At 42.9% G+C, this 115,343-nt stretch carries 104 protein-coding genes, 1 tRNA gene and 2 other annotated features; of the genes, 87 read left to right on the top strand and 18 right to left on the bottom strand.

The window, feature by feature from the left end; genetic code table 11:
• The first annotated feature begins 170 nt into the window (after positions 1-170).
• Together rph and rdgB are read left to right on the top strand one after the other, a co-directional pair.
• Positions 171-923 carry a ribonuclease PH gene (gene rph, locus E0485_RS18810; protein WP_132419614.1) on the top strand — a complete coding sequence of 251 codons (753 nt, stop codon included), beginning with the start codon at positions 171-173 and terminating at the stop codon, positions 921-923.
• Positions 923-1,555: an RdgB/HAM1 family non-canonical purine NTP pyrophosphatase gene (gene rdgB, locus E0485_RS18805; protein WP_132419613.1), complete on the top strand. Its 633-nt coding sequence runs from the start codon at positions 923-925 to the stop codon at positions 1,553-1,555. Before rph ends, rdgB begins: the two co-directional genes overlap by 1 nt.
• A 53-nt stretch (positions 1,556-1,608) precedes the next feature.
• Here the strand turns inward: rdgB and asnB are convergent, their stop codons facing one another.
• Positions 1,609-3,453 carry an asparagine synthase (glutamine-hydrolyzing) gene (gene asnB / locus E0485_RS18800; RefSeq protein WP_132419612.1) on the bottom strand — a complete coding sequence of 615 codons (1,845 nt, stop codon included), beginning with the start codon at positions 3,451-3,453 and terminating at the stop codon, positions 1,609-1,611.
• Positions 3,454-3,644: 191 nt separating this feature from the next.
• Between asnB and E0485_RS18795 the strand changes: the two genes are divergently transcribed.
• From E0485_RS18795 to E0485_RS18770, 7 genes are all read left to right on the top strand, one after another.
• Positions 3,645-4,001, top strand: a complete 357-nt coding sequence (locus tag E0485_RS18795; protein WP_132419611.1) for a hypothetical protein — start codon at positions 3,645-3,647, stop codon at positions 3,999-4,001.
• A gap of 196 nt (positions 4,002-4,197) precedes the next feature.
• Positions 4,198-5,076 (top strand): patatin-like phospholipase family protein, encoded by an 879-nt coding sequence (locus E0485_RS18790; RefSeq protein WP_132419610.1) that lies wholly within the window; start codon positions 4,198-4,200, stop codon positions 5,074-5,076.
• A 21-nt stretch (positions 5,077-5,097) separates the two neighbouring features.
• Positions 5,098-5,229, top strand: coding sequence for a hypothetical protein (locus E0485_RS25720; RefSeq protein ID WP_268957614.1), 132 nt, complete (start codon positions 5,098-5,100; stop codon positions 5,227-5,229).
• 279 nt (positions 5,230-5,508) lie between these two features.
• Positions 5,509-7,449, top strand: coding sequence for a heavy metal translocating P-type ATPase (locus tag E0485_RS18785; protein ID WP_132419609.1), 1,941 nt, complete (start codon positions 5,509-5,511; stop codon positions 7,447-7,449).
• Between the two features lie 128 nt (positions 7,450-7,577).
• Positions 7,578-9,290, top strand: coding sequence for a methyl-accepting chemotaxis protein (locus E0485_RS18780; RefSeq protein ID WP_132419608.1), 1,713 nt, complete (start codon positions 7,578-7,580; stop codon positions 9,288-9,290).
• A 192-nt stretch (positions 9,291-9,482) separates the two neighbouring features.
• The gene (locus tag E0485_RS18775; protein ID WP_165921225.1) at positions 9,483-9,923 is read left to right on the top strand and encodes a MarR family winged helix-turn-helix transcriptional regulator; all 441 of its coding nucleotides are present in this window, start codon (positions 9,483-9,485) and stop codon (positions 9,921-9,923) included.
• A 16-nt stretch (positions 9,924-9,939) separates the two neighbouring features.
• Positions 9,940-11,562 (top strand): MDR family MFS transporter, encoded by a 1,623-nt coding sequence (locus E0485_RS18770; protein WP_132419606.1) that lies wholly within the window; start codon positions 9,940-9,942, stop codon positions 11,560-11,562.
• A gap of 68 nt (positions 11,563-11,630) precedes the next feature.
• Here E0485_RS18770 and E0485_RS18765 read toward each other — a convergent pair whose 3' ends face one another.
• The 3 genes from E0485_RS18765 to E0485_RS18755 are packed head-to-tail and all read right to left on the bottom strand — an operon-like array spanning position 11,631 to position 15,342.
• A complete protein-coding gene (locus E0485_RS18765; protein ID WP_132419605.1) occupies positions 11,631-12,776 on the bottom strand; it encodes a Ger(x)C family spore germination protein in 1,146 nt (381 codons plus the stop codon).
• Positions 12,773-14,257 (bottom strand): spore germination protein, encoded by a 1,485-nt coding sequence (locus E0485_RS18760; RefSeq protein WP_132419604.1) that lies wholly within the window; start codon positions 14,255-14,257, stop codon positions 12,773-12,775. The genes E0485_RS18765 and E0485_RS18760 overlap by 4 nt, the downstream gene beginning before the upstream one ends.
• Positions 14,254-15,342 (bottom strand): GerAB/ArcD/ProY family transporter, encoded by a 1,089-nt coding sequence (locus E0485_RS18755; protein ID WP_165921224.1) that lies wholly within the window; start codon positions 15,340-15,342, stop codon positions 14,254-14,256. The genes E0485_RS18760 and E0485_RS18755 overlap by 4 nt, the downstream gene beginning before the upstream one ends.
• Before the next feature lie 169 nt (positions 15,343-15,511).
• Between E0485_RS18755 and E0485_RS18750 the strand changes: the two genes are divergently transcribed.
• Complete coding sequence (locus E0485_RS18750) at positions 15,512-15,895, top strand: hypothetical protein (RefSeq protein WP_132419602.1); 384 nt, start codon at positions 15,512-15,514, stop codon at positions 15,893-15,895.
• A 121-nt stretch (positions 15,896-16,016) separates the two neighbouring features.
• Here the strand turns inward: E0485_RS18750 and E0485_RS18745 are convergent, their stop codons facing one another.
• From E0485_RS18745 to E0485_RS18730, 4 genes are all read right to left on the bottom strand, one after another.
• Complete coding sequence (locus tag E0485_RS18745) at positions 16,017-17,135, bottom strand: Ger(x)C family spore germination protein (protein ID WP_132419601.1); 1,119 nt, start codon at positions 17,133-17,135, stop codon at positions 16,017-16,019.
• Positions 17,132-18,235 carry a GerAB/ArcD/ProY family transporter gene (locus E0485_RS18740; RefSeq protein WP_132419600.1) on the bottom strand — a complete coding sequence of 368 codons (1,104 nt, stop codon included), beginning with the start codon at positions 18,233-18,235 and terminating at the stop codon, positions 17,132-17,134. Before E0485_RS18740 ends, E0485_RS18745 begins: the two co-directional genes overlap by 4 nt.
• Positions 18,225-19,757: a spore germination protein gene (locus E0485_RS18735; RefSeq protein ID WP_235857629.1), complete on the bottom strand. Its 1,533-nt coding sequence runs from the start codon at positions 19,755-19,757 to the stop codon at positions 18,225-18,227. The genes E0485_RS18740 and E0485_RS18735 overlap by 11 nt, the downstream gene beginning before the upstream one ends.
• A 166-nt stretch (positions 19,758-19,923) precedes the next feature.
• Positions 19,924-19,997 (bottom strand) — tRNA-Arg (locus E0485_RS18730).
• Between the two features lie 207 nt (positions 19,998-20,204).
• On the opposite strand from E0485_RS18730, the gene E0485_RS18725 reads away from it, so the two are divergent.
• The 7 genes from E0485_RS18725 to E0485_RS18695 all read left to right on the top strand — a co-directional run bounded on the left by E0485_RS18725 (position 20,205) and on the right by E0485_RS18695 (position 28,668).
• The gene (locus tag E0485_RS18725) at positions 20,205-21,104 is read left to right on the top strand and encodes a hypothetical protein (RefSeq protein ID WP_132419599.1); all 900 of its coding nucleotides are present in this window, start codon (positions 20,205-20,207) and stop codon (positions 21,102-21,104) included.
• Between the two features lie 198 nt (positions 21,105-21,302).
• Positions 21,303-22,592, top strand: a complete 1,290-nt coding sequence (gene tig / locus E0485_RS18720; protein ID WP_132419598.1) for a trigger factor — start codon at positions 21,303-21,305, stop codon at positions 22,590-22,592.
• Between the two features lie 155 nt (positions 22,593-22,747).
• Entirely contained in the window at positions 22,748-23,338 is a 591-nt protein-coding gene (gene clpP, locus E0485_RS18715) for an ATP-dependent Clp endopeptidase proteolytic subunit ClpP (protein ID WP_132419597.1), read from the top strand.
• Positions 23,339-23,352: 14 nt separating this feature from the next.
• On the top strand, positions 23,353-24,615 hold the full coding sequence (gene clpX / locus E0485_RS18710; protein WP_132419626.1) for an ATP-dependent protease ATP-binding subunit ClpX: 1,263 nt from the start codon (positions 23,353-23,355) through the stop codon (positions 24,613-24,615).
• Positions 24,616-24,715: 100 nt separating this feature from the next.
• Positions 24,716-25,813, top strand: coding sequence for a flavodoxin-dependent (E)-4-hydroxy-3-methylbut-2-enyl-diphosphate synthase (gene ispG / locus E0485_RS18705; protein WP_132419596.1), 1,098 nt, complete (start codon positions 24,716-24,718; stop codon positions 25,811-25,813).
• Positions 25,814-25,982: 169 nt separating this feature from the next.
• A complete protein-coding gene (locus tag E0485_RS18700) occupies positions 25,983-26,561 on the top strand; it encodes a TetR/AcrR family transcriptional regulator (protein ID WP_132419595.1) in 579 nt (192 codons plus the stop codon).
• 76 nt (positions 26,562-26,637) lie between these two features.
• Complete coding sequence (locus tag E0485_RS18695) at positions 26,638-28,668, top strand: YhgE/Pip domain-containing protein (protein WP_132419594.1); 2,031 nt, start codon at positions 26,638-26,640, stop codon at positions 28,666-28,668.
• A gap of 101 nt (positions 28,669-28,769) precedes the next feature.
• On the opposite strand, the gene E0485_RS18690 is transcribed toward E0485_RS18695, so the two are convergent.
• A complete protein-coding gene (locus E0485_RS18690; RefSeq protein ID WP_132419593.1) occupies positions 28,770-29,471 on the bottom strand; it encodes an N-acetylmuramoyl-L-alanine amidase family protein in 702 nt (233 codons plus the stop codon).
• 189 nt (positions 29,472-29,660) lie between these two features.
• Between E0485_RS18690 and lonB the strand changes: the two genes are divergently transcribed.
• The 13 genes from lonB to E0485_RS18625 all read left to right on the top strand — a co-directional run bounded on the left by lonB (position 29,661) and on the right by E0485_RS18625 (position 47,955).
• Entirely contained in the window at positions 29,661-31,373 is a 1,713-nt protein-coding gene (lonB, locus tag E0485_RS18685) for an ATP-dependent protease LonB (protein WP_132419592.1), read from the top strand.
• Between the two features lie 242 nt (positions 31,374-31,615).
• A complete protein-coding gene (gene lon, locus E0485_RS18680; RefSeq protein WP_132419591.1) occupies positions 31,616-33,961 on the top strand; it encodes an endopeptidase La in 2,346 nt (781 codons plus the stop codon).
• On the top strand, positions 33,951-34,559 hold the full coding sequence (gene yihA, locus E0485_RS18675) for a ribosome biogenesis GTP-binding protein YihA/YsxC (protein WP_132419590.1): 609 nt from the start codon (positions 33,951-33,953) through the stop codon (positions 34,557-34,559). The genes lon and yihA overlap by 11 nt, the downstream gene beginning before the upstream one ends.
• A gap of 294 nt (positions 34,560-34,853) precedes the next feature.
• A complete protein-coding gene (locus E0485_RS18670; protein ID WP_132419589.1) occupies positions 34,854-35,441 on the top strand; it encodes a non-ribosomal peptide synthetase module in 588 nt (195 codons plus the stop codon).
• Between the two features lie 301 nt (positions 35,442-35,742).
• Positions 35,743-36,144, top strand: coding sequence for an adenosylmethionine decarboxylase (gene speD, locus E0485_RS18665; protein WP_132419588.1), 402 nt, complete (start codon positions 35,743-35,745; stop codon positions 36,142-36,144).
• A 174-nt stretch (positions 36,145-36,318) separates the two neighbouring features.
• A complete protein-coding gene (locus tag E0485_RS18660) occupies positions 36,319-37,122 on the top strand; it encodes a uroporphyrinogen-III synthase (protein ID WP_132419587.1) in 804 nt (267 codons plus the stop codon).
• Between the two features lie 60 nt (positions 37,123-37,182).
• Positions 37,183-38,493 (top strand): glutamate-1-semialdehyde 2,1-aminomutase, encoded by a 1,311-nt coding sequence (gene hemL, locus E0485_RS18655; RefSeq protein WP_207911013.1) that lies wholly within the window; start codon positions 37,183-37,185, stop codon positions 38,491-38,493.
• A gap of 37 nt (positions 38,494-38,530) precedes the next feature.
• The gene (locus tag E0485_RS18650) at positions 38,531-39,400 is read left to right on the top strand and encodes an RluA family pseudouridine synthase (protein WP_132419585.1); all 870 of its coding nucleotides are present in this window, start codon (positions 38,531-38,533) and stop codon (positions 39,398-39,400) included.
• Positions 39,401-39,503: 103 nt separating this feature from the next.
• Positions 39,504-40,670 carry a LysM peptidoglycan-binding domain-containing protein gene (locus E0485_RS18645; protein WP_132419584.1) on the top strand — a complete coding sequence of 389 codons (1,167 nt, stop codon included), beginning with the start codon at positions 39,504-39,506 and terminating at the stop codon, positions 40,668-40,670.
• A gap of 138 nt (positions 40,671-40,808) precedes the next feature.
• Positions 40,809-41,103: a binding site (T-box leader), on the top strand.
• Positions 41,104-41,143: 40 nt separating this feature from the next.
• Positions 41,144-43,813, top strand: coding sequence for a valine--tRNA ligase (locus E0485_RS18640; protein ID WP_132419583.1), 2,670 nt, complete (start codon positions 41,144-41,146; stop codon positions 43,811-43,813).
• A gap of 7 nt (positions 43,814-43,820) precedes the next feature.
• A complete protein-coding gene (locus E0485_RS18635) occupies positions 43,821-45,197 on the top strand; it encodes a bifunctional folylpolyglutamate synthase/dihydrofolate synthase (RefSeq protein WP_132419582.1) in 1,377 nt (458 codons plus the stop codon).
• A gap of 8 nt (positions 45,198-45,205) precedes the next feature.
• The gene (gene murC, locus E0485_RS18630; protein WP_132419581.1) at positions 45,206-46,582 is read left to right on the top strand and encodes a UDP-N-acetylmuramate--L-alanine ligase; all 1,377 of its coding nucleotides are present in this window, start codon (positions 45,206-45,208) and stop codon (positions 46,580-46,582) included.
• Positions 46,583-46,752: 170 nt separating this feature from the next.
• Positions 46,753-47,955, top strand: a complete 1,203-nt coding sequence (locus E0485_RS18625) for a hypothetical protein (RefSeq protein ID WP_132419580.1) — start codon at positions 46,753-46,755, stop codon at positions 47,953-47,955.
• Between the two features lie 99 nt (positions 47,956-48,054).
• Here the strand turns inward: E0485_RS18625 and E0485_RS18620 are convergent, their stop codons facing one another.
• Positions 48,055-49,248: an N-acetylmuramoyl-L-alanine amidase gene (locus tag E0485_RS18620; RefSeq protein WP_235857628.1), complete on the bottom strand. Its 1,194-nt coding sequence runs from the start codon at positions 49,246-49,248 to the stop codon at positions 48,055-48,057.
• Positions 49,249-49,385: 137 nt separating this feature from the next.
• On the opposite strand from E0485_RS18620, the gene E0485_RS18615 reads away from it, so the two are divergent.
• From E0485_RS18615 to E0485_RS18575, 9 genes are all read left to right on the top strand, one after another.
• Entirely contained in the window at positions 49,386-49,628 is a 243-nt protein-coding gene (locus E0485_RS18615; RefSeq protein WP_132419579.1) for a DUF4321 domain-containing protein, read from the top strand.
• The gene (locus E0485_RS18610; RefSeq protein ID WP_132419578.1) at positions 49,628-50,206 is read left to right on the top strand and encodes a Maf family protein; all 579 of its coding nucleotides are present in this window, start codon (positions 49,628-49,630) and stop codon (positions 50,204-50,206) included. The genes E0485_RS18615 and E0485_RS18610 overlap by 1 nt, the downstream gene beginning before the upstream one ends.
• Before the next feature lie 69 nt (positions 50,207-50,275).
• Positions 50,276-50,965, top strand: a complete 690-nt coding sequence (gene radC, locus E0485_RS18605; RefSeq protein WP_132419577.1) for a RadC family protein — start codon at positions 50,276-50,278, stop codon at positions 50,963-50,965.
• 91 nt (positions 50,966-51,056) lie between these two features.
• Complete coding sequence (locus E0485_RS18600; RefSeq protein ID WP_132419576.1) at positions 51,057-52,076, top strand: rod shape-determining protein; 1,020 nt, start codon at positions 51,057-51,059, stop codon at positions 52,074-52,076.
• Positions 52,077-52,097: 21 nt separating this feature from the next.
• Complete coding sequence (gene mreC, locus E0485_RS18595; RefSeq protein ID WP_328591324.1) at positions 52,098-52,967, top strand: rod shape-determining protein MreC; 870 nt, start codon at positions 52,098-52,100, stop codon at positions 52,965-52,967.
• A 3-nt stretch (positions 52,968-52,970) separates the two neighbouring features.
• Entirely contained in the window at positions 52,971-53,507 is a 537-nt protein-coding gene (gene mreD, locus E0485_RS18590; protein ID WP_132419575.1) for a rod shape-determining protein MreD, read from the top strand.
• 55 nt (positions 53,508-53,562) lie between these two features.
• Entirely contained in the window at positions 53,563-54,210 is a 648-nt protein-coding gene (gene minC / locus E0485_RS18585; RefSeq protein ID WP_132419574.1) for a septum site-determining protein MinC, read from the top strand.
• Between the two features lie 66 nt (positions 54,211-54,276).
• Complete coding sequence (gene minD / locus E0485_RS18580; protein ID WP_132419573.1) at positions 54,277-55,074, top strand: septum site-determining protein MinD; 798 nt, start codon at positions 54,277-54,279, stop codon at positions 55,072-55,074.
• Between the two features lie 10 nt (positions 55,075-55,084).
• Positions 55,085-56,239 (top strand): FtsW/RodA/SpoVE family cell cycle protein, encoded by a 1,155-nt coding sequence (locus E0485_RS18575; protein WP_132419572.1) that lies wholly within the window; start codon positions 55,085-55,087, stop codon positions 56,237-56,239.
• An 85-nt stretch (positions 56,240-56,324) separates the two neighbouring features.
• Here the strand turns inward: E0485_RS18575 and E0485_RS18570 are convergent, their stop codons facing one another.
• Entirely contained in the window at positions 56,325-57,617 is a 1,293-nt protein-coding gene (locus E0485_RS18570; RefSeq protein WP_132419571.1) for an L-cysteine desulfidase family protein, read from the bottom strand.
• Between the two features lie 216 nt (positions 57,618-57,833).
• Here E0485_RS18570 and E0485_RS18565 point away from each other — a divergent pair, with 216 nt between their 5' ends.
• The 26 genes from E0485_RS18565 (at position 57,834) to E0485_RS18440 (ending at position 86,343) form a co-directional block, all read left to right on the top strand.
• Positions 57,834-58,901: an extracellular solute-binding protein gene (locus tag E0485_RS18565; protein ID WP_132419623.1), complete on the top strand. Its 1,068-nt coding sequence runs from the start codon at positions 57,834-57,836 to the stop codon at positions 58,899-58,901.
• Between the two features lie 87 nt (positions 58,902-58,988).
• Positions 58,989-60,068: an ABC transporter ATP-binding protein gene (locus E0485_RS18560; RefSeq protein WP_132419570.1), complete on the top strand. Its 1,080-nt coding sequence runs from the start codon at positions 58,989-58,991 to the stop codon at positions 60,066-60,068.
• A 10-nt stretch (positions 60,069-60,078) separates the two neighbouring features.
• Positions 60,079-61,806: an ABC transporter permease gene (locus E0485_RS18555; RefSeq protein WP_132419569.1), complete on the top strand. Its 1,728-nt coding sequence runs from the start codon at positions 60,079-60,081 to the stop codon at positions 61,804-61,806.
• 25 nt (positions 61,807-61,831) lie between these two features.
• Complete coding sequence (locus tag E0485_RS18550) at positions 61,832-64,402, top strand: NEW3 domain-containing protein (protein WP_235857627.1); 2,571 nt, start codon at positions 61,832-61,834, stop codon at positions 64,400-64,402.
• 15 nt (positions 64,403-64,417) lie between these two features.
• The gene (gene argH, locus E0485_RS18545) at positions 64,418-65,929 is read left to right on the top strand and encodes an argininosuccinate lyase (RefSeq protein ID WP_132419568.1); all 1,512 of its coding nucleotides are present in this window, start codon (positions 64,418-64,420) and stop codon (positions 65,927-65,929) included.
• 182 nt (positions 65,930-66,111) lie between these two features.
• Positions 66,112-68,250: a DNA topoisomerase III gene (locus E0485_RS18540; protein WP_132419567.1), complete on the top strand. Its 2,139-nt coding sequence runs from the start codon at positions 66,112-66,114 to the stop codon at positions 68,248-68,250.
• 88 nt (positions 68,251-68,338) lie between these two features.
• Complete coding sequence (locus E0485_RS18535) at positions 68,339-69,310, top strand: M23 family metallopeptidase (RefSeq protein WP_132419566.1); 972 nt, start codon at positions 68,339-68,341, stop codon at positions 69,308-69,310.
• A complete protein-coding gene (locus tag E0485_RS18530) occupies positions 69,303-70,178 on the top strand; it encodes a M50 family metallopeptidase (protein ID WP_132419565.1) in 876 nt (291 codons plus the stop codon). Before E0485_RS18535 ends, E0485_RS18530 begins: the two co-directional genes overlap by 8 nt.
• 20 nt (positions 70,179-70,198) lie before the next feature.
• Positions 70,199-71,365 (top strand): Rne/Rng family ribonuclease, encoded by a 1,167-nt coding sequence (locus E0485_RS18525; RefSeq protein ID WP_132419564.1) that lies wholly within the window; start codon positions 70,199-70,201, stop codon positions 71,363-71,365.
• Positions 71,366-71,421: 56 nt separating this feature from the next.
• The gene (locus E0485_RS18520; protein WP_132419563.1) at positions 71,422-71,736 is read left to right on the top strand and encodes a YbjQ family protein; all 315 of its coding nucleotides are present in this window, start codon (positions 71,422-71,424) and stop codon (positions 71,734-71,736) included.
• A gap of 52 nt (positions 71,737-71,788) precedes the next feature.
• Positions 71,789-71,864: a sequence feature (ribosomal protein L21 leader region), on the top strand.
• Positions 71,865-71,877: 13 nt separating this feature from the next.
• Positions 71,878-72,189 carry a 50S ribosomal protein L21 gene (gene rplU, locus E0485_RS18515; protein ID WP_132419562.1) on the top strand — a complete coding sequence of 104 codons (312 nt, stop codon included), beginning with the start codon at positions 71,878-71,880 and terminating at the stop codon, positions 72,187-72,189.
• A gap of 12 nt (positions 72,190-72,201) precedes the next feature.
• Positions 72,202-72,537, top strand: coding sequence for a ribosomal-processing cysteine protease Prp (locus tag E0485_RS18510; protein WP_132419561.1), 336 nt, complete (start codon positions 72,202-72,204; stop codon positions 72,535-72,537).
• Between the two features lie 17 nt (positions 72,538-72,554).
• On the top strand, positions 72,555-72,866 hold the full coding sequence (gene rpmA, locus E0485_RS18505) for a 50S ribosomal protein L27 (RefSeq protein ID WP_132419560.1): 312 nt from the start codon (positions 72,555-72,557) through the stop codon (positions 72,864-72,866).
• Positions 72,867-73,012: 146 nt separating this feature from the next.
• Complete coding sequence (locus tag E0485_RS18500; RefSeq protein ID WP_132419559.1) at positions 73,013-73,828, top strand: Spo0B domain-containing protein; 816 nt, start codon at positions 73,013-73,015, stop codon at positions 73,826-73,828.
• 14 nt (positions 73,829-73,842) lie between these two features.
• Positions 73,843-75,144: a GTPase ObgE gene (obgE, locus tag E0485_RS18495; protein WP_132419558.1), complete on the top strand. Its 1,302-nt coding sequence runs from the start codon at positions 73,843-73,845 to the stop codon at positions 75,142-75,144.
• 268 nt (positions 75,145-75,412) lie between these two features.
• On the top strand, positions 75,413-76,300 hold the full coding sequence (locus tag E0485_RS18490) for an ABC transporter ATP-binding protein (protein ID WP_132419557.1): 888 nt from the start codon (positions 75,413-75,415) through the stop codon (positions 76,298-76,300).
• A gap of 44 nt (positions 76,301-76,344) precedes the next feature.
• Complete coding sequence (locus E0485_RS18485; protein WP_132419556.1) at positions 76,345-77,085, top strand: ABC transporter permease; 741 nt, start codon at positions 76,345-76,347, stop codon at positions 77,083-77,085.
• A gap of 3 nt (positions 77,086-77,088) precedes the next feature.
• Positions 77,089-78,273, top strand: coding sequence for a sensor histidine kinase (locus tag E0485_RS18480; protein WP_132419555.1), 1,185 nt, complete (start codon positions 77,089-77,091; stop codon positions 78,271-78,273).
• On the top strand, positions 78,270-78,872 hold the full coding sequence (locus E0485_RS18475; RefSeq protein ID WP_132419554.1) for a response regulator transcription factor: 603 nt from the start codon (positions 78,270-78,272) through the stop codon (positions 78,870-78,872). Before E0485_RS18480 ends, E0485_RS18475 begins: the two co-directional genes overlap by 4 nt.
• Before the next feature lie 116 nt (positions 78,873-78,988).
• On the top strand, positions 78,989-79,996 hold the full coding sequence (locus E0485_RS18470; protein ID WP_132419553.1) for an alpha/beta hydrolase: 1,008 nt from the start codon (positions 78,989-78,991) through the stop codon (positions 79,994-79,996).
• Between the two features lie 252 nt (positions 79,997-80,248).
• On the top strand, positions 80,249-81,979 hold the full coding sequence (locus E0485_RS18465) for an ABC transporter substrate-binding protein (RefSeq protein ID WP_132419552.1): 1,731 nt from the start codon (positions 80,249-80,251) through the stop codon (positions 81,977-81,979).
• Between the two features lie 69 nt (positions 81,980-82,048).
• Positions 82,049-83,002, top strand: a complete 954-nt coding sequence (locus tag E0485_RS18460) for an ABC transporter permease (protein WP_132419551.1) — start codon at positions 82,049-82,051, stop codon at positions 83,000-83,002.
• Positions 83,003-83,017: 15 nt separating this feature from the next.
• Positions 83,018-83,947, top strand: a complete 930-nt coding sequence (opp4C, locus tag E0485_RS18455; protein ID WP_132419550.1) for an oligopeptide ABC transporter permease — start codon at positions 83,018-83,020, stop codon at positions 83,945-83,947.
• A gap of 14 nt (positions 83,948-83,961) precedes the next feature.
• On the top strand, positions 83,962-84,945 hold the full coding sequence (locus E0485_RS18450) for an ABC transporter ATP-binding protein (protein WP_132419549.1): 984 nt from the start codon (positions 83,962-83,964) through the stop codon (positions 84,943-84,945).
• Positions 84,938-85,903: an ABC transporter ATP-binding protein gene (locus E0485_RS18445; protein ID WP_132419548.1), complete on the top strand. Its 966-nt coding sequence runs from the start codon at positions 84,938-84,940 to the stop codon at positions 85,901-85,903. The genes E0485_RS18450 and E0485_RS18445 overlap by 8 nt, the downstream gene beginning before the upstream one ends.
• A 176-nt stretch (positions 85,904-86,079) precedes the next feature.
• Positions 86,080-86,343 (top strand): hypothetical protein, encoded by a 264-nt coding sequence (locus tag E0485_RS18440; protein ID WP_132419547.1) that lies wholly within the window; start codon positions 86,080-86,082, stop codon positions 86,341-86,343.
• 3 nt (positions 86,344-86,346) lie between these two features.
• Here E0485_RS18440 and E0485_RS18435 read toward each other — a convergent pair whose 3' ends face one another.
• From E0485_RS18435 to E0485_RS18425, 3 genes are all read right to left on the bottom strand, one after another.
• A complete protein-coding gene (locus E0485_RS18435; protein WP_132419546.1) occupies positions 86,347-86,784 on the bottom strand; it encodes a GNAT family N-acetyltransferase in 438 nt (145 codons plus the stop codon).
• Positions 86,785-86,828: 44 nt separating this feature from the next.
• Positions 86,829-88,235 (bottom strand): aldehyde dehydrogenase, encoded by a 1,407-nt coding sequence (locus E0485_RS18430; RefSeq protein ID WP_132419545.1) that lies wholly within the window; start codon positions 88,233-88,235, stop codon positions 86,829-86,831.
• A 73-nt stretch (positions 88,236-88,308) separates the two neighbouring features.
• Positions 88,309-88,824, bottom strand: coding sequence for an NUDIX domain-containing protein (locus E0485_RS18425; RefSeq protein WP_132419544.1), 516 nt, complete (start codon positions 88,822-88,824; stop codon positions 88,309-88,311).
• A 236-nt stretch (positions 88,825-89,060) separates the two neighbouring features.
• Here E0485_RS18425 and E0485_RS18420 point away from each other — a divergent pair, with 236 nt between their 5' ends.
• The 7 genes from E0485_RS18420 to E0485_RS18390 all read left to right on the top strand — a co-directional run bounded on the left by E0485_RS18420 (position 89,061) and on the right by E0485_RS18390 (position 95,797).
• Positions 89,061-89,501 carry an ACT domain-containing protein gene (locus tag E0485_RS18420; RefSeq protein WP_132419621.1) on the top strand — a complete coding sequence of 147 codons (441 nt, stop codon included), beginning with the start codon at positions 89,061-89,063 and terminating at the stop codon, positions 89,499-89,501.
• A gap of 55 nt (positions 89,502-89,556) precedes the next feature.
• Entirely contained in the window at positions 89,557-90,843 is a 1,287-nt protein-coding gene (locus tag E0485_RS18415) for a homoserine dehydrogenase (RefSeq protein WP_132419543.1), read from the top strand.
• Positions 90,844-90,872: 29 nt separating this feature from the next.
• Positions 90,873-91,934, top strand: a complete 1,062-nt coding sequence (gene thrC / locus E0485_RS18410; RefSeq protein WP_132419542.1) for a threonine synthase — start codon at positions 90,873-90,875, stop codon at positions 91,932-91,934.
• A 45-nt stretch (positions 91,935-91,979) separates the two neighbouring features.
• Positions 91,980-92,960, top strand: coding sequence for a homoserine kinase (gene thrB / locus E0485_RS18405; protein ID WP_132419541.1), 981 nt, complete (start codon positions 91,980-91,982; stop codon positions 92,958-92,960).
• A gap of 1 nt (position 92,961) precedes the next feature.
• Positions 92,962-93,837 carry a prephenate dehydratase gene (gene pheA / locus E0485_RS18400; RefSeq protein ID WP_132419540.1) on the top strand — a complete coding sequence of 292 codons (876 nt, stop codon included), beginning with the start codon at positions 92,962-92,964 and terminating at the stop codon, positions 93,835-93,837.
• A gap of 25 nt (positions 93,838-93,862) precedes the next feature.
• Positions 93,863-94,744 (top strand): branched-chain-amino-acid transaminase, encoded by an 882-nt coding sequence (gene ilvE, locus E0485_RS18395; RefSeq protein WP_132419539.1) that lies wholly within the window; start codon positions 93,863-93,865, stop codon positions 94,742-94,744.
• Positions 94,745-94,906: 162 nt separating this feature from the next.
• Complete coding sequence (locus E0485_RS18390) at positions 94,907-95,797, top strand: LysM peptidoglycan-binding domain-containing protein (protein ID WP_132419538.1); 891 nt, start codon at positions 94,907-94,909, stop codon at positions 95,795-95,797.
• Between the two features lie 5 nt (positions 95,798-95,802).
• On the opposite strand, the gene E0485_RS18385 is transcribed toward E0485_RS18390, so the two are convergent.
• A complete protein-coding gene (locus tag E0485_RS18385; RefSeq protein ID WP_132419537.1) occupies positions 95,803-97,677 on the bottom strand; it encodes a hypothetical protein in 1,875 nt (624 codons plus the stop codon).
• A gap of 156 nt (positions 97,678-97,833) precedes the next feature.
• On the opposite strand from E0485_RS18385, the gene E0485_RS18380 reads away from it, so the two are divergent.
• The 9 genes from E0485_RS18380 to E0485_RS18340 all read left to right on the top strand — a co-directional run bounded on the left by E0485_RS18380 (position 97,834) and on the right by E0485_RS18340 (position 106,198).
• A complete protein-coding gene (locus E0485_RS18380) occupies positions 97,834-98,502 on the top strand; it encodes a BofC C-terminal domain-containing protein (RefSeq protein WP_132419536.1) in 669 nt (222 codons plus the stop codon).
• 209 nt (positions 98,503-98,711) lie between these two features.
• The gene (gene ruvC, locus E0485_RS18375; protein WP_132419535.1) at positions 98,712-99,215 is read left to right on the top strand and encodes a crossover junction endodeoxyribonuclease RuvC; all 504 of its coding nucleotides are present in this window, start codon (positions 98,712-98,714) and stop codon (positions 99,213-99,215) included.
• Positions 99,212-99,838: a Holliday junction branch migration protein RuvA gene (gene ruvA / locus E0485_RS18370; RefSeq protein WP_132419534.1), complete on the top strand. Its 627-nt coding sequence runs from the start codon at positions 99,212-99,214 to the stop codon at positions 99,836-99,838. The genes ruvC and ruvA overlap by 4 nt, the downstream gene beginning before the upstream one ends.
• A gap of 52 nt (positions 99,839-99,890) precedes the next feature.
• Positions 99,891-100,895 carry a Holliday junction branch migration DNA helicase RuvB gene (ruvB, locus tag E0485_RS18365; RefSeq protein WP_132419533.1) on the top strand — a complete coding sequence of 335 codons (1,005 nt, stop codon included), beginning with the start codon at positions 99,891-99,893 and terminating at the stop codon, positions 100,893-100,895.
• A gap of 152 nt (positions 100,896-101,047) precedes the next feature.
• Positions 101,048-103,138, top strand: coding sequence for a SpoIID/LytB domain-containing protein (locus tag E0485_RS18360; protein WP_165921223.1), 2,091 nt, complete (start codon positions 101,048-101,050; stop codon positions 103,136-103,138).
• Between the two features lie 9 nt (positions 103,139-103,147).
• Positions 103,148-104,203, top strand: a complete 1,056-nt coding sequence (gene queA / locus E0485_RS18355) for a tRNA preQ1(34) S-adenosylmethionine ribosyltransferase-isomerase QueA (RefSeq protein ID WP_132419531.1) — start codon at positions 103,148-103,150, stop codon at positions 104,201-104,203.
• Between the two features lie 15 nt (positions 104,204-104,218).
• Positions 104,219-105,355 carry a tRNA guanosine(34) transglycosylase Tgt gene (tgt, locus tag E0485_RS18350; protein ID WP_132419530.1) on the top strand — a complete coding sequence of 379 codons (1,137 nt, stop codon included), beginning with the start codon at positions 104,219-104,221 and terminating at the stop codon, positions 105,353-105,355.
• A 24-nt stretch (positions 105,356-105,379) separates the two neighbouring features.
• Positions 105,380-105,685, top strand: coding sequence for a preprotein translocase subunit YajC (yajC, locus tag E0485_RS18345; RefSeq protein WP_132419529.1), 306 nt, complete (start codon positions 105,380-105,382; stop codon positions 105,683-105,685).
• Positions 105,686-105,856: 171 nt separating this feature from the next.
• On the top strand, positions 105,857-106,198 hold the full coding sequence (locus E0485_RS18340; protein ID WP_132419528.1) for a COG1470 family protein: 342 nt from the start codon (positions 105,857-105,859) through the stop codon (positions 106,196-106,198).
• Between the two features lie 77 nt (positions 106,199-106,275).
• Here the strand turns inward: E0485_RS18340 and E0485_RS18335 are convergent, their stop codons facing one another.
• Together E0485_RS18335 and E0485_RS18330 are read right to left on the bottom strand one after the other, a co-directional pair.
• A complete protein-coding gene (locus tag E0485_RS18335; RefSeq protein WP_132419527.1) occupies positions 106,276-107,133 on the bottom strand; it encodes a phosphatase PAP2 family protein in 858 nt (285 codons plus the stop codon).
• 111 nt (positions 107,134-107,244) lie between these two features.
• Entirely contained in the window at positions 107,245-107,634 is a 390-nt protein-coding gene (locus E0485_RS18330) for a TIGR04086 family membrane protein (RefSeq protein ID WP_132419526.1), read from the bottom strand.
• 206 nt (positions 107,635-107,840) lie between these two features.
• On the opposite strand from E0485_RS18330, the gene E0485_RS18325 reads away from it, so the two are divergent.
• Complete coding sequence (locus E0485_RS18325; protein ID WP_165921227.1) at positions 107,841-108,083, top strand: YetF domain-containing protein; 243 nt, start codon at positions 107,841-107,843, stop codon at positions 108,081-108,083.
• Here the strand turns inward: E0485_RS18325 and spoVB are convergent.
• Entirely contained in the window at positions 108,073-109,641 is a 1,569-nt protein-coding gene (spoVB, locus tag E0485_RS18320; protein ID WP_132419525.1) for a stage V sporulation protein B, read from the bottom strand. The two genes, E0485_RS18325 and spoVB, sit on opposite strands and share 11 nt — an antisense overlap.
• A 164-nt stretch (positions 109,642-109,805) precedes the next feature.
• On the opposite strand from spoVB, the gene E0485_RS18315 reads away from it, so the two are divergent.
• From E0485_RS18315 to recJ, 5 genes are all read left to right on the top strand, one after another.
• Positions 109,806-110,078 (top strand): post-transcriptional regulator, encoded by a 273-nt coding sequence (locus E0485_RS18315; RefSeq protein ID WP_328591323.1) that lies wholly within the window; start codon positions 109,806-109,808, stop codon positions 110,076-110,078.
• A gap of 143 nt (positions 110,079-110,221) precedes the next feature.
• Positions 110,222-111,454: a protein translocase subunit SecD gene (gene secD / locus E0485_RS18310; protein WP_132419524.1), complete on the top strand. Its 1,233-nt coding sequence runs from the start codon at positions 110,222-110,224 to the stop codon at positions 111,452-111,454.
• Complete coding sequence (gene secF / locus E0485_RS18305) at positions 111,444-112,373, top strand: protein translocase subunit SecF (protein WP_235857626.1); 930 nt, start codon at positions 111,444-111,446, stop codon at positions 112,371-112,373. The genes secD and secF overlap by 11 nt, the downstream gene beginning before the upstream one ends.
• Positions 112,374-112,486: 113 nt before the next feature.
• Positions 112,487-113,440, top strand: a complete 954-nt coding sequence (locus tag E0485_RS18300; RefSeq protein WP_132419523.1) for a cation diffusion facilitator family transporter — start codon at positions 112,487-112,489, stop codon at positions 113,438-113,440.
• A 17-nt stretch (positions 113,441-113,457) separates the two neighbouring features.
• A partial coding sequence (gene recJ / locus E0485_RS18295; protein ID WP_132419522.1) for a single-stranded-DNA-specific exonuclease RecJ occupies positions 113,458-115,343 on the top strand: 1,886 nt, incomplete at its 3' end.

Genomic DNA, 115,343 nt, shown 5'->3' with positions numbered 1-115,343 from the left:
GAGCTTTTTGTATAGTATTCTAGAATTTATAACATTCCTGTTCTTGAAATCCTATTTTCGTGCTTTTCCGAAATTACTTTGCTACAATAGGATGGGAATTACTGAACTTGAAATTGCAACTACAGCATGATGAAGACGTAAGCTTGGATTAGAAAATGGAGGAAAGACAGATGCGATTAGATGGCAGACAACCGAATGAACTGCGGGCAATGACAATTACACCAAATTATATTAAGCATGCAGAGGGCTCCGTTCTCATTGAAGTCGGCGAGACGAAAGTAATATGCACGGCGACGGTCGAGGAGCGTGTTCCCCCGTTCATGAAAGGTCAGGGTAAGGGCTGGGTAACTGCTGAGTACTCAATGCTGCCGCGGGCGACTCAAGTACGGAATCAACGGGAAGCAGCAAGAGGTAAGCTTGGTGGGCGGACGATGGAAATTCAACGCTTAATCGGTCGTGCTTTGCGATCAGTTGTTAATCTAGAAGCGTTAGGTGAACGCTCGATCACCCTTGATTGTGATGTGATTCAAGCTGATGGAGGTACACGTACAACATCGATTACAGGCGCTTTTGTGGCAATGACGCTTGCAATGGCTAAACTTGTGAAGGATGGCAAGCTGAAAGTGATTCCAATTACGGATTTTCTAGCTTCCGTATCTGTTGGTGTTGTGAATGACAAAGCGTATCTGGACTTAAAATATGAAGAAGATTCTTCTGCCAAAGTAGATATGAACGTGGTTATGACAGGAACAGGCAAGTTTGTTGAATTACAAGGTACGGGTGAGGAATCACCATTTACACATAGTGAATTAGATACATTAATTAAACTTGCGCAGCAAGGGATTCAGCAAATGGTTGCGGAGCAGCAAAAGGCACTTGGTGAAGAACTGACAGCGCGGATAGGTAAGGGGCAGGCAGAGTAATGGATTCAGTTGGGAATGTCGTTATTATTGCTACGCGCAATCAAGGAAAAGTAAGGGAGTTTGCTCAGTGGTTCATGGATCGCGGCATCGATGTTCGCTCCCTTGCGGATTATGATCAATTGCCTGAAATTGTAGAAGACGGTGAGACCTTCGCAGCGAATGCGCTCATTAAGGCACAAATTATCGCTGACCACTTGCAGCTGCCTGTGCTCGCGGATGATTCCGGGCTGTGCGTAGATAGACTTGGCAGCGATCCTGGCGTATATTCCGCCAGATATGCCGGCGAGCATGCCAGCGATGCCGAGAACAACGCCAAGCTTCTGCGGGAGCTGGCGGAGATTGGGGCAACAGCGCCGAGCGAAGCTGGCGCTGAAGAACCAGCGCTGCTAAGCGCCGCACATTTCGTGTGCGCGCTCGCGCTGGTAGACCCGCTTCGAGGCGTACAGCTCGAAGCGGAGGGTACTTGCAGCGGCTATATTATTGCCGCTGAAAGAGGTGCAGGCGGGTTCGGTTACGACCCGCTGTTCTATATGCCTGAGCACGGCCGCACGATGGCCGAGCTGCCGCTTACGCTCAAGAATGAGATCTCTCACCGAGCGAATGCATTGAAACGCTTCTTCGATTTGTACTAAAAAACTAGAAACGGCTGTCGTTCGAGATTCATGCTCGAATAACAGCCGTTTTATCATTTTATCGAAACCTTATAGCCTCTAAGCCAAGTATCAATTTGGATTAAGTAAGCGAACATCTGTGGACCATTCATTAATTGACCGAACCAAGGCAAGTTAAATTGCGGCGCATCCGATTTGGCAAGAGCAAGAATTTTATCACGATTGATGAATGGAAGCAGCGGGGAAGAGGAGTCATTTATGATTTCATATACTTCTTCACGCACAGCAGCCAAATAATTAGGGTTATGCGTTTTGGGATAAGGGCTTTTTTTGCGCATCAGCACATCTTCAGGCAGGACCCCCTTCAAAGCTTTGCGGAGAATGCCTTTTTCACGATCTCCAGAGGATTTGATCTCCCAAGGAATATTCCATACATATTCGACCAGTCGATGATCACAAAAAGGAACACGAACCTCTAGGCCCACAGCCATACTCATTCGATCTTTGCGATCAAGAAGTGTCGGCATGAACCGCGTAATATTCAAATAAGACATTTGGCGCATTTGTCTTTGATCAGCCGTTTCACCATCCAGATGTGGCACCTCATCAATGGCTTCTTGATAACGTTGATTCACATAGGCATGCGGTTGAATGTGACTCGTTAAATCAGGTGAAAGCAGATCGACTCTAGCATCAAGCGATAAGGACCAAGGAAATGTCTGGGCTGACAAAGCTTCCTGTCGATAGAACCAAGGATATCCGCCAAAGATTTCATCGGCAGCTTCCCCAGAGACGGCAACGGTACAATGCTTCTTAATTTCACGGCAAAATAAATAGAGAGATCCATCGACATCCGCCATGCCGGGCGTGTCTCGTGCGTATACTGCAGTTCTTAGCGATTCTACTAACTCAGGCGTATCAAACTTGATATCATGATGATGCGTACCCAGATAGCTGGTCATCCGTTCGATCCAAGGCGCATCGCTGTTCGGTTGAAACGTATTTGCTTTAAAATGCTTATCATTATCGGCATAATCAACTGAGAATGTATGCAGGATGCCACGACCTGCTTCGCGAAAATGATTGGCGGCAAATGAGGTAAGTGCTGACGAATCGAGTCCGCCAGATAAAAGAGTTCCGATCGGAACGTCAGATATTAATTGGCGTTCTGCGGTATCTTTTAGAATTTGATAAATCCGTTCTGAAGTTTGTTCAACATTGTCAGCATGCGGCTTACTAACGAGCTGCCAATAATTTCGAACCGATAAACCTGATTGGTCATATATCATGTAGTGTCCTGGCTTTAATTCATGCATATGACGGTAAATTCCATGACCAGGTGTCCGTGCTGGACCAATCGCAAAAATCTCTGCCAAGCCTTCAGCATCTACTTCAACAGGAAATTCGGGATGAGCGAGTATGGACTTGGGTTCAGAACCAAAGAGAAATATTTCATGATGAAGCGCATAAAAAAGTGGCTTCACCCCAAGCCGGTCACGTGCTAGAAATAGACTTTGATTCGTATCATTCCATACCGCGAAGGCAAAAATACCGTTGAGTTTTGCCAAACAATCGATTCCCCACTCGATATAAGCGAGTAGAAGTACTTCTGTGTCACAGGTTGTTCGAAATTGATGGCCTCTAGCTTCTAGTTCTTTCCCTAGTTCAAGCGCATTATATATCTCACCGTTATAAACGATTGTATATAGATGATCACCGAATCTACGAATCATAGGCTGAGCGCCGTTCTCAGGGTCTATTACACTTAATCGTCTGTGTCCAAGGGCGCAGTGCTGCGATATCCAGGTGCCTGATGCATCTGGACCTCGATCTATTAGCGTTTCCGTCATACTTTCTAGTATAACGGGAAATTCTGTTAAATTTCTACGCCAATCGATGAAACCTGTTATGCCGCACATCGCTCATCAACTCCTTTTTTGTAGCCTAGAATAAGTCTTGTATCGTCAAGAGCAATACGTGATATCAAAATATGCGTTTGCCCAGATGAAAATGTCTGTCCTTGGGAAAGTCGGGCTTGGGCTTTGTTTTTGCCTCACAATTTGTTACAATGGGTTCAATGTCGAATTCTAATAGAAGGTGATTATACAAAATGAGGAAGAAACGTAGACTTGCTAGAGCACAACTTGATTATATGGCAGCGAAAGAGCACTTTTTGCTAACTAGTAAACAAACAGACATCAAACTAGATGAATTAAGAGAAGAAGGTATAGAGATCGGACAGAAGGAAATGGAAGATGTTATTACGCGCAGTGGTCTTCATAAAGCTTTTAATGAATTGATTAATGCGGAGAACATTCTTATCGAATGGTCACATACATCCATCAAGATTACGCCAGAATATAAAGCTGATCGTGAAATGTACGAGAATTTGTATAATAATGTAAAGAACGACCCAGAAGGTCGCAAAACAATTATCGAAATGGCTATGCTGCTAGATTTAGATTAATAATAGGAATAAGACCAAAAGCTGATGCGAATGATAGAGCATCAGCTTTTGGTCTTTTTGTACCTTCATGCGCCCATGCAACATATGATATTCAACAGGAATTTATCAAACGCGGTCAATATTTACAGCTTAGACAGTGAATATCAAGTTCTGCGTTAAGCAATAGTAAGGTTACAGACCGCGAGGGGGTGTGGAGATGAGTCGGATTGGTATCGCTCTAGGAGGCGGCGGCATTGCAGGATGTGCACATTTAGGCATTATCAAAGCATTAGAGGAATACGGTATCGAATTTCATTGCTTAACTGGCACCAGTTCTGGGGGTCTGATAGCAGCCCTGTATGCTTGTGGTTATACGACTGATCAAATAATTTGCATGGTCCCGGAATTATCAAAGAAGTATTTCGATTATGATTATCGATCAATTTTCAGCAAATTGCTGTGGAATGATCAGAGGTCCCCAAGCATTATTAAAGGAAAGAAGCTCCGCGATTTTCTTGGAAATAAAATTAAAGATCGCAGTTTCAAGGATCTTGAGCGTCCTGTAGCATTAGTTGCAGCAGATCTTAAAACAGCCAAGAAGGTTGTTTTTACGTCTAAGCCATTGACCTTGGAATCAAATGATTATGAAGAGATTTCGGATATTTCGGTAGTGGATGCTATCTTGGCAAGCTGTTCAATCCCGTCGATATTCCCACCCGTGGCAATTGGCGAGAAGCTGCTTGTGGACGGAGGATTAATTGATAATTGTCCTTCCGAATATGCCAAAGCGCTAGGTGCTGATAAAATAATTGCGGTTGATTTATGCACAGAAGGCAGGAATCGCTCTTCCTTAAATTCACTGATTTCGATTGTTAATCGGGCGGTAAGTATTTTTTTGGCTTATCAAGCCAAAACATTGCATAACCATACGAATATTTTGCTTTGTCCAGATGTTTCTCATATTGGTTCATTGGCATTTAACAAAACAGCGGAGTGTATTGAGATTGGTTATGAGTACACAAAGAGCAGAATCGGTGATATTGAAGCTGCCCTGGAGCTTGTTCCAGAGATTTCGCTTGAAACAGTCGTCATTTAACTAAAGAAAGGACTGACTTATATGGCTAATAAATTTAAAAATAATAAAGGAAATCAATATGCGCATGATACAGAGTTTGCTGATGAGGTAATCGCCAAGAATGTGAAGCATTCAGCACAGCAAAATCCCAAAGAAGATCCAGCAAGAAAATAAATAAAAATAAAGACGTACCTTCACCTTGATTTTTAATAATTATCAAATTATAATAATTATAAATTAATGCCCTAATTACTAATTTACAACTATTTACAATGTAAAAAAAGTGAGCTATAATTAGTTTACCAAATACAACTTATTTGGACGAATGAAAAATGATAATCAATCTCAATAAATATGCTGTTCCTCTTCTTGAGGGACAGCATATCGCATTTTAAGGGCACTAATAATGATTGTTATTCTCAATGAAAATTAATAAAAAGAAGGGTGATCAGTATGTCAACGTCGTCTGCTTCACATGGTCAAGCGAATCAACAAGTACTATCGGATGAATCTTCACGCACCAATCTATCACTTATGAAATGGATCAGTCATAATCGTCAGCTTACCGCGGCAATCGCCTGCGGCATTCTACTCGCGGGGGGCTGGCTGGCATCGTTCTGGATCGAACCACTTTCCATTGCCTTATACTTATCTGCACTTGTAATAGGCGGCTTCGTTCAAACCAAAGAAGGATTACAGACACTTATTGAAGAGAAAGATATTGATGTCAACCTGCTAATGATTATTGCCGCGATCGGTGCGATGTGTATCGGTTATTGGGCAGAGGGTGCGATTCTCATTTTCATTTTCTCCTTAAGCGGAGCTTTAGAAACTTATACGATGCAGCGCAGTTCAAGAGATATTTCGGCATTGATGGATATGAAGCCAGAGACGGCTACATTAGTTCGTAATAATCAAGAAGTTGTTGTTCGAATTGAAGAGTTGAACGTTGGCGATATAGTTGTGGTCAAACCAGGTGAGCGGATCCCAGCGGATGGCGAAATTCATAAAGGAACGAGCGCTGTCAATCAAGCTTCTATTACAGGTGAAGCTGTACCTGTTGATAAGGTAGTAGGCGATGAAGTTTTTGCAGGAACGATTAACGGTCAAGGAGCTTTATTCATCAAAGTAACAAAGACAAGTGAATCCTCCTTATTCGCAAGAATTATTCGTCTCGTTCAGGAAGCGCAAGAAGAGAAGCCTGTATCTCAGCTCTTTGTTGAACGATTCGAGCGAATTTATGCCAAAGTCATTATTCTCCTTACGATTGCGTTATTGTTTGTGCTGCATTTTCTTGTAGATATGAGCTGGACGGATACATTCTATAAAGCGATGGTCTTTCTCGTTGTGGCATCGCCATGTGCCCTTGTTGCATCGATTATGCCAGCCACTTTATCCGCTATCTCCAATAGTGCAAGAAAAGGCTTGCTGTTCAAAGGCGGAGCTTATATTGAGTTATTAGGCAAGAGCAAGGTAATTGCTTTTGATAAAACAGGAACTTTAACAACAGGTCGTCCAACAGTTACAGATATATTCGCATACCAGGGGTATACGCGAGAAGGACTGCTAGAAATTGCGGCAAGTGTAGAGAGCTTATCAGAGCATCCGCTTGCCAAGGCGATTGTGAAAAAGGCTCGTGATGAAGGAATTCAGATCGATCATCCGACAGAATTACAAGCATTAGTCGGTTGGGGCGTTCAGGCCAAGTATCGTGATGAAACATGGACAATTGGCAAAAGCACGCTAGCAGATGATTTATTGGGCAATGAAGCGATATTTAATGAGGTTGCCAATTTACAAGAGCATGGCAAAACCGTTGTTATTGTTAGGAATTCATGGGGGATAGCTGGTGTTATTGCACTTCAGGATCGATTGCGTGAACAATCGGCTCACACAGTTGCCTATTTGCGTAAGCGTGGAATCGAAGTTGCGATGCTTACAGGTGACGGCGAGAAAACAGCTCGATCGATTGCTGAACAGGCAGGAATCAAGCTTGTATACTCGGAGCTGCTTCCGGAAGATAAGCTACGAATCATTGGTGAGCTAAGAGAAAAATACGGCAATGTCATCATGGTAGGTGATGGTGTTAACGATGCTCCAGCACTTGCTTCAGCAACAATCGGAATCGCTATGGGGGGAGCAGGTAGTGATGCTGCGCTTGAAACGGCTGACCTTGTACTGATGAATGATGATATAGACCGTATAGTAGGCGCTATCGATCTCGGGAAGCGCACGCATCGAACTGTGAAACAGAATATAACGTTTGCTTTAATCGTAATCAGCGTGCTGATCTTATCGAATTTTATTAAAGGAATACCATTGCCTTTAGGTGTCATCGGTCATGAAGGAAGCACGATCCTGGTGATCCTGAATGGACTTCGACTATTGCGGTGAGGATTAGTTCACAATGAAAATTAGAATTTCATGGTATAATTATATATCTCAAATCAGCGCAGTTCTGTACTGCGCTGATTAGTCATTGATTACTACTAGAATTAGCACCTAGGAGGCAGATATAACACATGAAATCTAATAAGAAGAGATTTACAATGTCCATTAATCGTAAATTGCATGCAGGATTCATTGTAAGTGCGGTCTTTATTTTGTTTATGATTGTTTTTTCTTATTCGCAAATACATAAGGTACAAGCAAGTTATGATAATTTACTTGATCTTCGCGGAAATGTTATGGTGGATATCAAGGATCTAGAAGCGGTCATTGCAAAGCAGAACTCAGATATTCGAGGATATATTCTGACGCAGGATAAACAAATGCTCAGCGGTATAGAAACATCTTTTTCGCAATTGCCGAACCTGCTCGGAAAACTGAATGACTCCTTTACAGATCATAGCCAACAAGAGCGTCTGGGGCAAATGACGGGGTTGAATACCGAATTGCATGATATTTCAGAGGAGATTATTCAGTATGTGAAGGAAAGAAAGCTGATAGAGGCAGAGTATCTGCTTACTAGTAAATTTCAAGGCGTCAGTCAGCAATTTAACGTATTTATGCAGGAATTAGCCGAGAATCAGCTGACGATAATCTATGGTGAGCAGGTTGAAATAGATCAGCGGATACACAGCATGGTTAGAACCAATATTATTTATGGAATCTTGGCTATTGTCATATCGATGACAATGGGGAGTCTGATTTCTAATCGCATTTCCAAACGCTTAACGAAATTGAAATCAGAAACTAAACGCATTGCTGCAGGAGATTTGACGGGAGAAACGCTCAATTTCCGTTCACGTGACGAATTAGAGGAATTAGGAGAATCCTTTAACCAAATGAAGGACAATCTCAAAGAGCTTATCGCCGGAATTGATGGAAGCTCTAATCTTGTCGCCTTTTCAGCGAATGAACTGATGGCTGGCAGCGAGCAAGTTTCGACATCTGCTAACCAAGTTGCAATAACGATCCAAGATATGTCTGCTGATGCGGGTAATATGTCTTTGGCGAGTGATGAGAGCGCGAAGGGAATGGAAGGGATTGCGAACCAGTTTCAGCAAATCGTGGAGTCTATTGGGATCGTTGCCGAAATGTCCTCAGTCGCAGCAACTCAAGTTGAGGTAGGGAATTCTTCCATTGCCAAAGCGATTAAACAAATGAATGTCATTCATGAATCTGTTGCGGAATCCTATGAGGTCGTATCCTTATTAGATCAAAAATCACTAGCAATTGAATCCATGATCGCGAACATCACGGAGATTACTTCGCAAACCGAGCTATTATCTCTTAATGCTGCAATAGAAGCAGCGCGTGCAGGAGAACAGGGCAGAGGATTCGCGGTTGTTGCAAATGAAATCAAGAAGCTCGCTGAGCATTCCAATCAAGCATCCAAACAAATCATTAACATGGTGAATGAGATTCGCAAATATACCGAGCGAATTATGAAAGAGATGGAACATGAACGAGAGGAAGTACAGAATGGCGTTACGGTGATTAATCAAGCGAATGAAGCATTTAATACGATCATGCAATCGGTACTGCATGTTACGCAGCAAACACAAGAAGTTTCTGCTTCCTCCGAGGAAGTATCCGCGGTGACAGAAGAAGTTGTTGCTTCCGTTGAATCGATTTCTGATCTCGCCAAAGTTTCCGCGAGTCATTCGATTAACATTGCTTCAATTGCTGAGGAACAACTTGCTTCCATGAAGGAAATAACGGACTCTGTCACTAACTTAACCGAGCTAGCCTCTGAATTGCAGACAAATATTAGCAAGTTCAAAGTGTAATAATGGCGCTATCGCTTCAGTTGAAGTGGTGGCGTTTTTCTTTGGTATAGAAGCCTTTTCCTTTTTGCCAGTTTAATAAGAATAATTTTAAATAGGGGTATTTACATTTTAAAGTGATGGGTGTATAGTAAAAAATACTTTGCGATTATATAGTTCATATATAAATGTTTTATGTGTGAAGGAGTTTTGGGAGTGATATATCAACACGATAGGGAGCGGCTAGTTGACGCGTTTAGACTCGTTACGAAAGAATCGACTGCTTTGTGGCGCAATCAGGTAGGACGTTCGTTCTCTCCAGCGCAATTCTATATCCTAGATAGACTAGCTAATGTAGGCCCTCAGAAGGTAGCTGATCTTGCGGCGGCCCTGCAAATTACACCAGGTGCAATTACAGCTCGTTCAGATAAGCTAATTAAGGAAGGATATGCTGTCAGATCTAGGTCGACTGAAGATCGTCGAATTGTTTATTTGACGATAACTTCAGAAGGAGAAGCTAAGCTGAAGGCAATCAGCAAGCAATGGGATGAACTCATAGAGAACTTTTTTGATGGTTTCACAGAAGAGGAAATCACAGAACAAATCAGACATTATGAGCGAATAAGAGAGAACATAAAGAGAAAGGCAGAAGAATAGAACAGGGGGAGAAAGCTTGGAAAATTTATCACAAAAACGTAAAATTTCAATTATGATTGCCATTATGGCAGCGATGTTCTTTGCGGCAATCAATCAGACGATTGTAGGTACAGCTCTTCCGAGAATTATTGCAATTCTTGGGGGAATGGAATACTACACATGGGTTATGACTATTTATATGCTAACATCAACGATTGCAACGGTGTTAGTTGGTAAGCTGTCCGACATTTATGGTAGAAAGCCATTTATTTTGACGGGTATTGTCGTGTTTATGATCGGTGCGTTTCTATGCGGAACATCAGCAGATATTTTTCAATTGATTATATATCGTGGAGTTCAAGGTCTTGGTGCCGGTATTATTATGGCAACTTCTTTTACAGCGATTGGAGATTTATTCTCGCCTCGTGAACGTGGTAAATGGGCAGGTTTGATGAGTAGTGTGTTCGCTCTATCGAGTGTACTTGGACCTGCATTAGGCGGTTATATCGTAGATCATATGAATTGGTACTGGGTATACTGGATTTTCTTGCCGCTTGGCATTGTAGCCTTTGTTATGATCCTGATTTTATTCCCTAAGGTTGAACGGAATAAGGCGGAGTCTATTGACTATTGGGGTTCATTATTCTTAACCTTAACGATTGTGCCATTGCTGCTTGCATTCTCATGGGCAGGTTCCAAATACGATTGGGCTTCAACTGAAATCATAAGTTTATTCGCGGGAACTGTTGTTGCTTTAGTCATATTCCTTATGATTGAAACAAGGGTTAAAACTCCTGTGCTGCCGCTATCCTTATTCAAGAATGGAATTGTTACGTTGTCTAACGTGATCGGATTCATTTTGAATGCTGGTATGATGGGCGCTATCATGTACATTCCTTTCTTCACACAAGGTGTACTCGGAATTTCGCCAACTTATTCAGGTTATATTACAATGCCGATGATGTTAAGTATGCTAGTAGCAAGTACATTATCAGGTCAGTTTATGACAAAGACAGGTAAATATAAGAAATTAGCATTGCTCGGTATGGTTCTGCTTATTGCGGGTATGCTGATGATGCACTATATGGACAGCGCATTAATGGCGATTCTAAGTATGATCGTATTCGGACTTGGACTTGGTCCTGCAATGTCCGTCTTCTCACTAGTTATTCAGAATGCCGTTGCACCTACACAGCTTGGAGTTGTAACAGCAAGCAACCAATTATTCCGTAATCTTGGGGGTACGATTGGTGTTGCGATTATGGGTACTTTGATGAATCATGGCATCACAAGCAGGTTCAAAGATCAAGCAGCATCTGGCCAAGGTGTTGATCTATCCAAGTTTGACCCAGCTGTTCAAGAGCAGCTTGCTGCTTTCCAGAATCCACAAGTATTGCTTAATCAGCCTAAGCTGGAAGAGGCAATTAATCAAGCGCCTGCACAAATGCATGATTTATTGCTGAAGATGGTTGATAATTTGAAAGATGCGCTTAGTCATTCGCTTGGAATTATTTTCCTATACGGTGCTGCGTTGCTTCTAATTGGATTCATTCTAACCTTCTTCTTAAAGGAAATTCCACTTCGTACATCAAATAAGGGCAAAACGAAATCAGAACCTCAGAAGATGGCGGAAGATAAAGCGGAGCCTACTACGGTATAAAATTTCATAAAATAAGAATAGCCTGCTGTTCAAGCTCTAACTGAGAGCATTTGAACGGCAGGCTTTTGTTATCTGACGCGCTGTTTAAATTTGCCACTGTGCATGATATGCACTTTTACCTTTACGGTATCAAGCGCATGCTCATGTAGGATCTTCTTATGCTTGTCATGTATCTCATTCCACTTATGAGGGTGATTTCGGTAGACGTACAATTCTAATTTCAGCGTATCGATACCAAGCTGCGCTCCCTTCTTATAAGTATCCTTTATTTCAGCTTCAATTATCTTGGCTGCTTGCGCTTCTATTACATCCTCGGATACATTCTCATGTAATTGATTTACGTATGCGCGGGCTTTGACCGTAACGTCGAAGTGAAGCTCGGCGCCTTTCTCAATCAGTTTAATCGATTGACGTGGTTTTACGACTACTAAATCTGCAATTGGTTTATCGTTCAACGTGGCGGTTAGCGGTGTGCGAACGGTTTGATTCTCAAGCCAGCGTAACCCTCTCAGGTCAGTCAACGATAACCAGCCTGCCATATGATCTAGATTGAGATAATACGCGCCATTAACCAGAAGCAAGGCTTGTGGCTTACCATTTTCCTTCCAATTTTTATTGCTAATTGTAATGGAAGGAATGGCAGCAACATTGACGGGTTCTTTTGTTAAAGCGATTAGTCTATACCAGTATAGTGGAGGGATAAACGAGCTTTGCTTATAAATCTCTTCCGGGTTCTCCAAGGTCGATTCTTGAGGAGATAAATTGATAATAGACGGTTCAATTAAGACCTGATCTAGGGGCATATTCGTCCCGTATACCCATATATTATAGCGGATCTCACGATACCGATTCATCATATCGAATATCGGATTTATTCCTTTTCGTATCGCATTTTCACTTAGGACAACCGACTTGATATGTCCCCAGAATAAGCGCACTTGTGAAAAACGATAGATAGATACAAGCGCATCTGTAAAAGTTTTCCCTACTCCTTTAGCAACCCATATCGAGGGTTGTTTGCCGACATTTCTCGATTCTTGCTTCGCTATATTGGAGATGTTTGAAACCTGTGCATAGCATATATATTCGTCGCCAACATAGTCGACTCCGATGGCCGTTATATAGGTTAAATTCTGAATAACCTTCGCATCCCAACATCCAGTTAGGAGAACCAGTGTGAGAAAGCAGCAGCTTATTTTCATACCAGTTCTCATGTAGAATCATCTCCTTGCGTATCTGAATCAGTTGTCTGCAAGTTAGCTGGCCGCTTCCTCATCATGCTCCAAGGCAATCGAATAATTGCCTTTATCCCATCCTTGAAATTTAATGGTGAAATTGGACTTAAGTAAGGTACACCAAAAGATTTGAGCATGGAGAGATGGGTAACCAATGCAAAAATCGAAAGCAGTAATCCATAGATGCCAAGTATCGAGGAGAACAGGAATATAATCAATCGAATGACACTAATGGAATTACTGATATTCTGATTGACTAAAGTCGAACCCGACACAGCCGTAATCGCTCCTACGACAACAACAGATGGTGAAACGAGCCCAGACCGAATTGCCGCGTCTCCAATAATTAAACCACCGACTACCGTCAAGGTTTGTCCAATAGAGGTTGGTAGACGATACCCAGCTTCGCGAAATATTTCAAGGAGCAGCAAGAGCAGTAAGAGTTCCATGGCAGGTGGAAAAGGAATACCTTGTCTTGAAGTTACAATTGAAGCAAGCAAACTAAACGGAATCTGATCCTGATGGAACATCGTCAGTGCCACCCAGAGGCCTGGTAGAAACAGGGAGAGAAATAGACTAATCAGTCTTATTAGTCTAGCGAACGAGACGTAGATGAAGTTAAAGTGAACATCCTCAGGTGATTTTAATGTCGTTAGGAAGCTTGCGGGCGCAATTAATACGGTTGGAATGCCATCCACGATGATGACGAATCTCCCGACAAGCAAAGAGCTAACGACATAATCGGGTCTTCCGGTATAATCAACCAAGGGAAAAAGCGCATATTTGGAATCGGAAAGGATCGTTTCTATTTGATCGATGCCCGTAATCCCATTTATATTTACATTTACATTAGATAAACGCTTCTTCGCCTCGCGTAATATTTGCGGCGAGATCACATCGTCGATATAAAGCAGTGCAACCTTGGTTTTCGTTCTTGTGCCAATGGTAAAGCTCTCATAGCATAAAGATCGGCTTCTGATCCGTTTACGCACTAATGCAACATTGGTTACGATATCCTCAACGAAACCATCCTTTGGTCCTTTAATCGAAATTTCCGTACTAGATTCCTCAGGTGTTCGTTCGGGGCGTTTGGCCAAATCCATTGAGAAGAATACAGAGATATTAGGAAAAAACAAGACAAGAGCCCCTTCAAACACATATTCCTCGATTTGCTCTTCAGTTACAGGACTCTGAAGCAATTTAATCGGCAGTGTTTGGCTATCACTGATCGACTTCGCATCCATAAATTCTGTTCGATCATATATGATTTCAAGCTCACGCAAGATCGATGTGTTAATCTGCCTGGAATCAATCAGGCCTGAACAATGGACTAGAATTACTTCAGTTGTCGCAGTCCCAAAACGATAATTTTGCATATGGACATCGTTTGATTTCGTAAATAGTTCTTGGAGACGCTGCTCCGTCCATATTAGGTCCTGTGCTTGTGTAGTCGCTGTCATACGGTATCCTCTTTACTCGTTTTAGTAAACAAAGCGATTATCCCCATAATGAAGGAAAGCAGGATAATGAGAAATAAGGATATCGGAAAATACATGTGATATAAGAAATGGAAGAATAGTTCTTGGCTGATCGGAAGCAGGGGAACGAGCAAATAACTGACAGCAATGATAAACAGGAACCATTCGCGGGCTTTCTTGGATTGAAATTGAATTATTTCTGCAAGTAAAAATATCATCAGACTCATTCGAATAAATGCCCCTGCCAACCATTGATATATAGAGAAGAAATCCAGATGTTCAATGGAGCTTCCAATTGTTACTAATCTCCACTGCTCATAGGGAGAAGTCGTCTGCTTTGCAGCCTCGGTTGGCCCAAATTCGGCAATTGCTGCTGTTACGGGACCAAGCGTAATAATGACAAGGAAAGTTGCCAAGACAAGCAAGTGCCATAAACGGACTTTGCCTTTTAATTGATGCTGCATGCAGAGGAGCATGATCAGCTCAGCAAAGCTGCCTGCCGAATACATCATGCCCTTGTACACTGGCATCATGCCATGCTCTAAGATCGGTTTAAGCATGCTGTAGTCCTTATGTTGAATGTTAGCAATGTTAACAAATATTCCGAGGCCGATGACAATCGGCAATAGAATCCCAGCACATATTGCGATGACATTTAAGCCATACCGAGCACACCAATAGGAAAGAAAAACCAGTGATAACGATATGGCAAAAACAGGTGTCTCAGGTAGGTAATTAACCACAGTCCACATAACGGTGTAAGATACGGTTACCGAACCAAATAAATAGATTTGGAGTAATAATGGAACCAGGATGATCCACGCAAATACAGAACCTGTTTGCTGTTTTAACCAGTAAAGGAGGGGCTGTTGATCTGATCTCTGTACAATAAATTTAAGGAGTGCACACCAAATCAAAAAAAATACCGCTGCAAAAAGAACAGCGATCCAAGCATCTCTTCCTGAGGAATTCAGAATCATGGAATTGTCGATAACATGGCTAGTAAGGCCAACGACCAGACTGAAAATCATACATGCCTGAAATACGTTTATTTGTCTATTCAGCATATGAGTTCCCCACTTAATCATCATGACATTCGTTGTTAAGTGGTATATTTCCCCTTCATATCCTTTTTTTATTCATGTAGAAACCAGGTGCTGCACATATTTCATTTCCACAATGCTCATAATAGAAGCTAATGTAAGTGAAGGATAAATGAGGAAAGGTGTGTTTAATATGGGACAAAGCGCAGAGCGTGTTCGTGAATTACTAGACGCCTCTATTCAAATTATTGATCATATGGAAGAGAACGGAGCTGCTGCTTCCAAAGTACAGCAGATTAAACAAGCCTTGCAGCAGCAGGCTGACCAGATGTCTAGCAGTTCATCATCACAAGGGACAAGCTCGATCGATCAAATTCTACAATTGGTCAATCAGTTGGAAGATGAAACGGGGACTTCTTATCAACAAGCAACTGGAGGCGGGGTCGAGCAATTCGAATCGAAGTCATTAGATGAACAGCTGCATGCCTCTCAGGCATATCATGAGAAGATTGATTACAAGAGTATGAAGAAAGTGAAAGAGAATTTGGAGCAGATTTTAACTTTATCGCAAGCATGAGATGTTAACGGAGTTGTGAAATAAAGAAAAGAGTTGTTTTCAGCAGTCCTGTCTGCTAATGAAACATCTCTTTTCTTCATTGTATGGAACATATGCGCTTAACGGGATATTTATGTTAATGTCAGTTCATTATGCCATGGCTGACAATTTCTACGCTTACTTTGGGATCAAACTCTACCTTCCGGTAATCCTCTGCCCAATTTAGTTTTTTCCATGTGGCTGGATAGTAAGCCATTACTCTTCGGCCAATCCCAAACCCATCATGATTGATTTGGAGCATGTACTGTGCAATCGTCTTTGCCCTTGTTGTGAATTCTTCCGATAGCTTTCTATCCAGTTGATTCAGGGTATGTTTATCATCAACATGATCTTCCGCGTATTCATTGACGGTCGCTTTTATTTTCAAATCGAGGTCTACCCTGATGTTATTGTTGTCCTTAACGGTTACTTTTAAATTTCTTTTTACATTTTGAACATCGATTGCAATGTAATTTTCCGGATCTTGTTTTTCTTCTTTATTTATTTTAAGAGTTAAACTTGCAGTCTTGGATAATTTATCGGCCATCAGCAGATATAGCATGGATTCTTCCGACTTTAATTTACCTGTCATGCGATCCCCGCTGAATAAGGCTATCCCATAAATGGATGGATTCGAATCGTATTTCGAAAAATAAGGGGCTGCAAAATCATTGCCTTGATCGAGCATATGCGGACAGATAAGCTGAAGGCTAACTTTTGGAACAATTGTTCTACGCTCCGCACTATGGATCAGTTTGTTAAAATGTTCGCCGATGAGTTTATTGCCTTTCTTTTTCGATAGGATGATGTCATGGGTTGTACCTTCAGTGACAGCGAACATTGCATTCAAAGCACTTCTTGGATCACGGTAGTATACATCGAGATAAGAATAAATGCCTTGCTTCGCCAAAGCTTCTCCGAATAGAACAACTTGGAGCTTGGAAGCCGAATATATGCCGGATACTTTGCGGTCAAGGATATCTTGTGTATGTTTGGTTGTATTTCCGGTTGCAGAGTGTATTTCGTCCAGATCTTTTTTGCCTGACTGTGTACCGCCAATATCAAGTATGGAGGAGGTGATTTGCAGCTTCCCCTGTGGATTTAGATCAAAACCAGCGATATCTACAATTCTGGTGTCCTTAAGCATTTGCTGATCCCAGCACCCTGATAAAAGCATGGCTGCCAAGAGGCTGACTGTGATAGATATTAGCTTTGTTCTCATCTTGTTATCCCCCTGGTTTCCTTAATATTGAACAGAATGGAAATCATGAGTAGAATGAGCGGAATGCCGAATACAGTCATGTAATTTGTAACCCACAATATTTTTCTAAGTTGTTCGATTAAAAATTGATCCCTAAAGATCAGGACTATACCCAAAATCAATAATGCGACGAAAGGGGCTGCACTGCGATGATTGCTTTGTGAATGGAAGAGAGTAGCAATGCTTTTGGATGCCATATACAAATACCCCGTTAATGAAGTAGTTACCGCGACTGTCCAAAGAGATATAAAATAGAGGTCTGCTCGCTCGAATATACTGAAGGAAAGTGCTTTAACCATGTAGAGCAACGGCTGCGGAACGAGTTTAAGTTCGGCTGGACTGAATACGATCAAACTGGTAAAGACGGTAAAGGTGTATAGCAAAGTTGTGAAAGAATTTGCATATGTTGCCGCTTTGAATTTTGTTATGCTGCTTCCTCCGACGAATGGATAGCAAATAAGCAGGAGCTCATACCCCGAGAAGGCGTTCATGGCTTTGTGGGCTCCCGCCAGTATATTTGCTATCCCAGCTTGTCCAACTGGCATGAGGTACAGCAAATTAACGTTGGGGAATGCGCTTGCCGCAATAACAATTACAGCGATGTTGCAGAAGAATATCAGAACGAAAAAGCGGGCAATCGTTTGTAAATTTTCACGAACCAGATAGAGACTTATTGCCAACGCGATGCCCATGATGATCCATCTTGGCGTATCGAATAATACCCAGTCGTGTACCGTCTTGCCCAACTGAACAATGATAAAGCAGGGTACCAAAATAAAATATACGCAATATACGAAATGCAGGAGCTTTCCAATATATTTTCCGAATAGGGAAGGCAAATAATCGAACAGTGTAAGAGATGGAAATCTTTTGCTCAAACTCCACATAATAAAAATGAAAAATTGAGTCAGGATACCGGCAATAAGTACGGATATCCAGGAGTCGCTTTTGGACGTGCTATGAATTTGGTATGTAAGCCCTAACAGGCCAACACCGATTTGTGTTTGTGTAATCAAAGATGCAAGCTGTCCGGTTGTGACTTGATCCTTGTTATTCGTCATCTTTCTGTTGTTCCTTTCCTGAAGGCTGATCCATGGCCTTTTGTGGAGCCGTTTGATCGGACCTCGGTGTCAATTTCCATTGCGGGAGCCGAATGAAAGTATCTTTAAAATCCTTCCATCGAAGCGGTGCGGCAGGCGCAAAATAGGGCGATCCAAATGATTCTAATTTACATAAATGGATGAGGATAACCATCGAAACGAAGACGATCCCAATGAATCCGAATAGCGCTGCGGCAATCATAAAAGGGAAGCGCAGTATCCGAACCGAAGCGCTCATTTCGTGGGAAGGTACAACGAAAGAAGCAATCGCAGTTAGGGCAACCACGATAACCATGGCGTTCGATACAAGTCCAATTTTGACAACCGAATCTCCAATAACCAGACCGCCTACGATCCCGATTGTTTGTCCAACCGGTCCAGGCAGACGAATCCCAGCTTCACGCAGCAACTCGATCGTCAGTTCCATAAACAGCGCCTCAAAGATCGGCAGGAACGGGATATGCTCAATGCTACCCTTGATCGGCAGGAGCAAATCCTGAGGGATGACTTCAAAATGGAAAGAAACTACCGCGATATAATAAGCGGGCAGACCGATGGCGATGACAAAGCTCAATACGCGAATGAGTCGGATAAATGATCCTTGCACAGAACGGAAACTATAATCATCCGGCGATTGATAGAAGGCAAAGAACGTAGCAGGCATAATCAGGGCAGTCGGACTACCTTCGGCCAGCAGAGCGACACGGCCTTCAAGTAAATTTCCGATGACCCGATCGGGCCTTTCGGTATGCAGAAGCTGTGGAAAAGGGGAGAAGGACTTATCTTCAATATATTCCTCGATAAATTCGGAAGATGTGATATTGTCCGCATGAATACCTAGAATTCTTCGATCAATTTCTTCGATAAGTTTGGGATTGGCCAAATTTTGCAAATAGACGATTGTCGTCTCGATTTTCGTCTCATTTCCTAGCTTATATCGTTTTACGACCAAATTTCGATTCTCGATATGCTTGCGAATGAGCTGTAAATTTATGCTAACGCTCTCCACAAAGCCTTCGTGAGAACCTTCAACGACTTTCTCATTGCTCGGTTCGGTAATACTTCTTACATGCTCCGATTTGACCTCAATAACAAAGCATTCTTCCTGACCTTCGATAAACAGCACGGCATTGCCTTTGACTAACAGATCAATCACTTTCTCAAGATCATCATGTTTGTTTGCCCGCATCAAGATCAGAATATCCTGTAAACTTTCGTTCTTATTATTTGAAATAGGATCTAATATTTCCTTGCGAATTTTTCTCTGGTCGCACATCGTGTACATAAAGAGAAACTCGCCTGTATTCCCCAAGAACGATACGGTTTGGCGCACCAAATCATCCGTATGAAATGTCGCGTTTTTCATGTACTGTATATTTTCTTCCACTGTCGGAAATACGGGTTGAAGCGTTATGGAAGACTTTTTTAACATCGGTTTGCTCTTCCTTTTATTGTTGATCAGTAATGATCTGAAAAAGCTCATAAATCTGTCTCCTCGCATGATAGAATGACTAGTTGTAGATTGTCCCAAAACAGGAGGAGTATTCCTGAAATTCGCATGACTGGAATGGATCGATTTGCACAAAAATAAAAAACGCCGGAACCCTTAAATAAATAAGGATTCCAGCGTTTATTTGTGGTGTAAATTACGTCCCAGGAGAGATTCGAACTCCCGACCGTACGCTTAGAAGGCGTATGCTCTATCCAACTGAGCTACTGGGACATATACTTTAAGCTTGCAGCTTAGCTTTGTTGATCCGTTCTCGTGAGAACAAGAGTTATAATAGCACATAAAATTTAATTAAGTCAACACTTAAATTTCTGGAAATTAATGAAAGTTGCAAGCTGAACTTTTGCTATTCGAGCTAAAGTTCGTTAAACTAATCTCCAATGAACGATTCAACTGGGCAACCAGTGCTCGAAGCGTGAGGTGATTATCATAAAGAATCCAAAGCATGGCAATGTTGTACTTATGCCACAGACGATAGAGCATTATGAGTCCGAGTTAACTTCGTTGCTTAGCAATGAGCGTTATGATGAGGCGGTAGATATTCTGCGATATCTCATGGGCTTCTCGGATGTGGACTCGGAACGACGTATGGAATGGGAGCAGCTATTAGCCTGGTTGTATATGATGTACCCTGAGCTACAACAGACGAGTCAGCTCGGGATAGAAGATGATGCAAGGGCTGAAGCTGAGCTGCGCAAGCAGCTGCTTGGCGATAAATGGAGTGCAGAATCAGCTTCTGTGTTGGAATTGCTTCATACCATGGAGCATCCTTCTTCAGTAGATAAGCAGCTGATTACGTTAGACAAACTTGCGCACGTTGGCGGGAATCAGGTTATTCATGGCATACGCAAATGGCTGGTTTCACGTGAGATGCATCCTTTATTACAATTCAAAGCGCTGCAAGCCTTGAAGCTAGCAGGTGATTTTGAATACATCTCGATTATAAGATCTGGGAGCGAAATCCTTGTGAATCCAAGCGATTGTCCATTAGATTCAAGCGAAATTCCGGCTGGAATCGAACATATTTTTCAAACGATAGATCATGTCTGTGAAGTAGCAGAGCCAATGATTGGTGAATTTGCCAGTCAAATGCAATGGGATGTGATTGCGACAAGCTATGGAACGTCACTCTATAAGGCGATGTCCAATGTTCTTAACGAACAAGAGGCTGCTGTTTGGGCAAGTGCGCTGCATGCTCTACTAGCAAGCCATATATATGGCGGAACACAGGTTGAACAAATTCGCGAATTGTATGAGATTGTCAGCTATCCGATCGAAGAATGGATGGATGTTTATCAAAAATGTCGTGTTTTTCTATGAATTACTATTAAAGAAGGTACGAGATTTCACCAATTATATAAAATTTGCCGTTTGTGAACCTCTCCTTGTAATGCAGAGGTTATATGTTATAATATAGTGGTTATAATGGCGGATGTCTGAGTAATTTTGATTTTTTGAGATACTCGCATGCCAACACGTGATCAAAGTAATGGACATTTTTGGAGGGGAAAGCATAAAATGAAAGCAAGTTGGGAAAAAATAGAGAAGAACGTCGGCGTTCTTCAAGTAGAAGTTGACGCAGATCAAGTAGCATCTGCACTAGACAAGGCATTTAAGAAGGTTGTAGCAAAAGTTAACGTTCCTGGTTTCCGTAAAGGTAAGGTGCCTCGTGCACTTTTCGAAAAGAAATTCGGTATCGAATCCTTATACCAGGATGCGCTTGATATTATTCTTCCTGATGCTTATGTACAAGCTGTTGAAGAAGTACAAATTACACCTGTTGATCGTCCAGATGTTGACGTTGAGCAATTCGGCCAAGGTCAAACACTTAAATTCAAAGCTACTGTAACAGTTAAGCCTGAAGTAAAGCTTGGCGAATACAAAGGTCTTGAAGTTGAGCTAGCTGACACAGCGGTAACAGCTGAAGAAATCGATGCAGAGCTTGCAAGATTGCAAGAGCGTCACGCTGAGCTTGTAGTACTAGAAGAAGGCGCTGCACAAAACGGCGACGTTGCAGTAATTGACTTTGAAGGCTTCGTAAATGATAAAGCTTTCGAAGGCGGTAAAGCAGAGAAGTATTCTCTTGAACTTGGTTCAAACTCCTTCATTCCTGGATTTGAAGATCAAGTCGTAGGCATGGTTAAAGGTGAAGAAAGAGACGTTAACGTAACTTTCCCTGAGGACTACCAAGCTGATAACTTGAAAGGTGCTTCTGCACTATTCAAAGTGAAGCTTCACGATATTAAGCGTAAGAACTTCCCAGCTCTTGATGATGAGTTCGCGAAAGATGTAAGTGAGTTCGATACTCTTGATGAGTACAAAGCAGATATCGAGAAACGCCTACATGAAACAAAGGTTAAAGATGCTGAAGTGAAAAAAGAAGTTGACGTTGTTGCTAAAGCAGCAGCTAATGCTGAAATTGAAGTTCCAGCAGCTATGATCGAAACTGAGCTTAACGTAATGGTTAAAGATTTTGAAAGACGCATCAGCGCACAAGGCTTGAACCTTGAATTGTACTACCAATTCACAGGCCAAACAGAAGCTACACTTAAAGCACAAATGAAAGAAGATGCTGAAAAACGTGTACGCAACAACTTAGTGCTTGAGGCGATTTCAATTGCAGAAAACATCGAAGCTACTGAAGCTGATGTAGATGCAGAAATCAACCGCATGGCTGAGCAATTCAAGCGTTCCGCTGAAGAGATTCGCACAATCTTCGAAGCTAACGGTACACTTGCTGGTATGAAGGAAGATTTGAAATTAAAAGCTACTGTTGATTTCCTAGTAAACAACATGAAGAATGCATAAATAAGCATACAAGGCACGTAAGATTTACTAGCGTGCCTTTGTTTTACCCAAAAATCGGTGGAAATGTACAAGTACCAGAATATGACTTCGTATCGAAAACATGTTACAATTAATCTGTATTTACTTGTATTTGCCGCTAAAGGAGTTGGTCTGAAGTGAATCTTATTCCAATGGTTGTCGAGCAGGAAAGTCGCGGAGAAAGATCATATGATATTTATTCGCGCTTACTCAAGGATCGCATTATTTTCATCGGGAGCCCGATTGATGATGATGTGGCAAACCTAGTAATTGCACAGCTGCTATTTCTACAGGCACAGGATTCCGAGAAGGATATATCGCTATATATTAACTCTCCAGGTGGCTCAGTTACAGCGGGATATGCAATTTACGATACAATGCAATTTATTAAGCCGGATGTTTCTACGATTTGTGTAGGGATGGCTGCAAGCATGGCTTCGATCTTACTTACAGCTGGTGCTAAGGGCAAACGCTTCTGCTTGCCGAATAGCGAGGTAATGATTCATCAGCCTCTTGGCGGAGTGAGAGGTCAAGCGACAGATATTAAAATTCACGCAGAGTGGATTTTGAAAACGAAGGATAAAATAATCGATACGTATATCACACATACGGGTCAATCTTATGAGAAAATTGAAAAGGACATAGATCGCGACAATTTTCTATCAGCGGAAGAAGCTAAAGCCTATGGTTTGATCGATGAAGTTATCACTCGACAAGACCTGAAATAAAAAGGAGTGATATGATGTTCAAATTTAATGATGAAAAGGGCCAATTGAAGTGTTCTTTTTGCGGTAAATCACAAGAGCAGGTACGTAAGCTCGTAGCTGGTCCAGGTGTATATATTTGCGACGAGTGTATTGAGCTATGTACTGAGATTGTTGAGGAAGAGCTAGGGCATGACGAAGAGCTGGATATGAAAGATATTCCGAAGCCAAAAGAGATTTGCTCGATTCTTGATCAGTATGTAATTGGTCAAGAGCAGGCTAAGAAATCCTTAGCAGTTGCTGTATACAATCATTACAAGCGTGTGAATACACATAGCAAGCTTGAGGATGTTGAGTTACAGAAGAGTAATATCTTGCTTGTAGGTCCTACAGGTAGCGGTAAGACGCTTCTTGCTCAAACTTTAGCCAAAATCATCAATGTTCCGTTTGCGATTGCAGATGCAACTTCTCTGACTGAAGCCGGCTATGTCGGTGAAGACGTTGAGAACATTCTCCTTAAGCTGATTCAAGCTGCAGATTATGATGTTGAGAAGGCAGAGCGCGGGATTATTTATATCGATGAGATTGATAAAGTAGCTCGTAAATCCGAGAATCCTTCCATTACACGCGATGTTTCGGGTGAAGGTGTTCAGCAAGCTTTGCTTAAAATTCTAGAGGGCACGGTTGCATCTGTACCTCCGCAAGGCGGTCGTAAGCATCCGCATCAAGAATTCATCCAAATCGACACAACGAACATTTTATTTATATGCGGTGGTGCATTTGATGGTCTTGAAAGCATCATCAAACGCAGAATCGGTAAGAAAGTGATCGGTTTCTCAACGGACGGCACAAAAGCTGATTTGAAACCAGGCGAATATTTATCCATGGTATTGCCTGAAGACCTGCTAAAATTCGGCTTAATCCCTGAATTTGTTGGTCGTCTGCCAGTCATTTCGACACTTGAGCCACTTGATGAGAACGCACTTGTGCGCATCCTGTCCGAGCCTAAGAATGCTCTGGTAAAACAGTATCAGAAACTGCTTGAGATGGATAATGTGACATTGGAATTCAATCAAGAGGCACTAATTGCCATCGCGAAGGAAGCGATCAAGCGCAATACAGGTGCTCGTGGACTCCGCGCAATCATTGAGAGCGTCATGCTGGATGTTATGTATGACATTCCATCTCGTACAGATGTATCCTCGTGTACAATTACGGAGGATGTTATTCAAAATAAAATTGCTCCGGTTCTAAAGGGTAAAGAAGATAAACCTTCCAAGAAGAAGGAAGAAAGTGCATAGATGTTTGAACCTACATCCTCCACTCTGAACACCATTCTAGGATGGACTTCGGAGTGGAGGATGTTTTATGAGTGATATAGAATTTAAAGGGGGGAATAGGATGTTTCATCGCAAGGATACTAGACCTGTACGGGTCGGTGATATCACGATTGGCGGAAGCAATGAGGTCATCATGCAAAGCATGTGTACAACCAAGACAGCAGATGTAAAAGCAACGGTGGCTGAGATTCTTCGTCTTGAGGAAGCAGGTTGTCAAATTGTACGAGTTACAGTGAACAATGCTGAAGCTGCCGAGGCGATTAAGGAAATTAAGAAGCAGATTCATATTCCGCTTGTTTCGGATATTCATTTTGATCACCGTCTGGCGCTTGCTGCGATCAAGAACGGGATTGATAAGGTACGGATTAATCCAGGCAATATTGGGAAGCGCGAGCGCGTGGAAGAGGTGGTTCGCGCATGTAAGGAACGCGGAGTACCGATTCGGATCGGTGTGAATGTGGGATCGCTTGAGAAGCACCTAATCGATAAATACGGCTATCCAACACCAGAAGCTATGGTGGAAAGTGCCTTGTATCATATTGGGATTCTTGAAGAACTGGATTTCCATGATATCATCGTGTCACTTAAGGCATCTGATGTTCCAATGGCGATTGCCGCCTACTCACAAGCTGCCGAAGCCTTCAATTATCCGCTTCATCTTGGAATTACGGAAGCAGGAACTTTGTTCTCGGGAGCTGTCAAAAGCGCAGCAGGCTTAGGCGTTCTGCTTAATATGGGAATTGGCTCCACAATGCGAATATCGCTTAGTGCAGATCCAGTTGAAGAGATCAAGGTTGCGCGTGAACTGCTTAAATCTTTTGGCTTGATTACGAATGCAGCTACTTTGGTTTCTTGCCCGACATGCGGCAGATTGGATTTTGATCTATTTCCTGTAGCCAATGAGATTGAAGAATACTTGGCTAAGATTAAGGCGCCGATTAGAGTTTCTGTGCTTGGCTGTGCTGTAAACGGACCAGGCGAAGCTCGTGAATCGGATATCGGAATCGCGGGCGGACGCGGAGAAGGTCTATTATTCCGTCACGGAGAAGTAGTCCGTAAAGTGCCACAGGAACAGCTCGTTGGAGCGCTTAAAGAAGAGATAGACAAACTTGTACGTGAGTATGAAGAAACAGGTGTAGTACCAGGACGTCGGCACTAATTTATGATTATTGATAAAGCAACCAGTAAAATTGTGGTTGCTTTTTTACTTTCAGGTGTGATATATTTAACTCAGAAGTTGACCGAAATAACATTCTGGTCATTTGGTCGGTTGGTCAGTTAGTCAATTTTTGAAAATATCACTCGATCAGACGTAAGGGGGGATGGTAATGGCAGTAGATCGTCGGAAGCAGATTGTAGAAGCAGCAGGTAAGTCATTTGCCTTGTTCGGCTATAAAGCCACGACGATGGAGCAGGTTGCGAAGCTGGCGAATGTAGGGAAAGGGACCATTTACACCTTTTTCACGAATAAAGAGGAACTGTTTGATGTAATTGTAGATGATGTGATTTATCAACTTCGTGACTTAGCTAAGACATCGATTGATCCGGATCAATCATTTATGAATAATTTACATCGATTTTTGTTTAGTGCATTAGAGTTTCGTCGTGAACATGAGTTTGTTATACGACTTACGCATGAGGTTAAGGAAATGGGTACTGCAGCTGCCAAAGAAGGAATGCTTAAAATCGAGAATGCCATACTAAATTTTATGGCGGTAAAAATTCAGGATGCGATTGATCGCGAGGATATTAAGCCATGTAATCCAGAACGTACGGCATTCGCTATGTTTAAGATGTATATTGCATTTGTGTTTGATTGGGAATTAACTCATGAGCCTTTAAGCAAGCAAGAAATACTAGAGTTATTCCGTCAGTATTTTGTCAACGGATTGGCTGTTGAATCATAAGCCATCCTTTTTTTACACAGAGAAATGACTAGTTGATTAAAATGGTCAGTCGGTATTTATTTAGGAGGAAACCATAATGAAACAGCGTATTAAATCGAATGGATCAGGAGAATGGTCTTCGATTATCAAGAACAAAAAAGTGTTAATTCCGGTCATTGCGGTAGCATTAATTCCACTATTATATAGCTTCATGTTTCTATGGGCGTTCTGGGATCCTTATGCGAAGCTAAGTGAGCTCCCAGTTGCAGTCGTTAATAACGATAAAGGCGTAGTATATAATGATAAGGAATTAGCTGTCGGGAATGAATTCATTGATAAACTGAAGGAAACGAATGATTTTAAATATGAATTCGTATCAGTGAATGAAGCGAATGATGGCTTAAATGATCATAAATATTATATGGCGATCGAAATTCCAGAGAATTTCTCAGTGAATGCGACAAAGGCGATGGATAAACAGCCTGTTCAGCCTGAATTGAAGTACGTGGCGAATGAAAGCTTGAACTTCCTTTCATCTCAAATTGGTAAAAGCGCGATTGAGAAAATGAAATCGGAATTACAAGCTAATCTAGTTAAAGCTTATACAGATACAATCTTTGATAATTTAGATGAATTATCAGATGGCATGCAAAAGGCTTCCGATGGTGCGAAGGAATTAGCAGATGGAACCAAGAAAGCCAAAGATGGAATTAACGAAATTGATTTTAATTTAGGCAAATTGACTGAAGGAACGAAGCCGCTTCAAGAAGGTGTTAAAGGTTTGGTTGATGGTGCATCCAAACTTGTGGTTGGCTCAGGCGATCTACACAAAGGTACGAGTCAACTTGCTGGTGGTCTTGATCAGCTAAATGCAGGAAGCTCACAGCTTACTTCGAGCGCTAAGCAGCTGCAAACTGCTGCTGGTACGCTGAACGAAGGAATGAAGAGCTCGGTTGAAGGCTCAGAAAAGCTGCAAGCAGGGGCACAGGGTATCAGCGCTGCATTGCAGGGTTTTGCACAAGCACAGCCAGAGCTTGCACAAACGGCCGAATTCAAGCAATTGCTTGAAGCAGCTAAACAATTAAGCGGTGGTGCAACAGCGTCTTTAGAAGGTCAAAAGCAGCTTTCTGCTGGTATGCAGAAATTGAGCGATTCTCAGGGACAATTTGTTGCAGGACTTAGTGGATTCAGTTCTAAATTAGGTGAAGCAGCACAAGGAATGAAGGTAGTAGACGCAGGTGCTTCATCTGTATCAACAGGACTTGGTCAATTGAATGCAGGATTAGCTCAATTGTCTGGTGGTGTAGATCAACTTAGCAGTGGTTCTGCTCAATTGAAGGAAGGTACATTGAAATTATCTGAAGGAATGGGCACAGTAGTCGACGGCACGAATGAGCTTTCTTCGAAACTAAAAGAAGCAGCCGATCGTACAGGTGAGTCCAAAGCTACAGAAGCAAATAAAGAAATGATATCTAACCCTGTTGAGTTAGTAACAGAAGGAGAAGGTGTCGTACCAAACTATGGTACAGGATTCTCTCCATACTTCTTGTCATTAGGATTATTCGTAGGTGCTCTTACACTAACCATTGTATTCCCGCTTAAGAAACCAGCAATCGAGCCACCAAGATCTTCTTTCCATTGGTTTATCTCGAAATTTGGAACGATTCTTACGATCGGTGCTATCCAAGCCTTACTTGCTTCTTTCATCATGTTAGTCGGTCTTGGTTTAGAAGTTCAAAGTGTTTGGAAATTTATTGTAATGGGACTTGTGACAAGCTGGTGCTTCATGGCAATTCTTCAATTCCTGGTTACTGCTTTTGCAGATGCAGGACGATTCATTGCGATTGTACTCTTGATTATTCAGCTTACAACATCAGCAGGAACATTCCCGTTAGAACTAATTCCAGATTCATTACAAGTATTTAATAAATGGGTACCAATGACTTATTCCGTTAGTGGATACAAAGCCGTTGTTTCAAGTGGTCAATTTGATGTAATGTGGCAGAATGTTGCTGTACTTGCAGGAATTATCGTTGTGATGGGCGGCTTAACATGGGCAGTGCTTCAATTAAGCTTCAAACGCAACTATCGCTCTGGCAGCACAGTACAAGAGACTACTGCAGTCTAATATAAAATAATCATAAGCAAAAGGCTCTCCCTAAGTAGATTTCTACTTATAAGGAGAGCCTTTTGTTTGTATAGAGCTATTAAATTCTTCTTACCACTTGCTTAGTTTGTTGAATCACTTTTGTCTTTCGTGGTACTGTCGAGATATTCCAGAACGCCTGCCGCGATTTCTTTGGCAATTTCGTTTTGACCTTGGTTGCTCGTTAATCTTGCTCGATCTTCAGCACTAGTGATAAAACCCATCTCGATAATTACAGTTGGACATTTGGAGCGATTGAGCAAATAATACGTTTTGCCGAGGAATGGCTTCTCATTGTCTCGATATAGCAAATTTAATCTTGCTTGTACTTTATTGGCCAGTTCAATACTTCGTTCATCTGCTTGATGAAGTACGATAGCACCATGCCTATTCTTATTCTTCGACCAATTCACATGTAATGAAATCATTGCCTGTGGCTTCATGTCAACAGCCAGTTGTTTGCGCTGTGCTAAATCCTTGCGATGGCGAGATTTGCTCTTCAGCCAGGAATTATGGTCGCTAAGCGCATAATCGCCCGTTCGATTCAGGATGACATCGTAGCCTTTATTCGAAAGGGCTTCGAATGTTTTTTTGGCAATCGCAAGGTTGATGTCTTTCTCTAGAATGTTTCCGTAAGATGTTCCTCCATCTATTCCACCGTGTCCCGCATCAATGATGATGTCGGCATCAGGGGCAACAGGGTCAGCTGCTTGTAATCCACTTACAGGAAGAAAGACCGAAATCACCATTAGAACACTACAGATAAATAGTTTGATTTTTTTCAAGTGGGCAGCATCCTTTCCCGCAAACTTATCTTATGGTAACTCGATTTGGTTATCCTCATTCATGGTTATTCTTGTGATTATGTATTGCATCAGAGGGCAATAATAGTAAACAAGAAAAAATATGCTGGGCAAGTGTCCAAGAGTGACTCTTAAAGAGAAGCTGGCGGGATCTATGTAGGAGGGAAAGACATGAATCTAAGTATTATCGTGATGGTCGTGCAGTTCTTTTTTGCGATTATTATTGGGCTATACTTCTTGAATCTACTGCGTAATCAGCAGACGAATCGGTCTGCCGTCGATAAGGAATCGAAGAAAGAAATGGATAAGCTGCGCAAAATGCGTTCTATCTCACTATCGAAGCCGCTTGCGGAGAAAACAAGACCGCAGACATTAGCGGATATTGTCGGTCAGAAGGAAGGTTTGCGTGCTCTTAAGGCCGCTCTGTGTGGTGCCAATCCGCAGCATGTGCTTGTGTACGGTCCTCCTGGCGTAGGTAAGACCGCGGCAGCTCGTGTAATTCTGGAAGAGGCGAAGAAGAATATTCAATCGCCATTTCGCGCTGAAGCCAAGTTTACAGAGATTGACGCTACAACAGCTAGGTTTGATGAACGCGGGATCGCCGACCCGCTGATTGGCTCTGTTCATGATCCAATTTATCAGGGCGCAGGAGCAATGGGAGCGGCAGGGATCCCTCAGCCTAAGCCTGGTGCTGTCTCTAAAGCGCATGGCGGCATTCTGTTCATAGATGAGATTGGTGAACTGCATCCTGTGCAGATGAATAAGTTATTAAAAGTACTCGAAGATCGTAAAGTGTTTATGGAGAGTGCTTATTACAATTCTGAGGATCCGAATATCCCATCCTATATTCATGATATTTTTCAAAATGGGATGCCCGCCGATTTTCGGATGGTTGGTGCTACAACCCGTATGCCGCATGAGATTCCGCCGGCCATTCGTTCGCGTTGTATGGAAATTTTCTTCCGTCCACTGCTTCCAGATGAAATTGGATCGATTGCAACTAATGCACTTAGCAAAATCGGACTTCCGAATAATGATGCCGCTATAGAGACTATAAAGAAGTACGCAACGAATGGCCGCGAGGCAGTGAACATTATTCAACTTGCCGCTGGTGTTGCTCTGACAGAAGGAAGAGCAGAAATAAGTCCCGCTGATATTGAATGGGTCGTGAATTCATCGCAAATTCCGCCAAGACCTGAGAAGAAGGTTCCAACGGAGCCACAGGTTGGATTTGTAAATGGTCTGGCAGTGTATGGCCCCAATCTAGGTACTCTGCTCGAAATAGAAGTAAGTGCGATCCCTGTTTCAAAAGGAGAAGCCAAAATTACGATAACAGGCGTTGTAGATGAGGAAGAGATGGGAGGCGGCTCTCGTACCTTAAGACGTAAAAGTATGGCGCGCGGTTCGGTTGAGAATGTGCTGACCGTTCTGAAGAGATTGGCTTTTGCAACCGATCAATATGATCTGCATGTCAATTTTCCTGGTGGTGTGCCAATCGATGGTCCTTCAGCAGGCGTAGCAATGGCTGTCGCAATTGCATCTGCTATTAGTGGAATTCCAGTAAGCAATCAAATTGCCATGACAGGTGAGATCAGTATTCATGGTAAAGTAAAGCCAGTCGGAGGGGTTGTCTCCAAGGTAGAAGCCGCGTTCCAGGCAGGAGCTACCAAAGTCTATATTCCTCGGGAGAATTGGCAGGAGCTGTTTGCGAACTTGCCTGAGGTCGAGGTGATTCCGGTTGATTCGATCGATCAATTGCTCGAAAAGGTGCTTGGGATTGAAACATTATCGGAATCGAATGTAATTGTCATGCCTGGTATTGGTAAGCAGGTCACTTCTGGGGCGATCCTGCATGCTGAGAAGCCCAGTACTCTTGACACTTAGCATTTTCAAGAAGAAACGGTTTCACCGTCCTTAAAGGCGGGTGTGTTTCTTAAGGTATTACTTAGAATTTATGACACGAAAGTTATAAATTCTATAATACACAAAAGTATGCTGCTGCCCTTCGAAGGACGGCAGCACAGTTCCTCTTTTTCTGCAAATTGGAGTTTTGTTAGTAGTTTTGATACAATGTTAGCTACAACAACAGCTACAGTAGGCGGCTAAATCAGTGGAGGTGCTGTTAAATGGGATCGAATAAAAATCAAACGCGTCGTTTACCTTTATTACCACTTCGTGGATTACTTGTATATCCCAGCATGGTCCTTCATTTGGATGTGGGACGTGAGAAATCAATTCGTGCGCTTGAGCAAGCGATGATCGATGAAAGCTTAATATTGCTTTGCTCGCAATCGGAAGTGAATATTGAAGAACCGAAGCAAGAGGATATTTATCGCATAGGTACAATTTCAAAGGTCAGACAAATGCTGAAATTGCCTAACGGAACGATACGTGTTCTTGTTGAAGGTGTGATGCGCGCCGAAATTATGGAATACCTCGTGAATGATGAATATTACGAAGTCTCAGTTAAAGAGCTTGTTGAAGAGGAAGGCTCCGACCCAGAATTAGACGCGCTTATGCGTACGATTCTAGGTCAATTTGAGCATTACATTAATCTTTCCAAGAAAGTAACGCCTGAGACGCTTGCTGCAGTTAGCGATATAGATGAACCTGGTCGATTAGCGGATGTTATTACTTCACACTTGTCACTCAAAATCAAAGATAAGCAAGAGATTCTGGAGACTATCGATGTAAGGCCGCGTCTTGAGAAGCTGCTGGAGATATTGAACAATGAGCGTGAAGTTCTTGAGCTTGAGCGCAAAATTAATCAACGTGTCAAGAAGCAGATGGAGAAGACACAGAAGGAATATTATCTTCGTGAACAAATGAAGGCGATTCAGAAAGAGCTAGGCGATAAGGAAGGGCGTGCTGGTGAAGTTGAGGAGCTGCGCTCCCAGCTAGCAGAAGCTGAGCTGCCTGATAAAGTTCAGGAGAAGGTTGAAAAAGAAATTGATCGTCTTGAGAAGATGCCAGCTACTTCAGCCGAAGGCAGTGTTATCCGCAATTATATTGATTGGTTACTTACTTTGCCTTGGTCGAAGAAAACGGAAGACGATATAGATTTGCTAAAAGCGGAAGAAGTTCTGAACGCAGATCACTATGGACTTGAAAAGCCGAAGGAGCGGGTTATTGAGTATTTAGCCGTGCAGAAGCTAGCTGAGAAGCTCAAAGGACCGATCCTCTGTCTGGTTGGCCCTCCAGGGGTAGGTAAAACCTCGATTGCTCGTTCCATTGCAAGGTCGATGGGACGTGAATTCGTGCGTATTTCGCTTGGCGGTGTTCGGGATGAAGCGGAAATTCGCGGTCATCGTAGAACCTATGTTGGCGCAATGCCAGGCCGAATTATTCAAGGTATGAAGAATGCAGGTGTACAGAATCCTGTCTTTTTGTTAGATGAAGTAGATAAAATGGCAATGGATTTCCGCGGAGATCCAGGCGCTGCATTGCTTGAGGTGCTTGATCCTGAACAGAACAATACGTTCAGTGACCACTATATTGAGGTACCGTTTGATTTATCGAACGTTATGTTCATTACGACGGCGAATACCGTGCACAATATTCCGCGCCCCCTATTGGATCGGATGGAAATGATCTCGATTGCGGGTTATACCGAAATGGAGAAGCAGCAAATTGCGCGCAAATATTTGCTGCCTAAGCAGCTACGGGATCATGGCGTAAAGGAAGAACAATTAATCGTCGATGATGAGATGATCATGCACATCATTCGTGACTATACACGTGAAGCAGGAGTGCGTGGGCTTGAGCAACTGCTAGCTGCCCTATGCCGCAAGGCTGCTAAGCGCATCGTACTTGATCCGAGTACAATCGTTCATGTAGATCTGGAGAGCTTGAAGGATATGCTTGGACCTGCGAAGTACCATTATCAGACTGTGGAAGAAAGCGACCAGATTGGGACGGTAACAGGATTGGCATGGACTGAAGTAGGCGGAGTTACATTGACTATAGAAGTCACTGTGCTGCCAGGCAGTGGTAAATTGACGCTTACAGGTAAGCTTGGCGATGTCATGAAGGAATCCGCACAAGCGGCGTTCTCATTTGCGAGATTACGTGCTGATAAATTTGGGATTGCACCTGATTTTCACGAAAAGAACGATATTCATATTCATATTCCAGAAGGCGCAATTCCAAAGGATGGCCCATCTGCGGGTATTACGATGTGTACAGCGTTAATTTCTGCCTTAAGTAATATCCCTGTTTCGCGTAAAGTTGCCATGACTGGTGAAATTACACTTCGCGGTCGTGTGCTGCCAATTGGCGGACTAAAGGAGAAGTCACTTGCTGCGCATCGTGCTGGTATTCGTACCATTCTTGTGCCAAAAGATAACGAGAAGGATATTGAAGATATTCCAGAGAGCGTACGCGCAGATTTAACGATAATCCCTGTTAGTCATATGGATGAAGTGTTGGCGCATGCGCTTGTTACAACAGGAGGCAATACAATTGAAAGTTAATCAATCCGAATTTGTTATATCGGCTGTACAGCCTAGTCAATATCCGATTGACGCCTTGCCAGAGGTTGCTCTGGCAGGGCGTTCCAATGTCGGCAAATCATCGCTTATCAACAAGATGATCAATCGTAAAAATTTGGCTCGTACAAGCTCCCAGCCAGGAAAGACACAGACATTGAATTATTACCGAATCAATCAGGATCTCTACTTCGTAGACTTGCCTGGTTATGGTTATGCTAAAGTGTCCAAGACGGAGCGGGCTCGCTGGGGCGTATTTATTGATCGTTACCTGAGAGAACGGGAAGAATTGAAACTTGTGATGCAGCTTGTAGATTTGCGTCATCCTCCTTCCAAGGATGATCAAGCGATGTATGAATGGCTCTGTGCGAACGATATACCACGCATTGTAATTGCTACTAAAGCGGATAAAATTCCTAAGGGCAAATGGCAAAAGCATGCCAAAATCGTGCGTGAGACGCTTGGGATGGATAAAGGGGAGACATTGATCCTTTTCTCATCTGAATTAGGCCTGGGAAAAGATGAATTATGGAGCTATATCGAGCAAAAGATAGGATATCAAAGCGAGGTTAGTCCATCATAGGTATGTATATAGAGCGACGACAGACAAGCAAAAGCTTGATGTGGTCGCTTTCTTTATTAGTATTACATCCCTTCGGGAATAGAAGAATGTATAAGAGGAAAATGAGATATCTATGAAAAACTTGCTGACAATTCCGTCTTAAGGCTGATTTTTACGGATTTCGCCGAATTTTACGATTTGGTTACGAAGGAATAATCTTAGCGGGTGTAGTATAATTATTAACACATATACAACTTGAGGTTATAGTTAAGTTTCGTGTTGTTGTTTTCAAAACAAAGAATTGAGGGATTTTCCATGGCACAACGGTTAGCGACTGAGTATGTCAAAACCTGCCTGCAATTAACGGAAGTCGAACTAGCAACATTTATTAACAAGTTTGTGGAATGTGGTGTTAAGCTGCAAGTCCATGTACTGGATACTGGAAATCAGGAGGTCGTATTCCGCGACGACAAAGATCAAGAAATTAACTTTTCTTTTGAGCAAGAGGATGGCAAATATGTTTGCAGAGGGAACTGTCGATTGCATGATATGCGTTTAGTAAGCTTAATGCGCAAGGCTGTTGCTGAATTTAAAGGAAGCGCAACTGTAAATCGCATTTATACAGGCTACACAATCGTATATCAATACAATCTGGGTGCTGTTGCTCAAATTGAAGAAGTAAAGTATGGATCACGTAAATTAATTTATCAATATAAAAATACGTTGGGGCAATTGGAGAATTTATTCCACAACCAAACGGCAGAACAAGAAATCAAAACAATTCGTGGACAAATCAATCATCTGCTAGATCTTCGCAATGATTTGAAGGATACAGCAATCTTATCCGAAATTGACGAGAGATTGCGTAAGCTGACCCATCAACTATTCGTTCTAGAAGTATAGTTCAAGTACTTAAAGGCTCCTAAGGGAGCTTTTTTTATGTGCTAAATAAAATATACGAATCGTTTATTCACCTAGCTGCAATAAGTCACATATGGTAGTTATAAACATCCCAAAAAAAGTGTTGCAATTCTGATGATTTGATGTTATTTTTAGTTTCGTTGAAAACAATATATAGGAACCAGGATTCACTCAGGACATGGAATGTTGCGAGAGATTTTTCCCTCGAGAGAAGTGAATGACGTAGGTCCTAGCGGATGAAATTTTTTCAAACATTTTATTCCTAGGAAGGGGGAACCGAAAGATGGAATACTCAACTTTCGGAAGACACGTTGCTGTTGATACTTGGGGTGTCGACTTCAATCTACTGAATAATGCAGAATGGCTGCAAGCACAAATGGTTGAAGCTGCTGAAGTATGCGGAGCAACGGTATTATCTGTACAATCCAAGCAATTTGAGCCACAAGGTGCGACTGTATTGGTGCTATTATCTGAGAGTCACCTCTCCATCCATACGTATCCTGAGAGAGGTTTTGCAGCGCTGGATTGCTATACTTGTGGGGAGACTGTTGATCCACAACTAGCAATTGATCACATGGTATCCGTATTAAAACCGGAAACTGTTCACGCGAAGAAGCTAGTTCGCGGAATGGGAGAGCTACAAGTTGAAACTCCGTCGATGAAACAAGCTGAGCTTGTAAAGTAGTACAAGTTTTGTTTTGCAAATATTTGAATATAGACACATTGCCACGGGATTCATTCATTTACGAATGGGTCCCGTGGTTATTTGCTTATGATCACATATGAGGAAAGTAGGCAAAATCCGATTTTGTGAATGGATATGTTATAATGAAGGTTATAAATTAAGGAGTGATATCGGATGAAGCAGCAGCCCCTATTGGGTCGCAAAATACTTGTGACTCGTGCTCCAAGTCAAGCTAAAGAGCTGTCTGATGCTATTCGTGAGCTTGGTGGAGAACCGATTGAATTAGCCGTTATTGGAATAAGGCAGCCTTCTGAACCTGAAGCTGTGAAGCGTCTTGACGATGCCATTCATCATTTAAGCGACTACCAGTGGTTGTTTTTTACAAGCGTGAACGGGGTCGAGTTCTTCATTAGACGTCTGCGTGAGCTTCATATGGATCTTAACCGATTGAAAAAAATGAAAATTGCTGCGGTCGGTCCTAAGACAGCAGAAGTGATCCAACACTATGGTTTAACGGTTGAGCTAGTCCCGCAGGAGTTTGTCAGTGAAGGATTCGTTGCTGCGATGCAACCTAATATTCATCAAGGGGATAAAGCGCTATTGCCAACGGCAGATATTGCTCGAACGATCATTGCAGAGCAGTTGACGGTGCTTGGAATGGAAATTACGCAAGTGATTGTTTACGAGAATGTGCCTAATTATGAGAATGGGCAGGCAATTATAGATTTATTGCAAACCAAAGCGATTGATTTCGTCACCTTTACGAGTTCCTCGACTGTAAGGAATTTTATAGCTGCGATTAGACATAACGGCGTTGAAGAACCGATGCAATTGCTGCAGGATGTTCAAATTACTTGTATAGGAAGCAAAACAGCTGATACTGCACGTGAACTTGGCTTACATGTATCTGCTGTGGCGAAGGAGTTTACAATACCTGGTCTTGTGCAGAATCTAGTAGAACTTGCACAACCTTGGTGATAAAGGTAAGGATTCTGTGTTTACTAGAATGGAATAAACTCGTAGGAGATGAGCAATAAGATGAAAGAACATACAGTAAGGCAAGATCATAATTCATCCATGGCTTTTGCGGAGGCTAAGCAATACATGGTTGGCGGGGTTAACTCACCTGTTAGAGCCTTTAAATCTGTCGGAGTAACGCCTTTATATATCGATCATGGTGTTGGATCACGAGTGTATGATATTGACGGACAATCGTTTATTGACTATGTATGTTCGTGGGGGCCATTGATCGTCGGTCATGCGCATCCTCGTGTAGTTCAGGCTATTCAGGACACGGCAGCCAAAGGAACTAGCTTCGGTGCGCCTACACTTGTAGAGACGCAGATGGCTAAGCTCGTAACGGAGCGTGTACCGTCGATGGATATCGTTCGAATGGTGAACTCGGGTACAGAAGCGACGATGAGTGCATTGCGATTAGCAAGAGGATATACAGGGCGCAATAAAATCCTTAAATTCGAAGGCAGTTATCATGGACATGCTGATGCCTTGTTGATTAAAGCAGGATCAGGCGTAGCAACGCTTGGATTGCCGGACTCGCCGGGTGTTCCAGATAGCGTAGCTGGCAATACGATTGCTGTGCCATATAACGATCTTGAGGCCGTTAAATTAGCTTTTGACCGTTATGGAGAAGAAATAGCAGCTATCATCGTTGAGCCTGTTGCAGGCAATATGGGCGTCGTGCTGCCGCTTCCTGGATTCTTGGAAGGACTGCGTGAAGTTACGCGTACATATGGAGCTTTGCTGATTATGGATGAGGTAATGACGGGATTCCGTGTTGGACTGGGCTGTGCTCAGGGAAGATTCGGTATTGATCCTGACATCACTTGTCTCGGCAAAGTAATTGGCGGAGGCTTGCCTGTTGGAGCGTATGGCGGCAAACGTGAAATTATGGAGCATATGGCGCCAATGGGTCCAATTTATCAAGCAGGAACTTTATCCGGGAATCCACTGGCAATGATTGCAGGTTTAACAACACTTCAATTGCTTGGTGAGCCAGGGGTCTATGAGGAACTTGAACGGAAATCCGCTAGACTAGAGCAAGGTTTTACTCACAATGCCAATGAATATGACATCCCTTGTACGATTAATCGTATTGGCTCGATGGTATGCCCATTCTTTACAAATCAGAAGGTGTATAACTTTGAGACAGCTAGAACATCTGATCTGCAGCTATTCTATCGTTATTTTAGAGCGATGCTGGATCAAGGCATTTCGGTGGCGCCTTCACAATTCGAAGGTATGTTTGTATCGACAGCTCACACAGATGAAGATATTGAGCTTACGATTCAGGCACATCGTGAAGTAATGAAGAAGCTGGCTTCCTCATAGGAACCAGCTTTTATCAAATCGATAAAGGACGTAGAGGATGAACGCATACAATCGTAAAGGTGAATGGCTATCTATTGCTTTGCCAGCCCCAGTTGAATTAACGTACGAAGCGGTATCTTCCGTTATCCCAATGATTCCCAAAATGTGGAATAAATTAAAGGCAAATGGTGGGGTGCGGATGCAAGGAACGAGACTCATGCTGCATTTGTTCCCTTCAGAACATGACTCTCCTCCGATAACACCTGAATGGGGAGAGCTGACAATCGCTTATGAGGATGATTATTGCCTTGTTGTTGTGAAGTCAGTCGGTATGCCAGTGCATGGGATAACAGCGAATCAACCAGGTACATTAGCAGGTCGTGTAGCAGCATATTATGCGGAGACAGGACAAGCTTGCCGCGTGCGGCATATTCATCGACTGGATGTAGATACTTCAGGTCTTGTACTTTATGCAAAGAATGAGTGGGCACATCAGCAGCTAGATGAACAGATGCGCGCAAAGTCGATTCATCGGACATATCTTGCCGTGGCGGAAGGCAGATTTAGCCGCAAGAAGGGTACGATTAACCAGCCCATCGGTCGAGATCGGCATCATAATGCTAGACGGAGAGTATCATCAAGTGGGGATGCGGCAGTCACTCATTACAAGGTGATGGAGCAATTTTCGCATGGAGCATTAGTAGAATTATCACTTGAAACGGGACGTACGCATCAAATTCGCGTCCATTTGAGCTATCTCGGTCATCCGCTTATAGGTGACAAGCTGTATGGAGGCAGTGATAAGCTTCTATCACATCAAGCGCTGCATGGCTATAAACTATCTTTTACCCACCCTTTGACAGCGGATCTTATAGAAGTAGAAGCTCCCTTGCCGAATGAAATCGAGCAAGTCATGAAGCAGCTCTGAACGGTTCTTAAGGACAGGCTAAAAATATAGTCATGCTTCTCTCCCCCTTACATATAATTGTAGAGACGATGAATGTCTTGTGGAAAGGAAGGAGAGGATTGCCTTGACTGAACAAAGCAAAGGCTTACGTTTTGATATCTACGAACGTATCCATCTGGCTGATGATGCAATTGGCATTAGCGAGCTGCATGATACGGAGCTTATTCCCCATATTCAAGTTATTGAACAAGATGAACAAGCATTGCTTCGTGGAAATTTAATGCTGACGGGACAATATGTCGGAGAAAATGTGAGAGATCATCGAACGCTCGAGCATTTGATCCCAGTCGAAATTACGCTGCCCATGAGCAGAATCAACAGCTTGTCGGACATTCTGGTGGAAATTGAGAATTTTGATGTGGAGCTGTTATCAACTCGCAACTTAAATGTAACAGGCGTGTTATCCCTGCATGGCGTAGAGGTGGATTCTGGTTTGTCCTTACATGGCGCACCTGATGCTGATTTCGAGCAGGAGCCGATCGCGGTAGATTTATCGCTGCATAATCCGTGGTCAGAGGATGAGGAAATGACATTCAGCCATCAAGCATCGGAAGCGATTCCAGCATCTCAAATACCTGTTGCATACGAATCAGAGGTGCATTTTCACCCACATGTAGAAACTCGAGAAGAACCTGAGATTAGATTGGAGATGCCTCAGCCGCTGCAAGCGGATAACTTCTGGCAGCAGCAATTGCATGAGGATGTACAACCGGAGTTCACGTATACCAGAGCGTTGGAGCAGTACGATGGATATGCCACATCTTATGTGGGAACGAACTACGAATACGAAGTAGAGAAGCAGGATCACAATTTCACGAATCCTGAATATGCATCACCTGCATTAGAAACTCCAGCTCATGAAGAAGTCAAGGAAATGAAGGTTGCCTTAACAAGCAGGACCAAGGAAGAACCAGTTACTGAGGAGCGCCCGGTAGGGATAAAATCATTACTTAAATCGAGCGCAGCCCAGGAACAGGTTTCTAGTCAATCACCACCTCCTATAAGTCAGGAATCGATGCGAGCTGATTCTTTAGAATGGCGCAAGCTATTTCTTCGAGAAGATTCGAGTCAGCAGGAATTCCGCAAAGTAAGAATGTGTATTATTCAAAAGGAAGATACTTTAGAAGGAATTGCACGTAAATACGGGGTGAATGAACGGGAATTGCAGAACTACAACAGCCTGACGAACGTTGATGTACAGGCTGGACAAATCATCTATATTCCCAGATGATAGGAATGTATGGTTTACATAGGAACCTTTGGCTCTTCTGCCGAAGGTTCTTTTCGTCCGTAAAATTGGCTATGTATTGACTCACTCTCTAATTATGGTTATCATATGTTAATAATGGGAAGTATAATAAGGTAAATAGGAAATACGATGATAGGGAGTAGTAATCGGTAAGCCCTTCAGAGAGTGGAATTGATTCGCTGCAAGATTCCACAGGATGCAAACCGTTGAAGTCGCCCTGGAGTAGTTAACGCGAACCTGAATTCTTATGAGAGTTAGAACTTAGCTTGATAAGATGGATAAGTAGTAGCGTTAATCGGCCCGCAGCCCGTTATCTGCTACTTAAGTGCCACATCGCTATTATTTGGATTTTTTTCTACAATATGGGGTGTGGAATAAAGGTGGTACCACGGAAGTTAATCCTTTCGTCCTTTTTGGACGGGAGGTTTTTTTATTTTACCTAGGGGGTATAGCAAATGAGCGAAGAACAGGCGAAAAACAATCAGACCTCAATGCCAACGACCTATGATCCGAAGGGTTCAGAGAAGCGCTGGTATGATTTTTGGATGAAGAACAACTTTTTTAAAGCAGGGGAACGTAAGGACGCAGAAACATATACAATCGTCATACCGCCTCCTAACGTAACGGGTATGCTTCATATTGGTCATGCGTTTGACTGCACCTTGCAGGATATTCTGATTCGCACCAAGCGTATGCAAGGCTATGATACGTTATGGCTGCCAGGAACTGACCATGCGGGGATTGCAACGCAGACGAAGGTAGAACAGAAGCTTCGTGAAGAAGGCTTAACACGTTATGATTTGGGACGTGAGAAATTCCTGGAGCAGGTATGGGAATGGAAAGATACCTATGCGGAAAGAATTCATGAACAATGGGCCAAAATAGGCTTTTCCCTTGATTACTCCAGAGAACGTTTCACACTGGATGAGGGCTTATCCAAGGCCGTTCGTGAAGTATTCGTTAAGTTATACAACAAAGGCTTAATTTATCGTGGCAATCGCATTATCAACTGGGATCCACAGGCTCGTACAGCTCTGTCTGATATTGAAGTTGAATATAAAGAAGTGCAAGGTGCGTTATACCACTTAGAATATAAAACGAAGGATGGCTCAGCCTCAATCGTTGTAGCAACAACAAGACCTGAAACAATGCTTGGCGATACAGCTGTTGCTGTACACCCAGAGGATGAGAGATATAAGCATTTGATCGGTCAAATGCTCGTTCTTCCAATTACTGGACGCGAGATTCCTATCATTGCAGATGAATATGTAGAGAAGGAATTCGGTTCAGGTGCTGTGAAAATTACGCCTGCACACGATCCGAATGACTTTGAAGTAGGTTTGCGTCATGATTTGCCTCGTGTACTTGTAATGGATGAGTCAGGAACGATGAATGCGGAAGCTGGTCCATATCAAGGAATGGATCGATTTGCTTGCCGTAAGCAAATCGTAGCTGATCTTAAAGAGCAGGGCGTACTTCTTCGCATTGAAGAGCATGTGCATCAGGTAGGTCACTCCGAGCGCAGTGGAGCGGTAGTGGAACCATATTTGTCAACGCAATGGTTCGTAAGCATGCAGCCGCTTGCCGAGAGAGCGATCGAAGCTCAAAAATCAGGCAAAGGTGTAAACTTCGTTCCAGATCGTTTTGAGAAAACGTATTTGAACTGGATTGAAAATGTACGTGACTGGTGTGTATCCCGTCAATTATGGTGGGGACACCGTATTCCTGCATGGCATTGCCAAGATTGTGGCGAGGTTACTGTTGCTATCGAAGATGCAACCTGCTGTTCGAAGTGCGGCTCTGCAAATATTAAACAGGATGATGATGTACTCGATACTTGGTTCTCATCTGGCTTATGGCCGTTCTCCACACTTGGCTGGCCTGAAAATACGGAGGATCTGCAGCGTTTTTACCCAACAAGCGTACTTGTGACAGGGTTTGATATTATCTACTTCTGGGTAGCTCGTATGATCTTTACTGCCTTAGAATTCACGGATCAAGTTCCTTTCAAGGACGTTCTAATGCATGGATTAGTTCGTGACTCCGAAGGTCGCAAAATGTCCAAATCGCTTGGTAACGGCGTAGACCCGCAGGAAGTAATCGAGAAGTACGGGGCAGATGCGATGCGTTATATGCTGGCAACGACTTCCAGTCCTGGACAGGATTTAAGATTCCGCTGGGAACGTGTCGAGCAAGCGCGTAATTTTGCAAATAAAATTTGGAATGCTTCCAGATTCGCACTTATGAATCTTGAAGGATTTACAGTTAACGATATTGATTTAAGCGGTAAACTGGGAACTGCTGATCGTTGGATCTTGCATCGCTTGAACGAAACGGTTAAAGATGTGACTCGCTTAATTAACCAATATGAATTTGGTGAAACAGGTCGCGTATTGTACAACTTTATTTGGGATGATCTATGTGACTGGTATATCGAGTTTAGTAAATTAAGTTTATATAGCGAGGATGCGGCTGCCAAGAAAACAACGCAATCTGTCCTTGCTTATGTACTAGATCGTACACAGCGTTTGATCCACCCGTTCATGCCGTTTATATCCGAGGAAATATGGCAGCACCTTCCGCATGAGGGTGAGACGATTACACTTGCCGCATGGCCAGTATATGATGAGAAGTTCGAAGCGCCAGATGCAGTTGCCGAAATGGAGCTCTTGATGGACATTATTCGTTCTGTACGCAATATCCGCGCAGAAGTGAATGTACCGATGAGCAAGAAGGTTGAACTTATCGTTAAGCCTTCGAGTGAAGCAACTTATGCAATTGTTAAAGGAAATATTGAGTATGTTCAACGTTTCTGTAACACATCCAAGCTTGACATTGAACTTGATATCAATGCACCAGACAAAGCGATGACAGCTATTGTAACAGGTGCAGAACTGTTCCTACCGCTTGCAGGTTTAATTGACATCAGTCAAGAAATTGCAAGATTAGAGAAGGAAATCGCAACACTTAATAACGAAGTCGAACGAATTGAGAAGAAGCTTGCGAATCAAGGGTTTATGGCTAAAGCGCCTGCATCAGTTGTAGAGGAAGAGAAAGCTAAGCTAGCTGATTATGCTGACAAACGTGAGAAAGTGATCGCACGTCTTGCTGAAATGAAGGGATGATTAAGTCATGTCTACAGTAAATACGGACACCTCTCTTGCTAAGTTTAAGAGCTATACAGAAGCGGTAGATTGGATTGTCAATTTAGTACCGCTAGGTATCAAGCCTGGGCTTAAACGGATGGAAATGCTGATGGATCTGCTCGGTCATCCTGAGCGCAGATTGAAATTCATACATGTGGCTGGAACGAATGGCAAGGGTTCAACCTGTGCGTTTTTGACCCGATCACTGCTTGCATTAGGATACGATGTGGGGACATTTACGTCCCCTTACATCGAGAAATATACGAATCGGATGCAATACAACGGGAAGGATATCGAAGAGGAGCAGTTGCTTACGCTTGCGAATAAGCTGTATCCGCTCGTACAAGAGGTTGCGCAAACTGAGCTTGGTTCACCAACGATGTTCGAAGTGAGTACGGCACTTGCAGTCATGTATTATGGCCAAATGACCTATCCTGACTATGTCGTATGGGAGGTAGGACTAGGAGGCAGATTGGATTCAACGAATTTCGTTAATCCTGTTGTATCTGTCATTACGAATGTTGGACAAGACCATATGGATATTTTAGGTGACACAATTGGTCAAATCGCTGCTGAAAAAGCAGGGATTATTAAATCTGGCGTTCCTGTCGTATGCACGGCTGAATCTCCTGAGGCTATTGAAGTCATTAAAGAAGCTGCGCTAAGCAAGAAAGCGACTTTGTACCTATTAGATAATCAATTTAAATATGAGAAAATAGCAGTTGAAGAAAATAAGCAAGTTCTGAATTTTACAGGTCCGTTCAGACAATATCGCGATGTTACGATTACGATGAATGGCGCTCATCAATTGAAGAATGTTTCTGCAGCACTTATGACGCTTGAGGTTCTTCGTCAATATCATGCACTTATTATTGAGGATGAAGATTTGTATGCTGGTCTGCGCAAGACACAGTGGGCTGGAAGATTGGAGCTTGTATCCGAGAAGCCGCGTATTCTCTTGGATGGTGCGCATAATCCAGAAGGCGCCGAAGCCTTGACACAGGCGCTAAAGGAAACGTACAAGTACAATAAACTACATTTAATGATGGGAATGCTCTCAACGAAGTATCATCTGGGCTATCTCAGGCATATACTACCAATAGTGGATACTTTAGTTGTTACAGAACCGGACTACCATAAGAAAGAAGACGCGCACAGTTTGGCGGTGAAAGTGCGCGAAATTATGAACGAGATGAATTTGAACATCGATGTATCCGTCGAAACGAACTGGAAGACTGGACTGGATAAGCTTAAGAGCAGAACGGAACAGGGAGATCTAGCAGTCGTATCAGGTACTTTATATTTAATATCCGATGTTCGCTCTTGGATTCTACATACTGCCGATAGTGAAAAGGGATGGTGAACAGTGGTTTGAATACATCAGAACATGTGCATTTTGTCGGAATCGGTGGATATGGCATGAGCGCAATTGCGAAGGTAATGCTGGAAATGGGATTTAAAGTATCAGGTTCCGATTTAGCGCAGCAGGAATTAACAGAGAAACTTAAAGCAAAAGGAGCACACGTGTATATCGGTCACGAGGCTCAGAATGTGTCAGACGCTGATTTGGTCGTGTATTCAACTGCTTTATCCAAGGATAATGTTGAAATTGTTGAAGCGGAGAAACGCAATATTCCGATCATCCATCGTTCGCAGATGTTAGCAAGGCTCATGAACGCTCGTAAAGGAATTGCTGTAGCTGGCGCACATGGCAAAACAACAACATCCTCCATGATTGCACTCGTTATGGAGAATTGTGGGACAGATCCAACTTATATCATTGGTGGGGAGATCATGAATATCGGGTCGAACGCCAAGGCTGGCAAAGGTGATTACGTTGTTGCCGAAGCGGATGAGAGTGATGGCACTTTCTTGCAGTATCACCCTTATCTTGCACTCGTGAACAACATAGAAGCGGATCATCTCGAGAATTATAACGGTGATTTTGAGAATTTGAAAAAAGCTTATGCCCAATTCCTAAGCCAAGTTAGAGATGGCGGCAAAGCAATTGTATCAGGAGATGACACGTACTTGCGTGCGATGCTTCCTGATATTAAGGCAGATGTGATTACTTACGGTATTTATGCTGAAGCAGATTACATGGCGAAGAATATTGAGCTGGGTGATCGCAAAGTATCATTTGAAGTGGAACGTGATAATGAAGTATTAGGAACTATCGTATTATCCGTACCAGGCATTCATAATGTGTATAATGCGCTAGCAACAGTCATTACTTGTCTTGAATCTGGATTAACCTTTGAACAAATTGCTGCGGGAATCAAAGACTTCCGTGGCGCTAAACGGAGATTTCAGGTGCTCGGCGAAGTGAATGATATTCTCATTATCGATGACTACGCGCATCACCCGACAGAGATTCAAGCGACAATCACTGCTGCAAAGTCGACTGGAAAGCGGATCATTGCCGTGTTCCAGCCACAGCGCTATACACGTACATTCTATTTGTTCGATCAATTTTCCAGAGCATTCGCTGAGGCAGATGAGGTCATCATTACCGATATTTACTCACCTGCAGGAGAGAAGCAGATAGAAGGTATTTCATCAGAGAAGCTTGCGGAGCTTATTTACAAGAACAGTAACCAGAATGTGAATTACATCTCGACTCGAGATGAGGTTCTGGCATATTTGACTGATCATGTGAAGCCAGGCGATCTCGTTCTAACGATGGGCGCAGGAGACATCTGGAAAGCTGCTGACAGTCTTGCCAAGAAGCTTAAGAATATCGTTTAAAATGCTAACAACTGACCATCCATTACTCCTCGGAGTTATGGATGGTTTTTTTTAGTGATATAGAATTTATGTTTGGGTCATATAACCTTCCTCTTAATCATATTCTAGTAATAATCATCGATTCATAGAGTTGAAGAATCGAGAGTATGACATAAGCGGAGGGATATAGGATGAATAAGAATAAAATATCGATTCAATTTGATCATAGAGGCAGGCGTGTTCAGGGAGTGGACCGGCAGACAATAGGGACGAATAAGGTTCTTCCATTTAGGCAGCATGAGGCTAAGCAGGATGAGGCTAAACCATTGCCAGAGGTTTCAACTGAGTTCAGCCCATGGCAGCACGGGACTGAGGAAGATGAGGTAATAGGAGATAAAGAGGAACAATTAGAACTAGATCGAGCTCAGCATTCCGCACCTACGGAGTCAATCTGGGAACTCAATCGTGATCAGATTTGGGTTGATGATGTTTTTCAAGGCGTGATGCTGCGCAAACGCCCCCCTACAAGCTGGTGGAAGTCAATTCTGTTGATTGGTGCAGCAATCGTGACTGGAGCGACGTTAGGGCTATTTATCATGAATCTATTGAATCCCGGGGAAGGGCAGCGGTTAGACGCAGCTCAGCCTAATCTAGGTACAACCATTGTTTCCTCCACTTCGCCTTCGTCATCTCCTGCTAGCCAAGTTGCTGGAACCGATGAAGCAGTTAGGCCTGTCATAAGCGGCATGCAAGGTATCCATATTGTCAAAGCACAAATTAACGCGTTTAGCTATCAGTTATTGCAGCACGGTGTGTTCAATTCTCAGTCAGTAGGACAAAGTGCGATTGATGGGCTGAAGCGTCAAGGCTATACAGCTGCTGTTGAACAAGGGGAGAAGATGATTGTCTATGCAGCATTCGCATCCAATAAGTCAGAAGCACAGCGCTTATCTGCATTATTAAAAGAGAAAAAAATAGATATTTATGTTAAATCGGTTGAGATGCCTGGGTTAACTCAAATCAATTGGAGTGGGGCGAAACCAGAAAATGTAAGTGATTATTTGGTCAATGGTGATAAGCTGCTTCGGATGATGAACGGAGTTGCAGTTGCACATCTGGAGGAAGCGCAGATTACACCTTTTGAACCAGTGACGATGAAGGCTATACAGGAAGCTTACGCTTCATGGACTGCTGCTTTGAACGCAATTAGCGATGGCGGGGATGCAGCTAATAAGTCGATCCTGGCTATGAATGAGTCGATGAAGGCAGCTGTTCAAGCTTTTGAAGCTTATGAAAAGAAACCATCAGCTTCTGCATTGTGGCAAGCACAAGCAGCTATGATGAAGTACGTTATCGAACAGAAGCAGCTATATTCCGTGATCGCACCTATATAACACGAAAGTTATAAATTCTATCATACGAAGAAACCACCATTGAGCTAGCTTGTATTGTACAAGCAGTCTTTGGTGGTTGTCTTTATTTTGTCTTCGATTCTACTTCTGTGTTTTCAAATACCGATCTAATAGAACAGCCATTTCGGAACGCAGCATGGTGTAATTCGGCTTAAATTCATTTTGATTATAGCCATTAATAATACCTGCATCATACAAAGCGTAGATCGCTTCTGCGCTCCATAGATCAGAAGGAACATCCGAGAATCTATCAGATGTTCTCGTATTGTTATCGCTTGCTTTGATAAGGAGATTGAATAAATAAGCGGTTTCTCCCCGGCTAATTGGTGTATCAGGACGGATGGTTCCATCCGGATATCCTTGCAATAAACCAAGTTTAGCGCCTTTCATCACATCTTGGTACGCCCAATGCTTCTGTGACAAATCAGGGAATACATGTGACTCATTAGTGCCGATAGACTCCAGCTTGTCAAAATCAAATACACGATTCATGAGAGAAATGAATTCCGCACGTGTTAATGGATTATTAGGCTGATAATAATTGCGATAGCCGCTTAGCCAGCCACGCTTATTCATTTCGAGAATGGATTCCCGTGCCCAATGATTAACCGTATCAGGGAAAATGATCTGCGTATATTTGATGATCCCATTCGCAATTCCCTGCGCGATTTGCTTGCGTTTGGATTCGTCTGCCAATATAGTTGCATCATTCCAATTGCTAACAAATGCCGTTTCAACCAGAATGCTAGGAACGGTGCCTTTACGAACCATATAAACAGAGCTTTCCATCAGCCCTTTATTTTGCAAGCCCGTTGTGCCGATATATTCATCAAGTACAGTTTGAGCAAATAGCTTGGAGATCGGACTGTAATAAATCATTTCTGATGATGCTGGATAGCTCGCTTGTGGATATTTACTATCATAATAGAGAATGAGTCCTCCATTAGCAGATGAGCTTGTATGCGAATTGGAATGTATGGATACGAGCAAATCTGCATCTTGACGGTTGCTAAACGCGATTCGATCAGCTAAGGATATGTAACGATCATCCGTACGAGACATGGCTGTTTCAATGCCTGCAGCATTTAGTAAATCGCGTACTTTAAGTGAAACATCAAGGTTAATGGCTTTTTCCTGAATACCGTTAACTCCAATCGCACCAGAATCTGAGCCTCCGTGCCCAGGATCGATAACTACTTTCGTCGCATAGGCAAAAGAGCTGCTAACTAATGATAGAGCGATAACCATTAGCAGTGTTCGTGAAGCTTTAAACAAAAAGATTCAACTCCTTTCTAAGATGTATCATGCGTCTAGTTGTTTAGAGAGACTAAATTCTATTTTACATTGAAAGACTAATAGGTTGCACGTATAATAGGCATGTAGATTTTGGGAAAGGTGGACGAGGACGAGCGATGAAGAAGAACACATTCGTTTTTATTCTATTTTTGATCATCGGGTTAGTCGTTGGTATTATCCTTGGTGAGCTACTCGCTCCAGTAAAAGCACTTTGGTTTTTGACCAAATCAGTTCCTATTTCATGGCAGCCCAAAGCGGATTTGCAAGTGTTCAAATATGATCTCTTTATTGAGGTTAAACTAAATCTATGCGCGATCTTTGGGGTCGTAGCAGCATTTTTTGTTTATCGGAGGTTGTAATGTCGAGTCAACTTATTTTAGCCTCATCCTCGCCTCGCCGTAAGGAATTACTTAGTGGGCTAGGTTTGTCTTATGTCATTGATGTCAGTGATGTCGACGAATCCTTTGAGCCTGGTACATCGCCTAAGGATGTCGTAATGATGCTTGCAATGCGCAAAGCAACAGCAGTAGCTGACAAGCATCAGGAAGGTTTAGTGATTGGTGCAGACACGATTGTTGTATGTGATGATGAGATACTCGGTAAACCGCTTCATGATGAGGATGCCAGAAGCATGCTGACCAAGCTGCAGGGTAGACAACATCAGGTATTCTCAGGAGTAGCGATTGTGAACGCAGCAACCGGCGAGTCTAAAGTAGAAGCAAGCTGCACAGAAGTGGTCATGCGCGCACTGTCTGATGAGCAGATCCACAAATATGTGCAATCAGGCGAACCAAGAGATAAAGCAGGTTCTTATGCGATTCAAGGGCTTGGTTCTACGATCGTTGAACGAATTCATGGTGATTATTTCACAGTCGTTGGTCTTCCACTTTGTTTACTTAATGAAATGTTGGCTGAATTCGGCCTTGAGGTGATATAATCAACATAACCCAACTTTAGGAATAAATGAAAAAACCTGATACCATAATAGAATGAAAGAGGGGAATTCATGAGCTTGCCTCGTATCGCTTTGAAGGATATTCCTAGTGAAGAACGACCTAGGGAACGAATGCTCCGCTACGGTTCCGGTGTACTTAGTAACGCCGAACTGTTAGCTATACTTCTAAGAACAGGCACTGTTGAAGAATCAGCAATTGGACTCGCTCACAGGGTATTAACAGAATCTAGCGGTTTAAGAGCGCTTGGTGAAATGAGTACAGAGCAGTTAATGCAGATCAAGGGTATTGGTGCAGCCAAAGCCTTGCAAATTCAGGCAGGTGTAGAACTGGGTCGAAGAATAGCGGGAAGCACCCGAAGCGATGCAGTCATTATACGATCCCCTCAGGATGTTACGAGACTATTAACGGAGGATCTTCGATATTTAACGAAGGAACATTTTGTATGTTTATTCTTGAATACGAAGAATCATGTGATTGGACAAGAGACATTATCCATTGGGTCTCTTAACGCCTCGATTGTGCATCCACGAGAGGTATTTCAAGCGGCAATTAAGCGTAATTCTGCTGCTATTGTGTGTGCGCACAATCATCCGAGCGGCGATCCTACTCCAAGTCCACAAGATATTGACATTACGAAGCGACTCGTAGAAGCGGGCGAGATCATTGGAATCGATGTGCTTGATCATATTATTATTGGTGATAACGGTTATATTAGCCTGAAGGAAAAAGGATACATGTAACATTAGCCTTGGGATACATTTTCAAGTATAATGAATGCATTGTGCTTCACCAGAACACAAAGTTTTTGCATAGCAGGAAGGAGCTCCACGTATGTTCGGTGGAAAAGATTTAGGTATTGATTTAGGTACAGCTAACACGCTTGTTTTTGAAAAAGGAAAAGGTATTATTGTGCGAGAACCATCCGTGGTTGCTCAGCGTACAGATACAAAAACAATTGAGGCCGTAGGTAATGATGCGAAGAAAATGATTGGGCGTACGCCTGGTAATATTCGCGCGATTCGACCAATGAAGGATGGCGTTATTGCAGATTTCGAAACTACTGCTGCGATGATGCGTTATTTTTTGCGTCAAGCCCAGAAGAAATCGATGTTCGGACGTAATCCGAATGTAATGGTATGTGTGCCATCTGGCATTACAGCAGTAGAGAAGCGTGCAGTTACAGACGCAGCTAAGCAAGCAGGTGCCAAAGAGGCGCATACGATCGAAGAGCCGCTTGCAGCAGCAATTGGCGCAGGTTTACCTGTATGGGAACCAACAGGCTCCATGGTTGTAGACATCGGAGGCGGTACGACTGAAGTAGCAGTAATATCACTAGGAAGTATCGTGACAAGCCGTTCCATTCGTGTCGCAGGAGATGAAATGGATGAGGCCATCATGCAATACATTAAGAAAACGTACAGCTTATTGATCGGGGAAAGAACTTCAGAGACACTGAAAATGGAGCTTGGTTCAGCATTGCCGCTTGAACAAACGGAATCATTCGAAATTCGTGGACGTGATCTAGTCAGCGGTCTGCCGAAGGAATTAACGGTAACATCTGAGGAGATTACAGAAGCGCTAACTGATACACTCAATTCGATTGTTGAAGCAGTTAAGGTTACCTTGGAGAAATGTCCTCCTGAGCTTGCTGCCGATATCATTGATCGTGGTATTGTGTTAACAGGTGGCGGTGGTATGCTGCGTAATTTGGATAAATTGCTTACTGGTGAAACTGGTATGCCTGTTATTGTTGCGGAGAATGCACTGGATTGCGTTGCGATTGGAACAGGACTATCTCTTGATCATTTGGATTTATTCAAGAACAATGGAGCTAGATACAAAAAAGGGTAGGATTTATCAGATTCTGAGAAGGTGTTGCTGTTGTTCAAGTTTATGGGGAATAAAAGGCTCATTTTTTTGATGCTTGCTCTGATCCTATTTTTCATTCTGATGGGATTGACCTTAGGTGGTAGAGCAGGCGGTACATGGCCTGAAAAATTTGTTAGAGATACGGTTTCCTGGACTCAAAGATTATTTTATAAGCCCGCTGGCTATGTAGCGGGTTTCTTTGAAGATATAAGCAAGCTGCGTGTCATTTATACAGAGAATAAAACACTCAAATTGACATTGACGCAGTATGCTCGAGATACGCAGCGTCTCAATGATTTGGAAGCGCAGAATAAGCGTCTGAAGGAAGATTTGAAATTCACGGAACATCAGAAGCAAGCGAATGATTACCGATATCGGATTGCTGAAGTCGTGTCAGCTAATACGATTGACGCTTACACCAATACGATTACGATTAATCTTGGGGAGAAGGATGGCATCAAGCCGAACATGGCTGTTAGTACGATTGACGGCTTAATTGGCAGAATCCAGACCGTTGCTCCATTCAGTTCTACCGTTCAGCTTTTGACAGATATTACAGATACTGACAATACAACCAAAGCAATTGCAGCTACCGCGCAAGGTCGCGAGAATGAATCGTATGGAATTATTGAGAGCTATGAGAAAGGTCAACTCGTGATGACGCGTGTAGACCAGAACGATAAGATTGCTGTGGGTGATACCATTATTACTTCTGGTTATGGTCAGGTGTTCCCTGAGGGTATTCCGATCGGGAAGGTCGTTAGCCGAGACGTTGGTGATTTTGGAATCACGCATAAAGTGATGATCGAACCATTTGCTCAATTCCATAAAATCCGCGAAGTGTTTGTGGTCGAAGTGCCAGAAAAGGGGTAAGAGATGAAACGCCATTCCATTTGGCTCTTATGCCTGCTTATGTTTTTCTTACAGAGTACATGGTTCAATTGGATCTTACCTGTTTCTTGGCAATCGGATGTACATGTTTCCCCTAATATCGTATTTGTCTTGATTATGTATGTTGCTTTATATATGGGTAGACATAAGGCGTTAATGTATGGCTTGATTTTCGGGATTTTACAGGACTTCATGTTCTATGGCCATATGTTAGGGGTTCATTCCTTTGCGATGGGGCTTACAGCTTATTTACTTGGGTTACTACAAGCTCGCAAGCCTTATTTTATCCTGAATATTACGCTCTTAATTGGTCTTAGCTATATATTCTTTGAATCTATCATGTATGGAACTTATCTGTTATTTAAGGTCACTCATATGGATTATTTACGTGCGTTCACTCATAATATTCTGCCAAGCGCTCTATTCAGCATGCTGGTCGCATTAGCAATCTATTTGCCCGTCCGCAAGCTGCTTGATAACCTGATCTCACTTAAAAAAGTTCAGGAGGATTCCTCGAGATAAGAAGGAGAATCCTGCTTATAAGCAGAAATGTATAGAGTGGGAGGTTGGGAAATAAATGACTGCTAGGAGAAAACAATACGTTACGATTAAAGGCATCAAGGATGGATTAGTTTTTTACCTGAATGACCACTGTAATTATGAGTTATTGCTGCGTGAGCTTAATTATATATTGGAGAAAACGCATGAACAGTTTTTTACAGGACCGATTATTCATGTTCATGTGAAGCTTGGCAGACGCCATATAACGGAATTCCAGAAGGACCAGATTCGAGATATTATCAAGCAGAAGGGCAACTTGCTCATTCAATCAATTGAATCGGACGCAGATCCTGAACCAGCGCAAACGCCTAGTCGTTTAAAGCAAATCAAGGGAATCGTTCGTTCGGGACAAGTTCTTGAGCATAAGGGAGATTTATTGTTTCTTGGTGATGTAAACCCGGGTGGATCCATTGTATCCACAGGGTCTATTTATATATTAGGCGCATTACGAGGAATGGCACATGCAGGAAGTGAAGGGGATGAAACAGCGATTATCGCTGCGTCTTACTTAAGTCCAATGCAGCTCAAAATTGCTGAAGTTTTATCCAGAGCACCTGATGATGACAGTGTAAGTAAAGGTTATATGGAATTTGCTTATATTAAAGAAGGTGTGATGGAGATCGATACGATGAAACATCTACATCAATTGCTTCCATCAGACTAATGATCGTTATAACTGTTAGAAATAGCAAATTTGTGGGAATTATATATTTATAGGGAGTGAACGTTCATGGGGGAAGCGATCGTGGTTACATCCGGCAAAGGCGGTGTTGGTAAGACGACAACTTCTGCGAACGTCGGATCTGCACTTGCACTGCTTGGCAAAAAAGTATGTATGGTAGATACCGATATTGGGCTTAGAAACTTGGATGTCGTAATGGGACTAGAGAATCGGATTATCTATAATATCCTCGATGTAGCCAAAGAACGTTGTCGTTTGAATCAAGCGCTTGTTCGCGACAAACGATTTAATGAGCTTTATATGCTGCCCGCAGCTCAGACTGCAGACAAAAACAGTATTGAGCCTGAAGAGGTTAAACGAATTGTAGATGAACTCAAAGCTGATTTTGATTATGTCATTATCGATTGCCCAGCCGGGATTGAGCAAGGATTTCGCAATGCAATAGCAGGTGCTGACCATGCCATTGTTGTTACGACGCCTGAGCTTACTTCAACCCGTGATGCGGATCGCGTCATAGGATTATTGGAGCAAGCCAATATCAAATCACCTAAACTAATTATTAATCGAATTCGTCCTAACATGGTTAAAAAGGGTGAGATGCTCGAAGTTGACGAGATTTGCTCTATTCTTGCCATCGATTTGCTAGGAATTGTTCCTGATGATGAACATGTGATTAAAGCTGCGAACTCTGGGGAGCCAACTGTGATGAGCGATACATCACGAGCTTCAATCGCTTATCGAAACATCGCTAGGCGTATCTTAGGGGATTCTGTACCACTTAGTCCGCTTGATCAAACTAAGCCTGGAATGTTTAGCAAAATGAAGAAACTGCTCGGGATAGGATGAGGAATGTGCTTTGCTTCGTAAAATAAAACAATTTGATCCTTACATCGTGGTTACGTTGATCGGATTTATGGTGATGTCGTTATTGCTTGTGTATAGCGCAACAATTGATGATATAACGATTAATATCTCGATCAAAAAGAGCTTAGCAGTAATAGGAGTTGGGTTAGCTGGATTTATAGCAACATCATTTTTTGACTATCGAATATTGTTAAAATATTGGTATTATATTTATGGTGTTGGAATAGCTTCGCTAATTGGTGTCTTTTTCTTTAGTAAAGAAATTAAAGGTGCAAAAGGCTGGTTTGAGTTTGGGAGTATCCAGTTTCAACCTGCCGAGCTGATGAAGCTTATTCTAATTATTGTAATAGCTGCGCTGCTAAGCAAGAGAAAAGGAGAACAGCTCACTTTTGTTCAAGATGTTCTGCCGATTGGGCTAATCGTACTTGTACCATTCCTAATGGTAATGAAGTTCCCTGACATGGGAAATGCGGCGATTTACTTGATCATTCTCATCGGCATGTATTGGATTGGAAATATTAAATATACGCATGTGCTTATTGGTCTCGTGATTATCGGTGTCGTCGCGTTTGGTGGATATTATCTCTACGACTCGTATCATGATCAAATTGTCCAGTATCTGAGTAATCATAACTTTGCACACTGGGTAGTACGGCTTGATTCTTTCTTGTATCCCGAGACGGTTAACAAGGACTGGAGCTATCAAAAGGTCAATTCGATGACAGCGATCGGTTCGGGTGGACTTACAGGTCAGGGATATTTGCAAGGTGATATGGTTCACGACAGGCGCATTCCGCTTGCTTATACCGATGCGATCTTTGCTGTAGTGGGCGAAGAATTTGGTTTTCGTGGAAGCGCCATACTGCTGCTACTGTACTTTGTGCTTATTTATCGGATGATCCTGACTGCAATTCAGAGTACTCAGCTTAGCGGATCATACATTATTATTGGAATCGTTTCGATGTTCGTATTGCAAATTTTTCAGAATGTCGGTATGTTGATCGGGCTTATGCCCATTACGGGTATCACATTGCCATTCATCTCTTATGGCGGAACCTCACTCTTAATCAACATGGTTTCGATGGGACTCGTGATGAGTGTTCGACTGCATCAGGACAAATTATCTGCATATGAACAAGGTGAATAATATAGGAAAGAGCCCTGAGCTGTAACAAGGGACTCTTAAGAAAAAGTGGCTTCTGATTTTATCAGGAGCCACTTTTTTGTAAAACTTAGTTTGGAATCATTTGAAGGACGACAGGGTCCATTTTGCTCATTTCTTTGAAAATGTTCGCGATATTGGATAGCGTCTGTTTGTTATCGGCACCGACAATTCCCTCAGTTGAAGTTGCCATGCAATTCTGAAGTGCCAGGACGGCAGCAAAGTAAGCTTCCACTTGTGCTGTACTTACTTTAAAAGAGCAGCCGTAATTCGCACCATCACAGATCATACCTGTGATGTTAGCTGCAATATTGTTGATTGCGCCTTCCATCTGCTGAATCGTTCCACCATGCAGCCACACAATTGCAGCCGCAGTTCCCATTCCAACAAGCACGCCGCCGCATACTGCTGTTAATCTGCCAATCATTTGCTTCATATAGATATGAACTAAGTTTGCCAGAGCTACAGCGCGAATCCGTTGTTCATCGGTAAATTGATAATGCTCGCATACGACCACAATCGGGATTGTTCCGCCTAGTCCCAGGTTTCCGCTGCCCCCACTAGACATAACAGCTAGAGGTGATCCTCCCATGCGGGAATCAACTGCCGCTGATGTCAGCATTTTGATTCTCATGCTGATATCGGAGATAGCTTTGGAATCGATCTGACCTTCGTAAGCACTTGTAAGAATTTTTCCGATCTTAAGTCCTCTAGGATTCTGTAAACCTTCTTCAAGAAATGCGATATTCGTGCGGATACCATCAGCGACGAACGCTAGGTCTTCAATGGGCGTCTGCTCGATGAAAGCTTTGAGGTCTTTGAGAGAGTAGCCTTTATCTGCGACTTTGGATTTTGGATTTCCTTCATTATTATAAATAGTTTGACCATTTAGTTTAATATGCTGCGTATTAAAATAATCCTGCTTAACCAGAACTTCTACATGATCTCCCTTAGTCGATGTAAGGATACAGTATATGGATAATTCTGTACCTTCCGCTTTTTGCTTAATGGTAATTTTCTTGGCAGCAACAAGCTGTTCTGCAAGGACGACATGCTCTTCCTTTAAGCCTTGGAAAATTTCAAATCCTACTGAGGAATCCCCCATGACATAACCTAAAGCAACGGCAAGCGGAATGCCTCTTGCGGAAGTGCCAGGAATGTCTACATTGTAGCCGTTCTTTAGAATATTAGGACTGAGCTCAATTTCAATGCTGGCAACATCATCTAGTTGTCTGCTAGGTAATTGTTCGGCAGCTCTAGCTACGGTTGAAGCAATTGCGGCTGGATCAGTGCAGCCAGTTGCAAGCTTGAATTCATTTTGCAGCAGATGAAGAAATATTTGTTGATCGGGTATAGTTGTCATCGTGTCTTGACTCCTTCATATATCCTAGTGTCCCTTAGTATAAAATTGCGATCAAATAACTATATTGTACTAAATATGTGCTGCCAATCCAAGCATTGACAGCTTTTTTTTTCTAATATACAATTTTCTCCAAGGTAAAAATTACCTAACAGAATACTAGGCTTAATTTGAGGGGGGACTTAAGTGGTACGCACAAAGAAATACTCAGTTTATGCAATGGTTATGCTAGCCCTTGTGATGATCATTACAGCATGCAGCAGTGGTGGGGGATCAAGCACTGCAACAGACGCACCAAAATCAGCAGAGACACCTAAACCGAATGACGCGAAGCAGAAATTAGTTATTTACACTGGTAGAGACAAGAACGTATTCGACGTCGTTCTACCAAAATTCAATGCGAAGTACCCGAACATAGAGGTTGAAACGCTAGAGATGGGTGCTCAACAAATTCTTGAGCGTGTTCGCGGAGAGAAAGCGAATCCACAAGGTGATTTCTGGTGGGGTGGAACACAATCTGCCTTAATGACAGCTGCCGATGAAGGATTGCTAGATACCTATAAGCCTAGTGGCGGCGATCAAGTTCCTGCATTGTATAAGGATGCGCAAGATCGTTGGTACGGTGAAATGCTGTTGCCAGAAGTTATTATGTATAACAGCGATGTGTATAAGAATAAAGCAGATGCACCGCAAGATTGGGACGATATTATCGATCCGAAGTATAAAGGCAAAATCGTTATTCGCGACGTACTTGCATCTGGTACGATGAGAACTATTTATTCCGCAATGATCTTCCGTCAAGGTGCAGCAGATCCACAAAAAGGTTATGATTTCTTAAAGAAGCTTGATGCAAATACGAAGGAATATGCAGCGGATCCAACGCAAATGCAATTGAAGATTGAGCGTCAAGAGGGTGCTTTCACCTTATGGAATCTCCAAGACGTTATGCTGCAAAAAGAATTGAAGAAACGTCCGTTTGATTTTGTATATCCGAAGAGCGGTGCTCCTATTCTTGTTGATGGTGTAGGCCTTATCAAAGGCGCGCCTAACAAGGATGCAGCTGCTAAATTCTATGACTTCTTGTTCGATCCAGATATTCGTGCTGAGATGGCTGAGAAGCTGTTCCAAATTCCGACACGCTCTGATATTAGCAAGGATAAACTTCCGGCATGGCTAAATGGTTTGGACCTTAAACCACTTGACATTGATTGGAAAGTAATGGCTGATAAAGAGAAAGAATGGATGGGCTACTGGGATCAGAACATCAAAGGCAAAGGAAGTAAATAAAATGTTCTGAATTTTCAGGCGGAGTTGCTAGCAGAACTCCGCCTGAAGTATAACATAACAACGATGTGAATCTCGGAGGAGGCCGCTATGATCCAAGTTACACTTGAACACATTAGTAAACAATTTGGTCAAGCACATGGTGTTTCGGATGTAGATGTATCAATTAAACCTGGAGAATTCTTTACGTTGCTCGGGCCGAGTGGATGTGGCAAAACAACGACACTGCGAATGATCGCTGGGTTCTATTATCCGACAGAAGGCAATATCCTGTTCGGTGACGAGAATGTAACGTATTTACCTCCTAATAAACGAAATACGGGCATGGTATTTCAGAACTATGCACTATTCCCGCATATGACGGTGTTTGAGAATGTTGCATTTGGACTTAAGGTACGCAAGAAAACGAAGGATGAAATTAAGCAGAGGGTAACGGATGCTCTTAAACAAGTACATTTGGATGCGTATGCAAGCAGGCGAATCGATCAATTATCAGGAGGGCAGCAGCAGCGTGTCGCATTAGCGAGAGCATTAGTTATAGAGCCGAATATTCTGCTGCTTGATGAGCCTTTGTCTAATCTTGACGCTAAGCTGCGCGAAGAAACGAGATTAGAAATAAAGAAGCTTCAGATGGAGCTTGGGATAACGACGATATACGTTACGCATGACCAAGCAGAGGCAATGGCGATGTCAGATCGCATTATGGTTATGCAAGGCGGAGTTGTTCAGCAGATTGGATCGCCGGAAGAAATCTACAATCGACCTGTCAATCGCTTTGTCAGTACTTTTATCGGGGAGACCAATCTATGGAGCGGGATCATTGAGCGCATAGAGGGCAATGATGTCTATGTTCGTTTAACACCTGAGATCGTGATTTGCGGCAATGCACACAATTCATCACCGATATGCAAATTTGAGGTTGGATCTGAAATAGCGATCTCCATTCGGCCGGAATGGATTCGAGAATCTAGCAATGCGAATGAAGAAGGGTTAGATGTTGCAGGGAAGGTAGTCGTCTCTGAATTTACAGGCATGAGTGTCAATTATGTAACCGATATTGGCGGATTGCAGCTAAGAGCAATGTTCATTAATCAAGGACATAGATTGCGACAGCGTGATGAAGAGATCAGCTTCTTTATTCCAAAGGAAAGCGTCTATTTTACAGATTGAGGTATCCAATATGAAAATTGAGCTTCAAGGGGTGCAGCCAGTAAAGCGTAAATCGTCTTTGCAGTCGTCACCTTATTTTGTCTATTTATTGGTAGCTCCACTGTTTTTAATTTTACTAGGATATGTCGTTTATCCCTTCTATCAGACATTTGCGGAGAGCTTTAAAACAGATGGGACATTCAGTCTAGCGAATTATAAGCAATTCTTTGATCCTTCTCACTCATCGAATCTTGAGGCGTTATGGAATAGTGTTTATATTTCTATTCTAAGTGTAATATCGAGTGGAATTGTTGGAGTTACGATGGCTTTTTTGCTAGAGCGCTATCATTTTCCTGGCAGAAAAATATTATCGATCCTCGTGCTTGTACCGCTGGCATTGCCACCGCTCATTGGCGTATTATCCTTCTCTTTTCTTTATGGAGAAAGCGGGATCATTCCAAGAGCGCTTAAGGCGTTATTCCATTTGGAGCAAGTTCCGTTCTCGCTCAAAGGGATTTGGGGAGTCGTTGTTGTACATACCTTTACGATGTACACCTATTTCTATATGACAGCATCAGCCGCAATCAAGGGGCTTGATCCTTCACTTGAAGAAGCAGCCGCAAGTCTTGGAGCGGGCCGTTTATATGTATGGCGTCGGGTCATCCTGCCAATGCTGACACCAGCTATGGTAGCTTCTTCGCTACTTGTCTTCATGATTTCGATGGCATCCTACACGGCACCGCTAATATTCGGTATTCAACGAACGATGACGATGCAGATTTATTTGTCCAGAACAAATGGTAGCCTTGATATGGCTGCTGCGCAATCTACCATTTTATCCATCGTATCGATTCTTTTCTTAATTGTTATGCGTTGGTATCAGGGCAGACGAAGTTATATGAATATGAGCAAGGGTGTAAGCGTTCATCGCTCCGAAGTTAAGAATACATTTATTAAATATCTAGCCATTATTTGCTCATTCCTAGGTGTGCTCATTCTTACGTTGCCGATTCTCGTCATCGTACTAATCTCCTTCTCAGTGGATGGCACATGGACTGTTCAAATTCTTCCGCCAAAATATACATTGGATTATTATATCGATTTGTTTACGAATAGCAAGACTTGGAAACCAATCGTAAACTCTCTTAGAATGAGCGGAATTGCTACGCTTGGTGTTCTCGCATTTGGCGTTGCAGCAGCATATTGTATGGTACGGTTGAAGTTTAAGGGCAAGTTTCTGCTAGAAACGTTAATTATGATTCCATGGGCTTTGCCAGGGACGGTTGTTGCGGTTAATTTAATTGCTGCATTCAACGTGAAATCGGTATTCAGCTTTGGTCAAATTTTAGTAGGTACCGCCTGGATCATACCACTCGCTTATTTTGTTCGTCATTTGCCACTCGTATTTCGTTCCACTTCTGCTACTTTACTGCAGATGGACGTATCTATTGAGGAAGCGGCTCGTAATTTAGGAGCTTCCTGGTGGTATAGCTTTAGGAGAGTTGTATTTCCAATGGCGTTAGGCGGTATCGTGGCAGGAGCGCTGCTTGCTTTTGTACAAGGAATTGGCGAGTTTGTAGCTTCTATTCTCCTATTTACAACGAAAACAATGCCTATTTCAGTAGCTATCTACCAAAAAATGTATTCCTTTGATTTTGGTACTGCTTGTGCCTATGGGGTTCTGCAAATTTTAACCATTATCCTCGTATTAGCCATCACACAAAAAATAACTGGTGATCGCGCTAATATGACAGTATAAACCAGCTACGGATAGGAATGAGGACATGATGATCATTCGAAGTAAGGGGGGAGACCCCCTAATCGCTTCAGATAAATGCCTGGATGAAGCAAGCTTGGCAGCTCAGTTTTCTACGAAATCAAGCAAACGAGTGTATGGGATCGTACAGCTCTGGAAATCTATACATCCTCTTACTACAGTTGCAAGCATTATGAACACGGGTGCGCATCCTGATGATGAGCATAGTGATACACTGGCTTATTATTCGCTTGGCAAGGGTGTTCATACTATCAGTTTGATTGCTACTAGAGGTGAGGGCGGGCAAAATGAGCTTGGCAGCGAACTGGGTGATGCACTTGGTGTGATTCGCACCCGAGAATTAGAAGAAGCCTCCAAAATGATGAATGTTACGCTTTGTTTGCTGAGCGAGCAGATTCATGATCCTATTTATGATTTTGGATTTTCCAAATGCGCAGACGAGACTTTTGGTAAATGGGGAGAATCATTAGCTTACGAGAGACTGATTCGGAATATCCGAACTATGCGTCCGGATGTAGTGTTCAATGCGTTTCAGAATGATGTGACGACACATGGTCATCACCGTGCGATGACGATTTTAACGATTCGAGCATTTGATGATGCAGCGAATAGTGATGTGTTTCCTGAGCATGCAGAAGCGGGGATTAGACCTTGGCAAATTAAGAAAATGTATGTGCCTGCAGGCGAGGATGCCTATCATGTATTCGTGCCGACAGGCGAATTCAATGAAATTTATGGGGCTTCGTATGTACAAATGGGGGAACAGTCCCGTTTTATGCATAAGACGCAAGGAATGGGTTCACACATCGATGAAGGTCCGATCAGCAGCTATTATGAATTAGTACGATCTATCGTCCCTGTTCAGAAACAGGAGCGGGATTTTTTTGATGGTATTGCGTTTACGTTCGATGATCTCGCCAAAGAAGTAGAGATGAAGCAGGGGGATAAGCGGGTCATTACTGATTTGTATGCCCTGCACTCGGATGTCCAACATATCGTCTCATCATTCCCTAGATTTTCGCAGGTTGCCCTTGAAGCACAGCGAATGAGGATTGACGTTTCCAATACGATTAGTGATATTGCCAGATCAGATTTAGATGATGAAACGAAGGCTGATTTAACCCATCGCTTGCGGGTTAAGGAGGATCAGCTTAATTTACTATGTTCAGAAGCGTTATCCTTTATTGCTAAAATCAGACCCGAATCCGCAGAACTTGTTCCTGGGCAGACAACGAGGGTAACCCTTACAGCATTTAATGGTGGGATGATGCCTTTGAGTGATCTAAGTCTAAAGCTTAGATTACCACAAGGTTGGGTGAATAAGCCTTTAGGTGAAACGAAATTCAGCAGGTTGGGATATAACGAGACGGTATCTGTACAGTATGAGGTAGAGGTTCCGATTGACGCAGCAAATTTTCATCCTTACCATGATCCGATTTTTAGTGGTGTTGCTGAGTATGTGGCTTATCATGTCACAAGTCAAGTGGTGATGCATCCTGCGCAGACGGTAGCGATACTACCAGCGTATTCAATTTGTATGAGTCCAGAAGCAGTTGTACTCAACACCGTGAGTTTACCTGAATGCATTCCGGTTAAAGCGACGATACGCAACTACAAATCGGGTGCTGCGGGCGCTAACATACATTTGCAGCTACCAGACGGATGGACCGCACAGCCTGATCATCAAGAGCTAGAATTTGGTTTTAAAGGAGAAACGCTGACCGTATCGTTTAGGGTACAACCAACAGCTAAGGTACGTAATGGTCACTATGCGATTTCCGCTGTTGTAGAAGATTCACAGTTTACTTGCAGTGAACGAGCACAAGTGATTCAATACCCGCATATCGGCAAAACGTACTATATTCGTAGTGAGCAATTGAAGATTGAGGCATTTGATTTGCGATTGCCAGAGCAATTGCAGATTGGCTATATTTCAAGCGGATTCGATAATATCGATCACTATTTAAGCTTGGTCGGTCTGAACGTTACTCGACTGGAGCCTAAAGATATTGAATTCGGAGACTTAAGTGTATACGATGCCATTGTGTTAGGAATAAGAGCTTATGCGATTCGACCTGAACTGACTTCATGTAACCAAAGGCTGCTGCAATATGTACATAATGGCGGCAATCTTGTTGTTCAGTACCATAAGCCAGAAGATAATTGGCAGCCAGAGCTTGCGCCATATCCGATTGAGATTGGCAAGCCATTCCTCAAATGGCGAGTGACCGATGAGAATTCGCAGGTAACGGTACTTGCTCCAGCGCATTCGATGTTCCATTATCCGAACCTGATTACGGATGAAGATTGGAAGGGCTGGATTCAGGAGCGCTCAGCCTATATTCCATGCTCATGGGGTACTGAATATACAGAGCTTATTTCCACTGGGGATCCAGGTGAAGAGGAATTTACAGGTATCTTTTTGACTGCTGAATATGGAAAAGGGGTTTACTCTTATAGCTCTCTTGTGTGGTATAGAGAGATTCCACATTTGGTACCTGGAGCGATTCGTTTATTTGTTAATATGATTAGTCAAGCAAGAGTAAGTAAGACAGCCGTCAGTACTGCGCATCAATGAAATGGGGGAATCAAAGTGAATAATCGTAACTTAATTATTGAACAAGAGGGCAGCAGCTTCCCTGGTAAATCCTATGCAGAGCTCGTATTATCTCCAGCATTTGATGAGGCGAAAGCGCAGTTGCTTGGACCGATGATGGCAATTAACAAGGCACATTTGATCATGCTAGTCAAACAAAATTTAGTAACAGAGGAACAGGCACAGGTGCTAGCAGATGCTATTGGCAAGCTTGACCTGCCTGCTCTGCGGAAAGCAACGTATACAGGTGAATTCGAAGATTTATTTTATCAAGTTGAGCACATGTTATTAGAATTAGCTGGCGATCTTGCTGGTAATCTACATTTGGCACGCAGTCGCAACGATATGGGAATCGCCATTTATCGCATGACCTTACGCGAGAAGCTGTTATCAGCCATTCAGGCAGCTATGTACTTGCAGGATATCCTGATTGCTACCGCAGTGGAGCATGTAGATACGGTGATGATCGGATATACCCATACGCAGCAAGCACAACCAACAACTTTAGCTCACTATTTGATGGCAGCCGTTGATATGCTAGGACGTGATCTGCGCCGATTGGTGAATGCTTATCGCAACTGCAACCGTAGCAGTATGGGCTCAGCAGCACTTACGACAACGGGGTTTGCAATTGATCGCGAAGAAATGATGCGTTTGCTAGCTTTTGATGAAATGATTGAGAATTCCTATGATGCAATTGCAGGTGCGGACTATGTGAGTGAAGTCGCAGCAGCGGTTCAACTGACAGCACTTAATCTTGGTCGCATGTCACAGGATTTATTGCTCTGGTGTACGCAGGAATTTGGAGCGATTAAGCTGTCAGCAGCTTATGTGCAGGTGTCGTCAATCATGCCGCAAAAACGTAATCCCGTTTCCGTGGAGCATATACGCTCATTGCTATCCAGCTGTGTAGGCAATACGCAGACGGTTATTTCCATGCTGCATAATACACCATTTGGCGATATTGTGGATACCGAAGATGATATGCAGCCATATGCTTGGAAATCGCTTGCTCTCTTGGAGCAAATCTGCCGACTCCTAGGTAACGTAATTGGCACGATGGAAGTAAACAAAGAGGTGCTGTTGGGCAGAGCGCAGGAGAGCTTTGCCACGGTAACCGAACTTGCAGATACACTTGTACGCACGGAAGGTATTTATTTTAGACAGTCTCATCATATCGTCAGCTCTGTTGTTCGGAAGACTTTAGAGATGGGCGGCACTGTCAAGGATATTACGCTGGAGATGATAAATGAACAATCACAGCGTATTCTAGGTAGAGATGTGACGTTGAACCAGGCTCAATTGGAGCAGGCGCTTGATCCCGTGCATTTTGTCCAATTGCGTTCTCTAACAGGTGGGCCGAATCCGCAAGAAATACTGAGGATGGCGAAGGATCGCAGGCAGAAGTTAAAGGATGTTCAAGCATGGTATGATGACACGAAGAAAAAGAATGAGACGGCATTAGTGTATCTGGAAGAACGGATGATCAGTTGGCAGACCCAATCATAACGATATCTAAATTCTAGGACTAACTACTCCTGAAGCAGATTGCTGTAGGGAGTAGTTTTTTATTTTCGTAGCCGCAGCGATCGTTATGCTTTGCCGCTAAAGTTATGATGAAAGAGATTCTAGTGTATAATCAACTTACAGGTTTGATTGATAAATAAGATCATTTACGATAGGGAGAAATTATGAAATCACTTGTATTATGTGAAAAGCCGAGCGTGGCCAAAGAAATTGCGCGTGTACTAGGTTGTAAAGAGAAGCATAAGAGTTATATCGAAGGTCCAGCGTATATCGTCACATGGGCACTCGGGCATTTGGTTGAGTTATCAGAACCGGAAGACTATGATCCAAAGTATAAAACATGGAAGCTGGAGGACTTACCGCTGCTCCCTTCTACGATGAAATTGAAAATTATGCGTGAAACCTCGCATCAATATAAAGCAATTGCTCAGTTATGCAAACGCAATGATCTGAAGGAGCTGATCGTCGCTACAGATGCTGGACGTGAAGGTGAGCTTGTCGCAAGATGGATTATGGAGATGGTGCATTGGCGCAAGCCTTTTAGGCGATTATGGATTTCTTCTCAGACAGATAAGGCGATTCGTGATGGCTTTGCTCACCTTCGCCCAGGCAAAGACTACGATAATTTGTATGCATCAGCTGTATGTCGCGCAGAAGCAGATTGGCTTATCGGTTTAAACGTGACACGTGCACTCACATGCAAATATGATGCACAATTGTCTGCAGGTCGCGTACAGACGCCTACGCTTGCGACGATGATGGAAAGAGAGCGTGAAATCGAGAAATTCCGTCCCGTTCCATTTTGGACAGTAACTGCTAATTTGGATGGATTCCAAGCCAGATGGCGTGGCGGAGATTCGCAGGATGGCAGGCTGTTCGCCAAAGATCAAGCTGATGCTATTGTGAGTAAAGTAAAAGGTTCAAGCGCGAAGCTAATAAAACAGACGACGACAGAGAAAATAGAACCGCAGCCGCTAGCTTATGATCTGACAGAACTTCAGAGAGATGCTAATAATCGGTTGGGCTTCTCCGCTAAGCAGACTTCGAATGTGCTCCAGAAGTTGTATGAACAGCATAAGCTGGTTACTTATCCGCGAACAGATTCCCGTTATCTCACATCGGATATGGCAGCTACGTTCAGCAGCAGATTGGAGAGCGTTGCTGTAGGTCCATATGCAGTACTAGCTAGACCGTTATTGCGCAAACCTTTGCCTATTACCAAAAGAATTGTTGATGACAGCAAGGTAACGGATCATCATGCGATTATTCCGACTGAGCAATTTGTGGACTTGAGTGCACTTAGCTCGGATGAACGCAGACTATATGATTTGATTGTCAAACGTTTTATCGCATTATTTTATCCTGTCTACCGTTATGACGAAACGAGCCTTACGCTGGAATCAGGCGGGGAGAAATTTTATGCCAAAGGTAGAGTTCAGAAGGATGCGGGCTGGAAAGAGGTATATGGGAATACGTTTGATCTAACCGATGATGAAGAGACGGATCATGATGATCGTTCCAGTTCTCGTCAGCTACTGCCGGATCTCAAAGAAGGGCAGCAATTAATAATTAGAAACTGCCAAGCAAGGGAGCAAGCGACCAAACCACCAAGTCGCTATAATGAAGCTTCATTACTATCCCAGATGGAAAAGCATAATCTAGGTACACCTGCGACTCGTGCGGATATTATCGAGAAGCTGATTCACTCTGAAACCATCGAACGTCATGGGAAATCTCTCATTCCTACTGGTAAAGGCAAACAGCTTATCGAGCTTGTCGCAAGCGAATTACGCTCGCCAGAGCTTACTGCAGAGTGGGAGCGGGAGTTGGAACGAATTGCACGTGGAGCTGGCAATAGAGCGAAGTTTATCAGCGGGATTCGTGAACAAGCAGAGAAGCTAGTTCGTGAAGTCAAAGTAAGCGACATCGTCTATAAACCGCATAATCTAACTCATTCCAGATGTCCCGAATGCAATCAACAGTTGATGGAACGTAATAGCAAGCGAGGTAAATTGCTTGTTTGTTCGAATCGCGAATGCAATTATAAGCGCAATGCCGAGCCACAGCGAATCAATAAGCGTTGTCCTGTTTGTCATAAGAAAATGGAGCTGCATACAGGTAAAGCGGGCAAATATGCACAGTGCCGACTATGTAATATAGTAGAGAAGCTGGAGGAGCAAAGCGGCAGCAAACGTGTAAATAAACATCAGCAGGCGAAATTAATTAAACAATATAGTGACAATACGTCACTTACCTCAGGATTAGGTGATGCTTTGCGAGACGCGCTTAACAAAATGAAATAAACGCAAGTCATGACAGTCACGACTATTTTCTCTATTCCTCTCATAGATTGTTATATGAAGGTTGTCCAGACAAGTGGGAGGAATCGAGATGGAAGTCAAACGTAATGTACGTATGCGCCGCATGGAGCGAATCAAGCAACTACTTGGAGATGAGCGAGAGCAATCGAAACAAGTAGATTTCTTCATCACGCCTATTCATGAGCCAGATCATGATCTGCATGATCGTCCAACTCATGTCATGGAAAATCCGTATACAGTCACAGACAATCCAATACCTGAGAAGCCTTCTCCTGAATTGGAACGGTCAGGTCCTATTATTGAGCCTAGTCTGCTTATCGCAACAGACCCAAGGCTGCAAGATCCTGAATATGTATGGAAACAAAAATATAAAAAAGGCATATTCGAGTCGACAGATGAAGATCCGGACGATTGGAATGAACATCCCAAGCTGCGTCGATTTTGGATTAGGGGAGCTATTTGTCTCATCCTGTTTGCTCTCGTATGGGGATTATTTCAAATTCAGCATCCTTATGCAGATAAGGGCAAGAATTACGTGATTAATGCCTTAACGACTCCGCTTGAATTTGATTCCGTTGCTTCTTGGTTTAAAGATACATTTGGCGATACACCGTCTTTTCTACCTGCATTTGATTCCGCAGAGCATGGGGACAATACGATGAAAGCAAGCACGGGCAATAAACGTACTTTCTTTGCACCATTGCAGGGCTATGTCACCATTCCATTTGATCAAAGCAAAACAGGCGTCCTTCTGCAGACCACAACGAAAGCTCCTGTTTCATCATTTGATGAAGGACAGGTCGTATTTGTTGATACAACAGAAGAAACAGGCCTAACAATCGTGATTAAGCATCCGAATGGGGTCAGTTCAACCTATGGTTGGCTTGAGCAGTCCAGAGTTGTCGTAAATGACTGGGTCAAGGGTGGGGATACGATCGGCTATGCCAGTGAGAACGAACATAAGGGGACGGGAATTCTCTATTTTTCTATTAAATTGGACAAGACCTATGTGAACCCGGTGGAAGTGGTCTCATTTGATTAAATGCTTCGGAATTCGATTTCGCATCCATCCTTTATTTACGCTGATGATTCTTCTATCTTTGCTAACGGATTATTTTGTTGAAGCGATGACTTTGTTTGGCATTGTCCTCGTTCATGAGCTAGGTCATGTTGCAGCGATCAAATGGTATGGCTGGCGCCTGAAAGAAGTTAAGCTTCTGCCGTTTGGCGGTGTGGCAGAGGTTGAAGAGCTTGGCACAGTCTCCGCCTGGGAAGAGCTTGTCGTTGCACTGGCAGGTCCTCTTCAGCATGTGTGGATGATAGCAATAGCTTGGATACTCCAACATTCAGGCGTATCTGATCCAGCATGGTGGGATTATTTTATAGAAGCTAATTTAATGATCGGTTTGTTTAATTTGCTGCCCATTCTTCCACTTGATGGAGGTAAGGTGATGCAGGTGGCGCTGAGTTATTTTATTCCATATTATCGGGCTATCTGGTATGGTGCAATCGTATCACTAAGCGTTAGTGTGCTTGTGATTGGCACAGTTGTTTGGCAAATGGGACAAGGCCGGCCTCAGCTTAGCATGATAGTTGTGAGTTTATTCCTATTTTATTCCAATTGGTATGCTTTACGAAATTCACCTTTCCATTTTATTCGTTTCTTATCTGCTCGGATTGAGAGAGGCGGCAAATTCATTCATTCAGGGACTTTGGCTCAGCCAATTGTCGTTAATGGTCATCGTCAGGTAGGTGAAATCCTAAAATTATTCATGCGCGAGAAGTATCATTTAATCTATGTCATGAATGAAAAAGGCGTCATCCAGAAGGTGCTGCCTGAGCAGCGGCTGTTAACGGCTTATTTTCATGAAAAAAAACCGGGGAGTGCAGTTTCAGAGCTTTTCATGTAAAATAGCTGTGGGGTGAGTTTGTGAAAAAAATAGTTGTACAATGTCGGTCAGACATCCAACAGGCTGTCGTAATTGAGAATCAGCGGCTCGTCGAATATGATGCCCAGCATTCCGATCATAAGCAGCGTGTAGGCTCGATTTACCTCGGGCGTGTCGTTAATGTATTGCCTGGGATGCAGGCAGCTTTTGTTGATATTGGACTTGAGAAGAATGCGTTCTTATACATAGATGATTTATTGCCAGTTCATATGGAGAAACAACCCCGTTCGAAGCCTTCTATTGCAGATATTGTTAAGCGTGGGCAAGTATTAATGGTTCAAGTTGTGAAGGAGCCTGAAGGTACGAAAGGCGCCAGAGTAACCACACATTTCTCTATACCCGGCAGATGGCTTGTTTATATGCCAGAGGCTGATTATACAGCGGTATCTCGCAAGATAGAATCAGATGCAGATAAACATCGGCTGAAGGAAATTGCTGAAGGCTTGCGCTCAGATGAAGAAGGGCTCATTATCCGCACTGTTGCAGCAGGTCAATCTCAGCAAGCCATTGAGCGTGATTTGGGAGAGTTAAGAGAGTTATGGAGAACGGTAAAAGAGAAGGCGGAAGCTGGAGATGCGCCGCTTCATATTTATCAAGATCTAGATTTGCTTCCTAGACTTATGCGCGATGTGATTGATGATGATGTGCAGGAAGTATGGATTGACAATGATCAAGTGTATAAAGAAATGAAAGATTTGCTTGTCAGACAAAGTCCAAGCTTAGTAGAACGAGTAAAGTTATATTCCAATAGTGAACAAGCGATTTTCGATGTATATGGCGTTCATGATGAGCTTAATCGTTTGTTCCGGCGTAAGATATGGCTGCCAAGCGGCGGCTATCTAGTAGTTGATCCTACTGAAGCGTTGACGGTGATCGATGTGAATACGGGTAGATTTACTGGCTCCACACATTTGGAAGAGACAGTGTTCCATACGAATATGGAAGCAGTAACCGAAATTGCCAGATTACTTCGCCTGCGGAATATTCGAGGTATGATTATTGTCGATTTTATCGATATGAGTGAAGAGAAGAATAGCCAAGCTATTCTGGATGCAATTACCCAAGCGGTACTCAGCGATCGTTCAAAGACCATTATTGTGGGTTGGACGAAGCTCGGTTTGCTAGAGATAACACGTAAGCGTAAGTAAAGAACAAGAAACTATTTGCTTGGATGAAACCTAAATAAGGAATAGGGGATGATGGAATGATATTGACAACAACTAATTCAGTTGAAGGTAAACGCATCACTGCTTATTATGGAATTGTAACAGGCGAAACCATTATGGGAGCTAATATAGTCCGTGACTTTGTCGCTTCGATTACTGATATTATTGGCGGTAGAAGCGGGGCTTATGAGAGTAAATTATCTGAAGCTAAGAACATTGCTTTGCATGAAATGGAATCACAAGCTCATAGTTTAGGAGCCAATGCTGTAGTTGGGATCGATCTAGACTATGAAATGGTTCGTGATGGCATGATGATGTGCGTCGCAAGTGGTACAGCGGTTTGGATTGAATAAAGGATATTGTATTATTGTTTATAGTGTGGTATCATGATTTGGTGTGTTGCGAAACATGCTGTAACCGCACATGTCGGGTTAAAGTACGAGCAATCGTCACCTGGACAATGGCGAGTCTGAGACATGAAGGAGGTGCAACGAATGTACGCAATTATTGAAACTGGCGGCAAACAATACAAAGTTCAAGAGGGCGATGTGTTGTATGTTGAGAAATTAGTTGGTGGCGAAGGCGAAACGGTAACTTTTGACCGTGTCCTAGCTGTATCCAAAGAGAACGGACTAGTTCTTGGTTCCCCGGTTGTTTCTGGTGCTGCTGTATCCGCGAAAGTGGAGAAGCACGGTAAAGATAGCAAAATCACTGTATTCAAATACAAAGCGAAGAAAAACTATCGCCGTAAGCAAGGTCACCGTCAACCGTACACTAAAGTAGTAATCGAAAAAATCCAAGCGTAAGAGGTTTTTACTATGATCAAGGTCAAAGTAAAGCGTCTAAGCCGAGATAATAAATTCATTACTTCTTATCAAGTAACAGGCCATGCGTTCTATGATGAGCCAGGCAAGGATATTGTTTGCTCTGCGGTATCAGCTATTACAGTTGGTACAGTTAATTCGATTGAGGCATTAACTGGTGTAGTCCCGCAAGTAAAGATGCAGAGTGGAATGCTCAAGGTAATTATACCTTCTGATCTTTCATCTTCTGTAGCTGAGCAAGTCCAACTGCTGCTCGAAAGTATGGTTGTTATGTTGAACTCGATTGAAGAATCATATGGTGAGCATATACAAGTTACAACAACTTATTAAGAAGGAGGTTGACATCTATGTTGAGATTAGATCTTCAGTTATTCGCATCCAAGAAGGGTGTAGGTTCCACGAAGAACGGTCGTGACTCCATCTCCAAGCGTCTTGGCGTGAAACGTGCTGACGGCCAAACGGTTACTGCAGGTAGCATTCTTGTTCGTCAACGCGGTACAAAAATTCACCCAGGCAACAATGTAGGTATCGGTAAAGATGATACATTGTTCGCGCTTGTTGAAGGCGTAGTTAAGTTCGAACGTTGGGGACGCGATCGCAAAAAAGCGAGCGTATACCCTGTGACAGAAGCTCCTGTTGCTGCTTCTGTAGAAGCTTAATACAGAACCCAAAGCCTTGGCGATTCATTTCGTCAAGGCTTTTTTTAATATTATTGAATTTTACTTCTGCTAAAAACTTATCGTTATTTGCTGGAAATTGATAAAAAACGAATAATTTTGGTGCATATTTCCATTTGGATGATATAATGATGAAGGATATCCATTCAGGTGTCGATATGAACATAGCGAGGGGAATTCAGATGTACCATTGGACAAGCAGGAATATTTGGTTTATACTCTCGATTGTTACAGCCTTATTATCCGTTATTAACTCAATACATATAAGTATTAGAGTAATCCTTATTCTACTAGCAATTGTTTGTGGTTATGTTGGAATTGGCCAATATAAACGTAAATTACAAATGGAGCAAAGCGCAAAGCTTGCAGCGCAGCTTGAGAAGAACGATCTGTCCCTGCTCCAAATTGCTGGTCGAATGCGGCATGATCTGATGAATGATATGCAAATATTGTTTGGTTATATTCAATTGAAGAAGTATGATAAATTACAGTCAGCTATGGAGAAAATAAGAGATAATGTATTGCAGGAAAGCTATTTGTCAAAGCTAGGAATTCCAGCGCTTATCGTATATTTGCTCACATTTCGATGCGGTTCATGTGGAATGGATTTAGAAGTGGAGATGGATGAGGAAATTAATCTTGCTGAACTGCCAATTATGCCAGACTACATTACTTCAGCAACACGTGGTATGATTGAGATGTTTCAGGCTGCTGTAGCTTATCCTGAAGAGTCTGATCTAGAACATGTACTTTCTCTTCAATTTGTTCCAGAAGAGGATGCTTTATTGCTGGATTTTGTATTTCGAGGAGCTTATAAGCGCGAATTATTGGAACGGACAATTCAAAATATGCTGCTAACAGGACAAATGGATATGGCCGCCGAGGAATTAATTTTTGCTCAAGAAGAAGTTGCGGTTACATTGAAATTACCGTTTCAGACGTAAATAGAGGTGTTTAGATGTTTGTAGATAAAGCGAAGGTTTATGTGAAAGGCGGCGACGGTGGCGATGGCCTCGTTGCATTTCGTCGAGAGAAATATGTTCCTGAGGGTGGACCTGCAGGTGGTGATGGCGGTAGAGGCGGAGACGTTATTTTTCGTGTAGATGAAGGTTTGCGTACACTTGTCGATTTCCGTTATCAGAAGCATTTTAAGGCGCAGCGTGGGGAGAAAGGCCGCAATAAAACGCAGCATGGTGCAAGCGCTGAGCATATGATTGTTCGCGTACCGCCTGGTACAGTCGTTGTCGATGATGATACACATGAAGTAATTGCGGATCTGACTCGTCAAGGGCAACAGGTTGTTATTGCAAAAGGAGGCCGTGGAGGCCGCGGTAATACAAGATTTGTTACCATTAATAATCCTGCTCCTGAAATCGCTGAAAGAGGCGAAGAGGGTGTTGAGCGTTGGGTTGTACTAGAACTAAAAGTTATGGCTGATATAGGACTTGTTGGTTTCCCAAGCGTGGGTAAATCCACAATTCTTTCCGTTGTATCGGGTGCAAGACCGAAGATTGGCGCTTATCACTTTACAACAATTACCCCAAATCTGGGCGTTGTTGATGTAGGCGATGGCAGATCATTCGTAATGGCGGATTTGCCAGGGCTAATCGAAGGCGCGCATCAGGGTGTGGGTCTTGGGCATGAGTTCTTGCGTCATGTCGAGCGTACCCGTGCAATTATTCATGTCATTGATATGTCGGCCAGCGAAGGAAGAGATCCATTCGATGATTGGCTTAAAATTAATGAAGAAATGAAGCTATACAATGTGAAACTTGAAGATCGTCCACAATTTATTGCGGCGAATAAAATGGATGTACCTGAAGCGGCAGAGCATTTGGCTGTGTTTAAGCAGAAGCTAGCTGAGACAGGCAAGCAGTACGAAATCTTCCCGATTTCCGCCGTAACCAAAGATGGTGTTCAGGAGCTTCTATACAAGGTAGCTGATTTACTTGAGACGATTCCTGAGATGCCGCTGATCGAAGATCTTGCGGATGTTGAAGAGCGCAAGGTATACCGCTTAGAGAAGAAAGTGGACAATGAATTTACGATCTCTCGTGATAATGAAGCATATGTAGTGGAAGGTGAGGGCATTGAGCGCTTGTTTAAGCGGACGAACTTCTCCACACATGAAGGCCAGCTCCGCTTTGCTCGCATTTTGCGTAAAATGGGCATTGATCAGGCTCTACGTGAAAAAGGTGCAACCGACGGCACCATCGTCCGCATCTGTGATTTCGAGTTTGAGTTTGTTGAGCATGAGTAACGCTTGTAGAACAAGCGTTACCCATTAATAAATCTGTCATCCGACAAGGCCGATAGAATTATTGATGGTATCAATTATTGATGATATTTCTGTCATCCGAAAGCTATCAACTTCAATTTGAAGTTGATGGCTTTTTTTATACCTATTGATGTTTATCAGCCATCCAAGATGACATTTGTCATGTCAAAGTGATGACAGAGATGACTACTATGTCATGCTGCATAATTATAAGATAGATTCATAAGAAGCAATGAGGGAGGCAATTTGAGTGAAATCTGTTATCGAATTAAATGGTGTTTCTAAAATATATAAGAATAAAACTGCAGTGGATCAATTATCCTTGCAAGTTGAAGAGGGAAGTGTACTTGCCTTAATTGGACCTAACGGTGCGGGCAAAACAACAACAGTCAAGATGATGCTTGGCTTAACGAAGCCGACATCAGGCCATGTGAAAGTATTTGGTCAACATCCGTATGAAAAGTCAGTTAGAGAGCGGCTTGGCGCGATGCTGCAAGAGACCAGTGTCATTGATCTGATGAAAACAGGTGAAATTATCGACTTATTCAGAAGTTATTATAAAGCTCCATTATCGATGAAACAGCTGCTTGCGATGTCGGGACTTGAGGAATGTGAGAATAAACTAGCGACGTCCCTATCAGGCGGTCAGAAAAGAAGGCTCAGCTTTGCGTTGGCATTAGCAGGCGATCCACATCTCATTTTTCTGGATGAACCAACAGTCGGAATGGATGTAAGCTCACGCGAGGTGTTCTGGCGCACGGTTAGTGCTCTTAGAGATCAAGGTAGAACGATTGTTTTAACGACTCATTACATGGACGAAGTTGAAGCGATTGCGGATCGCGTGGTAATTGTGAATAACGGGAAATCAATTGCTGATGGAACGGTACAAGAGATTAAGTCAACTACGGAGAAAAACTCAGTTTCTTTCACACTAACAGATCAGGTATCCAGCGAGGTTCTAAACAGCCTACCAGGTGTAGATCAAGTAAATCGCAATGGGAATAAGGTAGAGTTATTTGGAGCAGATACGGACCTACTCATATTTACAATCGTTCGTCATAACATTCCGCTGAAGGATTTACAAATCAATAAAAGCAACTTGGAAGATGCGCTGCAGCTGCTCATTAGTGCTTCTTAATAAGCGTTAGAGCAATACAATCTATTCCTGAAGGAGAATGAGTCATGAAAACACTTATAAAGCAATCCAGAATGGAAATTATCCGTACACTAAGAAGTAAATCATTTTTCATTTTTTCGATTATAATGCCAGTTGCATTTTACTTTATTTTCTCAAGTACAGTAGGGGATCAAACACAGGTCGGTGGAGCCGACTGGAAAGCTTATTATCTCATGTCGATGACATTGTTTGGTATTGTGAGCTCGAGTCTATTTTCGTTAGGTGTACGAATTGCCAATGAGCGCAAGCAAGGCTGGACGCAATTAATGCAAATTACGCCGCTTCCTCCAACTACTTACTTCTTTGCTAAGGTTGCGGGACAATCGATGATTAATTTTGGGATTATTGTTCTTATGTTTCTGATCGGACGATTTGCCAAAGGGATCGAGCTTCCTATAACAACTTGGTTAGCATGTGGTTTTTGGATTTGGATTGGTATTCTACCATTTATTGCATTAGGAATTCTTATTGGACAGTCAAAATCAGCAGAGAGTGCTTCGGTGTTTGCGAATATTGCGAGTTTAGGGATGGCCATGCTTGGTGGATTATGGATGCCGCTTGAAATTCTTCCTAAATTCATGCAGCAAATTGGTGAGTGGATACCAACCTATCGTTTGGGTCAAGGTGCATGGAATCTAGTGGCAGGTAAAGCGATCAGTTTGACTGGAATTGCAATTTTGGCTGCGTATCTCGTAATTTTTATGATAATATCAAGTTATATCATGAGAAGACGGGAAGCTGTGTAAAGAATGCTGAAACAAATAAAAGCAGTTCTTGAGAAATTTGGTATAAATTTCAAACAAATGGGTTTCTTTGAATGGATATGGCTTATCTATCTGCTATATCCTATCATTTATCTAACAACTTTGCCTTTAAAAGAATCATGGTTAGGATTTATTCTAATCATCCTCTTTGTTGTCAATTATGCGTTATGCTATGGACATAGTATCTATTTAAAAATTTATCTATCGTGCTTAATGCTTAACATCTTAGCATTCTGTGTTTTATATGACGCAAACTACTATTTCATGATTTTTTTCTCGACGTATCTGGTGAGTAGAGTCGATAAAGAATCGTTGCGTTGGGTGTATATATTTGGAGGTTTTTCCGCTGCTATATATGGATTTGTTATTTATCGGTATTGGGATGCTTTTCAGGCGGGTCAATTGTATCAATTGTTCATCCCTCTCTTTCTCTCGATCGCGATGCCTTATGGTCTATGGACGTATGATAAATCGCGAAGGCTAAAGAAGCAGCTTCATTCCGCTAATGATGAGATTGAACGATTAATTAAGAATCAAGAGCGACAACGAATTGCTCGTGATCTGCATGATACATTAGGGCATACCTTATCCCTCATTACCCTCAAGAGTGAGCTTGCTGGTAAACTGGTAACTAAGGATCCTGAAAGGGCAACGCAGGAAATCAAGGAGATTCAAGCCACTTCACGCTCCGCTCTTAAGCAGCTGCGTGATTTATTGGCAGAGATGCATTCCGTATCGCTAGAGCAAGAAATTCAAGCAGCTGAGCAAATTTTGAAGGCCGCTGATATTGAGTTTGAATATGCTGGTGATGCAGATATGCTAGAAGCAGTACCTCTTGTGCGTAATATGCTTGCACTTTGCTTGCGTGAAGCGATTAATAATGTCGTTAAGCACAGCCATGCTACTATGTGCAAAATTCAGCTAGTGGAGAGTACATCCGAAATTCGGATTGATGTCATTGATGATGGTGTTGGATTGGCAGATCAGTCGGGTAATGATAAGGCCAACAATAGCCAGCAATCTGGCAGGGGAATCATTGGGATTCAAGAGAGATTGAATCTTATCGAAGGAAAGCTGAAGCTTGGGAAAATGCCCGACGGCGGCACATTATTAAGTATGATCGTACCTAGAATTGTTAAGGGAATCGCAGTTAGGGGAAATGCAGAATGAGAATTGTAATTGCTGAAGATCAGGGGATGCTGCGTGGTGCACTTAGTGCATTACTAAGCCTTGAAGATGATATAGAAGTGGTTGGTCAAGCAGAGAATGGACAGAAGGCACTGGAACTAATCCAATCGCTGAAGCCCGATTTATGTATTATGGATATTGAAATGCCCGAACTTAGCGGACTAGATGTTGCGGAACAGGTGAATAAGCTCAAGCTGCCTGTTCGCGTCGTAATTCTGACGACATTTGCTCGTACGGGGTATTTTCAGCGAGCGACACGAGCAGGTATTCATGGCTATTTGTTAAAAGATTCACCGATTGATGATTTAACAAGCTCCTTGCGTACGATTATGAACGGAGGCAAGGTTGTTGCACCGGAACTGGCATTATCATTATGGGTAGAAGATAACCCGTTGTCGGAGAGAGAGCAATCTGTATTGCTGATGATCGCTGAAGGCAAGTCCTCGCAGGAGATTGCCAAGGAATTGTTTTTGACTAATGGAACAGTTCGTAATTACACGTCCGAAATTATGCAAAAGTTAAATGCGAAGAATCGCATTGATGCCATTTCCATCGCTCAAAGTAAAGGATGGTTAGGTTAGGCTTTTGCTTGTTACAGGAAGTTTACAATTATATTAAAATTGTATAAATTTCGACACATGTAAGCGTTAACATAATAACATAGAGATAATCGTTCGAAAGAGAGGCGAATTATCCTATGTCAGTTACAACTGCGTCCACTTATCCAATTTCTGGTCAATTAACGGAGCCGACGATTCACCCTGTTCATTTGCCTCGATCGCGTGTCAAACAAAGTCTAATCATCTACATCACGAGTGTTACTGGCATTTTATTACTCGCTGTGCTTGTATTTCATGCCTATATGGCATGGACGCTAGCTCGACCTACGATAGAGCATTTACAATCTAATCCAGCGCTTAAACTAGGGCTGGCTTATGAGGATGTTACGATTCCAAGTGCGAATGCCAAGACAAGTGTTGAGGGATGGTTTATTCCTACTCATTCTAAGAAAAGTATCGTATTCTCTCACGGTTATGGAGCTAACCGCGAAGAGGTATGGGTTCCTATATATAAGCTTGCAAGTGAGATGAATGCGAGAGGATATAATGTGCTGATGTTCGACTATGGCTATGCGCATGCAGGCGGAAATCAATTGATGACAGGAGGCAAGCAAGAATCACAGGAATTGCTTGGTGCTATCCAATTTCTCAAAGATCGTGGAATGGAGCAGGTATACGTATGGGGCTTCTCAATGGGGGCAGGAACTGCCTTACAAGCAGCTTTATTAGAGCCGGCAATAGATGGCATGATTCTCGATAGCACGTTTATTCTTAACTCGGATACGCTATACCATAATGTAAAGCAAATTGTGAATTTACCTAAATATCCAACGGTACCACTCGTTCAAATGTTCTCTTCAATCCTTAACGGAGTTGGATTTAAGGACATACCGTCAGAACGCATCTTAACCAAATCATTTGATATTCCGATCATGATGATTCATGGTGATCAAGATGAACGTGCGCCATATGAGCTGGCTGAGGAGATCGCAGCCAACCAGACAAATCCGTTATCAAGAGTGTGGATAGTACCAGGTGCTACACATGAGTTGATTTACCAAACGAGAGCTGAAGCTTATTTAGAGCAATCGTCGGGATTCCTGAATGATTTAGCAAAGGACAATTTAAATTTAGCATTGCAATAATTAAGCAAGTTATACGGCCCACAATACGAGATACGTATTGTGGGTTTTTTGATATTTTAATTTTTTTTATTAAAATTACAGAATTTTTTTAACATTTATATTTACAGATCGTGATTTGGCTCTTATAATAAAAACTAATTTAATTCCGATATGTTTTATAAGATTAATCGGAATTAACGGGATTCGCATTCTTCAGTTGAACGAAGGTTAATTAAGGCGAAAGTAGTTATCAAACTATGGGGGGAAATATTTATGAAGAAGCAATTGTACACATTACTCGCATTTACTTTAACAGGTTCACTCGCATTGACAGCATGCTCTAGTGACAAAGCAGCACCAGCAGCTACAGGTACACCAACCGTTTCAACGGCTGCACCACAAGGCTCGCCAGCACCAGCAGATAATGGGGTACCTGGCATTATTAAAGCAACAGATTTGTCCAAAATACCAGAAGCAGCAAAGAAACGCACGGATACGATCATTGTAGGGTTAACAAACCCAAGCGGAGCATTCACTCCTTATTTCCAGCAATCTGGTTATGACGGTAACGTATCATCTGTATTATTTACACCACTAGTCAAGATTGATAAAGAAGGTTTGCCAGTTCCTGGTCTCGCTGAGAAGTGGGATGTTTCAGAAGATCAGAAGACATATACGTTCCATTTGCGCAAAGATTTGAAATTCAGCGACGGCTCACCAATGACAACAGAAGATGTTGCGTTCACATGGACACTTCTTCATGATAAAAATTATGATGGTTTGAATGAAGTTGTTGAAGCTGGAATAGTAGGCGGTCAAGCATACAAAGAAGGGAAAGCAACTTCCATCGAAGGAATCAAGATCATTGATCCATTAACTATTAGCGTTACACTTGAGGATGTTAATGCAACTGCACTTACCGTGCTAGGTGGAGATATCTTATCCAAAGCTTACTATGGCAAGGATTACATATTTGGGGAACTTGACTATTTAAAGAAACTTCATGAGAAACCAGTAAGCAATGGACCATACAAACTTGTTAAGTTCGTTCCTGGTCAAGAAGTTCGCTTCGTAGCTAATGAATACTATTATGCAGGTAAACCGAAGACAGAGAACTTTATTTATAAGACAACAGAGGGCGATACTTGGCAGTTCATCGAAACTGGTGATACAGATTTTGCTAACTTCGCAGCTACAACCGATAATATTGAAAAATTGAAAAAGCTTGGTTTCGTAGACATGGTTCCTACTACTGCTAGTAACTATGGCTTTAACAAATTTAACCTTGAGCATGATCAATTAAAAGACAAACGTGTTAGGCAAGCATTGACATACGGCTTGAACCGTCAATTGATCTATGTTGACTCCAGACAAGGTGCTGCTACTGTTGCTAACATTCCTTCTTCACCAATTCTGTGGTCCTATACAGAAGAAGGCATTAATCCGTATCCATACGATCCAGAGAAAGCAAAAACATTACTTAATGAAGCAGGCTGGAAAGTTGGCTCAGATGGAATTCGTGAGAAAGACGGCAAGAAATTAACCATTCACTATTTAGGCTCTAAGAGTAAGAATACCGATATCTTCATCGGGGTAGCAAGAGAGAACTATGCAGAGATTGGCGTTAAATTTGAGCCGGAGCAATTCCCAGATTTCAACACATTGTCTGCAAAAGTAGATGGTGGAGATTATGACATGGCTTCTTTCTCTACTACGATTATCAGCGATCCTTCACAAGGGGTATCAAGATTCGTGAAAGGTGAGACTAAAGGTTATAACAATCCGAAAATAGATGAATTGTATGCTAAAGGCTTAGCAACAAATGACGTGGAAGAACGCAAGAAAATTTATCATGAAATGTTCCAAATCCTTAATGATGAACTACCAATCATGTTTACAAGCTACAGCAAATCCATTTCAGCATATAGCGGGCGTATTGCAGGCATTGAACTGAATCCACTTGCTGGACTGGCTCACAGCTTGCCAAATTGGGAATTGAAGTAAAATAAATCTATTATCCCCGACCTTAGCTAGTAGCTAGGCAGTCGGGGATAATAATTAAAGGAGCCGAACATGAGCACATATTTACTCCGCAGATTCATTTACATGGTTCTCATTTTGCTTGGTGCATCCATGTTGATTTTCTTCTTATATGCATTAACGCCAGGTGACTTTGTATCTAACAATATGAATTTAAGTGCTGAGCGTAAAGCAGAGCTAAGAGAAATATACGGTTTAAGCAAGCCACTATTAGAGCGATATATGACTTGGATCTCCCATATTTTCCAAGGGGATTTTGGCTATTCACTAGCTCAGCAGAAGCCTGTTCTTGAGCTGTTTAATGATTATGTTTGGAACTCATTCCTACTAGCGATTGTAGCTACCTTCTTTACATGGTTCTTTGCGGTTGTAGTAGGTGTTATTTCTGCATATAAACAATATTCTTTGTTCGATACGCTAGTGATGATCGGGATTTTTGCAGCAATGTCTATTCCATCGTTCTTTATCGGTCTATTCTTTATTAAAATATTCGCAGTTGACCTGCATCTCTTACCGCCAGGTGGTATGACTTCAACGGGTAGCAATGCGGTCGGCTTAGCGTATGTCGAAGATGTGATCAAGCACATGACACTGCCAGTGATCATTATGGTGCTGCTTGGTGTTGGATCGCTTACCCGTTATTTCCGCAGCAATATGCTGGATGTTATCAAGCAGGATTATATTCGTACAGCGCGTGCCAAAGGGCTGAGAGAAAGAGCAGTTCTCTATCGTCATGCACTGAAGAATGCGATGCTACCAGCGATAACACTTGTCGGGTTTGAGCTTCCAGGGCTTTTCGGTGGATCTATTATTTTGGAGAAAATTTTCAACTGGCCAGGAATCGGTCAACTGTATATGTCCTCCTTCACTGTCAGAGATTATCCGCTGCTAATGGGGTTCACGATGTTTCTCGCCATTCTCACAGTTATCGGTACGTTAATCTCGGATATTCTTTATCATACTACCGACCCACGTGTCAGACTTTAAGAAGGAGGATCGGTTATGTCTAATACAACTAGTGAACTGATTAAAGCAAAGAAAACACCACAGATTTCTGAACAGCGCACTTCACTATGGCGTCAGGCTATGCATGATGTAATGAAAAACAAGCTTACGATGTCAGGATTAATTATTGTTGTCATTATGCTTCTAGCTTGCTTTATCGGTCCTCTCTTTTCACCTTATGCCGATAACAAAATTAATCCTGCTATTATGAACATGCCGCCAGATGCGAAGCATTGGTTAGGTACTGATCTTCTGGGAAGAGATGTATTAACCAGATTTCTTCAAGCTGGTCGTATCTCATTGACAGTCGGGATTGCTTCTATGATACTCTCTGTCTTCATTGGAACGTTAATTGGGATTATTTCAGGTTATTACCGTGGAATTGTCGATCAGATCTTCATGCGTATTGCTGATTTGCTCATGACCATTCCTGGATTACCTATTATGTTTATTGTTGGTGCGTTGCTGTCAGATTGGAAAGTACCTACCGATTATCGGATGTATATGGTTATGGTCATGCTCAGCATCATTGGATGGCCTGGAATTGCACGGATGGTTCGAAGTCAGATGCTCAGCTTGCGTGAACGTGAATATATGCAAGCAGCAACCGTACTAGGCCTTCGTGACAGACGCAAACTATTCAATCACTTGTTGCCTAACATCGTTCCACTACTTATCGTTATTTCCACGCTTAGCATTGGTGGCGCCATTCTATCAGAATCTGCTCTTAGCTTCTTCGGGCTTGGTGTAATGCCTCCAACGCCAACTTGGGGGAATATGATCGATGCTGCAAATAACATTATAGATTTTGAGCAACATCCTTGGTTATGGATACCACCAGGTGTAGCGATCTTCGTAACCGTTATTGCCTTTAACATATTTGGTGATGGTCTGAGAGATGTTCTCGATCCAAAACAGAAGAAGTAGGTGAATAACAGCAGATGAATGACTTAATTGAGATTAAGAACCTAAGCACTTATTTTAGCAGCTCGGCTGGAGATATTAAGGCGGTTAACGATGTGAGTTTCCGTATTCGTAAAGGGGAGACTGTCTGTATCGTAGGTGAGTCTGGTTGTGGTAAAAGTATCACTGCACTGTCGATTATGGGACTTGTTGAAGGACCCAATGGTCGAGTAGTCGATGGCCAAATTAATTTTGACGGCAAAGATTTATTAAATATTAGCAAAGAACAGCTTCGTCAGGTTCGTGGAAATGATATTGCGATGATTTTCCAAGAGCCCATGTCCTCGCTAAATCCAGTTATTACAATTGGGAAGCAAATTATGGAACCGCTCATGATCCACCAAAAAATGAACAAAAAGCAAGCACTTGCTCGTGCAATTGAACTTATTGAAATCGTAGGGATTCCTCGTGCAGAGCAAATTGCCAATTCCTATCCACATGAATTATCAGGTGGTATGCTGCAACGGATCATGATTGCTATCGCCATATCTTGCAATCCAAAATTATTAATTGCAGATGAGCCAACTACTGCGCTTGATGTTACGATTCAGGCACAAGTACTCGAAACGCTCCGCAATATCAAAGAAACATCCAATATGTCCATTATGCTAATTACCCACGATCTTGGGGTAGTTGCTGAAATGGCTGATTATGTAATTGTTATGTACTCAGGCAAAATTGTTGAGGAAGGCGAAGTCGAAGAAATATTTGAGCGTCCTAAGCATCCGTATACCAAAGGCTTACTTAAATCGAAACCGATTATCGGGCAGCGTCAAGAGATGCTCTATTCCATTCCTGGACAAGTTCCGAATCCACTAGAACTAGTTGAATCCTGTTATTTCCATGATCGTTGTGGTCAATGCATGTCGATCTGTGAAACTCATCAGCCTAAGCTGAAGGAGATGGAGAACGGGCATAAAATAGCATGCTGGTTGTATGAGGAGGAGGGACAACATGTCTAAAGTACTACTTGAAGTTAAGAACCTGAAGAAATATTTTCCGATTAAAGCTGGTCTGCTCAATCGTACAGTGGGACATGTTAAAGCCGTAGATGATATTAGTATTACAATTAATGCTGGTGAAACATTCGGGCTCGTAGGGGAGTCTGGCAGCGGCAAAAGTACGGTTGGAAAAACGATTCTTCGTCTTCACGATAAGACAGAAGGGGAAGTGAAGTTTAAAGGGATTGATCTGTATGGAGTCAATAAAGAGGAGCTGCGCTCCTTGCGACCGAAGATGCAATTAATCTTCCAAGATCCTTATAGTTCGCTCAATCCACGTGTACGAATCGGTGATGCCATTGGAGAGGTGATGCTTGATCATGGCTTAGCCACGAAGGAAAATGTTCGCGATCATGTACTTGAGGTGATGGAGCTGTGTGGATTATCCGCTTATCAGATTGATCGCTTTCCACATGAATTCTCAGGTGGTCAGCGTCAGCGGATCGGGATTGCCCGTGCACTTGCACTGAATCCTGACCTTATTATCGCAGATGAGCCTGTTTCTGCCCTTGATGTATCGATCCAAGCACAAATCATTAACCTCTTCCAACAATTACAGAAAAAACGTGGACTCGCTTATCTATTCATTTCGCATGATCTAAGCGTTGTTGAGCATCTATGTACACGTGTTGGTGTTATGTACTTAGGTTCGATGATGGAAACAGCTCCAAGGGATGAATTGTTCAGCAATCCGCTCCATCCGTATACGAAAGCGTTGATGTCAGCTATTCCAGTGCCTGTACCTAAGCTAAAGCGTGAGAGAATCGTCTTGAAGGGCGATATTCCAAGTCCAGCGAATCCGCCAGCAGGTTGTAAGTTCCATACGAGATGTCCATTTGCTGTAGACATCTGTAAATCGCAAAAACCTGAATTTCGTCATGTTGGCAATGATCATTATGTTGCCTGCCATATTGTTTAACAAACAAGGGGATGCCTTAAGAAATCGGTTATGATTTCTTAGCATCCCCTTGTATTATTTAAGATTTCTTAAGAAATAGTTATTAGAAAATTAAATTATTGCAACTACAATAAAAGAATCGGTGTTTAACTTAATGATGTAGTAAATGACATTGTCGGATAAAAGGGAGGATCAACATGATAACAGATGTTCTAGACAAACCTGAGCTTAGTGATGGTCATGTGTTTAATAGGAAAATCGATGTTCTCAAACAATATGAGCTTCATTGTTATCAGGTTTGCTATTATCTGCTCGGCTGCGAAACGAAAGCCCATCAAGCCTCCCTAGCATGCATTGAGTATTTATTCACTGATTCAACTTTTTATCTGCAGGACCACACCGATCGACTTAAATTAGTACGTCAATTAGCGATGCATCATTCACTTGCCATCCTGCATTAACGGCTAATTATCTTCCTCTTCAGGCTCAACTTCATATAGGCAGCGAAATCGCTCCACACCTGGATAGAGATCTCCGAGACTATAGACCGTAAAACCAATGCTTCTGTAAAAATCAACTGAATCTACATCTGTTTCTGCTTCTATAATTAAGGGCTTACTCTGTTCAATAAGCTCTAGAATCAATCCCCGTCCATAACCTTTCATACGGTTCTCAGGCTGGATTGCAATATGTTTGATGATCAGCTTATCATTTGCTTCTGCCTGCACACCAATAAGCCCAACGATATTGTTGTCTTCTTCATAGCCATAGAGAGTCAAGGCTTCATCTGTTTCGTATTGTTTAAGCGCTGTTTCAATCCGTTCAGGATCAGGAAACATAGCGTAGGAGATCAATTCCTTAATGTTTGGATCGGTTAGCTTGCTTGTTAAGTTAATTAGCATTAGAATTCACTCCTGGTTCGTATTGATACTATTATTGCCTCTTGCTATTTCATAAAACGTTTAATCCATGTTAATCCATTCTTCATCGTCGGATAACGGAACGGCAGGTCAAAGCGTGTTGTCTGCTTAAGCACACTCTTGTGATGAGAGAACGTATCGAATGAGCTTTTGCCATGATAACCGCCAAATCCGCTCGCTCCGACACCTCCGAATGGCATATGTTTGGAAGCAAGATGCATAACGGCATCATTAACGCAGCCACCTCCAAAGGAGATGCGGCTTAAGATATGCTCGTGAATCTCGTCTGATTCGGAAAATAAGTATAGCGCAAGTGGCTTAGGACGAGCAACAACCGGCCCAATTACTTCCTGCTCCAAGTCGGTAAAAGAAATAATCGGCAGAAGTGGACCGAATATCTCTTCAGCCATGATGGTATCGTCCCAGGTGATATGATCGATAATGGTAGGTGCGATCAGCTTGCGTGATTCGTCTGTTATACCTCCACAGACAATGGTCCCTTTGGTGCTATGTAGAAGCTCCTGAAGACGCCCGAAATGTCGACTGTTAATGATGTTAGGAAGATTAGTCTGGGGTGCTTCTAATGGCTTGCTACCAAAAAATTGGATGATTTGCTCTTGCAAGTGCCGAATGAGCTCATCTTTAACTGCTGCATGTACAAGTATATAATCTGGTGCAACGCAGGTCTGTCCTGCATTCAGGAATTTCCCCCATACGATGCGTTTTGCTGCAAGCTTGACGTCAGCGTCACGATGAACAATACAAGGACTCTTCCCGCCGAGCTCTAGCGTTACAGGTGTTAGATGCTTGGCTGCAGCTTCCATCACGACACGACCTACTCCAGTACCGCCTGTAAAGAAAATATAATCAAACTTTTCTGCAAGCAGAGCCGTACTCGTCTCTACCCCACCTTCCACAACGCTTACATATCCTTCCCCATACGTACGATTAAACGTATCTTCGATTAAATTCGCAATCGCTGCAGCGGAATGAGCACCTAATTCAGATGGTTTAAGGACGGCCGTATTCCCTGCCGCAATGGCACCAATTAAAGGGGATAGGCTGAGAAGCAAGGGATAGTTCCAAGGCGAGATAATCAGGACCTGACCGAAGGGTTCATGATAAATTTGACCACGTGCCCCGAACAATACCATAGAGCCTTTGACTGACGTAGGCTTAGCCCAGCGACGAAGCTGTTTGATCACGATGCCGATTTCCTCAAGCAGCATGCCAATTTCAGACGAGTAGGCTTCAAACGGTGATTTGTTCAGATCAAGCTTCAGAGCCTCCATTAACTTCGTTTCATGTCGACGTAAGCCGGCTTGAAACATCCTAAGAGCCTCAATTCGAAATTCAACATCCATTGTCCGCCCATTGTGGAAGAATTGTCTTCCTTGTTGAATGACATCCTGCAATTGCCGATCTGCCCCCATAATACGCTCTCCTCCTTAAATAGAATGATTCTAATACATCATTTCATGTGCATCATGCTGGCAAACCTAAAGCTTAAATTATACCTGGGTCAATCAATGGATTCCACCGAATACAGGGTTCATCCGTTTCTGCTGTTTTTCCTGCAACCCCAATCCAAGGATGAGCGGAATCTTCATGATCAAAATAATGCGTAAGCAGCGAACGAAATACATGCGGCAGATCGCGATTGCTGCTTAGCACCTCCTGTTTAGGCACCCAGAATAAATCGCCTTCTTCCGTTTCGATCGTTGGTTCAGCATTCGTAAAGCCTGTATAAAAGAATTGTTGCCGGATTTCTGTATGATATAGCCGAATAAGAACGTATCTTAATTGTAATTCTTCAATATTCGCCGCCTGAATTCCTGTTTCCTCTTCTATTTCACGCAGACATGTATGTTTGGGTGAAGCAATTTCATAAGGCTCCATATGACCGCCGATTGCTCCCCATTTGCCTGGAGATAAAGTCCGATTGGCAGCTCGTTTCATCATTAATAGTTCATTACGATTATTAAATAACAGCGCAGTAGACAATAGTCGTAGTTTGATCATGGATAAGAGCACCTCTTCGTGATATATGAGCTAGCGTAACACAGCAAAGAGTGCTGGGCAATTTCTTGAATGTATATCTACAAAAAACAATTTAACATATTGTACAATTTTGTTAATATGAATGGATAATCTCAATAAATACCCATTGCCGAGCAGCAACATTTTGCGTATAATGTCCTCTTATAAGATACAAACGTATTTCTGGAGAGGACGATAACAACTTGCCAGATAAAAAAATGAACTATTATTTAATAAGAGAGGATATTCTCCCTGAAGCAATCCTCAAAACTGTGCAAGCCAAGGAGCTACTGGCCAAAGGCCAAGTGAAAACGATTCATGAAGCAGTGGAGAAAGTAGATTTAAGCCGAAGCGCATTCTACCGTTATAAGGATGGCATTCATGTACTATCGACAATGGCTCGTGATCAGATTGTAACGATTGGAATGGATCTTGAGCATCGATCAGGCACATTATCCAAAGTTCTAGCTACAATCGCTAGTCATAATGGAAATGTACTCACGATTAATCAAACCATTCCGCTGCAAGGATGGGCGAATGTGACTCTATCTGTGGAAGCCTCATTAATAGGGGAGCAGATTTATGAACTTATCGATGCTATCGTGTCAACAGACGGTGTAAGACAAGCTAAAATAATAGGACAAGGTGGCGCTATCTAAAACTGAAGCGAGTCTAATATTTTCGAATATATGAAATTATTTAGGAGGAGTAGAGATGAAACCAGTTAAAGTAGGATTGTTGGGTCTTGGAACTGTGGGTACGGGGGTTGTCCGTATCGTAGAAGGTCATCAAGAGGATTTGCAGCGTAAGACAGGATCACCAATTGTGATCGAGAAAATTCTTGTGCAGCATATGGAGAAGGATCGGAACATTTCGATCAGTTCATCCAAATTAACAGATAATCCTAATGATATTCTGGATAACCCGGAAATCGATGTCATCATCGAAGTAATGGGTGGCGTTGAACTAGCCAAGGAATACATCCTTCGTGCACTAGATAACGGAAAGCATATCGTAACTGCGAACAAAGACTTAGTTGCACTGCATGGCAAGGAGATTATGGATCGAGCAGCTAATAAGGGCTGTGATATTTTCTTCGAAGCTTCTGTAGCTGGCGGTATACCAATCATTCGCACGCTTGTGGATGGCTTCTCTTCGGATCGAATTACGAAAATCATGGGGATTGTCAATGGAACAACCAACTACATTTTAACCAAAATGAGCCAAGAAGGCGCAGCATATGCAGATGTTCTTAAGGAAGCGCAGGATCTTGGATATGCCGAAGCAGATCCAACTTCCGACGTCGAAGGATTAGATGCAGCCCGCAAAATGACCATCCTGTCAACGCTTGGCTTCCATGCGAGTGTAGCCTTATCCGATGTGGAAGTGAAAGGAATCTCCCAAGTATCGAAGGAAGATATCGCATACGGCAAAAAACTAGGTTACGAGGTTAAGCTGCTAGGAATTGCGGAAAGCAAGGATGATCATATTGCCGTATCTGTACAGCCAACGATGGTGAAAACTTCGCATCCACTTGCTTCCGTGAACGGTGTTTTCAATGCCGTTTATGTATATGGTGAATCCGTTGGCGAAACGATGTTCTATGGTCCAGGTGCAGGCGAATTGCCTACGGCAACTTCCATCGTCGCAGACTTAGTCGCTGTGGTTCATAATTTGAAATTAGGCGTTAATGGACGTGAAACATTCAAGCCATACAAAGAAACCAAAATGAAAACAGACGAGCAGATCGAATCCAAATATTTTATTCTTCTGCACGTTGCCGATAAAGCGGGTGTGCTTGCTAGAATTACACAAGTATTCTCCGCTCAAGAAGTTAGCTTGGAATCAGTATTCCAGCATCCGAATACAAGCAATCCGAATGCGGAAATTATTATCATTACGCATAATGCGAATCGTGCAGCAATGAATCGTGTGTTAGCGGAATTTGAAGGTTTAGACGTTATTTACCAAATTAAGAGCGTATATCGTGTAGAAGGTTAATAAATCGGAGATAAGAGAGGAATTAAGAGATGAGATACATGGGATTGCTAGAAACATACAAAGAATACTTGCCTATTAACGAGAACACACCACTGCTTACCCTACATGAAGGGAATACCCCACTCATTCGAGCAGAGAAGCTATCAGATGAGCTTGATTTGGATCTATATTTCAAATATGAAGGGCTTAATCCAACAGGTTCGTTCAAAGACCGTGGGATGGTGATGGCGGTTGCCAAAGCAATGGAGGAAGGCTCACGTACGATTATGTGCGCTTCGACAGGTAATACATCTGCTGCAGCTGCTGCTTATGCGGCACGTGGCAATTTGAACTGTATCGTACTTATTCCAAACGGCAATATCGCACTCGGTAAAATGGCGCAAGCGATGATCTACGGTGCTAAAGTGATTGCGATCGAGGGCAACTTCGACCGTGCACTCGAAATTGTACGTGAAATTACTGCCAAACATCCGATTACACTTGTGAATTCTGTGAATCCGTATCGAATTGAAGGACAGAAAACAGCTGCTTTCGAGGTTTGTGATCAGTTAGGCAAGGCACCAGATTATTTGGCAATTCCTGTGGGCAACGCAGGCAACATTACAGCCTACTGGAAAGGCTTCAAGGAATATCATGAGCGTGGCAAGTCCAGCACATTGCCCAAAATGATTGGCTTTGAAGCAGAAGGTGCGGCTGCAATTGTGAAAGGTGAGCCAATCGAATTCCCTGAGACAATCGCGACTGCGATTCGCATCGGCAACCCAGCTTCTTGGAAGACTGCTGTTGCGGCTGCGGAAGAATCAAAAGGACAAATCAATTATGTAACGGATGAAGAAATTCTACATGCTTACCGTGAAATTGCTGCGAAGGAAGGCGTGTTTGCTGAACCGGGTTCAGCCGCATCCATTGCTGGCGTACTTAAGCTGCATAAGCAAGGTTATTTCTCCAAAGGCCAATCCGTTGTATGCGTGCTAACAGGCAATGGTCTCAAGGATCCGAATGTAGCGATTAATACAGTTGCGACTGAACCACTTGTGGTGCAGGATACCGAAGAAGCCGTTATGGAAGCAATTCGCAAATTAGAAGCATAAAACATATTCGTAAATTGTAGTGCGATATAACTTGAGGTGATCTTAATGACAACTGGGCGTGTACGTGTCCAAATACCTGCTTCTACTGCCAATCTTGGCCCAGGCTTTGATTGCCTTGGGATGGCACTGAATTTATATGCATGGATCGATATGGAGCTAGCGCATACGACCCGAATTGAGCTGTTTGGTGATGGCATGGAAGGTGTGCCGCTGGATAAAACGAACCTTGTCTACGAGGTAGCGCAAATGGTGTTTGCTGAAGCGGGAGAGCAGCATCCTGAACTATACATCGGGATGTACAGCGATATCCCGCTAACGCGCGGACTCGGTTCTTCCGCATCAGCGATTGTTGGCGCGCTCGTTGCAGCCAACGCGCTGATCGATAACAAGCTGACGGATGATCAGCTGTTCCAGATCGCTTCGCGACTGGAGAAGCATCCCGACAACGTCGGCGCTTCGCTTTTTGGCGGCATTGTCGTGGCGTACTGGGATGGCGAACGTGCGGAGTACATTCGCCTCACCCCGCACCCCGACATGGCGGTGCTTGTGGCAATTCCGTCGTTCCAGCTAGCGACGGAAAAAGCGCGGAACGTGCTGCCTCAGCACGTTCCATTAGGAGAGGCTGTGTATAACCTCAGCCACTCCTCTTTGCTGGTTGCCGCCCTTGCGACAGGCAACCTTGGCATGATCCGCCATGCGATGCAGGATCGCCTGCATCAGCCGCATCGTGCGGCGCTGATACCTGGCATGGCGGAGTTCCTTGCAGGCGCCTCGGAGCACGGCGCGCTTGGCGCCGCCTTATCAGGCGCTGGCCCAACCGTGCTCGCGCTTGTTGATGCGCGCAGCAACAGTAAGGAGCAGCTTGAAGCCTTTTTACGCAGTACCTTTCACCAGCATCAAGTAGAAGTAGAGATCCGCTGGCTTCTACCTGAAGGCAGGGGGGCTGAAGTCATCGAAGATCATACATCGTTAGCATCCCTTGCAGAACGCATGAGCGCTGTTTCAATAGACAGGGGGTCTTATTAAGATGAAGCGAGTGTCATTACTTGGTCCAGGAACATTCTCGGAAGAGTCTGCCAAACATTTTACCCAGCATGTGGATATCGAATTTCAGCCGTATAAGCTAATATCCGATGTTTTCATGTCTACCGTAAATGGTGAGACAGATTACTCCGTCATCCCGATTGAGAATACAATTGAAGGCTCTGTATCCCTCCATCTCGATTGGATGGTACATGAAGTGGATATCCCGATTCAGGCAGAATGGGTATACCCAATTGATATGAACTTAATCGGATATAGTCAACCAGCCGTTCAAGCTGGAGATCATCCTTATGCACACATTCAGAAAGTGTTGTCGCATTCTGTTGCGCTGGCACAGTGCCGCCATTTTCTAAGTGAGCAGATTCCACATGCAGAGATTGAAGTGGTAAGCTCGACAGCAGAGTGCGTAAGGCAGGTTCGCGAGCTTAATGATCCAGCTATTGCAGGCATCGGTCCTCTTAATGCAGCCTATCTGCATGATGTTCCCGTATTAGCGCGTTCGATACAGGATTATCAAGATAATATGACACGCTTCCTGCTACTTGGGAAGGAACCTATTAGCCTGGGTAAGCTAACGCATCATAAAACAACTATTCTGGTTACGCTGCCAGAAGATTATCCAGGTGGTTTGCATCAGCTGCTTGCCGCATTTGCATGGCGCAGAATAAACCTGTCCCGAATTGAATCAAGACCAACCAAACGCAAGCTGGGCACTTATTATTTTTATATTGAAATCGACGGAAGCATTGACTCGGTTCTCTTGTCAGCAGCACTGCAAGAAATTGAAGCGATCGGTTTCCAGGTTAGGACATTAGGCTGTTATCCATGTTATACTTATCCTGTTGACAAGTTGATTTAGTAATTTTTAGCGGGGGTGTAGATTTATGGCAGAGCAAGTTATTTATCTGGATGGTAAGTTCGTAACGAAAGCAGAAGCCAAAATTTCCGTTTATGACCATGGATTTTTGTATGGAGATGGAATATTTGAAGGAATTCGTATTTACAACGGAAATATCTTTAAATGCAAAGAGCATTTGGACAGATTATACGACTCGGCTAAATCAATCATGCTCCAAATACCGCTTTCTTATGATGAAATGGAAGCTGCACTTGTGGAAACGTTGCAACGCAATGAAATGCGTGACGGCTATATTCGTCTCGTTGTTTCCCGTGGCGCTGGCGATCTTGGGCTTGATCCAAGACGTTCGCCCAAGGCAAGCGTCATTATCATTGTGGAGAAGCTAGCTATTTATTCTGAGGAAATGTACCGCAACGGGCTGAAGACGATCTCTGTCTCCCAACGTCGGAATATCCCAGATGCGCTTAATCCCAAAATTAAATCACTCAACTATCTCAATAACATTCTGGTCAAAATTCAAGCGAATCTCGCTGATGTTGGCGAAGCAATCATGTTGAACTCACAGGGTTACGTCGCTGAGGGCTCTGCGGATAATATTTTTATCGTAAAAAATGGTGTGCTCACAACCCCTCCATGCTATGTAGGAGCGCTTGAAGGCATCACACGTCTTGCGATTATGCAGATTTGTGAACGTATAGGCCTAAAGGTTAAGGAAGAGCCGTTCACGCTTCACGATGTATATGTTGCCGACGAAGTATTCTTTACAGGCACAGCTGCAGAAGTAATTGCAGTTCGTGAGGTAGATGGTCGAGTCATTGGCTCAGGTCAAGCTGGTGAAACCACACTGCGTCTACTTGAAGAGTTCCGTTCTATTGTAGAAGTAGATGGCGTTAAAGTATTTGAATAATTTAGGTTGTTTTCTAAAAGAATTATAAATCTCCTATGGTGTTTGATACCGTAGGAGATTTTTTTTGCACTCAGGTAGGTCAAACGCCTAGAAGTGTGCATAAAATGTACAGAAGAATGCTACTGGACTGCATGTCTGGTAGATGTAAAGGAGGCTTTTAGCTTGAAAATTCATATGGTTAGAAAAGGGGAGTCGATCCAAAGTCTGGCGGATAAATTCAATATTCATCCCGATACTTTGCTCTATGCGAATTCCCAGATCGATAATCCTGAACAGCTACTTCCAGGTATGAGGGTCAAAATTCCTCTTCCGCCCTCACCACTTGAAATACCTCCTGCTGAATATTTGGATGAGTATGTCGTGAAGCAAGGAGATACGTTATGGAAGCTTAGCAAAGCCTGGAATGTGCCGCTTAAGGGACTTATTGCGGTAAACCCGCACCTGCGCAATCCCAATGTGCTGCTAGATGGTGAAATAGTCTATATACCAAAGCTTAATGCCGACATACAACCTGTAGAACCGCATGATCAGATCGCTGCTCAGCCAGATGAAACAGCTGCTCAGCCTGAATTTGCGTTTACATCAGACATAACAGATTCGCAGGAGGATCAAGTTCGTCAGTCTCAAGAGTTCATTGATTTATCAGCGCCTCATCATGTAGAGGAATTATCGTATATTTCGAGTTTAGGCAGCGGTTCAACGAATGTAGACCCTCCACAGTGGGGAGATTTATATTCAGGCTATGCGACAAGTCCAACGAAGGCGTATGATAAATACGGTATTGATCCTAAAATGAACATTCCAGAATACCCCACTACAGAAAATGTATTATCCGAAAATCCATCGCAGCAAAAGCCTCATCAAGAAAACTTGATGAAGCTATCGGAAAAAGACAAAGCGTCAAAAAAATCTGCAGAGATCTCAAAGGCTAAAGCTAATAAGTCCAAATCCAAGAAGAACGCGGTTGCGTTATTATCCGTGAAGACTCCTCATGCATCGAATAAACCTGCTTCTAAGTCTGTGAAAAAAAATCAACCGTGGACGAAGCTCTAGTCTATTTATTCTAAACCGATAATCAGTTTGCCTTTGTGTTGGCCAATGATGAGCTCAGGCTGTAAAGAGCTAATGACATCATTGGTCAATTGTGTTGTTCGAGCTGAAGGATCGATCTTGTACCAGCCCATATTGTGGACATAGAACAAGGCAGTAGAACCATTGCCGTATAGCCCCTTAAGCAACTGCTCTTGATCTGGAATCACCAGCTCCGTTGTAAAAGTAATATCCTGCTCTCCGTCGCTCCATATCCATTGCTGATGATCTTTCTCCTTACTCATCGCAACCGCCCAGTTCTTTGAACGATAAGGAATGATACCGAATAAAGAATATTTGGTTTGAACGAGGGTTTTGGCGAATAAACGCGATTGCTCCAGTTTGATATTCAGTATTTGCCTACCATCATTCGTAGGGTAAATCAAATAATTATCATTTAACCATTCAAGTGGATAGGAGCAAGGCGTATCATTGCAGGCTAGCTTGCCTATAATGGGATATCTCTTGGGTGAAGAGTCTCTTATGTTTCTGAGAATTTCCATATGTAGCTCGTAAATTTCCAAACTATTCGATTTACCCCATGCGACGGCAATCACTCCTGATTTGGGTTCGATTGCAAAGCCAAGTATTTGTGAACTGGCATCCGGTGTTTGCCAAATAAGCTTGGTACTGTCTGTATCAAGATCGTATAGGACAAGCTCTCGGCTATTGGCTCTGCCATTAATATACAGCAGTCCAGCCTCATCATTTAGCCAGTGGGGTGACACTAATGAGTTGAAGTCAAATTGCTTCACGACATTTCCTTGCTCGTCAAGGATTTCGTAAAGATGCTGCGATTGAGCAGCTTTCTTCAGAACGGTTGATGCAAGCAGCCAATTGTCGTTCGAAGATGGCATGATTTCATCATATTGTCGATTGGTGTTAAACCAAGCTGCGATTGTGTTCGTGGAGAGATCATAAGAGCCATATCCTTTGGTGTCCGTAGGTTCAATTACGATATAGTTAGTGGATTTAAGCTCGACTCCGCGCGCATTGCGAATCCCGCTTGCAGATAACTTTAAATAAGATTCTTCAAGTTTATGGTCGAAATTTAAAACTAAGTTAAATGTACGATTATCAACCCAATCGACAGACCAATTCACATTCGTCAGTATCGCTTTAAAATGTTCGTCTACAGAAGCTCGATCAACCTCATCTGTGAATTGGAATAACAAGACATGTGAAGCATGGGTCTGGACAGAGAGTGGAAGAACGATATTTTCTTTGCTGAATACAAAAGCTTTGTCGAGCAATGGAATACGATCGGAAATGATTTTATAGTCGAATGGTTTCATGTAATAGATGATAAATGGTTTGATTTGACTTTGATCTGCCGAAAAGAAGGTCAGTGTTAAATCACTGTTCGGTGTACCTTTGAGAGAAATAATGAGCTGCTGCTCCGAGTCTCCCTCCATAATCGTGAAGGAGACGGGTTCTCCCGTCGTCGTTGTGATCGCGATGTTGTTACGGAGTATTTCTAGTTGCTTGGGAGTTATGCGATTTGGATAAGGGACATCGATGGCTAGCATAAAGCGTGCATCAGTTTGAGAATACCAGATCGGCTGCCCTGGCTTATAATCCCATACCTGGTTATTCTCGTTCACACGAAAATATAAATATTTATCTTCTTGTACAAGCTTGAATAAATCGATATCAGCTGTATCATTGTTGGTTGGTGGCGTTGCAACTGTTTGATTGGTTGGTGACGGCGTTACGGCTGCCTGAACAGGCAGCTTATCAGGAAGATGATGTGGCCCCAGTGCTACAAGAATAAGCGCAGCAAAGCTCACGATGAGAACACAGATGATGATGAAGTTGCGGTAATGCATGCTCCAGCGTTTCATGCGTTTTCCTCCTGTAGAAAGTTAAAGTAAGGACGAAAGGTAGAAAAAACGATCTAACATGTTTAATTCGGCTTATCTGTCGATAAATCCTGCATGTATATCGAGTTTTCGCTATGGGAAAAATAGTGGAAATAGGGATGAGAGGAGATCGATGGGATGATTATGAGCATGCTCAAACAATTGAAAAAAAAGCTGCGTCGTAAAGTTAAATGGATCTCGCTCGGGATATCTGCTCTGCTTGTTATACCTGTTCTACTTTATTGGAGCGGTTCTGATAAATCCCAGAGCGTGTTCGAACCTGTTGCAAGTGACGAGCCGTTGTCATGGGAAGTATCTAATCAAGCGGTTCTTGGTAATCTAACTAAACTCAAACAATCCAAAGAGGTTGTCATTCAGAAAACATTTGTCTGTGGCGAAGAACTGCAGCGCATCGGCACCCGCACACCTGGAGAAATTGCTAAGCTGGTGAAGGAGCATCCAGCTTGGAGGCTGTCCATACAGGGAGAAGATCAGGTCTACCTGACTGAACATATTCAGGATTTATCTGCATCATGTAAAGAAGCTGCTTATTTCGGCGTAGATGAAAGTGGCGTATTGTCTTTATTCGACGGGATTCCTATGCAGAATAAGGTGATCCAGTCATTTTTTCAGCTTAACATCCCATATTTGAAGAGTGCGCTTCCACCTGAAACGGTTGCACAATTGTTTGCCGGCATTCGTGTGACTGATATAGATGAGTATAATTCGGTGCTATCTACATTTGCAGATTATGCTAGAGCTGGTGCAGATCAGTTAGCGGGTAGCAGCAAGGCTGAAGGCCAGTAACTAGATATTAAATGGATATAAATGTAAGTTTTCGAGGGATAGATGTTTCTCCTTACTGTTAAGGAGAGTGTCTATCTCTTTTGGTATTTATCTGCTATAATTCATTTCATAGTGATACATATGTTCGCATTATAGAGAGACGGTGGAACCGTTTCTTCTTGGATTTTTTGGGCAATGGATAAAGCCTTAAGTTGAAGGAGAGGGCAAGATTGCGTATTTTGGGAATTGATCCAGGACTTGCGATTGTAGGCTTTGGATTTGTAGATAAATTAGGATCACGGATTGTTCCTGTTCAATATGGAGCGATTCAGACGGAAGCTCATACGCCAACTGTGGATCGACTGGAGATTATTTATGAATCCACATTGCAATTAATTGATAAATATAAACCAGATGCGATGGGAATTGAGAAGCTGTTCTTTAATCGCAATGTAACAACAGCACTCACAGTAGGCGAGGCGCGGGGTGTCGTCATGCTGGCAGCGAAGCAGCGAGGATTGCAGATCGGTGAATACACGCCACTGCAGGTTAAACAAGCGATTGTTGGGTATGGCAAGGCGGAGAAGAAGCAGGTTCAGGAGATGGTGAAGCTATTCCTTAAACTGTCTGCTGTACCGAAGCCGGACGATGTGGCGGATGCGCTGGCAATAGCTATTTGTCATGCGCATTCTTCTTCGCTGCAGAATAAGTTGAATGGAAGTGTTAGAGGATGATCGATTTTGTACGAGGCATTCTGGCATGTCGTGAAATGGAGTATGTCGTTGTAGATGTGAACGGAATTGGATACAGGGTATGGTGTCCTAATCCATTTTTGCCCTCTTTGCAGGAAGGTAAGGAGGTTACATTCTATATTCATTATCATGTACGTGAAGATGCTCATTTGCTATATGGATTTACGACACGTGAGGAGCAGCAAGTGTTCCGTAAATTGTTAGGTGTGTCTGGTATTGGTCCGAAGGTTGCTTTAGGCGCATTATCAGGTGCTAAGCCAGAGGCTGTTATAACAGCGATTCAGAATGAGAATGTTAACTTCCTGACCAAACTGCCTGGCATCGGTAAGAAAACAGCACAGCGAATCGTCCTTGATCTAAAGGACAAGCTAGGTATGCCAGAAGGTGCAAGTTTACTTGCTCATGATCTCGGGCTTGGCGACGACGGAATAAATACAGGTAAATTAGCAAACAGCTGGTCTGAGGCTAAAGAAGCTTTGCTTGGTCTAGGCTACAATGAAAGTGAAGCTGATCGCGCTTTAGCAGCCATACGTGGCAAGTGCGCAGATACGGAGCCTGTTGAAGTTATTATGCGTCATGCGCTTCAGGCCCTATTTAAATTATAAATACAACAATGTGTGCATCACTTGCTTATTATAGAAATAGGAGGAAACAACCATGGAGGATCGGATTATATCCGCGAACCTGATGATGGAGGATTCCGTCGCTGAGTTTAGTCTTAGGCCTAGGTATCTTTCAGAGTATATCGGACAGTCACAGGTGAAGGATAATCTCAAGGTGTATATAGAAGCTGCTAAGCTTCGCAAGGAAGCACTGGATCATGTGATTCTGTATGGACCTCCAGGCTTAGGAAAAACAACACTTTCGAACATTATTGCCAATGAATTAGGTGTTAATATACGAACAACATCAGGGCCAGCGATTGAACGACCTGGCGATCTAGCTGCTATTCTGACGAATTTGCAGGAAGGGGATGTCCTCTTTATTGATGAGATTCATCGTCTTCATCGTACGGTAGAGGAAGTCTTATATCCAGCAATGGAGGACTTTGCACTGGATATTATTATTGGGAAAGGTCCATCAGCACGATCCGTGAGACTCGATCTGCCTGCTTTCACACTCGTGGGAGCAACGACTCGAATCGGTCTTCTATCAGCTCCGCTACGTGACCGTTTCGGGGTGGTGTCGCGACTTGAATATTATACGGTGGATGAGCTTACCTATATCGTTACCCGTACTGCCGATATTCTAGAGGTCGGTATTGTAGGCGAGGCTGCACGTGAGATCGGGATGCGTTCACGAGGGACACCTCGTATTGCGAACCGTTTGCTTAAGCGTGTTCGTGATTTTGCGCAGGTTAGAGGCGACGGCGTGATTACGACTGAACTTGCACAAACTGCGCTAAGCTTAATACAAGTCGATAATCTGGGGCTTGATGAGATTGATCATAAGATGTTGCGTGCGATTATTACCAGCTTTGCGGGCGGTCCTGTAGGTCTGGATACCATTGCTGCGACAATTGGCGAGGAAAGTCAGACGATCGAGGATGTCTATGAGCCTTACTTGCTGCAAATCGGGTTTTTGCAGCGGACACCAAGAGGGAGAACCGTTACTCCGCAAGCATATGCACATCTGGGTCTACCAATTCCAGACCAAAATTAAGTATAGAAGCAAGGTCCGCCTTCTATCGAAGGGGCATCGTTTCTACTTGATAGAGCACCCATCTTTTGCTATGGTTACTATGTAATGAATTTGTCGAATGATTGTTCTCAAATTCTATTAGATACATAACAAATGGATGGGAGATGTACATTGTGAAATCAACCTTTTGGCTGCGTACGATTGGTAGAATCACACTAGCAGGTACGATATTGCTTGGTGCGACAATCCCATTAAGCGGCAGTGAGGCTTCTGCTGCGATAATGGATAATATTCGAGTGGCTCTATTTATGAACCATAGTAAAAGTTCAATAGAGTCTTCTATTACGTTGAGCACAACGAATGGATTTGATATAGGAATTCGGAATGATAGAAATACCATTGAATACTGGTTAAGTGATTCGGCAGAGCAAATTCGTTCGGTTGCAGATGGATATGGTGTTCAGCTTTTGCTTACAGATGATCCAGGTAGAGCTGGGGCGTTGGCAGATAGTCTGTCCAAGCCGCCTGAGAAGGCTCAGGTGTATGCGGAGTCGAAGCAAGGCAAGACAATCTACCGCGTCGTATACGGGCATTTCATGGATGCGAGTGAAGCGATGTCAGCTCGAGATAAAGTTGTTCGTGATGGCGCGGTTGCCGACCTTATGAGCGGTTACTCTCCGATTATTACAGGAACGATGCGATTAACTTCTGGCGCCTACCAGGATAAAGCATCGGCAGATAAATTGCAGGATACAATTGCAAAGGCTGGATTAAGTGCTTCGGTTGTTATGGTTCCTGGCAGTAGCGGTAAAGCTAATTATCAGGTATGGGTAGGTAATGAACCTGATAAAGCTTCGCTTACGAAGCTTCAATCAGATGCAGCGAAATTGATCCCGAACATCAGCTTATCGCAAGCGAATACGGATATTCCTTATGTGATGCTTAAATCAAGCTTTGATTACAAAACGGATGACCATTTATTTCCACAATATGTATTTGGTGCCAATACAAAGTTATGGGTTCATTCCAAGCAGCAGAATGGAATTACGGTTAAAGAAAGATCCGAACGGACCTATCGCGGAGATTTTGAGCTTAGCTTGTACAATAACGATTTAGCTGCCGTTAATGAGATTCCTTTTGAACAATATTTGTATTCGGTTGTCGGCACAGAGATGGGCGGTTCCTATCCTGTTGAAGCTTTAAAAGCGCAAGCGGTAATTGCTCGAACCTATGCGATGACCAATGGGAATACATACGATATTGCCAATGTAGTGGATAATACATTTGATCAAGCCTATTATGGTATGGGTAATGAGACGGATAGTGTTATTGAAGCCGTGAATGCGACCAAAGATGAGATCATTGTCGATCAATCGGGCAATCCAATCGCAGCGTTCTATTCAGCAAGTGCCGGAGGTCGAACAGCACATCCATCTGAGGTGTGGGGCAGCAGTGCACCGAATATGATGAGCGTTCAGTCACCTGATAATGGTGTACCGGAGCAATGGTATCGCGTACTACTCGATGATAATCGAGTAGGCTATGTAAAAGGCAGCTATGTGAAGGATACAGGCAAGCGAAATGCTGCTGATTTTGCCTATTATACAGTTACTGAGAATGGCTTGAATGTGAGGACTTCGCCGACGATGAATTCACTTGGCACCGTCATTACGAAGCTAAATACGGGAGATCAGGTCATCGTACTTGAGTCGATCGTAATGGATACCCCTTATGTATGGGAACGTTCTTACAGCGCATCAGCTCTTAGTGATATGCTCAATCAGAACGGTACGAAGCTGAATGGACCCTTGACTTCACTTGAAATTACAAGCCGTGGACAATCGGGTCGCGTAACGGAAATGCAAGCGAATGGACAAGTTGTGAATACAAAGTCTCCGGATTATTTGCGTACTGTACTCGGCTCCTTGCCAAGCACTTTGTTTGATATTGTCGATACAGGTAGCTATACTATACAAGGGGCAAGTAGCAAACGTAATAAAACGGGAAATACCCCCGTTTACACTTTGAGCGGCTCAAGCAATAAAGCTACGCCTACGGGTCAATCGCAATATTATGTATTGGGTGGAACAGAGGGTAGTGTAAGAGCAGTCACAACGGATACAAACTTTCTTTTTAAAGGAAAAGGCTATGGTCATGGTTTAGGGTTATCCCAATATGGGGCACGAAACTATGCACTGCAAGGCTATACGTATCAGCAGATTATACAAGCGTATTTTAACGGAGTACGAATTACTAAAGGGTGAGACTTGAATATGGATTTGAATGAATTTGATTTTGATTTGCCAGAGGAGCTAATTGCGCAGACACCGCTTGTTAACCGTACGGGATCCAGGCTGCTGACGCTAAATAAGCAAACGGGTGAAATCAAGCATCAGCAATTTGAACAGTTAATCGATTATTTACAAGTCGGGGATTTACTCGTGATGAACGATACGCGGGTAATTCCAGCCCGACTTTTTGGCTTTAAACAGGATACAGGCGCCAAAGCGGAGCTGCTCTTGCTCAAATCACTTGGCAATGATGAATGGCAGACACTTGTGAAGCCAGGTAAAAGAGTTAAAAAAGGAACCGTTCTCGAGTTTGGGAACCTGGATTCAGAGGGTAAAATAATAACACCACTGCTTCGCGCAACCGTTCTTGAGGAAGGCGAGATGGGGGAACGCAGAATCAAGTTTCAGTATGAAGGGATTTTCAATGAAATCCTGGATCAGCTTGGACAAATGCCGCTGCCTCCTTATATCAAAGAGCGATTACAAGATAAGGAACGCTATCAGACTGTATATGCGAAGCATGAAGGCTCGGCTGCTGCCCCTACTGCGGGACTGCATTTTACGACCGAAATGTTGGAAAGAATTCAAGCTAAAGGCGTACAGCTTGCCTATGTGACTCTGCATGTTGGACTGGGTACGTTCCGTCCCGTTTCAGTCGACCACATTGAAGAGCATAAGATGCATGAGGAATATTATGAGCTGTCGCAAGAAACCGCGGATGCAATCAATCAGGTTCGGGCAAGAGGCGGACGTATCATAGCAGTCGGAACAACCTCGGCAAGAACTTTAGAGACGGTCGCACAGCGTCCATTCCCGCTTGAAAGCTGCAACGGTTGGACGGATATTTTTATTTATCCTGGTTATCAATATAAGCTCGTCGATGCATTGCTGACGAATTTTCATTTGCCTAAATCTACGCTTCTGATGCTTATATCGGCATTAGCAGGCAAAGAGAATGTGATGCATGCCTATGAGGAAGCTGTTAAAGAGCAATACCGTTTCTTCTCCTTTGGAGATGCGATGTTTATTTATGAATAAAAGGAAGTGAGATTATTGGCTGCAGTTACTTATGAACATATCAAAACCTGTAAGCAGTCTGGCGCAAGACTTGGACGCGTTCACACACCACATGGCGTGATCGAGACGCCAACCTTTATGCCTGTCGGTACGCTGGCTACTGTCAAAACAATGAGCCCAGAAGAGTTAAAACAAATGGATGCTCATATTATTCTTAGCAATACGTATCATTTGTTCTTGCGACCAGGTCATGACATCGTCAAGCGCGCAGGTGGTTTGCATAAATTCATGAACTGGGATCGCCCGATTCTAACGGACAGTGGTGGTTTTCAGGTTTTCTCTCTTAGTGATATCCGTAAAATTACGGAGGAGGGTGTGCATTTTCGCTCTCACTTGAATGGGGATAAGCTGTTTATTTCTCCTGAAAAAGCAATGGAAATCCAGAATGCGCTTGGTTCTGATATTATGATGGCATTCGATGAATGCCCGCCGTACCCTGCAGACTACCAATATGTGAAGGATTCCCTTGAGCGAACAACACGCTGGGCAGAAAGATGCCTAGCTAGCCATGCTAATCCTGAGAAGCAAGCCCTATTCGGTATTGTTCAAGGTGGCATGTACGAAGATTTGCGCATAAAAAGCGCGCAGGATTTGACTTCGATGGACTTTCCGGGTTATGCTATTGGTGGTCTAAGTGTGGGCGAGCCTAAGCATATGATGTATGAGATGCTGGAGTGCACAGTTCCTTATCTTCCAACGAATAAACCTCGTTATTTGATGGGGGTTGGTTCACCAGATGCTCTAATTGAAGGTTCCATCCGTGGGATCGATATGTTTGACTGTGTGTTGCCTACACGAATAGCTCGTAACGGAACAGTCATGACATCTAACGGACGACTGGTAATCCGCAATGCGAAGTATGCAGAAGATTTTGGACCACTGGATCCAGAATGCTCATGCTATACTTGCACCAATTACAGCCGTGCGTACATACGTCACTTGATTAAGGCGGATGAAACATTCGGTATACGCTTAACTACGTATCATAACCTGCATTTCTTATTGCAGATGATGCGTGAAGTTAGACAAGCAATTGCTGAAGATCGATTACTGGATTACAGGGATACGTTCTTCACTAAGTACGGACTCTACGATAATGATAGAGGGTTTTAGTTTTATTCTAGGGAGGAATTTTGTATGATGAATTTAGCAACAGCAGGATCAGCTGGCGGAGGTTGGATTACTTTTGCACCATTAATTGTTATGGTCGTTTTATTCTACTTTTTGCTAATCAGACCACAACAAAAACGTACAAAAACGCGCAACATGATGTTAGGTAATCTTAAAAAAGGCGATAAAGTAGTAACAATCGGCGGCCTTCATGGGACAATCATGGAAATTACTGACGATGTTGTTGTACTTCGTGTAAACGATGCGAGTAAAATGACATTCGATCGTTCTGCTGTGAATACTATAGTAAGCACTTCCACTGAGACTGTATAAGGTTAAACTATAGGAAAATAGGCCAATACAAAAAACCGTTGTCGACCTGCGACAACGGTTTTTTGGTTAATGAACTTATAAATGATGAGGCGGTTATAGAACGAATGAAACGCAGCTTAATTCTTACTATTTCATAGTTGATACGATTCGAATGGGAACGCAAATCGAAACATGCTAGTGTCATCCTCGGTAGCTGTTGAAAGAAGGGTCATGATGCAGGGGGTTGTAGGTGGAGGCGGTAAACTTATACAATTCGATGAGCCTCTGAATGATTTTATGCTGGAACAGAATTCACCCAATTTGGATGTGAGAGTCGATCCAAACGATATAGTGAAGTTAATGCCGGAGGATAGTACAGATTTTAAAGTTATGATCCGAACTTCCCAAAATGCTAAGCTTGGCGACTACAGAATCACGCTTCAATTAATTGATTTAGGCAATTCTGCTAATGCCTTCAAAAATTATATGGATCTTAAAGAAGTCGAGTATTTAGTTCGTATTGTGTCTTGGTGATGATATTGTACTTCATGCGGCATAAATAAAACTCCTATCCAGTGATTGTTCACTGATATAGGAGTTTTTTAGTATTATTATTCACTTAAATTTTGAGTCTTAGATTGGGACGGTACCGTCACCCTAGCCCCCAGCTTCTTATCTTTGGTAGTTTGACGATCGGCGATATACTGACCTGCTTTAGCGGCGAATATCCCAAGTGCTAGTCCTCCACACATATCGAGGAACCAGTGAATACCTAAATAGAAAATAGAGAATATAACAATGACAGCTGATATGGCTGTAAAATAACGCCAGAAACGGTTCTCTGAACGTGCAGCAATGAATGCCATCGTAACTGAGAGTGAAGTATGCAAACTAGGGAAGCAATTATCAATCCCGGACATCAAGCGATATTCTTGTTCGAACGTTGGAAAAACGTTATGAATTAATAGATCAACCTTTGGCTGCGTGTACCAAACTTCTGTAACTGGGAAAAACAGGTAGAATGGCATGGCAACGATATAAGTGATCAGAATGGCATAACACAAAGCATAAAACAATTGATAATTCTTTTGATAAATATAAATCCCAATCGAAACAATCATTAGGGTCGTAAATATAATGACATAATAGAAACTAGTAAAATAGGTTAATAGATCGTTGTAAAAAAAATGTTGAACATTTTCAACAAATTTGCCTTCAATCTGGGAAAAGGTCTGGGCAAAATCAGCCGTGAAATTCAGTTTCTGTTCTACCTGGAGCTCAAGTTTATTCATATAGAGAATCAGTAATACTGCAATTAAGTGAAGCAGGTTCTTGCCATTTGAAATAAACGCTTGGACAAATTTAATAACGATTGTAATCGGATTTGTCCGAAGTGCAACAACGAGCAGGATAATAACAATGATAGCCGTATAAATCGATACATGAGTCATGGAATCAAATGGTCCCATTAGCTGTTAATCCCTCCAAATTTTAAAAAGAACAATGTATGACAAATAGCGGGATTAATTATAGCATGGTTTAGGAAATATGGCTAATGGATGATTATAGAGCAAGTCGATTTATTTCTTGGAATTGACGCCAAAAATGCCGCCAATTGCTGAAGTTGCAAGGCAGGTTCCAAGTAGTGCAATGGAGCGAGTATTAAGCCCCGCATCATAAGCAAGGAAAGCGATAAGGAACAGAATAATACAATACATACATCCGAGCATGCCGCCGTAATACCAACCTTTAGCTCGAGATTTTCTGCCTGTAATCCAACCTCCAATGAGCAAGGAGACAATATGCGTTAAGTAAGATAATGTAGGTAAATTGTTTTCGCCTGTATTGCTCAGGAGTAAGTAAAAAGAGGTAAGAAGCGTACCAGCTAGCATGACAATAAATGCATAAATGAGTCCTGATATGAGGGGCGGAAATAATTTCGCTTGATTGTCTTTGTCGATCGTATTCATTGTAGTTGTTCCCTTCTTTCACACTAGGATTATGAAGTAGCCGTTTCTTCTTGTCTTATAACATAGTTATGGGGAAGTAAGGTAAATTAGTACAAGTATCCGTCCTGTCTGCCAACAATTGAATAATTTCACTTTGTATGTTCCGTTTTCATGCAGGTCAGACTACCTATGAAGCTTGATTGAATGAATAGGGGGCGAAAGTATTGATGGATGTGATAAATGCAAACGACAAAAGACCCTTTCCCAATAAGTTTTATAATTATGGTTATGCATCATTGCCTTTGCCACTCATTGTTAGCGGTAAGGTCCAGGATGAGAACCTTGCGAAAATTGGCCAGACTCGCTTTTGGCTAAAGAATCAATTGCAGGAATTAGGTGCGCGCTATTTTAAAGAAGTGCATATGTGTACCATTGACCACCGCGGTAAGGTGTTTATGATTAAACTTTAACGATTTTGCGTCCAAGTTTGAGTATACGGTTTAGATCTGTAGGGTGAATAAGGCGCAAGCCGATGATCATGCCAATATAGACGAAAACGGCAACTGCACAAGAGGCAAAGAAGCGCACCGTTAGCTGCTCGCTCCACTCAATTCGCATGATCATAAAGCAGCATGTACCAGAAACAAACATGGCGAGCAATACCTTAAGAAAGTCAATATGATGGAGTGAATAATGGAGCCAGCGTTTAACGCTTCTAAGATGCAGCAAAGTAACGAGAACGATATTGATATTGCTTGCAATAATGGCTCCTCGGATGCCAATTTCAGGTCGGCTAACTAATAGATAAATAAGGACTAGCTTGACCACAGCACCGATAAGTGTGTTGATGAGCGCAACGCCTGGACGATCTAACGCTTGAAGAGCAGCTTGAAGTGGTCCTTGAATATAGATTAGCAGTGCAACAGGTGCCATCATTGCAAGCATAGAACCTACTTCGGAGTGATTATATAGCAAGCTGCATAGCGGATCAGCGAGTACGAATAAGATAACGGCAAATGGGGCTCCGGCGAGCAGCGCCAATCGCATCGATTGGTTCATACGCATGCGGACCGTTTCGTAATCCTTACGCGCTGCTGCTTCTGAAAGCGATGGAATAAGTGAAGTTGATAGAGCGCCAGTTAAAGCACTTGGCAACAAAAGAATCGGAATAACCATCCCTTGAAGCGCGCCGTATTGCGCTGTGGCAATAGCTGTTGCAATACCTGCGGCAGCAAGACTTTGTGCGATGAGTATGGACTCGAATAAATAGGATGAAGCACCAACGAGTCTGCTCCCTGTAACTGGGATAGTAATACGGAGAAGGCTGCTGAGAATAGGCGTACGGCTGATTTTAAATGAGGCCCCAAACTTGCTTCTTTCTTGTGGCAGCTGCTTTTTCTTTGTCTGTCTGTAATGCATCACTAGAACGAACACTCCAGCAATTTCCCCTGCCAGCACCCCGAGCATTGCCCCTGCGGCTGCAAATTCTATTCCATATGGAAGTAATACATATGCACAAATTAGCACCATAATAATTCGAACGATGGTTTCTACGATTTGAGAAGTTGCGGATGGAATCATGTCTTGTTTACCCTGAAAAAATCCACGCAGAACGGACGAAACAGATACGATTATAATGATCGGACTCATACTGATGAAAGTGTAATAAACACGATTATCTGTGAGTAAATGCGAAGTAATCCATGAAGAGGCGATGAGACATATCCCTGTAAAAATAAATGCCAGCGTAACGGATAACGTGAGAGAAGTCTTAAGAATGGCTTTCGTGCGAAGCTCGTTATTCTCTGCTTCAGATTGGGCAACCAGTTTAGAAACAGCAAGTGGTATTCCGCCAATAACAATGGTAAGAATAACGGATAGGAACGGCCAGCCAAGCTGGTATAAGCCTACACCTTCCGCACCAATTAGACGGGGCAGCATGATACGTGGAACGAAGCCAAGAATTCGATTAAGCAGACCTGCACCTAATAAGATTAGCATTCCGGTAATAAATGATTGTTTACCCACGTTACACTCGTCCCCTTTACATGTCGTCTATTTCACCATATGCGAGACATGTCCAAGCTCATGCTAGTATTTTGGCAAAACGTTTGAACAAGCAGGCAGGAATAGAAGTAAAATTAGCGAATTTATTTATGATTAGGCAATCGGTCGACAACAACGGGGGGATTATGATGATGCAACCTGATGATAAGTTCGTGCAAGCAGTTACAGAAGACAACGAGCTGGATCAAGATATTGAACGTTTATGCAGTAGCAAGGCGGAGGAATTTAAGCTATTGGGTTATGATGCGGTGAATGGAAAAGATATATGGTTGTGTGTATCTGACAAATATAGTAAAATAGGTACGCCACAATTACACGAAATGGTGAACGATATTTTATCACTTAAAGTCACCCAATATATGAACTGGATAACGATGCGGATGTACAAGGGCTTGTAAACAAATACCTTATACATAAAGAAGCGGGGCTAAGAACCGTTTCTTTTTGCTTTTGAAATCTGCGATATCTGTGATAAATTGACATCGTTTTTGGGGCGTAGGTATAATAGGCGTATTGAGAATTGAAGGGAGACAGGCTAGAGATGAATTTTAAGCGGATTAGCATTTTTATCATGACCATTGTAATAACGCTTGGTGCAGTGATATGGACAAGTCCTACTCTATTATCTAAGGTTAATTTGGGTCTCGATCTTAAAGGTGGATTTGAAATTCTGTATATAGCTGAACCGCTTGAACAGGGTAGTATAGTTGATAAAACCACTCTTAAGAAAACAGCAGAATCTATTAGGAAGCGTATCGATAAGCTTGGAATCGCTGAGCCTGAAGTATTGCCAGAAGGTAATGATCGCATTCGGGTTAAGCTTGCAGGTGTTACGAATGAAGAAGAAGTTCGTGACAAGATTGGTAAACAAGCAGAGCTAACTTTCCGAGCACCAGATGGTACGATAATGTTGAACGGAACAGATTTTGTTGAAGGTGGGGCTAGTGTCGGATATGATCAGTCTAACCAACCTATAGTTCAAATTAAATTGAAGAGTCGTGAGAAATTCCGCGATGTAACGACCCAATTGATTGGCAAAACGCTGGATATTTATTTGGATGACGAAATGATTAACAATCCTGGTGTTCACCAAACGATTGATAGCGATACAGCAACTATTACAGGTAATTACACATATGCCGAGGCAAAGGGACTTGCAGATACGATCAATCAGGGTGCATTACCGCTTAAATTGACAGAGAAATATACGCAGTCCGTAGGCGCAACGCTTGGTATGGCTTCCTTGAACAAAACAATGGAAGCGGGTGTAATTGCTTTCATAATCATTTTATTATTCATGGTAATTTATTACCGTGTACCTGGTTTAGTAGCAGCATTTACGCTGATTACGTATGTTTGGCTATTTATCCTTGTCTTTAATTTGATGCACGGCACTTTAACATTGCCTGGTATTGCCGCACTTATTCTTGGGGTCGGGATGGCAGTCGATGCGAATATTATTACGTACGAGCGGATTAGAGAAGAGATACGCTCAGGGAAGACGATTGCTTCTTCTCTTAAAGCAGGTTCCAAGCATTCCTTTAGAACCATTATGGATGCGAACGTAACGAACATTATTGCCGGTGTAGTGCTATATGTAATCGGTAATGGTGCGATTAAAGGTTTTGCATTAGTAACGATGATCAGTATCGTAATTTCTATTCTAACTAATGTCTTCTTGTCCAAAATGTTACTTAACTTATTAATCCGCAGTAATTGGGTCAAGAAACCACAATACTTCGGTGTGAAGGAGGCTGAAATCCGTGAACTTTAATAAATATCATGATCGATTTAGCTTCATGAAGCATCGGAATAAGTTCTTCCTGATTTCGATTCTAATCACAGTTGTTGGTATTGTCTCCATACTTGTTTCAGGATTTCATTATGGAGTCGATTTTAAAGCAGGTACATCAATGGATATTTCTATAGGCAAATCGATTACTCAGTCTCAAGCAATTGAATTAATTCAAAAGTCAGGTGTTACTGGCGAAGAACCTATTATTACGGTAGGTGGAGATAAGAGCGATCGGATTTCAGCAAGATTCGATACAGAACTAGATACAGCTTCAACTAAGAAAATTGAAGCAGTTGCCAAAGAAGCTTTTGGAGACAATGTTTCCTTTGAAATAAATACCGTATCTCCGGATATTGCGAGAGAACTTGGTCTTAAAGCGATTTATGCCGTTCTAATTGCGAGTGTTGCCATCGGTATTTATGTAAGTATTCGTTTTGAGTGGAGATTTGCATTAGCTGCGATCATCGCGATTTTACATGATGCATTGATCGTAGTAAGTATTTTCTCGATTTTCCAGCTTAAAGTCGACTTGCCATTCATCGCAGCGATTCTAACCATTATTGGTTATTCCATCAATGATAAAATTGTTATCTTTGACCGTATTCGCGAGAACCAACGGTTCACGAAAATTAAGACGGATGAAGATCTGTCACGCATGATCAACGATTCCATCTGGCAAACGATGGCACGTAGTATTAACACCGTATTAACGGTATTAGTTGCAGCTGTGTGTCTATACATTTTCGGTGGTGAATCCATTAAGCTATTTGCTCTTGCGAAAATGATCGGTCTCGTATCAGGCGCATTCTCATCCATCTGTATTGCAGCTCCTCTATGGTACTTATTTAGACGTAATACTGTGAATGCAAAAATGAAAGCTGCTCCAGCCAAAGAGTAGATTGACTAACAAGAAACTAACGAGCAAACACGGCCGCGTAGCAAGTTCTACGCGGCTCTTTAAGTAATATAGAATTTATAAGTATATGTAGATCATTCTTAGGGAGTGGCAAGATGACGAAAGAACGTTTAAAGAAAACGGGGTTCGTTGCGTGGGTTGGAATATGCGGCAACCTGCTGCTCGCTTTGTTTAAAGGAGTTATCGGATCGTTCGCGCATAGTACGGCTTTGTTAGCTGATGCCTTGCATACGGCGTCTGAAGCTCTTTACGCCTTTGCTACATCACGCGGCACACGAGTTGTCAGAATGCCATCTGATGACGATGATCCTCCTAATGCGCAAGCGAGAATGGAAACATTTACTTCCGTTATTGTCGCTGTCTTTATGTTCATTATTGGTATACAGATTGGGATTTCGGCGATGAAATCGATCTATAATGGGGTTATAACTCCACCTAATGAATATGCCCTTGCAACTATTATTGCAGCAATTTTCTTACGAGAAATTCTTTATCAATATTGCGCTCGCGTTAAGAAGCCTGCGAGAGGCGGATTGAATAGTAGTGTATGGAAGCATCGCACTGGTGTATACTCATCTTTGGTAGCGCTTGCGGGAGCGGGTGGTGCACTGTTAGGGAAATTGCTAGGTCTTCAATATTTCTATTATTTAGATCCGCTTGCTGGCTTAATAGTAGGATTATTGATCTTAAGAATGGCTTACTATTTATTGCATGAAGCGATGAGCTTCTTCTTGGAGCACACGAAGCAGCCTAAGGATACAGATTTATTGCTGCAAACAGCTCAGCGTGTGAATGGTGTCATAACGGTAGAAGATTTGCGAATAAGAGAATTTGGCCATTATGTCATCGTAGATGTTAAAATAAGTGTAAACCCTAGAATTTCGATTATTGAAGGCAATGAAATAGCGAAAGATTTGAAGGCATTACTGATGGAACGTTTTTTTCATATAACGGATGTAAATATCCAAGTGTGTCCCTATGACCCGGGTTATCCTTATAAGAACAACTTAGAAATAGAGCAGAAGGAATTCTCATCCATGCTGCATTGATAGAAAGGGTGATCCAGATGCTACTAGGTAAAGCAAGATGGGAAATTGGCAGCGCCGATGAGGAGAATGCTGTTAGTTTAGAGGAGCAATTAGGCTTATCACCGCTAGTTGCTAGATTGCTTGTAAAGCGGGGGATACATACGCCGGATGCTGCCAAGCAATTTTTATATGAAGGGATCGAGGGCTTCCACGATCCTTTTCTTTTGGATGGTATGCAAGCAGCTGTAGAACGCATACAATTGGCAATAGCTTCTGGAGAACTTATCAGAGTCTATGGAGATTATGATGCGGATGGTGTCACATCTACAGCCTTGATGGTGTGGCTCTTACGGGGATTAGGTGCTAATTTTGATTCCTATATCCCTCATCGTGTAAGAGAAGGCTATGGACTGAATCGTGATGCAGTTAAACAAGCGTATGATGAAGGCGTGAAGCTGATTGTTACGGTAGATACAGGCGTAAGTGCTGTTGACGAGGTTGCTTACATTCGTGAATTGGGTATGGATGTCATTGTAACGGATCATCACGAACCGCCTGCCATATTACCAGAAGCATTAGCGCTTATTAATCCGAAGAAGCCGAGTTGCCCGTATCCGTTTAAGGGGTTAGCGGGTGTAGGAGTAGCGTTTAAGCTGGCACATGCCCTGCTCGGACGTGTACCCATGGAACTGCTGCAATATGCGGCAATTGGAACGATAGCCGATCTGATGCCACTGCAGGGCGAGAATCGGGTGCTTGTTAAGCTGGGGCTTGAGCAAATGCGGAGTACAACTTCACCTGGGCTATCTGCGCTGCTTCAAGTATGCCGAGTGGAGAAACGGGATGTTTCAGCTGGGCATATCGGATTTGGCCTTGGTCCAAGACTTAATGCAAGCGGCAGATTGGAATCTGCTGATGCAGCAGTGAGACTTCTGACAACTGAGGATTCCGATGAGGCTGGGCAACTGGCAATGACGCTTGACGCGCTCAATATCGAGCGTCAACAGATCGTTGAAGAGCTTACTGAGCTGGCTGTAGCTCAAGTGGAGAAGATGAAAGCAGCAGCACAAGAAGATGTACAGGAAACAAATGGGCCAACATTGAATACGGATAGCCTACCAAGAGTCCTAGTACTGGCAGGAGCAGATTGGAATGTTGGTGTTGTCGGTATTGTCGCTTCTCGGATTGTAGAACGTTATTACAGGCCGACGATTGTGCTAAGTATTGACGAGGCTAAAGGAACAGCTAAAGGCTCGGCACGATCGATTGCAGGCTTCGATATGTATGAAGCGCTCACTTCCTGCGCAGCTTTGTTTGACCACTTTGGCGGGCATTCTGCCGCAGCGGGAATGTCATTATCAGCAGAGCTGATACATGAATTAAGAGATAAATTGAATGTCTTTGCAGCAGGGCGGTTGACACCAGAGCAGCTAATCCCGCAATTAACGGCAGATATCGCCTGCAATCTTGCCGATGTGCCATTAGCTTGTATAGAGGAACTAGCACAGCTTGCCCCGTACGGGATGGGCAATCCAACCCCCAAATTCGTATTTAGCGATTTGCAAATTACGGATATTCGAACGATGGGCAAGGAGAGCCAGCACCTCAAGCTTGCTTTATCGCAGGCGAAGGATGAAGTTAGCTGTGCGATAGAAGGGGTTGCTTTTAGCAAAGGTAATTTGAGCCCTTGGATGACAGTTGGCGCTTCGATTGAAGCACTCGCCGAGCTCTCCGTGAACGAGTGGAACGGCGTTCGCAAGCCTCAACTGCTGCTGAGGGATATGAAGATCCCTCATTTGCAACTGTTCGACTGGCGCGGTGCTACACGCGCCGAGGAGAAGCTCGCCACGCTGGTCGCCGTGGCGAATTCGGCGCCGCCTGAGGCAGGCGCCGTGCCAGGCGTGCTGCTGCTAGCGGACAGCAG

Origin of the sequence: Paenibacillus albiflavus, from assembly GCF_004344915.1 — a bacterium.
Lineage (GTDB): Bacteria > Bacillota > Bacilli > Paenibacillales > NBRC-103111 > Paenibacillus_AM > Paenibacillus_AM albiflavus.
Note: the sequence above shows the minus strand (reverse complement) of the source record. Positions and strands in the feature narration are given on the sequence as shown.

Coding starts and splice junctions, on each gene's coding strand:
- E0485_RS18445 (WP_132419548.1), top strand. CDS start 84,938: ATGTCTAAAGTACTACTTGAAGTTAAGAACCTGAAGAAATATTTTCCG.
- E0485_RS18380 (WP_132419536.1), top strand. CDS start 97,834: ATGATTATGAGCATGCTCAAACAATTGAAAAAAAAGCTGCGTCGTAAA.
- pheA (WP_132419540.1), top strand. CDS start 92,962: ATGAAGCGAGTGTCATTACTTGGTCCAGGAACATTCTCGGAAGAGTCT.
- opp4C (WP_132419550.1), top strand. CDS start 83,018: ATGTCTAATACAACTAGTGAACTGATTAAAGCAAAGAAAACACCACAG.
- E0485_RS18760 (WP_132419604.1), bottom strand. CDS start 14,257: ATGACAGCGACTACACAAGCACAGGACCTAATATGGACGGAGCAGCGT.
- E0485_RS18340 (WP_132419528.1), top strand. CDS start 105,857: ATGCTAGTGTCATCCTCGGTAGCTGTTGAAAGAAGGGTCATGATGCAG.
- E0485_RS18570 (WP_132419571.1), bottom strand. CDS start 57,617: ATGACAACTATACCCGATCAACAAATATTTCTTCATCTGCTGCAAAAT.
- E0485_RS18565 (WP_132419623.1), top strand. CDS start 57,834: ATGGTTATGCTAGCCCTTGTGATGATCATTACAGCATGCAGCAGTGGT.
- E0485_RS18550 (WP_235857627.1), top strand. CDS start 61,832: ATGATGATCATTCGAAGTAAGGGGGGAGACCCCCTAATCGCTTCAGAT.
- E0485_RS18635 (WP_132419582.1), top strand. CDS start 43,821: ATGTCTACAGTAAATACGGACACCTCTCTTGCTAAGTTTAAGAGCTAT.
- E0485_RS18600 (WP_132419576.1), top strand. CDS start 51,057: ATGTTCGGTGGAAAAGATTTAGGTATTGATTTAGGTACAGCTAACACG.
- E0485_RS18755 (WP_165921224.1), bottom strand. CDS start 15,342: ATGCTGAATAGACAAATAAACGTATTTCAGGCATGTATGATTTTCAGT.
- E0485_RS18415 (WP_132419543.1), top strand. CDS start 89,557: ATGAAACCAGTTAAAGTAGGATTGTTGGGTCTTGGAACTGTGGGTACG.
- mreD (WP_132419575.1), top strand. CDS start 52,971: ATGAAACGCCATTCCATTTGGCTCTTATGCCTGCTTATGTTTTTCTTA.
- E0485_RS18450 (WP_132419549.1), top strand. CDS start 83,962: ATGAATGACTTAATTGAGATTAAGAACCTAAGCACTTATTTTAGCAGC.
- E0485_RS18520 (WP_132419563.1), top strand. CDS start 71,422: ATGATATTGACAACAACTAATTCAGTTGAAGGTAAACGCATCACTGCT.
- E0485_RS18615 (WP_132419579.1), top strand. CDS start 49,386: ATGAAGAAGAACACATTCGTTTTTATTCTATTTTTGATCATCGGGTTA.
- E0485_RS18540 (WP_132419567.1), top strand. CDS start 66,112: ATGAAATCACTTGTATTATGTGAAAAGCCGAGCGTGGCCAAAGAAATT.
- E0485_RS18325 (WP_165921227.1), top strand. CDS start 107,841: ATGGATGTGATAAATGCAAACGACAAAAGACCCTTTCCCAATAAGTTT.
- E0485_RS18555 (WP_132419569.1), top strand. CDS start 60,079: ATGAAAATTGAGCTTCAAGGGGTGCAGCCAGTAAAGCGTAAATCGTCT.
- E0485_RS18315 (WP_328591323.1), top strand. CDS start 109,806: ATGATGATGCAACCTGATGATAAGTTCGTGCAAGCAGTTACAGAAGAC.
- thrC (WP_132419542.1), top strand. CDS start 90,873: ATGAGATACATGGGATTGCTAGAAACATACAAAGAATACTTGCCTATT.
- E0485_RS18610 (WP_132419578.1), top strand. CDS start 49,628: ATGTCGAGTCAACTTATTTTAGCCTCATCCTCGCCTCGCCGTAAGGAA.
- E0485_RS18480 (WP_132419555.1), top strand. CDS start 77,089: ATGCTGAAACAAATAAAAGCAGTTCTTGAGAAATTTGGTATAAATTTC.
- E0485_RS18430 (WP_132419545.1), bottom strand. CDS start 88,235: ATGGGGGCAGATCGGCAATTGCAGGATGTCATTCAACAAGGAAGACAA.
- E0485_RS18465 (WP_132419552.1), top strand. CDS start 80,249: ATGAAGAAGCAATTGTACACATTACTCGCATTTACTTTAACAGGTTCA.
- E0485_RS18740 (WP_132419600.1), bottom strand. CDS start 18,235: ATGACGAATAACAAGGATCAAGTCACAACCGGACAGCTTGCATCTTTG.
- E0485_RS18785 (WP_132419609.1), top strand. CDS start 5,509: ATGTCAACGTCGTCTGCTTCACATGGTCAAGCGAATCAACAAGTACTA.
- E0485_RS18435 (WP_132419546.1), bottom strand. CDS start 86,784: ATGCTAATTAACTTAACAAGCAAGCTAACCGATCCAAACATTAAGGAA.
- E0485_RS18700 (WP_132419595.1), top strand. CDS start 25,983: ATGGCAGTAGATCGTCGGAAGCAGATTGTAGAAGCAGCAGGTAAGTCA.
- E0485_RS18385 (WP_132419537.1), bottom strand. CDS start 97,677: ATGAAACGCTGGAGCATGCATTACCGCAACTTCATCATCATCTGTGTT.
- rph (WP_132419614.1), top strand. CDS start 171: ATGCGATTAGATGGCAGACAACCGAATGAACTGCGGGCAATGACAATT.
- clpX (WP_132419626.1), top strand. CDS start 23,353: ATGTTCAAATTTAATGATGAAAAGGGCCAATTGAAGTGTTCTTTTTGC.
- E0485_RS18625 (WP_132419580.1), top strand. CDS start 46,753: ATGAATAAGAATAAAATATCGATTCAATTTGATCATAGAGGCAGGCGT.
- asnB (WP_132419612.1), bottom strand. CDS start 3,453: ATGTGCGGCATAACAGGTTTCATCGATTGGCGTAGAAATTTAACAGAA.
- E0485_RS18695 (WP_132419594.1), top strand. CDS start 26,638: ATGAAACAGCGTATTAAATCGAATGGATCAGGAGAATGGTCTTCGATT.
- E0485_RS18300 (WP_132419523.1), top strand. CDS start 112,487: ATGACGAAAGAACGTTTAAAGAAAACGGGGTTCGTTGCGTGGGTTGGA.
- ilvE (WP_132419539.1), top strand. CDS start 93,863: ATGGCAGAGCAAGTTATTTATCTGGATGGTAAGTTCGTAACGAAAGCA.
- E0485_RS18765 (WP_132419605.1), bottom strand. CDS start 12,776: ATGAGAACTGGTATGAAAATAAGCTGCTGCTTTCTCACACTGGTTCTC.
- ispG (WP_132419596.1), top strand. CDS start 24,716: ATGTTTCATCGCAAGGATACTAGACCTGTACGGGTCGGTGATATCACG.
- lon (WP_132419591.1), top strand. CDS start 31,616: ATGGGATCGAATAAAAATCAAACGCGTCGTTTACCTTTATTACCACTT.
- E0485_RS18750 (WP_132419602.1), top strand. CDS start 15,512: ATGGGACAAAGCGCAGAGCGTGTTCGTGAATTACTAGACGCCTCTATT.
- E0485_RS18335 (WP_132419527.1), bottom strand. CDS start 107,133: ATGGGACCATTTGATTCCATGACTCATGTATCGATTTATACGGCTATC.
- secD (WP_132419524.1), top strand. CDS start 110,222: ATGAATTTTAAGCGGATTAGCATTTTTATCATGACCATTGTAATAACG.
- lonB (WP_132419592.1), top strand. CDS start 29,661: ATGAATCTAAGTATTATCGTGATGGTCGTGCAGTTCTTTTTTGCGATT.
- E0485_RS18780 (WP_132419608.1), top strand. CDS start 7,578: ATGAAATCTAATAAGAAGAGATTTACAATGTCCATTAATCGTAAATTG.
- thrB (WP_132419541.1), top strand. CDS start 91,980: ATGACAACTGGGCGTGTACGTGTCCAAATACCTGCTTCTACTGCCAAT.
- E0485_RS18470 (WP_132419553.1), top strand. CDS start 78,989: ATGTCAGTTACAACTGCGTCCACTTATCCAATTTCTGGTCAATTAACG.
- E0485_RS25720 (WP_268957614.1), top strand. CDS start 5,098: ATGGCTAATAAATTTAAAAATAATAAAGGAAATCAATATGCGCATGAT.
- E0485_RS18535 (WP_132419566.1), top strand. CDS start 68,339: ATGGAAGTCAAACGTAATGTACGTATGCGCCGCATGGAGCGAATCAAG.
- E0485_RS18510 (WP_132419561.1), top strand. CDS start 72,202: ATGATCAAGGTCAAAGTAAAGCGTCTAAGCCGAGATAATAAATTCATT.
- hemL (WP_207911013.1), top strand. CDS start 37,183: ATGAAAGAACATACAGTAAGGCAAGATCATAATTCATCCATGGCTTTT.
- E0485_RS18485 (WP_132419556.1), top strand. CDS start 76,345: ATGAAAACACTTATAAAGCAATCCAGAATGGAAATTATCCGTACACTA.
- minD (WP_132419573.1), top strand. CDS start 54,277: ATGGGGGAAGCGATCGTGGTTACATCCGGCAAAGGCGGTGTTGGTAAG.
- queA (WP_132419531.1), top strand. CDS start 103,148: ATGGATTTGAATGAATTTGATTTTGATTTGCCAGAGGAGCTAATTGCG.
- E0485_RS18745 (WP_132419601.1), bottom strand. CDS start 17,135: ATGAGAACAAAGCTAATATCTATCACAGTCAGCCTCTTGGCAGCCATG.
- ruvB (WP_132419533.1), top strand. CDS start 99,891: ATGGAGGATCGGATTATATCCGCGAACCTGATGATGGAGGATTCCGTC.
- E0485_RS18420 (WP_132419621.1), top strand. CDS start 89,061: ATGAACTATTATTTAATAAGAGAGGATATTCTCCCTGAAGCAATCCTC.
- yajC (WP_132419529.1), top strand. CDS start 105,380: ATGATGAATTTAGCAACAGCAGGATCAGCTGGCGGAGGTTGGATTACT.
- rpmA (WP_132419560.1), top strand. CDS start 72,555: ATGTTGAGATTAGATCTTCAGTTATTCGCATCCAAGAAGGGTGTAGGT.
- tig (WP_132419598.1), top strand. CDS start 21,303: ATGAAAGCAAGTTGGGAAAAAATAGAGAAGAACGTCGGCGTTCTTCAA.
- E0485_RS18560 (WP_132419570.1), top strand. CDS start 58,989: ATGATCCAAGTTACACTTGAACACATTAGTAAACAATTTGGTCAAGCA.
- E0485_RS18670 (WP_132419589.1), top strand. CDS start 34,854: ATGGCACAACGGTTAGCGACTGAGTATGTCAAAACCTGCCTGCAATTA.
- E0485_RS18330 (WP_132419526.1), bottom strand. CDS start 107,634: ATGAATACGATCGACAAAGACAATCAAGCGAAATTATTTCCGCCCCTC.
- E0485_RS18735 (WP_235857629.1), bottom strand. CDS start 19,757: ATGAGCTTTTTCAGATCATTACTGATCAACAATAAAAGGAAGAGCAAA.
- rplU (WP_132419562.1), top strand. CDS start 71,878: ATGTACGCAATTATTGAAACTGGCGGCAAACAATACAAAGTTCAAGAG.
- radC (WP_132419577.1), top strand. CDS start 50,276: ATGAGCTTGCCTCGTATCGCTTTGAAGGATATTCCTAGTGAAGAACGA.
- E0485_RS18460 (WP_132419551.1), top strand. CDS start 82,049: ATGAGCACATATTTACTCCGCAGATTCATTTACATGGTTCTCATTTTG.
- E0485_RS18640 (WP_132419583.1), top strand. CDS start 41,144: ATGAGCGAAGAACAGGCGAAAAACAATCAGACCTCAATGCCAACGACC.
- E0485_RS18660 (WP_132419587.1), top strand. CDS start 36,319: ATGAAGCAGCAGCCCCTATTGGGTCGCAAAATACTTGTGACTCGTGCT.
- speD (WP_132419588.1), top strand. CDS start 35,743: ATGGAATACTCAACTTTCGGAAGACACGTTGCTGTTGATACTTGGGGT.
- E0485_RS18440 (WP_132419547.1), top strand. CDS start 86,080: ATGATAACAGATGTTCTAGACAAACCTGAGCTTAGTGATGGTCATGTG.
- rdgB (WP_132419613.1), top strand. CDS start 923: ATGGATTCAGTTGGGAATGTCGTTATTATTGCTACGCGCAATCAAGGA.
- obgE (WP_132419558.1), top strand. CDS start 73,843: ATGTTTGTAGATAAAGCGAAGGTTTATGTGAAAGGCGGCGACGGTGGC.
- ruvA (WP_132419534.1), top strand. CDS start 99,212: ATGATCGATTTTGTACGAGGCATTCTGGCATGTCGTGAAATGGAGTAT.
- E0485_RS18650 (WP_132419585.1), top strand. CDS start 38,531: ATGAACGCATACAATCGTAAAGGTGAATGGCTATCTATTGCTTTGCCA.
- E0485_RS18425 (WP_132419544.1), bottom strand. CDS start 88,824: ATGATCAAACTACGACTATTGTCTACTGCGCTGTTATTTAATAATCGT.
- E0485_RS18475 (WP_132419554.1), top strand. CDS start 78,270: ATGAGAATTGTAATTGCTGAAGATCAGGGGATGCTGCGTGGTGCACTT.
- E0485_RS18795 (WP_132419611.1), top strand. CDS start 3,645: ATGAGGAAGAAACGTAGACTTGCTAGAGCACAACTTGATTATATGGCA.
- E0485_RS18790 (WP_132419610.1), top strand. CDS start 4,198: ATGAGTCGGATTGGTATCGCTCTAGGAGGCGGCGGCATTGCAGGATGT.
- minC (WP_132419574.1), top strand. CDS start 53,563: ATGACTGCTAGGAGAAAACAATACGTTACGATTAAAGGCATCAAGGAT.
- E0485_RS18500 (WP_132419559.1), top strand. CDS start 73,013: ATGATGAAGGATATCCATTCAGGTGTCGATATGAACATAGCGAGGGGA.